Source organism: Streptomyces sp. RKAG293 (genome assembly GCF_023701745.1).
Taxonomy (GTDB): Bacteria; Actinomycetota; Actinomycetes; order Streptomycetales; family Streptomycetaceae; genus Actinacidiphila.
This window is the reverse complement of sequence record NZ_JAJOZB010000001.1, coordinates 3,514,427-3,629,769: the sequence shown is the minus strand read 5'-3', so window position 1 is coordinate 3,629,769 and position 115,343 is coordinate 3,514,427. Positions and strand designations below refer to the sequence as shown.

At 71.8% G+C, this 115,343-nt stretch carries 87 protein-coding genes and 4 tRNA genes (1 of these 91 cut by a window edge); 35 read left to right on the top strand and 56 right to left on the bottom strand.

Going from position 1 to position 115,343, the window contains the following annotated elements:
- From LNW72_RS15990 to LNW72_RS15970, 5 genes are all read right to left on the bottom strand, one after another.
- Positions 1 to 421: the 5' portion of a hypothetical protein gene (locus tag LNW72_RS15990; RefSeq protein WP_250976035.1), read on the bottom strand. The gene continues 140 nt to the left of window position 1, outside the view; the window shows 421 of its 561 coding nt (coding positions 1–421); its start codon is at positions 419 to 421; the stop codon falls past the left edge of the window.
- Between the two features lie 211 nt (positions 422 to 632).
- A complete protein-coding gene (locus LNW72_RS15985) occupies positions 633 to 1,757 on the bottom strand; it encodes a PP2C family protein-serine/threonine phosphatase (RefSeq protein ID WP_250976034.1) in 1,125 nt (374 codons plus the stop codon).
- Positions 1,758 to 1,779: 22 nt separating this feature from the next.
- Entirely contained in the window at positions 1,780 to 2,145 is a 366-nt protein-coding gene (mnhG, locus tag LNW72_RS15980) for a monovalent cation/H(+) antiporter subunit G (protein WP_250976033.1), read from the bottom strand.
- Positions 2,142 to 2,411, bottom strand: a complete 270-nt coding sequence (locus tag LNW72_RS15975) for a monovalent cation/H+ antiporter complex subunit F (protein ID WP_250976032.1) — start codon at positions 2,409 to 2,411, stop codon at positions 2,142 to 2,144. Before LNW72_RS15975 ends, mnhG begins: the two co-directional genes overlap by 4 nt.
- Positions 2,408 to 2,929 carry a Na+/H+ antiporter subunit E gene (locus tag LNW72_RS15970; protein ID WP_250976031.1) on the bottom strand — a complete coding sequence of 174 codons (522 nt, stop codon included), beginning with the start codon at positions 2,927 to 2,929 and terminating at the stop codon, positions 2,408 to 2,410. Before LNW72_RS15970 ends, LNW72_RS15975 begins: the two co-directional genes overlap by 4 nt.
- Before the next feature lie 110 nt (positions 2,930 to 3,039).
- Between LNW72_RS15970 and LNW72_RS15965 the strand changes: the two genes are divergently transcribed.
- Positions 3,040 to 4,497 carry a penicillin-binding protein 2 gene (locus LNW72_RS15965; protein WP_250976030.1) on the top strand — a complete coding sequence of 486 codons (1,458 nt, stop codon included), beginning with the start codon at positions 3,040 to 3,042 and terminating at the stop codon, positions 4,495 to 4,497.
- Between the two features lie 184 nt (positions 4,498 to 4,681).
- Positions 4,682 to 6,154: a M1 family metallopeptidase gene (locus LNW72_RS15960; protein WP_374117268.1), complete on the top strand. Its 1,473-nt coding sequence runs from the start codon at positions 4,682 to 4,684 to the stop codon at positions 6,152 to 6,154.
- A 19-nt stretch (positions 6,155 to 6,173) separates the two neighbouring features.
- Here LNW72_RS15960 and LNW72_RS15955 read toward each other — a convergent pair whose 3' ends face one another.
- From LNW72_RS15955 to LNW72_RS15945, 3 genes are read right to left on the bottom strand one after another with little or no spacing between them, the layout of a single operon-like run.
- Entirely contained in the window at positions 6,174 to 7,793 is a 1,620-nt protein-coding gene (locus LNW72_RS15955) for a Na+/H+ antiporter subunit D (protein ID WP_250976028.1), read from the bottom strand.
- The gene (locus tag LNW72_RS15950) at positions 7,790 to 8,275 is read right to left on the bottom strand and encodes a Na(+)/H(+) antiporter subunit C (protein ID WP_250976027.1); all 486 of its coding nucleotides are present in this window, start codon (positions 8,273 to 8,275) and stop codon (positions 7,790 to 7,792) included. The genes LNW72_RS15955 and LNW72_RS15950 overlap by 4 nt, the downstream gene beginning before the upstream one ends.
- Positions 8,272 to 11,145 carry a Na+/H+ antiporter subunit A gene (locus LNW72_RS15945; RefSeq protein ID WP_250976026.1) on the bottom strand — a complete coding sequence of 958 codons (2,874 nt, stop codon included), beginning with the start codon at positions 11,143 to 11,145 and terminating at the stop codon, positions 8,272 to 8,274. Before LNW72_RS15945 ends, LNW72_RS15950 begins: the two co-directional genes overlap by 4 nt.
- Before the next feature lie 114 nt (positions 11,146 to 11,259).
- Here LNW72_RS15945 and LNW72_RS15940 point away from each other — a divergent pair, with 114 nt between their 5' ends.
- On the top strand, positions 11,260 to 12,099 hold the full coding sequence (locus LNW72_RS15940) for a metallophosphoesterase (protein WP_250976025.1): 840 nt from the start codon (positions 11,260 to 11,262) through the stop codon (positions 12,097 to 12,099).
- A gap of 76 nt (positions 12,100 to 12,175) precedes the next feature.
- Here the strand turns inward: LNW72_RS15940 and LNW72_RS15935 are convergent, their stop codons facing one another.
- The 3 genes from LNW72_RS15935 to LNW72_RS15925 form a co-directional block, all read right to left on the bottom strand.
- A complete protein-coding gene (locus LNW72_RS15935; RefSeq protein WP_250976024.1) occupies positions 12,176 to 12,472 on the bottom strand; it encodes a hypothetical protein in 297 nt (98 codons plus the stop codon).
- A gap of 162 nt (positions 12,473 to 12,634) precedes the next feature.
- Positions 12,635 to 12,708 (bottom strand) — tRNA-Lys (locus LNW72_RS15930).
- A 131-nt stretch (positions 12,709 to 12,839) separates the two neighbouring features.
- Positions 12,840 to 16,589, bottom strand: a complete 3,750-nt coding sequence (locus tag LNW72_RS15925) for a S8 family serine peptidase (protein WP_250976023.1) — start codon at positions 16,587 to 16,589, stop codon at positions 12,840 to 12,842.
- A gap of 127 nt (positions 16,590 to 16,716) precedes the next feature.
- On the opposite strand from LNW72_RS15925, the gene LNW72_RS15920 reads away from it, so the two are divergent.
- Positions 16,717 to 16,790 (top strand) — tRNA-Lys (locus LNW72_RS15920).
- A 77-nt stretch (positions 16,791 to 16,867) separates the two neighbouring features.
- Here the strand turns inward: LNW72_RS15920 and LNW72_RS15915 are convergent.
- Positions 16,868 to 17,623: an IclR family transcriptional regulator C-terminal domain-containing protein gene (locus LNW72_RS15915; RefSeq protein ID WP_250976022.1), complete on the bottom strand. Its 756-nt coding sequence runs from the start codon at positions 17,621 to 17,623 to the stop codon at positions 16,868 to 16,870.
- Positions 17,624 to 17,979: 356 nt separating this feature from the next.
- On the opposite strand from LNW72_RS15915, the gene LNW72_RS15910 reads away from it, so the two are divergent.
- Together LNW72_RS15910 and LNW72_RS15905 are read left to right on the top strand one after the other, a co-directional pair.
- Entirely contained in the window at positions 17,980 to 19,086 is a 1,107-nt protein-coding gene (locus tag LNW72_RS15910; protein WP_250976021.1) for an LLM class flavin-dependent oxidoreductase, read from the top strand.
- A gap of 348 nt (positions 19,087 to 19,434) precedes the next feature.
- Positions 19,435 to 21,180, top strand: coding sequence for a glycosyl hydrolase family 18 protein (locus tag LNW72_RS15905; protein ID WP_250976020.1), 1,746 nt, complete (start codon positions 19,435 to 19,437; stop codon positions 21,178 to 21,180).
- A 103-nt stretch (positions 21,181 to 21,283) separates the two neighbouring features.
- Here the strand turns inward: LNW72_RS15905 and LNW72_RS15900 are convergent, their stop codons facing one another.
- Positions 21,284 to 23,059, bottom strand: coding sequence for a bifunctional diguanylate cyclase/phosphodiesterase (locus tag LNW72_RS15900; protein WP_285369581.1), 1,776 nt, complete (start codon positions 23,057 to 23,059; stop codon positions 21,284 to 21,286).
- Positions 23,060 to 23,390: 331 nt separating this feature from the next.
- Between LNW72_RS15900 and LNW72_RS15895 the strand changes: the two genes are divergently transcribed.
- Positions 23,391 to 24,566 carry a M6 family metalloprotease domain-containing protein gene (locus tag LNW72_RS15895; protein ID WP_250980175.1) on the top strand — a complete coding sequence of 392 codons (1,176 nt, stop codon included), beginning with the start codon at positions 23,391 to 23,393 and terminating at the stop codon, positions 24,564 to 24,566.
- A gap of 4 nt (positions 24,567 to 24,570) precedes the next feature.
- Positions 24,571 to 25,824 (top strand): M6 family metalloprotease domain-containing protein, encoded by a 1,254-nt coding sequence (locus LNW72_RS15890; RefSeq protein WP_250976019.1) that lies wholly within the window; start codon positions 24,571 to 24,573, stop codon positions 25,822 to 25,824.
- Positions 25,825 to 25,915: 91 nt separating this feature from the next.
- Here the strand turns inward: LNW72_RS15890 and LNW72_RS15885 are convergent, their stop codons facing one another.
- The 3 genes from LNW72_RS15885 to lysX form a co-directional block, all read right to left on the bottom strand.
- Complete coding sequence (locus LNW72_RS15885) at positions 25,916 to 26,347, bottom strand: OsmC family peroxiredoxin (RefSeq protein ID WP_250976018.1); 432 nt, start codon at positions 26,345 to 26,347, stop codon at positions 25,916 to 25,918.
- A 141-nt stretch (positions 26,348 to 26,488) separates the two neighbouring features.
- Positions 26,489 to 27,364 (bottom strand): polysaccharide deacetylase family protein, encoded by an 876-nt coding sequence (locus tag LNW72_RS15880; protein ID WP_250976017.1) that lies wholly within the window; start codon positions 27,362 to 27,364, stop codon positions 26,489 to 26,491.
- Between the two features lie 308 nt (positions 27,365 to 27,672).
- On the bottom strand, positions 27,673 to 30,909 hold the full coding sequence (gene lysX / locus LNW72_RS15875) for a bifunctional lysylphosphatidylglycerol synthetase/lysine--tRNA ligase LysX (RefSeq protein WP_250976016.1): 3,237 nt from the start codon (positions 30,907 to 30,909) through the stop codon (positions 27,673 to 27,675).
- Between the two features lie 369 nt (positions 30,910 to 31,278).
- On the opposite strand from lysX, the gene LNW72_RS15870 reads away from it, so the two are divergent.
- Positions 31,279 to 32,730, top strand: a complete 1,452-nt coding sequence (locus LNW72_RS15870) for an alpha/beta hydrolase (RefSeq protein ID WP_250976015.1) — start codon at positions 31,279 to 31,281, stop codon at positions 32,728 to 32,730.
- A gap of 62 nt (positions 32,731 to 32,792) precedes the next feature.
- Here LNW72_RS15870 and LNW72_RS15865 read toward each other — a convergent pair whose 3' ends face one another.
- The 12 genes from LNW72_RS15865 to LNW72_RS15810 form a co-directional block, all read right to left on the bottom strand.
- Positions 32,793 to 33,455, bottom strand: coding sequence for a hypothetical protein (locus LNW72_RS15865; protein WP_250976014.1), 663 nt, complete (start codon positions 33,453 to 33,455; stop codon positions 32,793 to 32,795).
- A gap of 259 nt (positions 33,456 to 33,714) precedes the next feature.
- Entirely contained in the window at positions 33,715 to 36,366 is a 2,652-nt protein-coding gene (locus LNW72_RS15860; RefSeq protein ID WP_250976013.1) for a phosphatidylglycerol lysyltransferase domain-containing protein, read from the bottom strand.
- A 32-nt stretch (positions 36,367 to 36,398) separates the two neighbouring features.
- Positions 36,399 to 38,972, bottom strand: a complete 2,574-nt coding sequence (locus LNW72_RS15855) for a DUF2156 domain-containing protein (protein WP_250976012.1) — start codon at positions 38,970 to 38,972, stop codon at positions 36,399 to 36,401.
- A gap of 13 nt (positions 38,973 to 38,985) precedes the next feature.
- Positions 38,986 to 40,368, bottom strand: a complete 1,383-nt coding sequence (locus LNW72_RS15850) for an esterase family protein (RefSeq protein ID WP_250976011.1) — start codon at positions 40,366 to 40,368, stop codon at positions 38,986 to 38,988.
- A gap of 210 nt (positions 40,369 to 40,578) precedes the next feature.
- Positions 40,579 to 41,220 carry a class F sortase gene (locus LNW72_RS15845; RefSeq protein WP_250980174.1) on the bottom strand — a complete coding sequence of 214 codons (642 nt, stop codon included), beginning with the start codon at positions 41,218 to 41,220 and terminating at the stop codon, positions 40,579 to 40,581.
- A 249-nt stretch (positions 41,221 to 41,469) separates the two neighbouring features.
- Positions 41,470 to 41,543, bottom strand: a tRNA-Lys gene (locus tag LNW72_RS15840).
- A gap of 57 nt (positions 41,544 to 41,600) precedes the next feature.
- Positions 41,601 to 42,218: a bifunctional DNA primase/polymerase gene (locus LNW72_RS15835; protein WP_250976010.1), complete on the bottom strand. Its 618-nt coding sequence runs from the start codon at positions 42,216 to 42,218 to the stop codon at positions 41,601 to 41,603.
- Between the two features lie 152 nt (positions 42,219 to 42,370).
- Entirely contained in the window at positions 42,371 to 42,733 is a 363-nt protein-coding gene (locus tag LNW72_RS15830) for a hypothetical protein (protein WP_250976009.1), read from the bottom strand.
- A 123-nt stretch (positions 42,734 to 42,856) separates the two neighbouring features.
- A complete protein-coding gene (locus LNW72_RS15825; RefSeq protein WP_250976008.1) occupies positions 42,857 to 44,239 on the bottom strand; it encodes an AAA family ATPase in 1,383 nt (460 codons plus the stop codon).
- Complete coding sequence (locus LNW72_RS15820; protein WP_250976007.1) at positions 44,236 to 45,798, bottom strand: hypothetical protein; 1,563 nt, start codon at positions 45,796 to 45,798, stop codon at positions 44,236 to 44,238. The genes LNW72_RS15825 and LNW72_RS15820 overlap by 4 nt, the downstream gene beginning before the upstream one ends.
- Entirely contained in the window at positions 45,789 to 46,928 is a 1,140-nt protein-coding gene (locus LNW72_RS15815; protein ID WP_250976006.1) for a hypothetical protein, read from the bottom strand. Before LNW72_RS15815 ends, LNW72_RS15820 begins: the two co-directional genes overlap by 10 nt.
- Positions 46,929 to 46,949: 21 nt before the next feature.
- Entirely contained in the window at positions 46,950 to 47,945 is a 996-nt protein-coding gene (locus tag LNW72_RS15810; RefSeq protein ID WP_250976005.1) for a phosphatase PAP2 family protein, read from the bottom strand.
- A gap of 214 nt (positions 47,946 to 48,159) precedes the next feature.
- Here LNW72_RS15810 and LNW72_RS15805 point away from each other — a divergent pair, with 214 nt between their 5' ends.
- Complete coding sequence (locus tag LNW72_RS15805) at positions 48,160 to 48,867, top strand: TetR/AcrR family transcriptional regulator (RefSeq protein ID WP_250976004.1); 708 nt, start codon at positions 48,160 to 48,162, stop codon at positions 48,865 to 48,867.
- 38 nt (positions 48,868 to 48,905) lie between these two features.
- On the top strand, positions 48,906 to 49,514 hold the full coding sequence (locus tag LNW72_RS15800; RefSeq protein WP_250976003.1) for a histidine phosphatase family protein: 609 nt from the start codon (positions 48,906 to 48,908) through the stop codon (positions 49,512 to 49,514).
- A 317-nt stretch (positions 49,515 to 49,831) separates the two neighbouring features.
- Here the strand turns inward: LNW72_RS15800 and LNW72_RS15795 are convergent, their stop codons facing one another.
- The gene (locus LNW72_RS15795; protein ID WP_250976002.1) at positions 49,832 to 51,151 is read right to left on the bottom strand and encodes a tetratricopeptide repeat protein; all 1,320 of its coding nucleotides are present in this window, start codon (positions 51,149 to 51,151) and stop codon (positions 49,832 to 49,834) included.
- Positions 51,152 to 51,403: 252 nt separating this feature from the next.
- Here LNW72_RS15795 and LNW72_RS15790 point away from each other — a divergent pair, with 252 nt between their 5' ends.
- Entirely contained in the window at positions 51,404 to 51,763 is a 360-nt protein-coding gene (locus LNW72_RS15790) for a hypothetical protein (RefSeq protein ID WP_250980173.1), read from the top strand.
- 25 nt (positions 51,764 to 51,788) lie between these two features.
- Entirely contained in the window at positions 51,789 to 52,655 is an 867-nt protein-coding gene (locus tag LNW72_RS15785; RefSeq protein WP_198357335.1) for a spermidine synthase, read from the top strand.
- A gap of 13 nt (positions 52,656 to 52,668) precedes the next feature.
- Here the strand turns inward: LNW72_RS15785 and LNW72_RS15780 are convergent, their stop codons facing one another.
- The gene (locus LNW72_RS15780) at positions 52,669 to 53,208 is read right to left on the bottom strand and encodes a hypothetical protein (RefSeq protein ID WP_250976001.1); all 540 of its coding nucleotides are present in this window, start codon (positions 53,206 to 53,208) and stop codon (positions 52,669 to 52,671) included.
- 96 nt (positions 53,209 to 53,304) lie between these two features.
- Between LNW72_RS15780 and LNW72_RS15775 the strand changes: the two genes are divergently transcribed.
- From LNW72_RS15775 to LNW72_RS15765, 3 genes are all read left to right on the top strand, one after another.
- Entirely contained in the window at positions 53,305 to 53,994 is a 690-nt protein-coding gene (locus LNW72_RS15775) for a response regulator transcription factor (protein ID WP_164295417.1), read from the top strand.
- The gene (locus tag LNW72_RS15770) at positions 53,991 to 55,385 is read left to right on the top strand and encodes a HAMP domain-containing sensor histidine kinase (RefSeq protein ID WP_250976000.1); all 1,395 of its coding nucleotides are present in this window, start codon (positions 53,991 to 53,993) and stop codon (positions 55,383 to 55,385) included. Before LNW72_RS15775 ends, LNW72_RS15770 begins: the two co-directional genes overlap by 4 nt.
- A gap of 125 nt (positions 55,386 to 55,510) precedes the next feature.
- Positions 55,511 to 56,992, top strand: coding sequence for a cellulose binding domain-containing protein (locus tag LNW72_RS15765; RefSeq protein ID WP_250975999.1), 1,482 nt, complete (start codon positions 55,511 to 55,513; stop codon positions 56,990 to 56,992).
- 117 nt (positions 56,993 to 57,109) lie between these two features.
- Here the strand turns inward: LNW72_RS15765 and LNW72_RS15760 are convergent, their stop codons facing one another.
- The 4 genes from LNW72_RS15760 to LNW72_RS15745 form a co-directional block, all read right to left on the bottom strand.
- Entirely contained in the window at positions 57,110 to 58,573 is a 1,464-nt protein-coding gene (locus tag LNW72_RS15760) for a GH1 family beta-glucosidase (protein ID WP_250975998.1), read from the bottom strand.
- 70 nt (positions 58,574 to 58,643) lie between these two features.
- Positions 58,644 to 59,555 carry a carbohydrate ABC transporter permease gene (locus LNW72_RS15755; RefSeq protein ID WP_250975997.1) on the bottom strand — a complete coding sequence of 304 codons (912 nt, stop codon included), beginning with the start codon at positions 59,553 to 59,555 and terminating at the stop codon, positions 58,644 to 58,646.
- Positions 59,556 to 59,559: 4 nt separating this feature from the next.
- Entirely contained in the window at positions 59,560 to 60,579 is a 1,020-nt protein-coding gene (locus LNW72_RS15750; RefSeq protein ID WP_250975996.1) for a carbohydrate ABC transporter permease, read from the bottom strand.
- Between the two features lie 129 nt (positions 60,580 to 60,708).
- A complete protein-coding gene (locus tag LNW72_RS15745; protein WP_250975995.1) occupies positions 60,709 to 62,055 on the bottom strand; it encodes an ABC transporter substrate-binding protein in 1,347 nt (448 codons plus the stop codon).
- 272 nt (positions 62,056 to 62,327) lie between these two features.
- Here LNW72_RS15745 and LNW72_RS15740 point away from each other — a divergent pair, with 272 nt between their 5' ends.
- Positions 62,328 to 63,386, top strand: coding sequence for a LacI family DNA-binding transcriptional regulator (locus LNW72_RS15740; protein ID WP_250975994.1), 1,059 nt, complete (start codon positions 62,328 to 62,330; stop codon positions 63,384 to 63,386).
- A gap of 137 nt (positions 63,387 to 63,523) precedes the next feature.
- Here LNW72_RS15740 and LNW72_RS15735 read toward each other — a convergent pair.
- The 3 genes from LNW72_RS15735 to LNW72_RS15725 form a co-directional block, all read right to left on the bottom strand.
- Positions 63,524 to 63,596: transfer RNA gene (locus LNW72_RS15735), tRNA-His, on the bottom strand.
- A gap of 67 nt (positions 63,597 to 63,663) precedes the next feature.
- Positions 63,664 to 64,266, bottom strand: coding sequence for an oligoribonuclease (gene orn, locus LNW72_RS15730; RefSeq protein ID WP_138355047.1), 603 nt, complete (start codon positions 64,264 to 64,266; stop codon positions 63,664 to 63,666).
- Between the two features lie 5 nt (positions 64,267 to 64,271).
- Positions 64,272 to 65,555 carry a helix-turn-helix domain-containing protein gene (locus tag LNW72_RS15725; RefSeq protein WP_250980172.1) on the bottom strand — a complete coding sequence of 428 codons (1,284 nt, stop codon included), beginning with the start codon at positions 65,553 to 65,555 and terminating at the stop codon, positions 64,272 to 64,274.
- Positions 65,556 to 66,584: 1,029 nt separating this feature from the next.
- Between LNW72_RS15725 and LNW72_RS15720 the strand changes: the two genes are divergently transcribed.
- Complete coding sequence (locus tag LNW72_RS15720) at positions 66,585 to 67,106, top strand: universal stress protein (RefSeq protein ID WP_138355048.1); 522 nt, start codon at positions 66,585 to 66,587, stop codon at positions 67,104 to 67,106.
- Positions 67,107 to 67,371: 265 nt separating this feature from the next.
- On the opposite strand, the gene glmS is transcribed toward LNW72_RS15720, so the two are convergent.
- A complete protein-coding gene (gene glmS, locus LNW72_RS15715) occupies positions 67,372 to 69,186 on the bottom strand; it encodes a glutamine--fructose-6-phosphate transaminase (isomerizing) (protein WP_250975993.1) in 1,815 nt (604 codons plus the stop codon).
- A 118-nt stretch (positions 69,187 to 69,304) separates the two neighbouring features.
- Positions 69,305 to 69,580: a hypothetical protein gene (locus LNW72_RS15710; protein ID WP_250975992.1), complete on the bottom strand. Its 276-nt coding sequence runs from the start codon at positions 69,578 to 69,580 to the stop codon at positions 69,305 to 69,307.
- A gap of 312 nt (positions 69,581 to 69,892) precedes the next feature.
- Between LNW72_RS15710 and LNW72_RS15705 the strand changes: the two genes are divergently transcribed.
- Complete coding sequence (locus tag LNW72_RS15705) at positions 69,893 to 71,455, top strand: beta-N-acetylhexosaminidase (protein WP_250980171.1); 1,563 nt, start codon at positions 69,893 to 69,895, stop codon at positions 71,453 to 71,455.
- A 73-nt stretch (positions 71,456 to 71,528) separates the two neighbouring features.
- On the opposite strand, the gene LNW72_RS15700 is transcribed toward LNW72_RS15705, so the two are convergent.
- The 4 genes from LNW72_RS15700 to LNW72_RS15685 are packed head-to-tail and all read right to left on the bottom strand — an operon-like array spanning position 71,529 to position 77,222.
- Entirely contained in the window at positions 71,529 to 72,695 is a 1,167-nt protein-coding gene (locus tag LNW72_RS15700; protein WP_250975991.1) for an acyl-CoA dehydrogenase family protein, read from the bottom strand.
- A 2-nt stretch (positions 72,696 to 72,697) separates the two neighbouring features.
- Positions 72,698 to 73,636, bottom strand: a complete 939-nt coding sequence (locus LNW72_RS15695; protein WP_250975990.1) for a hydroxymethylglutaryl-CoA lyase — start codon at positions 73,634 to 73,636, stop codon at positions 72,698 to 72,700.
- The gene (locus LNW72_RS15690; protein WP_250980170.1) at positions 73,633 to 75,594 is read right to left on the bottom strand and encodes an acetyl/propionyl/methylcrotonyl-CoA carboxylase subunit alpha; all 1,962 of its coding nucleotides are present in this window, start codon (positions 75,592 to 75,594) and stop codon (positions 73,633 to 73,635) included. Before LNW72_RS15690 ends, LNW72_RS15695 begins: the two co-directional genes overlap by 4 nt.
- A gap of 14 nt (positions 75,595 to 75,608) precedes the next feature.
- Positions 75,609 to 77,222, bottom strand: a complete 1,614-nt coding sequence (locus LNW72_RS15685) for a carboxyl transferase domain-containing protein (protein WP_138355053.1) — start codon at positions 77,220 to 77,222, stop codon at positions 75,609 to 75,611.
- Between the two features lie 84 nt (positions 77,223 to 77,306).
- Here LNW72_RS15685 and LNW72_RS15680 point away from each other — a divergent pair, with 84 nt between their 5' ends.
- The 3 genes from LNW72_RS15680 (at position 77,307) to tesB (ending at position 80,025) form a co-directional block, all read left to right on the top strand.
- Positions 77,307 to 77,918: a TetR/AcrR family transcriptional regulator gene (locus LNW72_RS15680; protein ID WP_250975989.1), complete on the top strand. Its 612-nt coding sequence runs from the start codon at positions 77,307 to 77,309 to the stop codon at positions 77,916 to 77,918.
- Between the two features lie 63 nt (positions 77,919 to 77,981).
- Positions 77,982 to 79,139: an acyl-CoA dehydrogenase family protein gene (locus LNW72_RS15675; protein ID WP_250975988.1), complete on the top strand. Its 1,158-nt coding sequence runs from the start codon at positions 77,982 to 77,984 to the stop codon at positions 79,137 to 79,139.
- A 10-nt stretch (positions 79,140 to 79,149) separates the two neighbouring features.
- Positions 79,150 to 80,025, top strand: coding sequence for an acyl-CoA thioesterase II (gene tesB / locus LNW72_RS15670; protein ID WP_250975987.1), 876 nt, complete (start codon positions 79,150 to 79,152; stop codon positions 80,023 to 80,025).
- 26 nt (positions 80,026 to 80,051) lie between these two features.
- Here the strand turns inward: tesB and LNW72_RS15665 are convergent, their stop codons facing one another.
- The 4 genes from LNW72_RS15665 to LNW72_RS15650 form a co-directional block, all read right to left on the bottom strand.
- Positions 80,052 to 81,239 (bottom strand): histidine kinase, encoded by a 1,188-nt coding sequence (locus LNW72_RS15665; RefSeq protein WP_250975986.1) that lies wholly within the window; start codon positions 81,237 to 81,239, stop codon positions 80,052 to 80,054.
- Positions 81,236 to 81,913: a response regulator transcription factor gene (locus LNW72_RS15660; protein WP_250975985.1), complete on the bottom strand. Its 678-nt coding sequence runs from the start codon at positions 81,911 to 81,913 to the stop codon at positions 81,236 to 81,238. The genes LNW72_RS15665 and LNW72_RS15660 overlap by 4 nt, the downstream gene beginning before the upstream one ends.
- 104 nt (positions 81,914 to 82,017) lie before the next feature.
- A complete protein-coding gene (locus LNW72_RS15655) occupies positions 82,018 to 82,809 on the bottom strand; it encodes a phosphatase (RefSeq protein ID WP_250975984.1) in 792 nt (263 codons plus the stop codon).
- Positions 82,810 to 82,989: 180 nt separating this feature from the next.
- Positions 82,990 to 84,648, bottom strand: a complete 1,659-nt coding sequence (locus LNW72_RS15650) for a PucR family transcriptional regulator (protein WP_250975983.1) — start codon at positions 84,646 to 84,648, stop codon at positions 82,990 to 82,992.
- 127 nt (positions 84,649 to 84,775) lie between these two features.
- Between LNW72_RS15650 and LNW72_RS15645 the strand changes: the two genes are divergently transcribed.
- From LNW72_RS15645 to LNW72_RS15625, 5 genes are all read left to right on the top strand, one after another.
- On the top strand, positions 84,776 to 86,248 hold the full coding sequence (locus LNW72_RS15645; protein WP_250975982.1) for a sodium:solute symporter: 1,473 nt from the start codon (positions 84,776 to 84,778) through the stop codon (positions 86,246 to 86,248).
- Positions 86,249 to 86,390: 142 nt separating this feature from the next.
- A complete protein-coding gene (gene speB, locus LNW72_RS15640) occupies positions 86,391 to 87,362 on the top strand; it encodes an agmatinase (RefSeq protein ID WP_138355061.1) in 972 nt (323 codons plus the stop codon).
- Entirely contained in the window at positions 87,359 to 88,984 is a 1,626-nt protein-coding gene (locus tag LNW72_RS15635; RefSeq protein ID WP_250975981.1) for a thiamine pyrophosphate-binding protein, read from the top strand. The genes speB and LNW72_RS15635 overlap by 4 nt, the downstream gene beginning before the upstream one ends.
- A gap of 174 nt (positions 88,985 to 89,158) precedes the next feature.
- Positions 89,159 to 93,094: an ABC transporter ATP-binding protein gene (locus LNW72_RS15630; protein ID WP_250975980.1), complete on the top strand. Its 3,936-nt coding sequence runs from the start codon at positions 89,159 to 89,161 to the stop codon at positions 93,092 to 93,094.
- Positions 93,095 to 93,179: 85 nt separating this feature from the next.
- The gene (locus LNW72_RS15625) at positions 93,180 to 94,634 is read left to right on the top strand and encodes a S28 family serine protease (protein ID WP_250975979.1); all 1,455 of its coding nucleotides are present in this window, start codon (positions 93,180 to 93,182) and stop codon (positions 94,632 to 94,634) included.
- Positions 94,635 to 94,676: 42 nt separating this feature from the next.
- Here the strand turns inward: LNW72_RS15625 and LNW72_RS15620 are convergent, their stop codons facing one another.
- From LNW72_RS15620 to LNW72_RS15595, 6 genes are all read right to left on the bottom strand, one after another.
- Positions 94,677 to 95,372, bottom strand: a complete 696-nt coding sequence (locus tag LNW72_RS15620) for a hypothetical protein (RefSeq protein WP_250975978.1) — start codon at positions 95,370 to 95,372, stop codon at positions 94,677 to 94,679.
- Positions 95,373 to 95,526: 154 nt separating this feature from the next.
- The gene (locus LNW72_RS15615) at positions 95,527 to 97,347 is read right to left on the bottom strand and encodes a glycoside hydrolase family 3 protein (RefSeq protein WP_250975977.1); all 1,821 of its coding nucleotides are present in this window, start codon (positions 97,345 to 97,347) and stop codon (positions 95,527 to 95,529) included.
- Between the two features lie 78 nt (positions 97,348 to 97,425).
- A complete protein-coding gene (locus LNW72_RS15610; RefSeq protein WP_250975976.1) occupies positions 97,426 to 98,421 on the bottom strand; it encodes a hypothetical protein in 996 nt (331 codons plus the stop codon).
- A 226-nt stretch (positions 98,422 to 98,647) separates the two neighbouring features.
- Positions 98,648 to 99,445 (bottom strand): sugar phosphate isomerase/epimerase family protein, encoded by a 798-nt coding sequence (locus LNW72_RS15605; RefSeq protein ID WP_250975975.1) that lies wholly within the window; start codon positions 99,443 to 99,445, stop codon positions 98,648 to 98,650.
- Between the two features lie 76 nt (positions 99,446 to 99,521).
- Entirely contained in the window at positions 99,522 to 100,439 is a 918-nt protein-coding gene (locus tag LNW72_RS15600; RefSeq protein WP_250975974.1) for a helix-turn-helix domain-containing GNAT family N-acetyltransferase, read from the bottom strand.
- A gap of 190 nt (positions 100,440 to 100,629) precedes the next feature.
- Positions 100,630 to 101,703, bottom strand: a complete 1,074-nt coding sequence (locus LNW72_RS15595; protein ID WP_250975973.1) for a LacI family DNA-binding transcriptional regulator — start codon at positions 101,701 to 101,703, stop codon at positions 100,630 to 100,632.
- Between the two features lie 159 nt (positions 101,704 to 101,862).
- Here LNW72_RS15595 and LNW72_RS15590 point away from each other — a divergent pair, with 159 nt between their 5' ends.
- The 3 genes from LNW72_RS15590 to LNW72_RS15580 are packed head-to-tail and all read left to right on the top strand — an operon-like array spanning position 101,863 to position 105,100.
- Entirely contained in the window at positions 101,863 to 103,014 is a 1,152-nt protein-coding gene (locus tag LNW72_RS15590) for a Gfo/Idh/MocA family protein (protein WP_250975972.1), read from the top strand.
- Complete coding sequence (locus LNW72_RS15585; RefSeq protein ID WP_250975971.1) at positions 103,011 to 104,177, top strand: dihydrodipicolinate synthase family protein; 1,167 nt, start codon at positions 103,011 to 103,013, stop codon at positions 104,175 to 104,177. Before LNW72_RS15590 ends, LNW72_RS15585 begins: the two co-directional genes overlap by 4 nt.
- Positions 104,174 to 105,100, top strand: a complete 927-nt coding sequence (locus LNW72_RS15580) for a sugar phosphate isomerase/epimerase family protein (protein WP_250975970.1) — start codon at positions 104,174 to 104,176, stop codon at positions 105,098 to 105,100. Before LNW72_RS15585 ends, LNW72_RS15580 begins: the two co-directional genes overlap by 4 nt.
- A gap of 220 nt (positions 105,101 to 105,320) precedes the next feature.
- Here the strand turns inward: LNW72_RS15580 and LNW72_RS15575 are convergent, their stop codons facing one another.
- Positions 105,321 to 105,758: a DUF937 domain-containing protein gene (locus LNW72_RS15575; RefSeq protein ID WP_250975969.1), complete on the bottom strand. Its 438-nt coding sequence runs from the start codon at positions 105,756 to 105,758 to the stop codon at positions 105,321 to 105,323.
- Between the two features lie 290 nt (positions 105,759 to 106,048).
- On the opposite strand from LNW72_RS15575, the gene LNW72_RS15570 reads away from it, so the two are divergent.
- From LNW72_RS15570 to LNW72_RS15555, 4 genes are all read left to right on the top strand, one after another.
- Positions 106,049 to 108,265: an ATP-dependent RecD-like DNA helicase gene (locus LNW72_RS15570; protein ID WP_250975968.1), complete on the top strand. Its 2,217-nt coding sequence runs from the start codon at positions 106,049 to 106,051 to the stop codon at positions 108,263 to 108,265.
- 124 nt (positions 108,266 to 108,389) lie between these two features.
- Complete coding sequence (locus tag LNW72_RS15565) at positions 108,390 to 109,679, top strand: citrate synthase (protein WP_250975967.1); 1,290 nt, start codon at positions 108,390 to 108,392, stop codon at positions 109,677 to 109,679.
- A gap of 452 nt (positions 109,680 to 110,131) precedes the next feature.
- Positions 110,132 to 110,881 carry an SDR family oxidoreductase gene (locus tag LNW72_RS15560; RefSeq protein ID WP_250975966.1) on the top strand — a complete coding sequence of 250 codons (750 nt, stop codon included), beginning with the start codon at positions 110,132 to 110,134 and terminating at the stop codon, positions 110,879 to 110,881.
- Between the two features lie 219 nt (positions 110,882 to 111,100).
- On the top strand, positions 111,101 to 111,859 hold the full coding sequence (locus tag LNW72_RS15555) for a VTT domain-containing protein (protein WP_250975965.1): 759 nt from the start codon (positions 111,101 to 111,103) through the stop codon (positions 111,857 to 111,859).
- A gap of 43 nt (positions 111,860 to 111,902) precedes the next feature.
- Here the strand turns inward: LNW72_RS15555 and LNW72_RS15550 are convergent, their stop codons facing one another.
- Complete coding sequence (locus tag LNW72_RS15550; RefSeq protein WP_250975964.1) at positions 111,903 to 112,547, bottom strand: TetR/AcrR family transcriptional regulator; 645 nt, start codon at positions 112,545 to 112,547, stop codon at positions 111,903 to 111,905.
- Positions 112,548 to 112,664: 117 nt separating this feature from the next.
- Here LNW72_RS15550 and LNW72_RS15545 point away from each other — a divergent pair, with 117 nt between their 5' ends.
- Positions 112,665 to 114,893, top strand: a complete 2,229-nt coding sequence (locus LNW72_RS15545) for an MMPL family transporter (RefSeq protein ID WP_250975963.1) — start codon at positions 112,665 to 112,667, stop codon at positions 114,891 to 114,893.
- A 67-nt stretch (positions 114,894 to 114,960) separates the two neighbouring features.
- Here LNW72_RS15545 and LNW72_RS15540 read toward each other — a convergent pair whose 3' ends face one another.
- Positions 114,961 to 115,164: an AlpA family transcriptional regulator gene (locus tag LNW72_RS15540; protein ID WP_138355080.1), complete on the bottom strand. Its 204-nt coding sequence runs from the start codon at positions 115,162 to 115,164 to the stop codon at positions 114,961 to 114,963.
- Between the last annotated feature and the right edge of the window lie 179 nt (positions 115,165 to 115,343).

The following is a 115,343-nucleotide window of genomic DNA, read 5'->3' as shown; positions in this document are numbered from 1 at the left end:
TGGCGTGGTGCACCTGCACACCGTCGATCCGCGCTCCGTTCTCCGTGGGGTGGGCGAGCTGCTGGCACAGGGCCGTCGCGGCGTACGAATGCGGTGGGTCGGGCGGGACCGTGAGCGGTTTGTCGTAGCCGTAATCGGTCACCGAGACCGTGCACCGCGCCCCGTCCACACCCAGGGTCACGCGGTACCGGTGCGCGAACCCGTGCTCGACGACATAGCCGCACGCCAGGGCGATCGCGGTGGCCAGTTGCGCGCTGACCTGCCCGTACGGCCCCAGGGTGTCGAGCGCGGCGCACGTCATCCTGGCGGCCAGCTCATCGCTCCCCGGGGTGCGGTGCAGCGAGAACGTCCAGGAGACGTCGAGAGTCGAACGCCGCGGGTCGGAGAGGGGGAGTCGCGAGATCGCCGCAAGCTTCGCCATGACGCCGGTCCACGTCCTGCAGAGTTGGAGGCACTTGAGCCCTGCCGGGCTCCGCCTGGAGCGGGGCCGGGGTCCAGGGCCACGGAGTAACCCTAGAACAGGCGAACGCCTTGCCGCTAGGGCATCTTGACGACACGTCATCGAGTGGGTACTCAGTGCGATGCTTCCAGCCACGCGGCGGGGTCGTACCGGCGGTGTCCCCGGTTCCGCCTCAGACCGGCCGCGCCGGGGGCCGGGCGGGCGCGAGCAGCAGGAGGACGACGTCGTCGCCGAGGGAGCCGCCGGCGTGGCGCAGCAGGTCGGCGTAGACGCGCTCGACGGCCTCCTCCAGGTTCTGGGCCAGCCCCGCCACCAGGGCCCCGACCCGTTCGGCGAGGGGGTAGAAGGAGCCGTCCACCGGGCTGCGGGCCTCGATCACCCCGTCCGTGCACAGCACGAGCACGTCCTCGCCGCCGAGCGGTGACCGCCAGGGCACGGCCGTCCCCTTGACCAGCCGGCCGAGGCCCAGCGGCACCCAGGGGTCCGGCGGGTTCAGCGTCGTCACCGTTCCGTCCGGGGTGATGCGCAGCGGTGCCACATGGCCGTAGTGCAGGAACTCGACGGAGCCGGGGCCGTCGAACTCGGCGAAGAGGGCGGTGGCGAACTCGCCGGAGACGACATGGCGCTGCACGCTCGCCTCGACGCGCTGCGCGACGCAGGTCAGTCCGCCCTCGTCGTACGCGGCCTCGCGGAACGCGCCGAGCACGACCGCCGACGTCTGGACGGCGTCCAGGCCCTTGCCGCGGACGTCGCCGATGAGCGCGCGCACGCCGTGCGGGGTGTCCAGGACGGAGTACAGGTCGCCGCCGATCTGGGCCGCGTCCGCCGCCGAGACGTACCGGACGGCGAGCCGGACGTCACCGACCCGGTCGCCGGGGGGCCGCAGCAGGGCGCGCTGGGCGGCCTCCGCGACCGAGGTGATCGCGGTGAAGGCCCGCTGCCCGGTCTCGCGCCGCCAGGCGATGTAGGCGCTGACCAGGCTGACCACGATGTAGGTGGCGAGCTGGCCGGTGAGCAGAACCCAGTCGCGGACCTGGGTGACCCCGTTGTACGGCGCGAGCGCGGTCTGCGCGACGAGGCCGAGGACGGCGACGAGCAGGGTGCGCCGCCAGGTCGTCGTGATGCCGGCCAGCGCCGGGGCGACCACCATTCCGGGCCCGATGTAGTGGTCCCGGCCGGCCGCGAGGTCGGCCGCGGAGACGACCGCGATGGCCAGCAGGGGCAGCGCCATGCCCTGGCGGGCCAGGACGGTGGATTCCAGGGACCGCAGTGCTCCGACGATCCGAGCATTTGTCACATATCGAACTTACCGGTTGGACTCAGCCGGGGTCGGGTCGGGTCAGATGATCGTCCAGCTCGTCGAGGACCAGCTGGTCGCCGCGCACCTGGCCGGTGCGGTACGCGGCCCGCCCCACCATGTGCGCCGCCACCGGCACCGTCATCAGCTGAAACGCCCCGATCAGCACCAGGGTGCCCACGTCCACCCAGGACCGCAGCCGCAGAGCCACCCCCGCCAGCACCAGCAGCAGGCCCAGGACCTGCGGTTTGGTCGCCGCGTGCATCCGGGTGAGGGTGTCGGGCAGCCGCAGCAGCCCGACCCCGGCCACGAAGCAGAGCGCGGCGCCGAGCAGCAGGAAGACCGCGGCGGCCCAGTCGCACACGGAACCCCAGTCCGGGGCGGTCATGACGAGTCCTCGTCCCGGAGGGCGATGAAGCGGGCGATCGCGACCGAGCCGGTGAAGCCGAGGAAGGCCAGCACCAGCAGGACCGGGAGCGAGTACGGGGTGCGGTCGGCCGCCGCCTGCGCGCCCAGGCCGGCGACCACGACGGCCAGCAGCGCGTCCACCGCCACCGCCCGGTCGAGCATCGACGGCCCGCGCACCAGCCGGACGAAGACCATCACACCGGCCGCGATCAGCAGCCCCAGGACGGCCGCGGTGACCCATTTCACGATGTGCCTCCCTCGTCGAGCGCCGCGATCTCCGCGCGGGTGCCGAAGGCGCGCACCACCAGCTCCTCCAGCCGGCGTACCCCGTCCCTGGCCTCCTCGATGTCCGAGCCCATGACGTGCACGAACAGCGTCGCCGTGGACCGCTGGACCTCCAGCACGGCACTGCCCGGCACCGCCGAGACGGCGATCGCGGTGGCCGTCAGCATCAGGTCGCCGGAGCAGCGCAGCGGGACCGCCAGCACCGCGCAGGGCAGCGGGGCGGGGGTCAGGGTCTGCCATGCCGTCCGCAGCCCCGAGAGGGTCAGATCGGCGAGGAAGAGCGCGGCGAACCGCACTAGGCCGACCGGGTGAATCCGCAGTCCCAAACTGAGCGGCGGCAGCGGGAAGACCAGGCACAGCACGACCGCCACGACCAGGCCCGTGACGACGTTCGCGGCGGTGATGCTGCCCCACAGCAGCACCCAGACGACGACGAGCCAGCCGACCAGCGGCCACTCGATCCCTCGCAGGGTGCGCACGGTGGCGATCCTCACAGAGCGGGGCGGTTCCGTGCGGGAGCCGCGACCTGTGAGGAACCTGTGCTCACCCGCCGGAACCAACGAATCCCCCTGGAACGTTCTTGCAGGGGATGAACAAGACAATCAGGCGTGCGTCGGTCTTCAGCCTCCTGCTCGTCCTCGCGGTCATGGTGCGGGTGACGTGGATGCAGGCGGTGGACGGCCGGGCGCTCGCGGACGACAAGCACAACCGGCGGAACATCATCGCGCAGTACGCGAACCCGCTCGGCGACATCGTCGTGGGCGGAAAGCCGGTGACCGGCTCCACCACCACCAGCGGCGGCGACCTGCGCTACCAGCGCACGTACACCGGCGGCGGGCTGTACTCGGCGGTCACCGGCTACAGCTCGCAGGTCTACGGCGCCACCCAGCTCGAAGGCATCTACCGCGGCATCCTGGGCGGCACCGACCCGCGGCTGAAGAGCCTGCCCGACTCGCTCACCGGCAAGGCCACCGAGCCGGGCGATGTGATCACCACCATCGACCCCGCCGTGCAGCAGGCCGCCTTCAAGGGGCTCGGCGACAAGAAGGGCGCGGCCGTCGCCATCGACCCGGCGACCGGCCGGATCCTCGGCATGGTCAGCACCCCCAGCTACGACCCGTCGAAGATCTCGGGCGGTTCGAAGGCCGACGGGGCGGCGTGGAGCGCCCTGCAGGCCGACAAGGACCAGCCGATGCTCAACCGGGCGCTGCGCGCCGCGTACCCGCCGGGGTCGACGTTCAAGCTGGTCGTCGCCGCGGCGGCCCTGGAGAACGGGCTGTACTCGTCGATCGACGAGAAGACCGCCAGCCCGAACCCGTACCCGCTGCCCGGCACCTCGCGGGTGCTGGCCAACGAGTCGGCGTCCGCTCCCTGCGAGAACGCGAGCATCAACACCGCGCTCCAGTACAGCTGCAACAACGTCTTCGGCAAGATGGCCGTCGACCTCGGCCAGGACAAGGTGCGCGCCGCCGCCGAGAAGTTCGGCTTCAACACCGACGGCCTGGACATCCCGGTGCGCGCGGCCAAGAGCGTCTACCCGAAGGGCATGGACAAGGCGCAGACCGCCCTGTCCGGCATCGGGCAGTTCGACGACACCGCGACCCCGCTGCAGATGGCGATGGTCGTCGCGGCCCTCGCCAACGGCGGCGAGCTGGCGAGCCCGCACATGGTCTCGCAGGTCACGGACGGCAACGGCACCGTGCTGCAGTCCTACCCGGACGGCGAGAGCACCCGCGCGGTCAGCGCGGACACCGCGGCGAAGCTGCGCAAGGCGATGGTCAACGTCGTCGACAACGGCACCGGAAGCAACGCGAAGATCAGCGGTGTCGAGGTCGGCGGGAAGACCGGCACCGCCCAGCACGGCGAGAACAACAGCGGGACGCCGTACGCCTGGTTCGTCTCCTACGCCGACGACGGCAAGGGCCACCAGGTCGCGGTCGCCGTGGTCGTCGAGCAGTCGGACGCGGCCCGCTCGGAGGTCAGCGGGAACGGGCTGGCGGCGCCGATCGCGCGGGCGATGATGAAGGCGGCGTTGAAGACAGGTTGAGCCGACGTCACGGCGGGCGTGCGCCGGACGGTGTTTTGAGACGTTGTGTTGCGCACGGTGAAGGTCTTGAGACAGCAGTGGGTGAAGGGGTAGCTGGGACACACGACTGGTTCCTAGGGTCGGGGTGTCCGAACTCACCCCGCGCTGGAGGACCCCTGTGCGTAAGAGAGCGATCGTTTCCGCCGTGAGCGCCGCCGGCCTGTTGCTGGCGATCCCGGCATCCGCCGCCGACGCCGGACCGGGCGCGCCCGGCATCGGCGACCCGTACTACCCGACGTACGGGAACGGGGGTTATGACGTCTCCCACTACGACCTGCGGCTGAAGTACCAGCCCGCCACCGACGAGCTGGAGGGCACCGCCACCCTGCTGGCCACCGCCACCCAGGGACTGACCCGCTTCAACCTCGACTTCGCGCTGGACGTCAGCGAGGTCCGGGTCAACGGCCGGGTCGCGAAGTTCGCCACCAGCGGAGAGCAGGAGCTGGAGATCACCCCGGCCACCCCGCTCGCCAAGGGCCAGCAGGCCACCGTCGTCGTCCGCTACTCCGGCGTCCCGGGCAAGGTGAAGCGCTACGGCTTCACGTCCTGGCAGCGCACCCCCGACGGCGGCGTCGCCGCCAACGAGCCGGAATCCGCCTGGTGGTGGTTCCCCAGCAACGACCACCCGCTGGACAAGGCCACCTACGACGTCTCGGTGCTCGTCCCCGACGGCTCGGCCGCGATCAGCAACGGTGTGCTGGTCTCGCAGAGTTCGAAGCTCGGCTGGACGCGCTACAACTGGCGGCAGAACAAGCCGCAGGCCACGTACCTGGCCACCCTCGCGGTCGGGAAGTTCGACATCACGCGGAACACCACCGCCAACGGCCTGCCCGTCATCAACGCCTACAGCAAGGACCTGGGCGACAACGACGGCGCCGCCCGCGCCAGCATCGAGCGCACCGGCGAGATCATCGACTGGGAGAGCGGCTACTTCGGCCCGTACCCGTTCAGCGCCGCCGGCGGTTACGCCCCCAACGTGCCCACCCACTACGCCGTGGAGACGCAGGGCCGGGTCTTCTACAGCCCCGCGCAGTTCGCGGGCGGCGCGAACCCCTCGGTCATCGTGCACGAGCTGGCGCACCAGTGGTGGGGCGACAGCGTCTCCCTCTCCCGCTGGTCGGACATCTGGCTCAACGAGGGCTTCGCCAGCTACGCCCAGTGGCTGTGGTCCGAGCACGAGGGCGAGGGCACCGCGCAGGAACTCGCCGACTGGGTCTACAGCCAGCACCCGGCCGACGACCCGTTCTGGACGGTCAAGCCCGGCGACCCCGGCGCGGCGAACCAGTTCGACGGCGCCGTCTACGACCGGGGTGCCGTCGCCATCCAGGTGCTGCGCAACAAGATCGGCGACAAGGCGTTCTTCGCCCTGCTGAAGGCCTGGCCCGCCCAGCACCAGTACGGCAACGGCTCCATCACCGAGTTCCAGAAGCTCGCCGAGAAGATCTCCGGGAAGAAGCTCGGCCCGCTCTTCGAGACCTGGCTGTTCACCGCGGCCAAGCCCGCGGCGCCGCCGGCCGCCCCGAAGGCCGGCGCGCTCCGTGCCGCCCCGGCCGCACCGCAGGCGGAGCCGAAGTCCTGGAAGCAGATCGCGGCGACGCACACGATTCACGACCGCTGACCCGCGAGCGATCCCCGCGTCAGTGCGCCAGAACCGCCTGTACGTAGGGCGTTCGTGACAGGAGCTCGCCGGCCGCCCGGTCGGCGAGCCCCGTCAGCGGGCCCGCGAGCACCGTGTAGGCCAGCCCGAGGGCGACCAGCGCCATGGTGGCGGCGAGCATCGTGCGGGGGAGCGCGGCGGTGGTGGTGATCGAACGGCCGCTGAGGGACGCCGACTCGGGGCGCCCGGCGGGCATCAGGGTCTCCTCGTCGGAGTCGTCCTGGTCGTCGCTGTCGTCCGTCTCCAGCACGGTGCCGTCGGCGCACAGATCGGGCGGCGCGGCCCGCCAGAAGGCCAGGTTCCAGACCTTGATCAGCGCGTAGAGCGTCAGCAGACTGGTCACGACACCACCACCGACCAGCACATACGCCCAGGCGCCGCCGTCGGCGACCCCCGCGCGCAGCAGTCCGAGCTTGCCGAGGAACCCCGACAGCGGCGGGATCCCGGCGAGGTTCATCGCGGGCACGAAGAAGACGGCGGCGAGCACCGGGGAGATCTTGGCGAGCCCGCCGAGCCGCTGCAGATCGGTGGTGCCGCCCCGGCGTTCCACCAGCCCGGTGACCAGGAAGAGTGTGGTCTGCACCGTGATGTGGTGGGCGACGTAGAAGACCGCGCCCGCGATGCCGCCCCGGGAGGCCAGCGCGATGCCGAAGACCATGTACCCGATATGGCTGACGAGGGTGAAGGACAGCAGCCGTTTGAGGTCGGTCTGCGCGACCGCGCCCAGGATCCCGACGACCATCGACAGCAGGGCGATCAGCATCAGCGGCTCGGCGAGCCGGGTGCCGGGGAAGAGCAGCGTCTGGGTGCGCAGTATCGAGTACACGCCGACCTTGGTGAGCAGCCCCGCGAAGACGGCGGTGACGGGCGCGGGCGCGGTCGGGTAGGAGTCGGGGAGCCAGGCGGCGAGCGGGAAGACGGCCGCCTTGATGCCGAAGACGGTGAGCAGGGCGAGTTGCAGCACCAGCCGGATCCCGGCGGGCAGATCGGCCAGCCGCACGGAGAGCTCCGCGAGGTTCATGGTGCCGGTGGCCGCGTAGACCATGCCGATCGCCACCAGGAAGAGCACCGAGGACAGCAGCGACACCACGATGTACGTGGCCCCGGCGCGGATCCTGGCCGCCGTGCCGCCGAGCGTCAGCAGGACGTAACTCGCCGTCAGCATGATCTCGAAGCCGACGTAGAGGTTGAACAGGTCGCTGGACAGGAACGTGTCGGAGACCCCGGCGACGAGGATCAGATACGCGGGGTGGAAGACCGACAGCGGCGTCGCCTCGTCGCGGTCGGCCATGCCCTGGCCGATGGAGTACACCAGCACGCAGAGCGTCACCGCGGACGAGACGACCAGCATCAGCGCCGACAGCCGGTCGGCGACCAGCGCGATGCCGATCGGGACCGGCCAGCCGCCCGCGTGCATCACCTGCGGGCCGTCCCGGTCGGCCGCCACCAGCAGCGTGACGGAGGCGGCCAGCACCACGCTGAGGACGGCCGCGCTGATGAACCGCTGGATGCGGGGGAGCCGCAGTCCGACGGCGAGTTTGAGGCCCGCGGCGAAGAGCGGGAGGACGACGGGCAGCGGCAGCAGCGCGGTCGCGTTCATCGGTCGGCCCCCAGCACGTTGTCCCACAGTTCGTCGTCGAGGTCCTCGGAGTCCTCGGCCCGCGCCTGCCGGGCCCGGTCCGCGCGGATCACCGTCCGCAACTCGGCGCGCGTCCCCTCGTGTTCGGCCCGCAGCGCGACCCGGATGTCCTCGACGTCGTCCTGTACGTCGTCGCTGCCGGTCAGCTGCCAGCTGCGGTACGCCATCGCGAGCAGGAACGCGGTCAGCGCCAGGGTGATCACGATCGCGGTCAGCGCCATCGCCTGCGGGAACGGGTCGGAGACGACCGCCGGATCGGTGCCGGGGGACAGCAGCGGCGCCTTCCCCGAACGGCCCGAGGTGGCCAGCACCAGCAGGTTCACCCCGTTGCCGAGCAGGACGGCGCCGAGCAGGATGCGGGTCAGCGGGCGGGCGAGCAGCAGCACCGTCCCGCAGGCGAACAGCACCCCGCCGGCGGCGATCAGGGCGACGGTGGCGTTCATGCCTTCCTCCGGGCTTCTTCGCGCTCGATCTGCTGGTCGATCTTCGCGCCGAGGCTCCGCAGCACGTCGAGGACGACCCCGAGGACCAGCAGGTACACGCCGAAGTCGAAGAGCACGGAGCTGGGGACGTGCACCTCGCCGAAGAGCGGCAGCCGGGTGTGGAACACCCCGCTGTCCAGGACGTCGGAGCCGAGCACCAGCCCGCCGAGACCCGTTCCGACGGAGATCATCAGGCCGGTGCCGAGCAGGAACCCGGCGTCGACGGGCGCCGCCTCGGCCAACTCGTAGCGCCCGCCCGCCAGATACCGCACGACGAGCGCCAGCCCCGCGACCAGCCCGGCCGTGAAGCCGCCGCCCGGCAGGTTCTCAGCGCAGAACAGCAGATACAGCGAGAGGACGAGGATGGGGTGGAAGACCAGCCGCGCCACCACCTCGAAGACCACCGAGCGCCGGTCGGGGTCGAGGGTGTCACCGGCCGCCAGCCAGGTGCGCTCGGGCGCCGCACGCGGCCCGGCCCGCACCTCCGACGCCCACACGCCCGCCGTGCCGCCGTCCTCCGGCACGCGCGGCAGCGCACCGGCCCGGCGGCGCAGATAGACCAGGCTCGTCACGCCGACGGCCGCGACCGCCAGCACCGCCGACTCGCCCATCGTGTCCCAGGCCCGCAGGTCGACGAGGATCGTCGCGACCACGTTCTTCAGCCCGTCGTGCGCGGTCTCGGCCACCATGGCGGCGCCCGCGGACGGATGCCGGCGGGCCGCCACCGCCAGATACGTCAGACCCGCCGCCAGCGTCCCGGTGGTGACGCCGAGCGCGGCGTGCAGGGCGCGGCGCCAGGCCGTCGCCGTCGGCGGGAAGCGGTGCGGGAGGCGGCGCAGCACCAGGACGAACACGACGATGCTGGTCGTCTCCACCGTGAACTGCGTCAGCGCGAGGTCCGGCGCCCCCTGCAGCACGAACAGCACGCCGGTGCCGTAGCCGGTCGTGCCGGCCAGCACCACCGCCTTCATCCGCTGCCGGGTCGGCAGGCACAGCACGCCCGCCGCCGCCACGGCGGCCGCCACCGCGATCTGGCCCGCGTCGTCCCACAGGTGTGGCGAGCCGCCCCACGCCCACGGCCGGTCGGTGAACAGCGCCGCCGCCTCGGCGCCGGAGAAGACCAGCAGCGCCGTGCCGAGATAGACCGGCAGCGAACCGCGCTGGATGCTCCCGGTCAGTTGCAGCGCGAAGCGCTCGGTCTGCCACAGGATCTGGGCGAACGCCGCCTCGGCGCTCGGCAGCGCCAGCCGCTTGCCCCAGCGGACCAGGTGGTTCCGAGCGACGAACAGCGCCACACCGGCCGCCCACGCGATCTCCGACAGGGTGAGCGGGAGGCCGGCGCCGTGCCACAGGGCCAGGTGGTACGGGGTGCCGCGGGACGGGAACGCGGCCGCGTAGCGCTCCATCAGCGGCGCCAGCAGGCCCACCCCCGGGCCCAGCACCAGGCCCGCCAGCGCCAGCAGCGCGGTGGGAGCCCACAGGGCCGCCGTCGTCCGCCCGCCGTGCGCGGTCGCCCGCGGCAGGTCGGGCGACGTGGCAGGACCGAACGCGCCGTACAGGAAGCGCAGGGTGTACGCCGTGGTCAGGGCCGATCCGGCGACGGTCGCGTACAGGGTGAGGCGGTCGGCGGTGCCGCCCGCCCAGAGCGCGGCGAACGAGGCCTCCTTGGCGGCGAAGCCGAGGAAGGGCGGCAGGCCCGCCATCGAGGCACCGGCGAGGCAGGCGGTGCCGCAGACCACCGGCATCGCGCGCGCCAGACCGGCGAGCCGGCGGATGTCGCGGCTCCCGGTGGCGTGGTCGACGATGCCGACCACGAGGAACAGCGGCGCCTTGAACAGCGCGTGCGTCAGCAGCATGGTGGCGCCGGCCAGCGCGGTGTACCGGGACCCGGCCCCCACCAGCGCGGTGAGGAAGCCGAGTTGGCTCACCGTCCCGTAGGCGAGGATCCGCTTGAGGTCGGTCTCGCGCAGCGCCCGCCAGCCGCCGAGCAGCATCGTGGCGGCGCCGAGCGTCAGCGTCACACCCCGCCAGGGCGCGACCACGGCGAAGGCGGGGGAGAACCGGGCGACGAGATAGATGCCGCCCTTCACCATGGCCGCCGCGTGCAGATAGGCGCTGACCGGCGTCGGCGCCGCCATGGCACCGGGCAGCCACAGACTGAACGGCCAGATCGCGGACTTCGACAGCGCTCCCGCGAGCACCAGCACCAGGGCGACCGGCACCGCCGTGCCGCCCAGCGGCGGCGGATGCGCGACGAGGACGGAGATCCGGTAGGTACCGGCCGCCTGACCGAGCATCAGCAGTCCGACGAGCATGGCCAGGCCGCCGACCGTGGTGACGAGCAGCGCCTGCAGCGCGGAGCGCCGGTTGGCCTTCTTCTCCGACAGATGGCCGATGAGCAGGAACGAGAAGACGGTGGTCAGTTCCCAGAAGACGTACAGCAGGATCAGGTCGTCGGCGAGGACGAGCCCCAGCATCGCCCCCGCGAAGGCGGTCAGGGCGCCCGCGAAGTTCGCCAGTCCCGGCTCGTCGTCGCCGAAGTAGCCGGTGCAGTAGACGAGTACGAGCGTGCCGACGCCGCCGGCCAGCACGGTCAGCAGCAGCCCGAGGGCGTCGAGCCGCAGTGCGATGCTCAGATCGAGGGCGGGCGCCCACCGCCACTGCTCGGTGCGCACCGCGCCGTCGGCGACGGCCGCCCACTGGGTGAACGCCCACACCGTCGTGGCGGCCGGTGCCAGCGCGAGGACGAGGAAGGCTCGCCGGCCGAGCCACCGCACCAGAGGGGTGGCGCAGGCGGCGAGCACGAAGTGGGCGGCGATCAGGGCGAGCACGCGGCGAACACTTCCGCCGCCCGGGCGGCACGGGGGACCGGCGCGCCCGGCGTAGGCCAGGATCACCCATTGGGCGGGGTACCGCCCGTGCCCGGATCCGCCTACCGTCTGCATATGCCGGATGGAAAGCTCTGGGGGATCAGCGACCTGCATGTGGCGTTCGCGGAGAACCGGAAGATCGTCGAGGGCCTGCGCCCCGAGTCGGACACCGACTGGCTGATCGTCGCGGGCGACGTGGGCGAGCTGACGGACGGCATCGAGTGGGCGCTGACCCTGCTCAGCGGCAGATACGCCCGGGTGGTGTGGGCGCCCGGCAACCACGACCTGTGGACCCCGGCCGAGGACCCGGTCCAGTTACGCGGCGAGGCGCGCTACCGCCATCTGGTCGAGATGTGCCGCTCGCTGGGCGTGCTCACCCCGGAGGACCCGTACCCGGTCTGGGAGGGCGCGGGCGGCCCGGCCGTCGTGGCGCCGCTGTTCGTCCTCTACGACTACACGTTCCGCACCGACACCGCCGCGAACAAGGAGGAGTCGCTCGCCCAGGCGTACAAGTCCGGGATCGTGTGCAGTGACGAGTTCCTGCTGCATCCCGATCCGTACCCGAGCCTCGACGCCTGGTGCCGGGCCCGGCTGAAGGAGTCCGAGCGGCGGCTGCGGGACTGCGATCCGGCCCTCCCGCTGGTCCTGGTCAACCACTTCCCGCTGGTCCGCCAGCCCACCCGGATCCTGCACTACCCGGAGTTCGCCCAGTGGTGCGGCACCGAGCGGACGGCCGACTGGCACCGGCGGTTCACGGTGAGCGCGGTGGTCTACGGCCATCTGCACATTCCCCGGACCGCCTGGTACGACGGGGTGCGCTTCGAGGAGGTCTCCGTCGGCTACCCCCGCGAATGGAGCCGCCCGGGCCACCCCAGAACCGTCCCCCGCCAGATCCTGCCGGAGCCGGCCCGCTGAGGCCCGCGGCCCGCGGTGCCGCGGAACCCGGAAGGCCCCCCGCTTCCGCGAGGGGTCTTCGATCCGGATGCCGGGACTACGGGGTCACCAGGTTGAACACCGGGTAGGTCTTCGGCTGCGCGTCCTTGATGCCGATCTCGGTCAGGATCGGCACGATGATCTCGCCGAACTTCTGGAACGCCTCCTCGGACTCCCAGACGTCGGCGACGATCCAGCCGTCGGCGGTGGGGGCGGCGGTGTGCGAGATGAGGCCGGGCACCGGCCAGTCCGCGGAGTTCTTGACCGTGTCACGGCCACCGGTCACCTTGACGACGCTCTGCTGGTAGTCGGCCTGGGTCATACCGGGGAATTCGAAGATCACGAGGATCGCCATGCGGGGCTCCTATGGGGGGAGTTTTGCGACACCGGACCAGTCGACCACCTCACCGGGCCCCCCGCGCGCCGGCCTGCGCCGTGCGGGTCGCGGCCGGAACAACCGGCCGGAAACGACCAAAGGTGCTCTTCCCGGAGGAAGAGCACCTTTGGTGTTCTGCTGTGCGCCGTCAGGGACTCGAACCCCGGACCCGCTGATTAAGAGTCAGCTGCTCTAACCAACTGAGCTAACGGCGCCTACGGGTCAATCATACGGGGCCGGAGGGGGTGCTGATGACCATCCTCCCCTCCAGCCCCGCGTCATGATCGGCGTGCGGCGAGCACGCCGGGATCAGCCGCCGGGATCGCTCCCGGGATCGGCTCCGGGATCAGCGCAGGCCGAAGGCGCGGATGATCTCCTGGCTGACGGTGCCGCCCTTGCCGTCCTGGGCGGTGGCCTTGAGCGAGACCGCGCCGCCGGGCTTGTTCGGCGTCCTGACGAGCGTGGTCCAGGAACCGTCGCCCGTCCTGACCAGGAGGGTCGGCGCCCAGGTCTTGCCGTCGTCGTACGAGACCGACAGCGTCGCCCTGGTGGCCTTCGTCACGCCGGCCAGCCACTGCTGCGTGGCGGACGACAGACCGATCCGCGTCCACTGCCCGGCCTTGACGTCACCCGCGGTGTCCGTGGGTACGTCGTAGTCGAGCTGCAGCAGCTTGACGTCCTCCTGCCAGGGTCCGTTCTGCGGAATCGCGCCGGAGACGAAGCCCCACTCGGTGTGCGTGCGGATCGAGCTCTTCCACTCCTTCGCGTCCCGTGCGGAGTCCAGCACCAGGCGGTACGGGAGGGTCTGCGGGGACACGTTCCACAGTCCGCCCGCCCGGCCGGTGCCCTTCGCGATCACGGTGTCGCCCTGGTAGCCGGTGTACGTGGTGGTGTCGTACTCGTCCGGCGGCATCGAGCCGGAGTGGCCCGCTCCCGCGTCCGTCCACGGCGTGATGTTGAACTGGATGTCGTTGTAGACGCTGCGGTTCGGACCCCAGAACGCCTGGCCCAGACGCGGTCGCACCACCCCGCCGAACCACTCGGTGGAGTAGTGCCGGCCCGCGGCGAAGTGGTCGTTGCCGCCGCGCATCTCGAACAGCTCGTCCGAGTAGTCCGGCCGGTAGACGGCGTGGTCCTCGTACCAGAAGCCGGCGCCGTGCTGCGGCGAGACGTACTCGGTGCGCACGCCGGGGTAGGACTCCTTCTCGGTGAAGCCGATGCCCGGCCCCCAGGCGGGGATGTCGTAGCGGAAGCCGCCGCCGGCCCGCTGCCGGTCGCCGTCGTACTTGGCGTCGATCCGGGCGAGGTCCCGCTTGGGGTCGGGGGTGTAGGCGAGGGACCGGTCGGGGATCGCGCCGTCCTGCTGGGAGAGCAGGTCGTAGAGGTAGCGCGGGTCGGTGCGCTGTGTGACGTCGAGGGTGAGCCTGCCGCCCCTGGCGTCGGCGACGAGCCGGGCGCCCGCGTCGCGCATGATCGAGACGACGCCGAGCGGGGTGCTGGTGCCCGCGTCGTCCGCGTAGTAGTCGGAGAGCCGGCCGGTGCCGTCGTTGACGACGATCAGCAGCTTGGCGCCCGCCTTGGCCGCGTTCGCGGCGCGGTCGGCGGGGGAGACGTCGTCGCTGCGGGTGATGACGACGGCCTTGCCCCTGGCGTCCAGACCCGCGTAGTCGGCCGCGGCGCCCTTGCCCGCGGTGACGACGCGCAGCTCGGCCGAGCCGTCGTGGACGGTGGCGCCGGCCTGCGGCAGCAGTTCGAGGTCCCGGCCGTGCGCCGAGGCGTCGACCTGCTTCTCGCCGAGCCGCCAGCGGGTCACGAAGGAGAAGGTGCCGTCGGTGACCTTCCGGGTGGGCGCGGCGTAGATGGTGTCGACCGCCGGCGGCACGATGTACGCGTCGCGGATGAGGTTGCCGTTGGAGAAGGTGCGGGCCAGGTCCAGGTGCAGCTGGCGCTGCTCGGTCTCCTGCGGGACGCGGGCGCTGACCTTGTGCGCCGTGCTCGCGTCGAGCGTCACCGTGGTGTTCCTGGTGAGCACCGTCCCGGGGTCGGTGAGCACCGCCAGGCCGCGGGAGTCCGGGGTGTCACCGGTGACCTCCAGCTCCGCGTACGCCATGTACGTGCCCGGCGGAAGCCGCAGGGTGCGCTCGCCGGCCACGTCGAGCGGCGACGGGTACGGGTTGTCCTTCTCGGCGAGGACGACGGTGCCGGCGGCCGGCTTCCCGTCGCGTCCGGTCAGCTTGATCGTGTAGTCGTAGAGCTCCTGCTCCTTGGTGAGCGCGAAGCCGGTGTGCGCGACGGCCTTGCCGCCGGCCGCGTCGGTCGCGGTGACCTGGCCGGAGAAGGTGGTCGCGGCCGGGACGGTCGTGGGGTCGAGGGTGAGGGTGACCGCGGCGGTGCCGCCCGCCGGGACGGCGACCGTCTTCGCGGACAGCGTGTAGGCGCCGGCCGCCTGGGCGGCCGGGTCCAGCGCGAGGTTCAGCGTGACGTCCGCCGTGCCGTTGTTGCGGTAGGTGATGGTGCGCGTGGTGCTCGTGGCACCGGCGTGCGGCCACTTGTAGACGGCGGCGTCGACCGAGCCGGTGGCCTGGACCGTGGAGTCCACGGCGGCGAGCACATCGACCCGCCCGGTGCCCATCTCGTACGGGGTGAAGGCGGTGAGCTGCTTCGACGAGCTCATCAGCGCGTCCTTGAGCTGCTGCCCGCTCCAGTCGGGGTGCCGCTGCTTGAGGATCGCGGCGGCGCCGGCGACGTGCGGCGTGGCCATCGAGGTGCCGGACATGGTCTGGTACATGCCGCTGCCGGAGGCGAGCGCCTGCGAGCGGGCGGCGGTGATGTCGACGCCGGGCGCCGAGATGTCCGGCTTCAGTGCGTACGAGCCGGTCAGCGGGCCCATGCTGGAGAAGTCGGCGCGGCCGTCCTGCTTGTCCACGGCGGCGACGGTGAGCGCCGCGGCCGCGGAGCCGGGCGAGCCGATGGAGCCGGCTTCGTATGCGTTTCCGGCGGCGATGACGAAGAGCGGTCCGCCGTTCGCCGAGAGGTTGTCGACCGCCTGTGACATCGGGTCGGTGCCGTCGTCGGGGAGCGGCGAGCCGAGGCTCATGCTGACCACGTCGGCGCCCTGGGCCTTGGCCCACTCCATGCCCGCGATGATCCAGGAGTCCTCGCCGGAGCCCTCGTTGGAGAGCACCTTGCCGATCAGCAGCTTGGCGCCGGGCGCGACGCCCTTGTAGTCGCCGTTGGAGGCGGCTCCGGTGCCCGCGATCGTCGAGGCGACGTGCGTGCCGTGACCGTTCCGGTCGGTGACCGGCTGGTCGGGGACGAAGCTCTGCTCGGCGGAGACCTGGTCCTTCAGGTCCGGGTGGGTGTCGTCGATCCCGGTGTCCAGGATGGCGACCTTCCGGCCCTTGCCGTCGTAGCCCTGCGCCCAGGCCTGCGGCGCGTTGATCTGCGGTACCGACTCCTTCAGGCTCGCCTCGACCCGGCCGTCCAGCCACAGCTTGTCGATGCCGTTGTCGAGCGACCGTGCCTTCGCCGCGGCGGCCGGCGCGGCCACCACGTCCTGCCAGAAGGCGCGGCTGTCCTTCTTCCGGGCCTTGAGCGCGGCGCCGCCGATGCTCGGCAGCTGCCGGGTGGTGGTGCTGCCGGCGGGGGCGGCGGGCAGCGACCGGGCGGCGCGGGCGGCGGCGGTGTAGGTGGCGATCATCGGGACGCCGCCGGAGCGGGCGTCGTCGTAGCCCATCTTCACCAGCGCGGTGAGGTCGAACAGCCGGCGGTCGAGCTTGCCGGCGGCGATCAGCGGCAGCGCCTCGTCCGGCAGCACGTAGGTCTCACCGCCCGCCTGCTGGACGTGCACGCCGCCGGGGGCGCCGTGCGGGCGGTCCACGGTGACGGTGTCCTGGTTGCCGGCCCCGTCGGCGAAGTGCACGACGTCCCCGGTGACCAGGGTGATGTCGTACGTGGTGGCCTGCTGCGGTGCCGCGGGGCGCGGGGTGGCGCCGGGGGCGGCGGTCGCGGGGGTCGTGGGAAGGAGGAGTCCGGTACTGAGCGCGAGCGCGGTGGCGCTGGCGAGCAGGGAGGCGCGGCGTCTTATCGGCGTCATGCACATGATCTATCGGCCCGGAGCCGCGCCGCGCACCGGCACGGCCTGGCAGGATCCCGCCTGGCGGAGATCCGCCGCCGGTTTTTGAGCACCCCGGAGGATCGGGTACGATCTTCCATGTCAGCACGCGCCGTTAGCTCAGTTGGTTAGAGCAGCTGACTCTTAATCAGCGGGTCCGGGGTTCGAGTCCCTGACGGCGCACAGACGGTCGAAGGCCCCTCGCGGAAGCGGGGGGCCTTCTTCGTGTCGTACACCGGGTAGTGGCCGGTCCTGGTGGGTCAGAAGCTGAGCGAGAGCAGCACCGGGGCCGCGCGTTCGTTCAGGGTGTCGACGGCCGGTTTGAGGCGGTGCGCCTGGGAGGTGGGCATCGACAGCGCGAGGCAGGCGACCGTCTTCCCGATGGTGACCGGTACCGCGGCGCAGACCGTGCCGACCGCGTATTCCTGCAGGTCGAGCATGGGGTGGCTGGCCGGCCGGCTCTCCAGGTCGGAGAGCAGGGCCTTCTCGTCGACGACGGTGCGCGAGGTGAGGCGCGCGGTCCGGTGCCGGGACAGGTGTTCGCGGCGGCCGCGGTGGTCGAGCTGCGCGAGCAGGCACTTGCCGACCGCGCTGGCGTGTGCGGAGGAGCGGAAGTCCACCCATTCGTTCACCCGCGGGGTGGCCGGCCCGTCCGCCACGTCGACCACCGTCACCTCACCGTCGTCGTAACGGCCGAAATAGACGGCGGCGCCGACCTCGTCGCGCAGCTCGTTGAGGACGCTGTTGAGCTTGTCGGCGAGCGCCTGCTCACGGTCGGCGGCGCCCAGCAGCACGAGGGATTCGCCGGTCACGTATCCGCCGCCGGGCAGGAACGCGAGATAGCGCTCGCGCTTGAGCATGGCCAGCAGTTGCGAGAGGTAGCCGATGGGCACGCCGATCTCGCGGGCCAGCTGCTCGGCCGTCACGCCGTGCCGGTGGTGGTCGACGGCCTCCAGTACGCGCAGCGCGTACTGGACCGCGTACACCGGCGCGATCTGTCGGTACTCAAGCGCCACGGAATCCCCCTGCAGGTGTGCCGTTCGCGTCCGGTGCGGCGTGCCGTACGTCACGGCTGTAGCTGCTGGTCACGGCCGATGGGCGTACCGATCGGACCCGACAGCCGAGCCGCTTCCCACGATAGCCGTAACGGCGTTGAAGGTAGAGGCCGTTGACCGGCCGATCGGTGGGCTTCGTGCGTATATGCAGGAAAGCGTCGCATCGGCATATGCCATTGGCCTGGTCGAGGGGTGATCGGGGTGGAGGGCGGGGTGCGGGTCGGCCGATGGTCGGGTGATGGTCGGCCGGGAATAACCGGAGTGCGTCTCCGGTTCCAGTTGCCGCAGGCGAATACATGACCGAGGAGGCGCCCCCCGTGGGAGACGAACCGCAGACCACCGATGACATCCGCGGAGCAGCCCGTGGCAGCGCGCCCGTGCCGCTGTCCGTGCTCGACCTGGCGACCGTGGGAAGCGGGCTGACCGCCACCCACGCCCTGCGCGCCAGTGTCGAACTGGCCGAACTCGCCGAGGCCCGCGGATTCCACCGGATGTGGGTCGCCGAGCACCACTCGATGCCGGGTGTGGCCAGCTCCTCCCCTGCGGTGATCCTCGCCCACCTCGCCGCGTTCACCCGCACGCTGCGGCTCGGTTCCGGCGGAGTGATGCTCCCCAACCACGCCCCGCTGGTGATCGCCGAGCAGTTCGGCACGCTGGAGGCGCTCGCCCCCGGCCGGATCGACCTCGGTCTGGGCCGCGCGCCCGGCACCGACGGCGCCACCGCCGCGGCGCTGCGCCGCACCGACCGCCCGGACGGCGCCGACGACTTCCCGCAGCAGCTCGCCGAGCTGACCCGGTTCCTGGACGACGACTTCCCGGACGGGCACCGCTACGCGCGCATCCACGCGATCCCCGGACCGGTGCAGGGCTCCGTCGCCGGCGGGGTGCAGTCCGCGTCGCGTCCGTCGGTCTGGCTGCTCGGCTCCTCCGGCTTCAGCGCCCGGCTGGCCGGCGCGCTCGGCCTGCCGTTCTCCTTCGCGCACCACTTCTCGGCGGCCAACACCGTTCCCGCGCTGGAGCTCTACCGCGAATCGTTCCGCCCGTCCGCGGTCCTGGACCGCCCGTACGCCGCGATCGGCGTCTCCGCCCTCGCGGCCGACGACCCCGCCGAGGCGCGCCGCCAGGTGCTCACCGGTGCGCTCGGCATGCTGCGGCTGCGCACCGGGCGGCCGGGGCTCATCCCGTCGCCCGAGGAGGCCGAGGCGTACGAATTCAGCGCCCTGGAGCGGGAGTTCATCGACTCCTGGCTCGTCAATGTGGTGCACGGCGGTGCGGAGGAGGTCCGCGACGGGCTCGACGCCCTGGTGAAGCGGACCGGTGCGGACGAGCTGATCATCACGGCCAACGCCCATACGCCGGCCGCCCGTCTGCGGTCCTACGCGTTGATCGCGGACGCCTACGGGCTGCCCGGCGGCGAGTCGTAGGGCACTCGGAACGACCCCGCGGGGCGACCCCGAGCCCGCACCGCCGATCGCCCCGCCGAACGCCCCGGCGGTTAAAAACGGGTTTCCCGAAGGGGCGTGGTTCGTCTCCCGGAGGGACATGTTCCGGATCCTTAACTCAGGCTAAAGCCGCTTGTCAGCACCTGCGACAGGCGGCTTTTCGCTGGCCGGAGGGGGTTTCTGGCGGGTAGCCGGCGCGCCAATTGGTCTAGTCCTAAGTCTGGTTCAGACCATTGACCGGAGCATCTCAAGGGCGCTATTCATGGCGCAGCCCCCTGCTCCTCCCTCTCCCCCCGGAGGTCTTTCGTGCAGCTCCAGAAAAGATCACTCGTGGCTGCCGCCACCAGTGCGGCCCTCGCCCTCGGCGCGATCACCGCGCTCGTCGGCGGACTCGCCCCGGCGAGCGCCGCGGGCAGTGCGGGTACCGACGCCCAGCCGGCCGCCGCGGCCGCGAGCAGCGGCGGGGTGAAGATCGCCTACTACGACCAGTGGAGCGTGTACGGCAACGCCTTCTACCCCAAGGACCTCGACACCCGGGGGATCGCGAGCAAGCTCGACGTCATCAACTACTCGTTCGGGAACATCCACCCGACCGACCTCACCTGTTTCGAGGCCAACAAGGCCGCCTCGCAGGACGAGAACAACCCCAGCGCCGGTGACGGCGCGGGCGACTCCTTCGCGGACTACCAGAAGTCCTTCGGCGCGGCCGACAGCGTCGACGGGGTGGCCGACACCTGGAACCAGCCGATCACCGGCGCGTTCAACCAGCTGCGGAAGCTCAAGGCGAAGTACCCGAAGCTGAAGGTCGACATCTCCATCGGCGGCTGGACGTACTCCAAGTACTTCTCGGACGCGGCGAAGACCGACGCGAGCCGCAAGAAGCTCGTGACGTCCTGCATCGACCAGTACATCAAGGGCAACCTGCCCGTCGACGGCGGCTTCGGCGGCCCCGGCTCCGCGGCCGGCGTGTTCGACGGGATCGACCTCGACTGGGAGTACCCGGGCTCGACGGGCGGCCACCTCGGCAACCACGTGGACGCGGCCGACAAGCAGAACTTCACGCTGCTGCTCGCCGAGTTCCGCAAGCAGCTCGACGCGTACGGCACCGCCAACGGCGGCAAGAAGATGCTGCTGACCGCCGCGCTGCCGGCCGGCCAGGACAAGATCTCGCACATCGAGACCAACAAGGTCGGGCAGTACCTCGACTACGCGAACATCATGACCTACGACATGCACGGCGCCTGGGACACCGACGGACCGGTCTACCACCAGTCGCCGCTCGTCCCGTCGGCCACCGACCCGACCGACCCGATCGCGCCGGGCACCGAGAAGTACAACATCACCAACGCGGTGAACGCCTGGCTCGACGGCAATGCCGCATACGGCATCGCCGGCGGCTTCCCCGCCAACAAGCTGACGCTGGGCTACGAGCTCTACTACCGCGGCTGGACGGGCGTTCCCGCCGGTGCCAACCACGGTCTGGGCCAGCCCGCCAGCGGCCCCGCCCCGGCCCGCAGCCTCAGCGCCACGGCCGGTATCGCGTACTACAAGGAACTCGGCGGCATCGTCGACAACCCCGCGACCACCTTCTGGGACGACGCGTCGAAGTCCTCGTACTTCTACAACGGCACGGAGTTCTGGACCGGTCTCAACGCCCAGTCGATCCAGGCCCGCGCGGACTACGCGCACTGCCGCGGACTGGCCGGCGCGATGATGTACTCGCTGCTGGACCTGGACACCGGCACCACGCTGCTCAACAAGATCAACACCGCGGTGGGCGGCTCCGCGAGCGGCTGCGGCACCACACCGCCGACGACCCCGCCCACGACTCCTCCGACCACCCCGCCGACCACTCCGCCCACGACGCCTCCGACCACGCCTCCCACCACCCCGCCGACGACGCCGCCCACCGGCACCTGCGCCGCGGCCGCCTGGAGCTCCTCCGCCGTCTACACCAGTGCCAGCGGAACGGTCTCCTGGAAGGGCCACAACTGGAAGGCCAAGTGGTGGACGACGGGCGAGGAGCCCGGCACCACCGGCGAATGGGGCGTGTGGCAGGACCTCGGCGCCTGCTGACCTGACCGCCCCATCCGGAGCCCGCGTCCCTTCCCCCCACGGACGCGGGCTCCGGCATGTGCGGGTACAGGGGCCACACGGGCCTGGCAGCGGCCGCCCGGCGTCAGCCCGCGAGCAGTTCGGAGATCCGCTCGGCGGCGACGGGACGGGAGTAGTGCCAGCCCTGACCGGTGTCGCAGCCGATCCGCCGCAGCCGCTCGGCCTGTTCGGCGTTCTCGACGCATTCCGCGGTGACGGTGAGACCGAGCCGGTGGGCGAGCTCCACCAGGGCCTCGACGATGGTCTCGTCGGCGGGGTTGGGGTGTTCGGCCGAGCGGAAGCCCTGGACGAAGGAACCGTCGAGCTTGAGGGCGGAGACCGGCAGCCGGCTCATGTAGGCGAGGTTGGAGTAGCCGGTGCCGAAGTCGTCGATGGCGATCCGCACGCCCATCTCGCTCAGCGCGTGCAGGGCCTGCAGCGGCCGGCCGGCCGAGCCCATGACGGCGGACTCGGTGAGTTCCAGCTGCAGCAGTTCCGGCGGCAGCCCGGTCTCCTCCAGGATGGCGGCGACATCGGCGACGAGGTCGGAGTCCCAGACCTGCCGGACCGCGACGTTGACGCTGATGAAGATCGGGTCGTCCGGGTGGTCCTTCTGCCAGACCCGCGCCTGACGGCACGATTCGGCAAGCACCCAGCGGCCGAGCTGGACGATGGAGCCGTTCTCCTCGGCGAGGCCGATGAAACGGTCCGGCGCCAGCCGCCCGAAGTGCGGGTGCTGCCAGCGGACCAGCGCCTCGACGCCGCGCAGCACACCGCTGTCGAGCCCGACGAGCGGCTGGTACTCCAGGATGAACTCCCCGCGCTCCACGGCCTGTCGCAGCGTGCTGGACAGCGCCTGCCGGGTCATGCGGTGGGCGTTGCGCTCGGGGTCGAAGAGCGTCCAGCGGGCCTTGCCGTCGGCCTTGGCCCAGTAGAGCGTGGTGTCGGCGGCCTGCATCAGTCCGGTGGCGGAGCTGCCGGCCACCTCGCGCTCGACCACCCCGATGCTCGCCGACACGGCGAGCCGCTGGCCGTCCACGTCGAACGGCCGCTGCAGTGAGGTGAGTACGGACTCGGCGAGCACGGTGGCCTGTCCCGTGCCGGTGGAGTCCCGGACGAGCAGGGCGAATTCATCGCCGCCGAGCCGGGCGACCAGGTTGCCGCCGGGCTCCGCGCAGGTCAGCAGCCGCTGGGCGACGGCGGCGAGCAGCTGGTCGCCGATCCGGTGCCCGAGGGTGTCGTTGATGGCCTTGAAGCCGTCGAGGTCGAGGTAACAGAGCCCGATCCGGCCGGTCCTGCTGCCGGCGCCGTCGAGGGCGGCGGAGAGCCGCTCGAAGAACAGCGCCCGGTTGGGCAGCCGGGTGACGGAGTCGTGCATCTGCAGATGGCGCAACTGCTCGCGCAGGCTGTGGCGTTCGCCGATGTCCTCGACGGACAGCAGCGCCGTCCCGCAGGCGCTTCCGGTGCCGGAGAGCGTCACCTCGGCCCACAGGGAGCCGCCGTCGCGGCGCTTGATGCGGCGGGTGCAGCGCAGTTGGTCGCGGCGGCCGCCGAGGACCTCACGGTAGGCGGTGCGGACCGGATCGTCGTCGGCCAGGCCCAGCAGTCCGGCGGCGACGCGGGCGGCGAGCCCGGCGGTGCTGGTGCCGAGGAGCGCGCCGAGCGCCTGGTTGGCCTCCAGCACCCAGCCGTCGCGGTCCACCAGCGCCATGGGCAGCCGGGCCGCGGTGAAGGCGGCGCGGTAGTCGCGCGGTTCACCGGCCGTGGGGCCGGGCGGCCCCGGAGGGGAACCGTTACTCAGCGTGAGGATTACCGGTGTGATGTCGGGTTCGGCACTGGGGCCGCCCGAGGGTCCGCCCATTGCCCGCTCCCCGTGTCGCGCTGGTCTCGGTGGCGATCATAGGCGCTGGCGGAGCGGCTGATCCAGCGCCGTCGTGGTGATTCTTGGCACGCAAGCTGACGGATTGATCGTTTCTGCACGAATGCGGCGAGCAACTGACCGATTCGGATAGGCCATTACGCACAGTAATGACGACGGAATCACCCCGGGCGGAGCAACTCAACAGGACATAACGTCGCAATTCATAGCAACGTGGTGAAGGTGTCCCGAACGGGCTCACGATTCCTCCCCGGAGGTCCATGTGCGGCGGTCAGGCATCCTCATACGGGCGCGGCGGCGACCCCTGCGCGCGATGGCGGCGGCGGCGAGTGTCTTCGCCGCCGTCGTCGCCTGGACGCTCGTCGCGGGGCCCACCGCGGCCGCCGCTCCCGGCGGGGACTGCGCCCTGCCGCGCACCACGGCCCACCACTCCGAAGGAGTGGATACGTGGAACGCCTCGTACCCCCGGCCGAGCACGGCGCTGGACGCCGTGATGATCTTCCTCTCGTTTCCGGACGCCGTGCCGGCCCTGACGACCCAAGAGGTCGCCGCCGACCACTTCCCGGAGACCTCGCGTTTCTACGACCGTGCCTCGTACGGGCAGTTCCAGCTGCGCGACCACCCCGTCGACCACTGGATCAAGATGCCGCGGAACTCCACCGACTACGGGATCCGGCGCGACTGGGACCCCGATCTGCGCACCGGGTACCTGCGGGACGCGATCGCGGTGGCCGACCCCACGGTGGACTTCTCCGCCTACGACTTCGTCTACCTGGTCGCGGACCCGGACGCCCCCGGCGTCGACGCGGACGCCACCAAGGTCGTGAACCTCGCCACCCCGATGCGGGCGGACGGCACCGATCTGCGGCGGCTGGTCACGGTGTTCGAGCAACACCCCCCGGACCACAACGTGCTGGCCCACGAGACCGGCCATGTCTTCGACCTCCCCGACCTGTACTCCAGGCCGGCCATCGGCAGTGACGCCGACTGGGACACCCATGTCGGCGACTGGGACCTCATGGGCAGCCAGTTCGGCCTCGCCCCCGAGCCGTTCGCCTGGCACAAGTGGAAGTTCGGCTGGCTGCAGGACAGCCAGGTGCAGTGCGTGTCCCGGCGGGGCACCACCTGGCACGAACTGACACCGCTGGAGACCGCGGGCGGCAGCAAGCTCGTCGTGGTCCGCACCGGGCAGCGCACCGCGCTCGCCATCGAGGCGCGCACCTCGGCCGGCAACGACGTGGGGCTGTGCCGGGAGGGCGTGCTGCTCTACGAGGTGCGCTCCGGCACCGAGTCCGGCGAAGGCCCCGTCGACGTCCTCGACGGCCACCCCGCCACCTCCGCCTGCCACGACGGCTCCGCCTACCCGCAGCTGGCCGACGCGCCGCTCGGCGTGGGCGAGTCCTACTCCTACGACGCGGGCCGGGTCCGCGTGACGGTCGCCTCCCGCTCCCTGGACGGCTCCTGGGCCGTCAAGGTCAGCGAGGGATAGCGCCGTGGCGACGGACGGGCGAATACCGTGGATGCCCGGAGCGGGGCTGAAGGCCGCCGCCATCGGGACGGTCGCGCTGCTCGCGGTGGCCAGTACGGCCACCACCGGGCCGCAGGCCGCCTACTCCCCGCCGACGGCCGCCCGGCCGTGCGCGCTGCGCGCGACACCGGGCACCGCGATGTCCGAGGGCTTTCCCGACCGGGCCGCGCGCGGGGTGGGCAGTGAGTTCGCCCCGTCGACCGGCCGGGTGCGGGCCCTGACCCTGTTCATCGACTTCTCCGACGCGCCCGCGCCCTACAGCGCCAAGGAGCGGTACGCGGAGTTCTTCCCCGCCGTCCAGCAGTGGTTCGACCGCGGCTCGTACGGAAAGCTGCACTACGAGTCGACGCCCGTGATGCGCTACATCCGCATGCCACGGCCGTTCTCCTCGTACGGGATCGGCCGCGGCTACGGCTGGGACGCGCACACCGCGATGATGCGCGACCTGCTCCAGGTCGCCGACCGGGACATCGACTTCCGCGGCTACGACCTGGTCAACATCCTCGTCACCCCGAACGCGGGTCCGCCCGCCGACGAGGCCGTCCTGTCGGTCACCTGGACCGGCGCCTCGGCCGCCACCACCGACGACGGCGCCCGGCTCGACCGGGTCTCGCTGATCTACGGCCACGACCAGTCGGGCTCCCGCGTCCTCGGCCACGAGAACGGCCACGCCTTCGGCCTGCCCGACCTCTACGCCTCCGACGACTTCCAGCGCACCGACACCCTGGCGGGCCAGTGGGACAGCATGTCCCTGGACTGGGGTCTGGGCGGCGACCTGCTCGCCTGGCACAAATGGCGGCTCGGCTGGCTGGACGACACCCAGATCGCCTGCGCCTCGGTGCGCGGCGAATGGACGTACGCGCTGCGCGCCGTGTCACTGACAGGTGGCCGCAAGGCCGTTGTCGTTCCGTACGGGCGGACCCGCGCCTATGTGATCGAGGCCCGGCAGGCGTCGGGCAACGACGCTGAGGCCTGCCGCGAGGGCGTACTCGTCTACCAGGTCCGTACCGACATCGACTCCGGCGCCGGCCCGGTGACCGTACGGGACGCCCATCCCACCAGCAGCGCCTGCGACTTCAGCAGCGGATCGTTCAACTCCCTCAACGACGCGCCCTTCCGCGTGGGCGAGGTCTTCAACGACCCTGCCGCGGGCCTCACGGTCCGGGTGCTGGGCCGTGACTCCGCCGGCGAATGGGAGGTCCGGGTGACCCGCCACTGACCCCTGGACCGGCACCGGCGGGGCGCACCGGCTCTCGGGAGGGGGAGAGCCGGCGCACCGCGCCGGGGCGGGTCCGGGCGGAGAGCCGGTGTCAGGCGAGGAGTTCGGCCTTGAGGGTGATGTTCTTCACCGCGGCGAGGGCCTGGCTGACCGGGCAGTTGGCCTTCGCGTCCTGGGCGAGGGCTTCGAACGCCTCGGCGGTGATGCCCGGCACGGTGCCCTTCACGGACAGGACGATGCCGGTGATGCCCTCGCCCGGCTGGAAGGTGACGTCGGCCTGCGTCTGGAGCAGCTCCGCCGGAGTGCCCGCGCCGGCGAGGGCGTGCGAGAAGGCCATCGAGAAGCAGGACGAGTGCGCGGCCGCGATGAGCTCCTCGGGGCTCGTCTTGCCGTTGGCCACCTCGGCGCGCGAGGCCCAGGAGACCTCGTAGGTGCCGACACCGGAGGTGTCGAGGGAGACGGTGCCGGAGCCGTCGAGGAGGGCGCCCTTCCACTGGGTGGTCGCGGTGCGGGTGGTTGCCATGGTCACAAGCCTCCAAGAGAGAGCGGGAAACGCCTCTCGAACGCTACCGCGCCCCCGGGTCCCCGGCGGGGAACGTCGGCGGGAACGCAGCGGGAAGGTCAGCGGGACGGTCGGCGGGAAGGTCAGCGGCCGGGGAAGCTGTCAGCGCCCGGGGAAGCTGTACGTGTAGTGCTGCGCGTCGAGCTGGTCCAGCAGCCGGGACAGCGCCTGCACCGTCTGGGTGCGGTCGCCGCCGCCGTCGTGCATCAGCACGATCGCGCCGGGCCTGAGGTTGGCGTTGATGTGGCGCATGATCGCGGCCGTACCGGGGCGCTTCCAGTCGTCGGAGTCGGAGGTCCAGCCCAGCGGGCGCATTCCGTGGCCGGCGGCTATCTCCCGTATCCATGGCTTGAAGTCGCCGCCGGGCGCCCGGTAGTACGGCACTTCGGCGCCGGGGCCGGCCGCGGTGGCGATCTCCTGGCGCGCGTCCAGGATCTCGTGCGTGTTGTAGTCGGCGGACTTGGCGCTCTGGTGCTCGTCGTGGTGCACCGAGTGGTCGCACAGCCGGTGCCCGGCCGCGGTGATCTGCCGGACGACGGCGGGGTGGGCCTGGGCGTTCGGGCCGATCTCGCAGAAGGTGGCCTTCGCGTGGTGCCGGGCGAGCAGCGCCAGTATCTGCGGCGTCCAGCGCGGGTCGGGGCCGTCGTCGAAGGTCAGGGCCACCGCCTTGCCGCCGTTCTCCAGGCCGTGTTGTATCTCCCGGCTCACGCGGGTGCCGCCGGGCGCGTCGTCGGTCGGGGTGGTCGGCGAGGACGAGGCGGGCGGTGACGCGGGCCGCGAGGACGGGGCGGGTGGGGTGCCCGTCCGGGTCTGATGGGGGATCGTGGCGGAGGACGGAGCAGGCGACGGGGCGGAGACGGGCGCCGTGCGGGCGCCCTGCTGGGCGCCCTGCTGGGCGCCGCAGGCCGCCAGGGCGGCGCCGGCGAGCGTCATCCCCAGAGCGGTGGCGGTCGTCTTCTTCGCGCTGCTCAGCGCCACGGTTGTACCTCCATCGATGCCAGGCCCCGTACCGCGTTGTCCGAATTGCGGAAAATGGGGTGGTTGTTATGATTTTTGAAGAGTGGGGAGAAGTTGGTTCGAATCCAGCCGGCTCCACGCACGGGGCCGTAGCTCATCGGTAGAGCGACCCACTCGCTAGTTCGTGTCGTCGGAGGGCCGGTCCGCTCCGGACCGGCCCTCCGTACGTCCCGTGCTCCCACCGTAAGGGCAGCCCCCGGCCGGCGCCCTCGTCCGTTCGGCCAATGTCCGGCCGTCCCGTATCCCCCTAGGGCCGGTATATCCGCAGATCAGCGGCGGCGGACCAGGGGGAACGGCAGGGTTTCGCGGATCGACCGGCCGGTAAGGAACATCACCAGGCGGTCGACGCCGATGCCCAGCCCCCCGGTCGGCGGCATCGCGTACTCCAGGGCGGTCAGGAAGTCCTCGTCGAGTTCCATCGCCTCGGGGTCGCCGCCCGCCGCGAGCAGCGACTGCTCGGTGAGCCGGCGGCGCTGCTCGACCGGGTCGGTGAGCTCCGTGTAGGCGGTGCCCAGCTCGGTGCCGTACGCGACCAGGTCCCAGCGTTCCGCGAGCCGGGGGTCGACGCGGTGCTGCCGGGTGAGCGGGGAGACGTCCAGCGGGAAGTCCTTGTAGAACGTCGGGACGGTGGTGCGCTCCTCGACCAGCCGCTCGTACATCTCCAGCACGATGTCGCCGCGCCCGTCGGCAGGGGTGTGCGGGACGCCCGCGCGGTCGCAGAGCCGCCGCAGCACGTCGGGCGGGGTGTCGGCGGTGACCTCCTCGCCGAGCGCCTGCGAGATCGCGTCGTTGACGGTCCGCACCGGCCACAGCCCGGACAGGTCGACGTCGCCGCCGTCCCGGCGGGCGGTCTGCGAGCCGTTGGCGGCGGTCGCGGCCTGCTGGATCAGTTCGCGGGTCAGGTCGAGCATCGAGTCGTAGTCGGCGTAGGCCTGGTACGCCTCCAGCATCGTGAACTCGGGGTTGTGCTTGTACGACACGCCCTCGTTGCGGAAGGTGCGGCCGAGCTCGAAGACCTTCTCGACACCGCCGACGCAGAGCCGTTTGAGATACAGCTCCGGGGCGATGCGCAGATACAGGTCCAGGTCGTAGGCGTTGATGTGGGTGGTGAACGGGCGGGCGTTGGCGCCGCCGTGCACCGGCTGCAGCATCGGCGTCTCGACCTCCAGATAGCCGCGGGCCACCAGTGACTCGCGCACCGAGTGCACCGCGGCGCTGCGGGCCCGCAGCACGTCGCGGGCCTCGGGCCGGACCACCAGGTCGAGATAGCGCTGCCGGACCCGGGCCTCCGGGTCGGTCAGGCCGCGCCGCTTGTCGGGCAGCGGGTGCAGGCACTTGGCGCTCAGCCGCCAGGTGGACGCGTCGGCGGTCACCTCGCCGGTCCGGCTCGCGCCCATCACGGCATCGAAGTCCAGCAGGTCGCCCAGGTCGACGTCGGAGCCGAACGCCCGCATCCCCTCGGCGGTGAAGTGGTCACGGCCCAGCAGGATCTGCAGATCGCCCGACCAGTCCCGCAGCGTCACGAAGACCACGCCGCCGTGGTCGCGCAACCGCAACACCCGTCCGGACAGCCGTACTTCGGTGCCGGCGGGCGCCGCCGCCGCGGCCGCCAGGGTGTGCGTGGGCACGATGCCGGGCGGGTACGGGTCGGTCTCGGCGTCCCGCAGCCGCTCCAGCTTCCGCAGCCTGACGCGTACCTGCTCCGGGCGCCCGGAGCCGGCAGTCCGGCCCGGTCCCGCCGCTGCCGCCGACAGGTCGGCGGCGGCCGCCGAGGCCTCCTCCAGTTCGACGAACGCGGGCAGCGCGGCCGGTCCCTGCCCCACGTTCCGGTCCCGCCAGAAGCGCAGCCGCGGCATCTCCACGAAGCCTTCGGCGATTCCGGACGCCAGACCGATACGGGCCAGGTCCTTCGCCTCGGAGTAGCAGAGGAAGCGCGGATACCACTCCGGCTGGTACTTCACGTTCGACCGGTACAGGGCCTCCAGCTGCCACCACCGGGAGAAGAAGAGCAACAGCCGCCGCCACAGCCGCAGCACCGGGCCCGCGCCGATCCTCGCGCCCTCCTCGAAGACCGAGCGGAAGACCGCGAAGTTCAGCGAGATCTGCCGGATGCCGAGCCGGGGCGACTGCGCCGCCAGCTCCGTCACCATGAACTCCATGATCCCGTTGGGGGCGGCGGGATCGCGCCGCATCACGTCCAGCGAGACCCCGGCCCGGCCCCAGGGCGCGAACGACAGCAGCGCGATGACCTGTCCCGCGTCGTCCAGCGCCTCGACGAGCAGGCAGTCGCCGTCCGCCGGGTCGCCGAGCCGGCCCAGCGCCATCGAGAACCCGCGCTCGGTATCGGTGCCGCGCCAGGCGTCCGCCCGTGCCACGACCTCGTGCAACTCGTCAGGCGACAGCTCGCGGTGCCGGCGGATCCGGCTCGTCGCACCGGTGCGCCGCACCCGGTTGACGGCCTGCCGGGTGCCACGCATCTCGCGGCCCCCCAGATCGAAGCCACCGACCTCCAGCACCGCCTCGTCGCCCAGTTCCAGCGCACCGAGCCCGGCCCGGGAGTACGCCTTCGCGCCCTCCTCGCCCGCGCCCATCACCGCCGGCACCCAGCCGTACTGCGCCGCGTGCTCCAGCCACGCCTCGATGGCGGGCCCCCACGCCTCGGTGTCACCCAGCGGATCGCCACTGGCCAGACAGACGCCCACCTCGACGCGGAAGGTGACGGCGGCCTTCCCGCTGGGCGAGAAGACCACCGACTTGTCCCGCCGGGTGGCGAAGTAGCCGAGCGAGTCCTGCTCCCCGTACTTCGCCAGCAGGGCGCGGATCCGCGGCTCGTCGTCGCCGTGCAGCGCCGCTTCGACCTTCTGCGAGCGGAACAGCGTGGCGGCGGCGGCGAGCAGCGCGAGCGCGCCGAACAGACCGAGCCAGAAGTTGGTCCAGAAGGGCGGATGACCGATGCCGGCCGGCAGGTCGTTGACGCCACCGACCACCCGGTTGACCGCCCACCGCAGCCGGTCCTTCCCGACCAGCGTGCCGGGGAACACCGACAGCAGCGCCCAGCCGGCCAGGACGCCGATCACCAGGCCCACCAGCAGCACCAGCAGCGCCCGCCAGAACGCGCCCTTGCGCACCCGCGCGGAGAACTCGCCGCGCGCCAGCACCAGCGCGGCGAGCGCGGCGCCGGTGATGGCCAGCGCCGGGATGGCGCTCCACTCCGAGAAGACGATCAGCACCACGTTCGCCAGGACCGTCAGCCCGAGGAACACCACGACGATCCAGTACGCCACCCGCTTGCGCGCGGCCAGCGCGCCGGCGAGCAGCATCAGGAACGCCGCGTAGGCGAGGTTCGCGGACGCCGGCACCGTCAGGATCTCCACCCAGCGGCGCACGGGTTCGAGGAGACGGTGCAGGGGGCCGACTACGGCGAGGACGGCGCAGAAGATGGCGAGTGAGGCGAAGAACTCCCCGAACCACCCCGGTACCGAGCGCTTCCAGCGGGGTTCCTCCATACGACCATGCTGGTCGTCCCCCGGCTTTCCGCAACCGGGACGCCGCCGCCGGAGCCCCCACCGGAGCCCGGTCCGGCACCGGGCTTCCCCCACCCGCCCGCCCTGTGCCCTCAAACGCCGGGCGGGCTGGGGGTGGCCTCAAGCGCCGGCCGGGCTGGGGGTGGGGAACGGTCTTCAAGCGCGGGGCGGGCTGGGGAGGGTGTCAGGCGCGGGCAGGTTGGGGGTGGCCTCAAGCGCCGGGCGGACCGGGGGAGGGGAACGGCCTTCAAGCGCCGGGCGGGCTGGGGGTGGGCCTCAGGCGCCGGGCTGGCGTTCGGGTCTGCCTTCGCCCGGCGTGCGGGGGCCCGTGGGGGCGTTTAGGTTGGCGGGATGGGGCTCGGGTTGTGGTTGGCGGTGGGGTCGACGACGGCGTTGGTGCTGGTCGGAGGCCCGGCGCAGCCGGATCTGACGCGGTTCTACGCGCAGCGGATCACCTGGTCCGCATGCGCGGCCGACGGCATGCAGTGCGGCAGCATCGTGGTGCCGCTGGACTACGCGACGCCCTCCCGCGGCACCGCCGACATCGCGCTGTCGCGCTACCCCGCCACCGGCCCCGGTGACCGCATCGGCTCCCTGCCGGTGAACTTCGGCGGCCCCGGGGTCTCCGGGATCGACACGCTCGCGGGCCGGGCCGGTACGGACCTGGCGGTCCTCAACACCCGGTACGACCTGATCGGGTTCGATCCGCGCGGGGTGGGCCGCAGTGTGCCGGTGGACTGCGGTGAGCCGCCGCCCGCGGAGGGGGAGCTGATCGAGCAGGTCCGGCGGCTCGCCGGGCAGTGCGGGCAGCGCTCCGGCAGGATCCTGCCGTGGATCGGGACGACGAACGTGTCGCGCGATCTGGACGTCATGCGGGCGGCGCTGGGTGACGAGAAGCTCGACTACCTGGGCTTCTCGTACGGGACCAAGCTGGGCGCGGTGTACGCGCACCAGTTCCCCGACCGCGCGGGACGGCTGGTGCTGGACGGGGTGGAGGATCCGGCGTCCGACAGCGAGCGGGTGGCGCTCGGTCAGGCGGCCGCGTTCCAGCGCGCGCTGGAGGCGTTCGTCAAGGACTGCGCGGCGCAGGGGAAGGCGTGCCCGATCGAGGGGGCCGACCAGCGCGCACGGATGGCAGGACTGGCGGACCGGAGCGAGCGGCTCGCGCACGACCCGCTGCGGACCGCCGTCGGGGACCTCGGCCAGGACGAGTACCTGGCGGCGCTGCAGACGGCCCTGTACAGCGCGGACTCCTGGCCGGTGCTGAGCGAGGCACTCGCCGCCCTGCGGGCCGGCGACGGCGAGCCGTTGCTGCTGCTCGCGCAGGACGGGGGCTCGGACGTCCGGCGGCGGAACCCGTCCGACGGGAGCGATCCGGGGCGGACCAACTACGCGGTGGCGAAGCTGGCCGTGGACTGCCGGGACACCTCCGACCGCTACACGGCCGGTCAGGTGGCGGCGGCCGGGGCGGCGTTCGCCGCCGCGTCGCCGGTGTTCGGCCGGGCCATCGCCGATTCGATGCTGGCCTGCGCCGGCTGGCCGTCCGCCGGGGACAACACCTCACGCGACGTCAGGGCGGTGGATGCCCCCAAGGCGCTGCTGGTGTCCACGAAGGGCGACCCGGCGACGCCGTACGCGAACGCCCGGCGGATGAGCGACGCGCTGGGCAACGGGAGCCCGGTCCTGACGTTCAACGGACAGGGCCACGGTGCCTACTTCGCGCACAGCACCTGCGTGACGGAAGCCGTCGACGGTTTCCTGCTGGAGGGCAGGCTGCCCGCGGCGGCCACCGTCTGCGACTGACCGACTGACCGACTGACGACCGACGGACCGATCGACCGACCGCGAGCAGCCCGCGCCACCGCTCAGCTGTCGCTGCCGCGGGCCCGTCGGCGTCCCAGGACGATCGTGCCCGTGAGAGCCGCGGCCACCAGTGCCGCGCCCAGCGCGGTCTCGGCCGGATCCATGCCGATGCCGCCGCCGAGGCCGGTCTGCACACCGCCCTTGGGCGTGCGGGACGAGACGGTGAGGGTGCCGGTGAACGGGCCCTGCTTGCCGGTGGTGGCCTTCTGGCAGGACACCGAGACCTCGTACTGGCCCGGCTCGGTGCCCTCCGGGACCGTACCGACCCCGCCGACCTGGTTGCTGAGCGTGGAGAGGTTGACCGAAGGGATGGCCGAGCCGCCGGAGGCGGACCTGAACGTGGCGACGCCGCTCGTGCCGCTGCAGTTGCCGCCGTCGAAGACGGAGAACTGGCCGCCGGGGGCCACCGGGTCCGGCTGGACGATGACGGGATTGGCCGGCCCCACCGGCGTGAGGGGCACGGCGGGCGAGGAGAGCTCGCTGGGCACGTCGGGCGAGGCCAGGTCGGTGGGCACGTCGGGGGAGGAGAGGTCGGCGGGTGCCGAGGGCTCCGCGGACTCGACGGGGGCGATGGGCTCGGTCGAGACGGCTGACGCGGCTCCCACCGCGCTCAGCGCGATGACCGCGGCAAGGGCGGAGCCGGCGAGTAGGTGCTGTGAGCGCATCGGGTTTCTCCCAGGGCGGGGTCACGGACGGTGTTCCGCGGGGCGGACAGGAGTCCGCCCACCCTCCGAGGACACCCGGACGGCGCTCCCGGTGCCTGTTGACGATCGCTCAGGACTACTCCGAACGGACCAACGGACGACCGGGGCCGACGCGGCAGGCGCAGGTCAGGGAGCGGGTCGGGACACGTTGGGAACGGATGCTGGTGCCACGGCCGGTCGGGTGAAACGGGTCCGGCCGGCGCCCCGCACCCGGCCCGCCTCAGCGCGGGCCGGGAGCCGAATCGTCCGGCGTGGAATCCGGCGTGGAATCCGGCCCGGTACCGTCCGGTTCGGAACCCAGCGCCGTCGCGGGCGCCGCCGGGTACGGCGCCCCGCCCAGCCGCGGCAGCCGCGGCGCCGTCAGGAAGCCCTCGGCCATGGCGGTGGCGGTGGCGATACGGGGCAGCTCGGCGGACCGCTCGTACAGCAGGTGGCGCGGGCGCCACTCCGGCAGGTAGGCGGCGTAGGAGCGGTAGCGGGCCTCCAGGTGCCAGCGGCGGGAGAGCAGCCGGAGGACCTTGCGCCACAGCCGCAGCAGCGGACCCGCACCGGCCTTGCCGTCCTCCTCGAAGACCGAGCGGAAGACCGCGAAGTTGAGGGACACCCGCTCGACGCCGCGCACGGGCTCGGCGTCCGCCCGGGCCAGCAGCAGCAGTTCGGTGATCAGGTAGTCGATCAGCGCGCTGCCGGACTCGCGGTCGCGGCGCATCAGGTCGAGGCAGAGGCCGCGCCGGCCCCACGGCACGAAGCTCAGCAGCGCCGATGTGCGTCCCTGCGGGTCGCGGCACTCCACCATCACGCACTCGCCGTCCGCGGGGTCGCCCAGCCGGCCCAGGGCCACCGAGAAGCCGCGCTCGCTGGCGTGCCGCCGCCAGGCGTCGGCGAGATGGGCCAGATCGGCCATCTCGTCGCGGGGGATGTCGCGGTGGCGGCGTACGACGGCGGTGTAGCCGGCGTCGCGGATCAGCCCGTGGGCCTCGCGCAGCGGGCGCAGCGCCGCACCGCCTTCCGCTGACGTGCCCAGGTAGGTTCCGGCGAACGCGGCGACGTCGACCACCGCCTCGTCGCCGAAGTCCAGCGACTTCAGCCCGGCCCGTTCGTAGACCGCCGCGGCCCCCCCGCCGGCCCCGGTGACCCCCGGGATCCAGGCGTGCCGGCGGGCGTCGGCCAGCCAGCCGTCGATCGCCGCCGGCCACTCCTCGCGGTCCCCGATCGGATCGCCGGAGGCCAGCGCGACCCCGTTCACCACCCGGTACAGCACGGCGGCCCGGCCGCCGGGCGACCAGCTCACCGACTTGTCGCGGCGCAGGGCGAAGTACCCGACCGGATCGTGTTCGCCGTGCGTGGCGAGCAGATCGCGCAGCCGCTGTTCGTCCGCCGGCTGGAGCCGGGCGCGGCCGCGCGGGGAGCGGAAGAACGCGAGCAGCACCATCAGCATCAGCGTGACGCTCAGCAGGTTGATGGCGAGGTCGGTCCAGGCGGGCACGGTGATCTCGGGCAGGTCGAACAGGCTGGAGACGGTCAGCACGCGCAGCACGGCGTAGTGCAGGCAGGCACGCCAGCTCGCCGGCGGCGGGGCGTCGGTCGCGTGCACCAGGACGGTGCCCAGGCCCACCGTGACGACGCTGCCGATCAGCAGCGACACCAGTCCGAGGGCGACGTTGCCGCGCTCGCCCCGCACGTTGAACGCCCGGCGGGACACCGCCAGCGCGAGTGCCAGCAGCAGGGTGAGGCCGAGGGAGATCCAGTTGAAGGGGTGCGCGCGGGCCTCCGGGAGCAGATCCAGCGCCAGCAGGCACAGCGCCAGATATCCCCAGACCAGCGTGACGGCGACGATCCAGGACGCGCGCTTGCGGCGGCGCAGCGTCACCGCGAGCAGGAAGGCCAGGACGGCGCCGGTGAAGCCCGGGCTCAGCAGGAAGGCGGTGAAGAACTCCCCGTCGGTGGCCCGGTGCACCCGTTCGCGGAACGGCGCGATCAGCCCGGTCAGGACGTTCACCACGGCGGCGGCCCGCAGGTACCAGACGGCGACCGCCGCGCCCGGCTGCTGCAGCGGCCGCAGCCACACCTCGATCCGGGACGGCGGGATGTCGACGAGCGTCGGGCGCGGCACGGGGGCGCTCTCGGACTTCGACTTCAGGTGCGGGGCGCCCGCGACCGCGTCCATCAGCCTGGTCTTGAACGCGACCAGCCGCCGGTGGACGCGGTCCTCGCGGCGCTCGGAGCGGGCCAGCCGCCGGGGCCGGGAGTGGTAGCGCCAGCGGGACCAGGGGCTGGCCGGGCGGGCCAGCCGCAGCGCCCCGATGATCGCGACCGGCGGCATCATCACGCCGATCAGCCCCGTCCACACCTTGCCCTTGATCAGGCAGATGACCACGAAGCCCAGCAGGACCGCCGCGACACCGATCTGTTCACCGTTGATCCCGCCGACGAAGCCGCCCAGCGGGGCCTCCCCGATGAGCAGCAGACCGATCACCGCGACGGCGAGGATCACCGCGTCCACGGACTTGCGGCCCTGCTCGCTCCAGTAGACGTCCTCCAGGTGCAGGACGAGGGCGAACTCGTCGAGCACCAGCCCGCAGCCGATGCCGAACAGCACGGCCAGCAGGTTGTGCGCGAGGACCCCGCCGCGTACGGCGAAGGAGCCGATGCCGCCGATGAGCATCATGGCCTGGCCGAAGACGACATGGTGGATGTGCAGGCCGCCCGGGTTGACGTTCCCCGGCCACCAGCTCACCCCGCGCCGGATCATCCGCACGCTGAAGCGGATGAAGAGGAACGAGCCGATCAACCCGACGAGCAGCAGGAACAGCGGTTCGCGACCGTTGTCGACGATCCGCGACCGGTAGGCGTCGGCCAGCCAGTCCCACATGGCGTCACCTCAATCCGGATTCGGACCCCGGCTCAGGAGCCGGACAGCTGGCGGACCAGCCGTACGCCCTGAGCCGCCGTCATGTGCGGAAGGTAGGCCTTGCCGATGGCCCGGGTGATGGTCGGCAGAGCGGCCGGATCGGGGTAGCACATGTACATAGGGTGGTAGTCGGGCTGGAATTTTGCCTTGAACGCGAGCAATGAACGGAAACCGTACACCGGTTCCAGTAGTCGCCCCGACACATCGACCAGCCGCTGCAGTGGCGCCGGGGCCTCGCCGCGGTCCACCCGCGCCATCGGCGCCCCCGACAGGCTGATGAACTCCGCGCCCTCCTCCTTCAGTCCGAGCGCGGAGGAGGCGATCAGGAACTCCATGACGCCGCGGAAGCCGGTGGAGCGGCGCCGCATGAAGTCCAGCGTCCAGCCGATCGGCTCGCCGTCCCGGTAGACCGGCATCCAGCTGGTGATGCCGTGGACGGTCCGGTCGGCGTCCAGCGCGATCAGACAGCGCACCTCGGGGTCGTCGAGTTCGTCGAGGCCGCCGAGGGTGAAGCCCATCTCGGGCAGCCCCTTGTCGGCGACCCACTCCTCGGAGATGGCCCGGATCTGCTCGGTGAGCGCCAGCGGCGCGTCCGGGAAGCGCCACCACTCGGCGGTGATGCCGGCCTTGCCCGCCTTGTTGAGCGCGGTGCGGACGTCCTGCCACTTCTTGCCCTTGAACTCCAGGCCGGCCAGCGGTACGACGGTGTCCTCGGCGACCTGCAGGGACTTCCAGCCGAGCGCCTCGGCGGCCTGCCGGGACTCCTCGTTGACGCTGTAGAAGCACGGTGACCAGCCGCGCGCGTCGCAGAACGCGGCGAACTCGCCCACCGCGCGCTCCCGGGCCGACCGCTCCCCGAAGGGGTCGCCGGTGGTCAGCGCGATGGTGGAGAGCACCCGGTACGCGACGCCCGCGTCGCCGCCGGGGGACGTCCAGTAGTGGTTGCCCTGCCAGGTGGACAGGTACGAGAGCGTGGAGCCGCCGTGCTCGGTGAGGATCGAACGGGCCCGCCGGGCCTGCTCGTCGGAGGACCGCAGCCGGTTGCTGCGGAAGACCACCAGCAGCGAGACGAGCGCGACCAGCCAGGGCACCAGACCGCAGTACTCGTACAGCCAGTGGGCGCCCGAGCCGACCGGGATGGGGCCCTGGTCGGCGAGGTCGCTGTAGATGGGCGGCAGGAAGACGGAGACGAGCCCCTGGCACAGGAAGGAGACGGTGGCGACCGGGTAGAACTGATCGCGGATCGCGTAGGCGGTGCCCACGTACACGGCGGCGACGGCCAGCACGCTGCCGCCGACGACCAGGGCGAGCCTGCGGACCGAGCTGCGCGGCAGCCGCAGTTGGAAGCGGCTCCGGGTGACGACCAGCAGGACGATCGAGGCGGCGGGCAGCAGGATCTGCTCGATGCAGGCGCGGATCAGCCAGCTCCGGTCGTCCCGGCCCTCCGGGGTGCTGAGGTCCAGCGAACCGAGGAAGTCCACCATCTCGTAGAGAACGATCGCCATCAGCGCCAGATTGACCACGATGGCGAGGATCCAGGCCAGCCGCCGGCCGCGCCGCAGTCCTTCGGCGAGGACGAGCAGCAGCAGCGCGGGCATGACCGTCATCAGGATCGCGGGGGAGTCGTAGAAGTGTTCCTCGGCGTGGATCTGGTGGCAGGCCCGCACCGATTCGGCGCAGGCGTCCTGGACGGCCTGGGCGTCGGGGTGCGAGGTGACGAGCAGATCGCGGAAGGTGGCCAGCGGGCCGAGCGCGTCGGGCGAGAGCATCGTCAGCGCCGGGCCGATCGCGGCGGCGGCGATGAACAGCCCGACCAGCACGCGGGTCTCGGAGTGCGACGCACCGGCCGGCCGGTGCGGCCGGCGGTGCGGCAGCCGGTGCCAGAACACCGCCCCGACGGCCAGGCCGATCACCCCGCCGGTGACCTGCAGCAGGTCCAGCAGGGTGCCCAGGTACAGCGCGAGGACCAGCACGACCGCGGCCAGCAGCAGGCGCACCCGGCGCCGCCACAGCGCCGTCATCGTCCCGCTCACCGTGAAGGCCACCCCCGCCACGGCGACCGTGGGGCCGACCGCCGCCTGCAGGGAGAGCAGTTCCAGCCAGTCGTCGCCGGCCAGGTCGCCGAGCTTGGCCAGGCCCACCCCCAGCAGGGTGCCGGCCACCTGGGCGGCCACCAGCGCCAGCACGGTGCGCGCGGAGCCCATCCGGCGCTCCGCCAGGGTGCCGAGCACGGCGAGCGCCACGGTGCTGATCAGATACATGTCGAGGCTGGAGCACCACAGGCCGGAGCTGAGCGGGGTCCACCAGTGGCCCTCGGCGAGGGTCTCCCAGCCGACGCCGACGGCGTCGAACAGCTGGTCGTCCGGGCCCCTGCGCAGCGATCCGGTGGCCGCGCCGGTGATCCACAGGGCGGCGATCAGGGTCACGGTGACGGGCGCGTGCCGCAGCTGCCCGGCGCCGCGCCGGGTGTTGGCCGCCCAGGACCGCCACCGGCCGGGCGGCTTCGGCGTACTGGGCCCGGTCGGCTCCGGGCCGTCGGGGAGTTCCCGCGCCTGCGTTTCGGTCATCGGTGCAGTCCCGTCAGCCGCTGGATGGGGAGGTCAGATGGGTGACGCCGCCGAGCCAGGCCAGCCCCACGCCGAGGGCGGGCCGCCAGACCGCCCAGCTGTGGCCGCCCGGCAGTTCCTTGTACGTGACGTTCATCCCGGCCTTGCGGGCCGCCGCGTACGCGTCCCGCTGCTGCGGCGCGAAGGTGCCGTCGGCGGAGCCGACGATGAACAGGCCGTTGGTGCCGGGGAAGGACTTCTTCCGCATGATCTTCAGCGGGCTGATGGCGTCGTAGGCGGCCGAACTGCCGCCGAACAGCTCGTCGACGGTGCGCTGGTGGCCGCCCAGGGTCGGTTCGCGCTGCCCGGAGATGTCGACGAACGACCCGAAGAGTTCCGGCGCGGTGACGGCCAGCTGCAGCGAGCAGGTGCCGCCGAGCGAGTAGCCGCCCGCGGCCCAGGACGCGGGTGCGCTCGCGACCTGGAGGTTGGCCCTGATCCAGGCCGGTACGTCCTGGGTGAGGTAGGTGTGCACCTTGCCGCGTTTCGAGTCCACGCAGATGGTGTTGTTCAGCGGCGAGTGGAGGGTGTCGACGGAGACCGCGACCGGCGCGAGACCGTGGTGCTCGGCGGCGTACGCGTCCATGGTCTCGGCCAGCTGCCCGGAGTCGAGCCAGTCCTGCGGCGATCCGGGCTGACCGGGCATCAGGACGATGACGGGGAGCAGCGCGCGCGGGCTGGTCCGGTAGGCGGGCGGCAGATAGACCCAGGCGTCGCGCGCGTCGAAGCCGGAGACGGTGCCGGGGATCTTCACCTTCGACAGCGATCCCTTGCCGGGCATGTCAGCCGGCGGTTTCCACACCGATTCGAGCGTGCCGCCTTCCGGGGTGCGGACGGTGGCGTTCTGCCTGCCGCCGCCGGCTGTCCTGAGGTCGGTGCTCTGCCGGGTCAGCGCGGTCACCAGGGTGCGGAGCCGGGGGTACTGGTCGTAGAACACGTTCACTTGGGAGCACGCGGCGAGCAGCACGAGCAGGCCCGCCAGCAGCGCGGCCAGCCTGATCCGCCAGTGCGGGGTGCAGAAGCAGCGGGCCACGGCCAGGGCGACGCCGAAGACTCCGACCCCGATCCACACCAGGACGCTGATCGGCAGTTCATCGGCGATCAGCCGCCAGGAGTTGTCCTCCAGGTACTGCACGACGAACACCGCGACGGCGGTACCGAGGGCGATCAGCGGGACGGTGACGGTCCACCAGGAGCGGCGGCGGACCACGAGCAGCCAGCCGAGCGACAGCAGGCCGATCACGAGCACGATCCAGGGCACGGCGCCGTTGGTCAGCGGCCACTCCATCGGCCCGCTCATGGCCAGCGGCTGTCGCACAGCGACCTCCCCGGTGACGCGCAGATTCATAAATGACATCAGAAATACCTAAACTAGGACATACTGCATTCACCTGCCAGTGGTGGCCCCCGGTTCGGCCAACCGGCCGTTCCGGGGGTGGGCACGCCGGTTGAAGGGGTGTGGGCGACGGGGTGCCGGTGCGTCAGGAGGATGCGCCGGGCGGGTCCGTCGGCGGGTTCGTCCGCGGGTTCTGGGGCTGGTTCTGCTGGCCGGTTCTCGGGCTGGTCCTCAGGCCGGTCCGGTGGAGCCGGTGAGCCGGGCGTAGACCACGACGTTGCCCAGGTATCCCGCCGCCTTGCTGAACACTCCGCCGCAGGTGATCACGCGCAGCTCGGCGTCCGGCGTCGCGCCGTAGACCCGGTCGGTGGGGAAGTCCTGCTTCTCGTAGACCTCGATGCCGTAGACCGTGAACACGGCGGTACGGCGGTCCGCGCGGTCGATCTCGATCCGGTCGCCCTTGTGCAGCCCGCCCAGCTCGTAGAAGACCGCGGGGCCCTCGCGGGTGTCCACGTGTCCTGCCAGCACGGCGGCGCCCGGAGCGCCGGGCGCGGCCCCGCCCGCGTACCAGCCGGCCAGCCCGCGCTCGGACTCCGGCGGGGTCTGCAGATGGCCGGTGGTGTCGAGTCCGAGCCGCATGAGGGGCGCGTCGACCCCGATGACCGGGACCCGGATCCGTTCGGGGGCGGCGGCGGTCAGCGGGACCGCGCGCGGCGGCAGCGCGAACTCCGTCGGCCCGCCGGGGTCCGGGTGCCGCCCGGCCGCGGACACCGCCTCGGCCGCCGTGGGCAGCGGCGGCTCCCGCTCCTGCGTGCCGTCGCGCAGCAGCCAGGCGCCGGTCACCACCGTGACCGCGAGGATGCCCGCCGCCATCCGGCCGACGCGGCGCGGCGGCGGACGCCACGCGTCCTCGCGCGCGCCGTCGGGCGCGTCCGGGGGACGGTAGTGCGGCAGCGGCATGCGGGGCCTCCTGGAGACGGTCTCTCCCTGGCCTTGTTACCGCGCCGGGCCGCTCCCGTACCGCTCTCGCACTGCTCCCGTGCCGCTCTCGCACTGGCCCCGTACATGACGAAAGGCGCCCCTCCCGAAGGAGGAACGCCCAGGTCAACGGTTTCCCGTAGGTGCGCCGCCAGGGACTCGAACCCCGGACCCGCTGATTAAGAGTCAGCTGCTCTAACCAACTGAGCTAGCGGCGCGTGCTGCGAGACAGACATTAGCATCCGCTTCCGGCGGAGTGAAAATCGATATCCCGTTCAGGCCGGGGAGCCCGAGGGGACCGTCGCGGAAGCGGTCGTACGGGCGGCGGCGCGGGCCGCGCGGATACAGGCCCACAGCAGCACGTCGGGGCCGGGGAGCCAGGGATGACGGGTGTCGGGGGCCACCACCCAGCGCGACGATCCGCCCTCGGTGTCCAGGCCGGACTCGTCGCCGTACAGCGGCGGCACGGTCACCGCGTCGCCCAGGCCGTGGCACATCAGCGGCGGCACCGAGCGGCTCCACTCCTCCCAGCCGAGCAGCGACGGCAGCCGCTGGGCGGACCCGGGGGCGACCAGCAGCAGCACCCGGCCGCGGTGCAGGGCGACCGGCCCGCTGCCGGGCCCCGCGGCCCATAACTGCTCCAGCACCCGGCGGCCGAAGAGCGCGGGGAGGTTCACCACGTCGAACACGGTGCCGCACGGCAGCACGCTGGGCGCGGTCGGGCGGGCGCTCCACAGCGCCTGGACGCTGCGCGGGAAAGCGCTGGCGGAGGCGAGCCAGGCGGCTCCCGCAGGGGTGACGTACGCGGTGTGCGACTGCCGTTCAGGGTCCGTCGGGTCGCCGGCCACGGTGATGTCCGGGTGCCTCCAGGTCTCCCACTGCCATTCGCTCATACACCTAGAGGTACCGGCCGCTCGCACTGCGTCGATGTTAATCGGACGAATACGGGACAGGAACGCCGGTCGTCCGGTACCTTGCGCAACCCGCATATGCCAAAGGGCCGTGGTCGCTTGACACAATCACCGGCTCAGGGCATTGGTTCTGGTCACCGCTCCTGCAGACGTGTCCCGAACTCGACCATCTTCTTCGCGTAGTCCTCGGTCCAGCCCGACTGCTCCGCGATCGCGGCATACGTCAGCCGGTCGAAGCGCCGGGGATCCGCCAGCTGGGCAGCGGCTATCGCCTGGTACTCCGTCGCCCGGTCGGCGGCGGCGCGGAAGGCCAGCGCCAGCTCCGTGGAGCGCGCCAGCAGCTCCCGGGGATCGTCGAGCGACTCCAGGTCGAAGAAGTGCTCCTCGTCGGCGAGGGCCTGGGCGGGCTCGAAGAGCAGCTCCGCCGGGCGCAGGCGCCGTGCGGGGGCCGGCGGGACGGCGTCGCGCCGGTCGTGAGCCGACTGCGGCTCGGACATGTACCTACCTCCAAGGGATTCGCGCGTTCCATTGTCCCGCGCCCGCGCAAGTGGGCCTCCGGGCCGTCCGAAGTGCCGTCTGACGTGCGGTTCCGCAGCGTCCCGCACCGTTCCGCACCGGGGCTACGCCCGATACGGGACCCGGTGCTCGTCCAGGTGCGCCAGCACGGCGTGGTTGGCCTCCCAGCCGTCCGGGAACTTCACCGTCACGCCCAGCTGCACCGGTTCCGTCGACGGGTGCTCGTCCAGCAGCCGGGCCACCCCCGCCCGGCACACCACGATGCACGCGTGCCGGTGCCGGGAGGCGAGCACGCAGAGCCGGCCCGTCTCCAGATGGAAGGCCGTCGCGTCCGGGCGGCCGGACAGCGGGTGCAGGAAGACCGTCACGTCGAACTCCCGGCCCTGCAGCCGGTTCGCGGTGTCCACGGCGACACCGGACACGCCCAGCGCGGTGAGCGCCGACCGCACCGCCGCCGCCTGGTCGCGGTGCGCCGTGCCGACGGCGATCCGGTCCGCGGTCAGCGGCGCCGGCTCCGGCGAGCGCTCGCTGAACGTCACCCCGCCCCGGTCCAGCAGCCGCCGCACCACCTGGGCCACCGCGTGCACCGCCTCCGGATCCGTCCGGGGAGTGTGCCGGGCCGGCAGCTCCAGCAGCCCCCAGCCCGACGCGGCCGCCTCGTCCAGCACCTCGTCAGGGCCGGTGCCCTGCGAGGGCACCCCGAACGACAGCCGCCGGACGCCGGGCCCGGTGCCGCTGCGGAACGGCGTGTACGGGTAGAACGCCCGCGACACCAGCGGCGCCGCGGATGCCGGCAGCCGCCACGAGACGGGCAGCCGGTGCTGCGGGAGGCCCGGATTGTGCGCCAGCAGCGTCACCACCGCGCTTGCCGACGGGTCGTAGCTCAGCCCCGCCCACTGGTCGGCGCCCACCACGCTGAACGGGTCCAGCTGCCCCGGGTCGCCGACGAACAGCGCCCGCTCGAAGAGCCCGGCCACCTGCAGCAGCGCGTCCGAGCGCATCTGGTAGGCCTCGTCGACGATCGCGTGCCGCCAGGGCGACGTCAGATCGGTGGTCTTGACGTACGCCCACTTCGCGGAGGTCGCGATGACGACCTTCTGCTGGGCGAGATCGGCGACCTTCGCGGACTTCACGATCGACGGATGCCGGTCGAGCAGCGGATCGGGCGGTGACTCGCTGCCGTGCAGCCGGCCGATCGGGAGCCCGGGATCGGCGGTCGCCAGCCGGTCCGCGAGATCGTCCACCTGCGCGTTCGTCTGCGCCACCACCATCAACGACTCGCCCGCCGCGGCCAGTTCCCTGGCCGCGCGCACCACGAGCGTCGACTTGCCCGCGCCCGGCGGGGAGTCGACGACGACACCGCGCGACGAGCCGTGCAGCGTGTCGCGCAGGATCGCCTCGGTGACCGCCGCCGCCTCGGCGGCGGGGTCGCGCGGCGCGGGCCGGGCCGGGCCGTGGGGCGGAGAGTCCTCCGTCGTGCGGCTCACAGGAAGTCCTCCACGGTGACGGGATCGGGTGCGGGCGCTGCCGGTGCGGCGGCGGTCCCCGGCGGGCCGCCGTGCGTCCACGGGGTGTCCTCGGGGTCGGGCAACTCCGGTCCGCCGCGCGGCGCGTGCTCGAACAGCGTCCAGCACACGCGGTCGCCGGCCGCGGGCACCGACCCCTCGTCCGGGACCTTGCCCCGGCCCATGCCGTTCAGCAGTCGTACGGTGACCTCCCCGGGCGACGGCCACTCGACGAACCGCGCCTCCTGAGTCTTCCCGCCGGGCAGCGCGCGGTAGAGCTTCGCGTCGGCGTCGAAATGCGGTACGTCGGCGGTCGCGACGGTTACCAGCGGGCGCGGGCGCGGCACCTTCGCCTCGCTGTACGCCATCACCACGCCGGTGACCTCGCCCGCGAACGCCTCGCCTGACAGCCGCCGCCCGGCCATCACCAGCGGATCGTCCAGCGCCTCCTGCGCCTCCAACCGCACCTGGGCCGTCTCGCGGCCCATCAGCTTCTGCGCGGCCGCGATGGCGTCGTCGCGCTTCGGCTGCGGCGGCTCACCGGCCCGCACCCGGTCCCGGTGGCCGGTGTACGACCAGCGGTCCCGCTTCCAGCGCTCCTCGACATGCCCGCCCTCGGGCAGCGCCCGCAGCAGATCGAGACCACGCCACACATCGTCCCAGGCAGGCCGCAACTGGCTCTCGACGAGCGCCCGCACCTCGGCCTCGGCGAGGGACATCGCGGCGGACCGCTCCGCGCCGGCCGTCCGCGCCGCCGCCCGGGCCGCGTCGAAGCGGGACATCGCGGGCGCCAGCACCGTGTTGTCGAAGGCGGGGTCGGTCGCCGGGCCGGCGGGCGGGCTCAGCAGCAGGCCGTCGGGTCCGCGTCCGGTCTCCGCGCGGCGGGCCGCCTCCGCGCCGGTCATTCCCTCGGGAGGGTCGATCCAGCCGAGCAGCGCGCCGAGGTGCTGGTCCTCCAGATTGCTCTGGCCGGTCGCCCAGTGCCGCGACAGCAGCTCCGTCATCGACAGCAGCAGCGAGGCGCCGGGGGTGCGGGCGCGCTCCGCGTAGTGGGTCAGCCAGCGACCGGACAGCGGCACCTGGGACGGCACCGGATAGGGCTCGTCCGGATTCTCCTCCGCCGTACGGCGGAACCGGGTGGAGCGGCCGAGCAGCCGGACGTAGTCCACCGCCGCCGCGTTCGGCACGATGATCTGCGGGGCGTCCGCACAGACCTCGGACTCCTCGCGGTTCCGGGTCGCCGGTTCGGTCTCCACCTCGTCCGCGTACCGGTCCATGTGCGCGATGACCGCGGTCGCCAGCGCCGCGAGGAAGTCGAACCGCAGGTCCCGGTCGCGCGGCTGTGTGACCACCAGCAGGCTCGGCGCCTCCCGGTCGCGGCCCACCAGCGCGCCCAGTGGAGCGCCGACCTCGCCGGCCGTCGTCAGCGGCACGAAAACCAGCGGATGCGGCGACAGGTGCCGGTGCCGGACCGTCGCCACCGGCTGCGCCCGGCCCGCGACCACGGCCTCGGCCCGCGCCAGCGTCCCGATCAGTGACATGCGGCACCTCCGGCGGTGAGCGCCTCGGCGCGCAGCACGGCGGCGCGGCGCAGCGCGGCGACGGCGGGGTCCGCCTCGGCGCCTGCGGCGTCCGTGCCGAGGGCGGCGGACAGCACGGCCTCGACCGTGGTGAGGGTGCCCAGCTCACCGCGCAGGCCGCGGCCCAGGGACTCGACGGAGCCGCAGGCACGGGAGCGGTCACGGCAGTGGAGGGACAGCTCGCAGGCGGCCAGGCACTCGGGGGAGTACGCGGCCGGGACCGCCTCGACGGCGGCGGCCAGTTCGGGGGCCGGCCGGGTCGGGGTGCGGCCGTCCTCGGACCAGCGCAGGTCGAACGTGGTGCCGTCCGGCAGCTCGGCGGCGATCTCCTCGATACGCGTCAGCCGGGTCAGCTGCCGCCTGGTCACCGACAGCTGTTTGCGCACATCGACGAACTGGGCCGTCGGCAGGTTCGAGAAGTCCTTGGGGCACACCAGCAGCACATCGTGCGACACCCGCACGGGACCCGCGGTCTCCTCCAGCGGCCCCGCCAGCCGCTCCAGCGCCAGCACGTACACCGCGGCCTGGCGGGCGGCGGCGCCCACCTTCACCGAGTCCGCGCTGCCGTCCAGGATCGGGAAGGACTTGACCTCGACGACCGTCCAGGAGCCGTCCGGCGCGACCGCCACCGCGTCCGGCTCCAGGTAGGCGGTGGACCCCGCCACGTCGAGCGCCAGCAGCGGGTGGTCCAGCAGCGTCCAGCAGCCGGCGGAGGTCGCCTCCGCCAGGGCCAGCCGGGTCCTGGCGGTGCGGCCCTCGGGACCGGCGGCCGACAGGTCCGGCAGCAGCGCCCCGCTGTCCTCGGGGGCGCCCAGCAGCCGCAGCAGCTCGGCGCACTCCTCCGCCTTGACCCGGGCCTCGAAGGCATGACCGCGGGCGAAGGCGAACTGGGACTGCCCGAACGGGGCGGGCGCGCCCAGCACCTGCGCGACCGCGCCCTTGTCGATCCCGGCGGCGTCGAGCAGGGCCCGGCGGCGGCAGCCGGGATTCGCGGCCAGGGCCGCGAGGGCCCGCGCGTCGAGCGGACGTGGAGACGTGGCCGGTCCGCGCAACTCGGCCAGCCGCTCCCGCAGATAGTGCGTAGTGCTCACCCGCGGAAGTCTCGCACCCGGCTACGACATTCGGCCCTGACCCACGGAAGACCTGTCCGAGGGATCCGATCTGTGCTCGTCCTGGGATCGCGTCCGCGACGTCGGGACCCCGCTGGGTACCGGGCCGTGCGGAGCGCTTCTGGGAGCCGCCGGGGCCGGGGCCTGCGTCCCGGAGGCGGCAGCGGTCGCGGAGGCCGCCACGACCGGGCTGTGGCCCTCCGCGGAGGTGGTGGCGCCGGACCGGACGGCCCACCGGGCGCGCAGCGCGTCGACGGCGAGCAGGGCCCGCGGGGCCAGCAGGTAGCCGATGCCCATGACGGCCGCACCGGCGACCGCGTCCAGCAGGTAGTGGTTGGCGGTGCCCATCACCACGAACGTGGTGATCAGCGGGTACAGGATGCCCAGCGAGCGCACCAGCGGGGTCCGCCCGTAGCGCCACAGCATGATCCCGCACCACAGCGACCAGCCGACGTGCAGGCTCGGCATCGCCGCGTACTGGTTGGTCAGCCCGCCGAGGCCGCGCGGGGCGCTGGCGTCCTGGCCCCACCAGCCGTAGGAGCCGTACTGCGCCATGGTGTCGATGAAGCCGTGGCTGCTGTCGAGCAGCCGCGGCGGCGCCGTGGGCATGAGGGTGAAGCCGATCAGGCCGATCAGGGTGGACAGCATCAGCCACGTGCGGGCCGCGCGGTAGTGCGTCGGCCGCCGCCGCCACAGCCACACCAGGATCATGGGCGTCACGAGATAGTGCAGCGAGGCGTACGCGAAGTCCGCGGGGACGCCGATCGCGGCGTACTTCGTACAGATGCCGTTGAGCCAGCGCTCCGGATCGATCCGCATCAGCTCTTCGAGATGCAGGATGTCGATCCCGCTCTCGACGGCGTTGTCCACGTCGCCGCGGACCAGCAGGCGGCCGCACGAGTAGAGGGCGTACACGACGGCGATGAGCGGCAGCTCGGTCCACCAGCGCAGCCGGCCCCGGTAGGCCGAGGCGCGAGGCGCTGTGGCGGTGATCGTCATGCGGCCGTTCTCCCCGTTCTGCGGATGTGGCTCCTTGCGGACCATGTCGTAGGCTCTACCGTACGTCGTACGCTAGACAGCCCGCACATCGCCCCGGAAATTCCCGGCCACACTGCGTTCGTTCTGTGTTCAACATCTCTTGGTCGGGTATGCGTGCGGGAAGACGCCCGGGGCGCCCTCCCAGGTTGCTCTCCGCGAGAAGTTAGAGAATGGCATGACCGTCACCCAGTCGGCCCGCACCCCCCGGCGCCGCGCTCCACGCAACACGCTCAACCCCGACAGAATCCTTGACGCAGCGGTCGTACTGCTCGACCGCGACGGCGCCGAGGCGTTCACCATGCGCGCCCTCGCCGCGCAGCTCGGCGTCGGCACGATGGCCGTCTACTCGCACTTCCGCAGCAAGGAAGAGATCAGCGACGCCGTCGCCCAGCGGCTGCTCAGCGAGGTCGAGCTGCCCGCCATGGGCGAGGCCGAGGGCACCGCGGACGCCCGCGAGCAGCTGCGTGAAGTATGCCGCAGCGTCTTCCGGCTCTTCGCCGACCACCCCTCGGCCCTGCAGCTGCTGACCACCCGCCCCATGCGCGGCGACGAGGCCATCGCCGTCATCGACCGGATGCTCGGCCTGCTGCGCGCCGCCGGCCTCGACCGGGTCGACGCCGCGCGCGCCCACGTCGCCCTCATGCAGTACACGGTCGGCTCCGCGCTGTGGAACGTCCGGCGGGACCGCGCCCTGTGCGAGGACGGTCTGCGCGACCGGGTACGCGCCCGGCTCGCCGACCTCCCCGCCGACCGCTACCCCGCGCTCACCGAGCTCGTCCCCGAGCTCGCCATCGCGCAGGACGCGGGGATGGCCCAGTACGAGCTCGGCCTCGACGGACTCCTGACGGGCCTCATCGGCCCGGCCGCCCGGAGTGCGCGATGATGGAGTGATCTCCATTACGTGATGAAAGGTCCCTCCGCATGGCTCCGCGCATCCTTCTGGTCCGGCACGGCCAGACGGAGTGGTCCCTCTCCGGCCGCCACACCGGCCGCACCGACATCCCCCTCACCGACGAGGGCCGCCGCACCGCCCGGCTGCTCGCCGAGCGCCTGCACGGCGCCCCCTGGGACGGACTGCCCGGCCTCGAGGTCCGCACCAGCCCCCTCGTCCGCGCGAGCGAGACCTGCGACCTCACCGGCTTCGGCGACCGCGCCGAGCCGTGGGACGCCCTCATGGAGTGGGACTACGGCGCCTACGAAGGACTCGTCCCCGACGAGATCGCTGAGCGCGAGCGCGCGGCGGGCCGGCCCGAGTGGAACATCTGGCGGGACGGGGTGGTGGGGGGCGAGTCCCTGGCGGGGGTGGCGGCGCGGGCGGACGAGGTGGTGGGGTGGGCGCGGTCGGCGGAGCGGGACGTGCTCGTTTTCGCCCACGGGCACTTCTTGCGAACGCTGGGGGCGCGGTGGTTGGGGTTGGATCCGTCGTTCGGAGCGTCGATCCGGCTGGATCCGGCGTCGCTGTCGATTCTGGGGTGGGCGTACGGGGACCCGGCCGTTGAACGCTGGAACGACACGGGTCACCTCGGGTGACGTTGGGGGTCGGGGGCCGGGTCCTCCGGGAGGGGGGTCCGAAATCGACTATTCAGGGCCTGGCGGCCCACAAATAGCTCGGCAGCATTTCGGACCCCCCTCCCTGCGGCCCCGTCCCCCTCACGTCACAGCTGGCCCGCTGGTGCGGGCAGGAACGCCGTCCCCGGGTCTGCGGGCGGGTGCCGACGCACCTGCATCGGTGCCGGTGTCGGGCGGGCGGGTGGGGAAAAGCCCGCCGCAGGCGTAACGGTGGGGGTGGGCGCCGACGTACCCGCACCCCCACCGCAGGTGGGTCCTGAAACCTCCGCCGGAGGCGACTAGCGCTGGCGGCTCAGGAAGGCGGCTACCGCCGTCGTCCGGTGGTGCGGGCGGAGGCGGGTGGCGGTGGTGTCCAGGAGGGCCCGTACGCGGGAGGACTGGACGCGGCCGAGGAGGTCGAGGACGCGGGAGCCCGCGGCGGCGGCCTCGTCGGGGCGGTTGCCGGCGGCCAGGTTTGCGGACAACTCGGCGCCGTAGAGGGCGATGTTGCGGGTGAAGTGCGGGTCCTGGAGGCTGACGGCGCGGCGGGCGGAGTCCGCGGCGCGGCGGTGGTCGCCGAGCGCCGACCAGGACTGGGCCTCCAGGCCCGCGAGTTCGGCCTCGCCGAAGAACGTCATCCACTGCGGGTCGGCGTCGGACGGGCCGCGCCCGAAGAGCGACTGGGCGCGCGACAGCGCGCGTTCGCAACCGGAGCGGTCGCCGAGTCCCGCGCGGCCGCCCGCTTCGCGCAGTGCGAGCAGGGAGAGTAGCCGAGGCGAGGCGAGGCGGCGGGCGGCGGCCTGGGCGGCCTGGGCGGCGCGGACGGCCTCGTGCGGCCGGCCCGCGTCGCGGGCGAGGAAGGCGGTGTTGCAGAAGGCGTGGGCCTCCAGGGCGGCGTCGCCCGAGACGCGGGCCGTGGCGAGTGCCTCGGCGTAGTAGGAGCGGGCGTCGGTGAACCGGCCGGAGTCGTGGGCCAGCCAGCCGACGGAGACGGCGAGTTCACCCGCTCCGGCGTACAGCCCGTCGGCCACGGACTGGCTGTAGGCGCCCTCGTCGAGCAGCCGGTAGGCGGTGCGCAGGGCTTGGCCCGCCTGTTCGTACAGGCCGTCCGCGCCGTGCCGGTCGTCGTGCAGCCGGATGTGCCGCACGGCCTCCTCGACGGCGTGGACCTCGCCGACGCCGACCCGGCCGGCGGGTGGGTGCACGGCGGAGCCGGACACCAGGGCGGTCGCGACGACGGCGGGGCCGCCGGTCATGAACACGCGACGCAGCACGTCGCTCTCCTCGAATTCGAATTCGTACGTCTCCAGCGGTGGCGCGCCGCCGCGTCTGCCCCGTACCGCTTCGCGCGGGGCGAAGCCCAGGTCGCCCAGCGAACGGCCGGGGAACATATGGCGGAACACCCGTTCGTAGGCGTAGTTGGGGCACCGGATCTCCCCGGCCTCCACCCGCCCGATGTACCGGGCGTCGCAGCTGACCTGCTCGCCGATCTCGCGGGCGGAACGGCGTACCGCCGCAGCGAACTCGTTGGGGGAACGGTCTCCGCGCAACTGCCGGAAGGCCGCGTTGGCCATGGTGGCGGTTCGGGCTGGATCGGGGCTTGAGGACGGTGAAGCCATGGCGGACTCCTGGTGCGGACGGCGCGACGACGGTACCCGCTGTGACAGGGCCGATACCGAGAGTTTGCCTACAAAACGGATATCTCACCCGCGATCCGCCATGAAATGCCACCCCTTGCGGCGTTAGCGGGGCGTAGCTGTTGACACGGAGGCGCGTTGTACTCCTCGTAAGGGCGGTGCTGCGTCCGCCCGCGAGGAGGGTTCCCCTTGTTGGACACCGATCGGCACGAACCGAGCCCGGAGCGGAGCGAGATGCCGCAGGCGACGCCGCCGTGCGATCTCGTCACCGTTCCGACCCAGCAGGGCCTGGAGGCCGTGGACATCCTGCGGCTGCGGACCGGCGTCGGGCCGGTGCTGCACGACGACGCGGGGGACGGCATCGGGTTCCTGGTGCCACAGGGCACCGCCGACGGCTGGGACCTGCCCGGCAGTTCCTGTACGCGGAGCAACGGCCGCGGCTTCTCGATCGGCGCGGAGCCGTCGGTGGCCGGTTCCGGGTGGCTGGTGCCGCCGGACAGCGGGCCGGGCAGGATCACCGCCACCGACCCGGCCGTCCTGCGGGCGGCGCTCGGTGAGGCGGCCCGCACGATCAAACTGGCCGGCGGCGTCTGACCGCCCGCTGGCCGATACTGGTCGGGTGGCAGGCAAGAAGCAGGGCGGAAGGGCGCAGGCCCGCGAAGCGGTCGGCGCCGTGGTCGACGGCGGGCAGGCCGAGCTGGTCCCGGACCGGGAGCGGCCGCACGGCTGGACACTGCTCATCGACGGCGCCCCGCAGTCGCACGTCGACCTCGACGACCCGTCGTACCTGGACTTCTCGTACCAGCGCAGGCTCGGCCACATCATCGACCTGGTCGCGCCCCCGGGGCGCCCGCTGCAGGTGCTGCACCTGGGCGGCGGCGCGCTCACCCTGGCCCGGTACACCGCCGCGACCCGGCCGCGCTCCACCCAGCAGGCCGTCGAGATCGACGGTCCGCTCGTCGAACTGGTCCGCCGTGAACTGCCGTGGGACCGGACCTGGCGGATCAAGGTGCGGGGCGGGGACGCCCGGGCGGGACTCGGGAAGGTCCCGGACGGCTGGGCCGACCTGGTCATCGCGGACGTCTTCGGCGGCGCCCGCACTCCCGCGCATCTGACCAGCGCCGAATTCCTGCACGAGGTCAGGCGCGCGCTGCGGCCCGGCGGTTTCTACGCGGCCAACCTCGCCGACGGCGGCGCCCTCGGCTTCCTGCGCGCCCAGATCGCCACCGCACGGTCGGCGTTCGCCGAGGTCTGTGTGTCCGCCGACCCGGCGGTGCTGCGCGGCCGCCGGTTCGGCAACGCCATCCTGCTCGCCGCCGACGTCGAGCTGCCGCTCGCCGAGCTGACCCGGCGGGTCGCCTCCGACCCGCACCCCGGCCGCGTCGAACACGGCCGCCCGCTGGCCGACTTCGCGGGCGGCGCGGCCCCGGTCACCGACGCGACGGCCGCCCCGTCCCCGGCCCCGCCGGAGTCGGTCTTCCGCTGAACCGGAGGCCGGCCTAGCTCTTGTACATCTCCACCACGGGCGGGTGGCCGTTCCAGGTGCAGAAGACCGACGAGGTGGTGGTTCCGCTGGTGAAGTCCACCCGGATCCATTCGTCCAGCTTCCAGACCTTCATCTCCCAGCCCGTGTCGGGGGTGGCCGAGACGAGGGTGGCCGAGGCCGGCCCGAGGTCGAGCACGACGCGGCCGCCGGTGACCTTGTAGGCGTGCACATTGCCCGTGGTGTTGCTGGTGGAGGCGTCGTGCGAGGTGCCCGGCGGCTTCTCGGGCGGCGGGGACGGCGCCTTCGTCGCGGGCCTGGTGGTGGGCGGCACGGTCGGTGCGGGGGACGTCGTGGACGGCACCGGCTTCGGCCGGTGCGTGGAGGAGGCCACCGGCCGCGCCGAGGAGCCGGCGACGGCATCGGAGACCGGGAGCGCGCGCGGTGGATCGTAGGCGGTACCGGCGAGCACGGAGTGCACCCCGAACCACGACATCGTCACCGCGGCTGTGGTCGCGAGCGTCCAGGCCCCGGCGTGAAGCAATCCTCGTTGCATCGGCACATCCTGCCGTACGCGCGGCAGGTCCGGGCGCGGAGGGCGGTAAACGGACGGAGCGGTACCGGGTCCCCCGGATGGGCTACCGTGCGGGCCATGGCAAGTGTGCTCGTGGTCGAGGACGACCAGTTCGTGCGCTCCGCCCTCATCCGGCACCTCACCGAGGCGGCCCACACCGTACGCAGTGTGGGCACGGCTCTTGAGGCGCTGCGCGAGGTGGCGCAGGTCGGTTTCGATGTCGTGATCCTGGATCTCGGCCTCCCGGATCTGGACGGGTCGGAGGCGCTGAAGATGCTGCGCGGGATCACCGATGTCCCGGTGATCATCGCTACCGCCCGTGACGACGAGGCGGAGGTGGTCAGGCTGCTCAACGCGGGCGCCGACGACTATCTCGTCAAGCCGTTCTCGGTCGAGCACCTGTCCGCCCGGATGGCCGCCGTGCTGCGCCGGGCGCGCGGCCGGGAGGCCGCCCCCGACGAGACCGCGCGGCTCGCGGTCGGCGGGCTGCGGATCGATGTGCGCAGGCGGCAGGCGGAGCTCGACGGGGTGACGCTGGACCTGACCCGCCGCGAGTTCGACCTGCTGGCCTTCCTCGCGTCGCGTCCCGGTGTCGTCGTGGCCCGCAAGGAACTGCTGGCCGAGGTGTGGCAGCAGTCCTACGGCGACGACCAGACCATCGACGTCCATCTGTCCTGGCTCCGCCGCAAACTGGGCGAAACAGCCGCCCGGCCGCGGTATCTGCACACGCTGCGCGGCGTCGGGGTGAAGCTGGAGCCACCGGCATGAGATGGCTGCTCGTCAAGGTGTGCCTGGCGGTGACCGCGATGGTCGTCGTCGCGTTCGCCGTACCGCTGGGACTGGTGGTCAAGGAGCTGGCCCGCGACCGGGCCTTCTCCAACGCCGAACGGCAGGCCGCCGCGATCGGCCCCGCGCTGGCCATCACCACCGACCGCGTCCAGCTGGAACGGGCGCTCGCCTCCACCCAGGCCGGCGCGGACGGCCGGATGGCGCTGCATGTGCCGGCCACCCCCGGCACCACCGCGGTCGAGATCGGCAGGCACCGTTCCTCCGACGCCGCGATGGACGCCGCGTCCAGCCGCGGCCGGGCCTCCACCGTCGCGGTCGGCGGCGGGTACGCGCTGCTGCAGCCGAACGCGGTCAGCTCGGGCACGGTCGCGGTCGTCGAGGTCTTCGTCCCGGACAGCGACATCACCCGGGGCGTCGCCACCGCCTGGATCGTGCTGGCGGCGGTCGGCATCGGCCTGATCGTCGGCTCGGTGGCCATCGCCGACCGGCTCGGCACCCGGATGGTGCGGCCGGCGGGCCGGCTGGCGAACGCGGCGAACGCGCTCGGCCGCGGCGACCTCGGCGTCCGGGTCTCGGAGGCCGGGCCTTCGGAACTGCGCTCGGTCGCCGTCGCGTTCAACGCCATGGCCGACCAGGTCGTCCAACTGCTCGCCAACGAGCGCGAACTGGCCGCCGACCTCTCGCACCGGCTGCGCACCCCGCTCACCGTGCTCCGGCTCAACGCCGCCTCGCTCGGGAACGGGCCCGTCGCCGAGCAGACCCGCGAGGCCGTCGCGCAACTGGAGCGCGAGGTCGACACGATCATCCGTACCGCGCGCGAACAGCAGATCACCGCGCCGGTCATGGCCGGCTGCGACGCCGCCGAGGTGATCCGGGAACGGATGGCGTTCTGGTCCGCCCTCGCGGAGGACCAGGGGCGCACGGCCCGCACAGCGGGCGTGGACCGGCCGGTCCGGGTGCCGGTGGCGCGCGGTGAGCTGGCCGCCGCGCTCGACGCCATGCTCGGCAACGTCTTCCGGCACACCCCGGAGGGCACCGCCTTCGCCGTGGACGTGCACAACGGCGAGGACGCCGTGATCGTGCTGGTCTCCGACGCCGGTACCGGCATCCGGGACCCCGCGGCCGCGCTGCGCCGCGGCCAGGGCGACGGCGGGCCGGGCTCGACGGGCCTGGGCCTGGACATCGTGCGCCGGGTCGCCGAGTCCACCGGCGGCGACATCGCCATCGGCCACTCCGTGCTCGGCGGCACCGAGGTCCGGGTCTGGCTGGCGCTGCGCCCCGGCTCCGGCGAATCCGGCCGGGGTCACCGTGTGCCACGCCGCCGTCGCAGGCCGGGACAGAAGTCCCCCGCCAGTGGTCTGAACCTTTAACTCGCTCCGATGCCGTCCTTAAGGGCGCCATAAGAACCCCAACCCCCGCTGTGGTCAGGGCTTTTGTCCGTTCCGCCCGCGCTAGCGTCGTGCCGCACCCCGCCCCCCACGAAAGGCAGGCCGGTATGGCCAGCACGCATCGCCGTCGACCCGGGATCAAGACCAAGGCGATCGGCGGCCTCGTCGCCGCGGCTGTCGTGGTGGGAGGCGCCTTCGCGCTGGCCGGGTCAGCGAGTGCCGCCCCGGTCGGCGCCGCCTACACCAAGACGAGCGGCTGGACCGGTGGCTACACCGGGCAGTACGAGATCACGAACTCCTCGGACAAGGCGCTCGCCGGCTGGACCCTGTCGTTCGACCTGCCGGCCGGCACCACGCTCAGCTCGCTGTGGAACGGCAAGTTCACCGCGAACGGCCAGCACATCACCGTGAAGCCGGAGGGCTGGAACGCCACCGTGGCGCCCGGCGCGAAGGTCGACGTCGGCTTCGTGGCGGCGTCCGGCGGCACCGCCGCGGACCCGGTCAACTGCCTGATAAACGACGCCAAGTGTTCGGTGGACTCCGGCCCGACCGCCACCCCCAGCGGCCGTCCGACCGTGACCGCGAGCCCGACCGCCTCGCCCACCCCGACGAAGACCGCGTCGCCGACCCCCACCAAGACCAGCACGCCGACGCCGACCCCCACCCCCACCAAGACCGGCGGCACCACTCCGGTCGCCGGCGCGGGCTTCTCGCCGTACATCGACACCTCGCTGTACCCGGCCTTCGACATGGTCGGCTCCGCCAAGAGCACCGGCGTCAAGCAGTACAACCTCGCCTTCATCACCTCCGGCGGCGGCTGCACCCCCAAGTGGGGCGGGGTGACGGACCTCGGCTCCGACGCGGTGGCCGGCCAGATAGGCGCGCTGCGGGCGGCGGGCGGCGATGTCCGCGTCTCGTTCGGCGGGGCCTCCGGTTCCGAACTGGGCACGGCCTGCACCTCGGTCGGCGATCTGACGGCCGCGTACGGCAAGGCCGTCGACCAGTTCAAGCTGACGAAGGTCGACTTCGACATCGAGGGCGGCGCGCTCCCGGACACCGCGTCCAACAGCCGCCGCGCGCAGGCCATCGCAGCGCTCCAGAAGAGCCACAGCGGGCTGGACGTCTCGTACACCCTCCCCGCGATGCCGACCGGTCTGACGCAGGACGGCATCAACCTGCTGGCCGACGCCAAGAAGAACGGCGTGCGGATCTCGGCCGTCAACATCATGGCGATGGACTACGGGCCCGCGTTCAACGGCGACATGGGCCAGTACGCCATCGACGGCGCCACGGCGACGCAGGCGCAGGTCAAGAGCGTGCTCGGGCTGTCGGACGCGGCCGCCTGGAAGGCGGTGGCGGTCACCCCGATGATCGGTGTGAACGACGTCAACACCGAGATCTTCAAGGTCGACGACGCGACCCAGCTGGTGAACTTCGCCAAGTCCAAGGGCCTGGGCTGGCTGTCGATGTGGTCCTCGACCCGTGACAAGCAGTGCCCCGGAGGTGCGAAGAACTTCGCCGACGCGAGCTGCAGCTCGATCGTCCAGGGCGACCTCGCCTTCACCAAGGCGTTCGCCTCCTTCGGCTGATTCCACGGCCGGCCCCATGACGCAGCGGCCCATCGGCGGGGTTTCCCGCCGGTGGGCCGCTGCCCGCGTGAAGTGGTGTCGACGGCACCCTCGAACCCCCGCACCACCCCGCGTTCCTTACGGAGCGTCAGGCTCCGTGATCTCACCCGTGCGCGCCACCTGGGCGTACCAGTGGGCGCTGGACTTCGGGATCCGGGTCTGGGTGGCGTAGTCGACGTACACCGCGCCGAACCGCTTGCTGTAGCCGTAGGACCACTCGAAGTTGTCCATCAGCGACCACAGGAAGTAGCCGCGGACATCGGCGCCGTCGGCCATCGCCCGGTGCACGGCCGCGAGGTGACCGCGCAGGTAGTCGATCCGCCGCGGGTCGTTCACCGCGCCCTCGGGCGAGACGTAGTCGTCGAAGGCGGCGCCGTTCTCGGTGACCATCAGCGGCAGGCCGGGGTTCTCCTCGGCGGTGCGCCGCAGCAGGTCGTACAGCCCGCTGGCGTCGACCGCCCAGCTCATCGCCGTGGTCTCGCCGGGCGGGAGGTGGAAGGCGACCTGCTCCGAGCCGGGCCAGGGGGAGTGCGCGCTGGCGCCGTGGCCGTCGAAGCGGGCGGCCTCGGTCCCGTCGGGCGCGGTCCGCGGGCCCGAGACGACGGTGGGCGTGTAGTAGTTGATGCCCAGCAGGTCGATGGGGCGGGAGATCTCGGCGAGGTCGCCGTCCCGCACCAGGGACTGCCAGTCCACGACGTGCGCGGTGTCCTCCAGCAGGTCCGCCGGGTAGTCGCCGTGCAGGACCGGCCCGGTGAAGATCCGGTTGCCGACGGCGTCGATCCGGCGCGCGGCGTCCAGTGCCGCCGCCGACCCGTCGAGCGGGCGCACCTGGTGGAGGTTGAGGGTGATCGAGGTCCGCGCGGTGGCGGGGAGCGTGGAGCGCAGGACCCCGATCGCCCGGCCATGGGCGAGATTGAGATGGTGGGCCGCCTTCAGCGCGGCGTCCGGCTCGGTGCGGCCGGGGGCGTGCACACCGGATCCGTAGCCCAGGAACGCCGAGCACCACGGCTCGTTGAGGGTGGTCCAGTACGGAACGCGGTCGCCGAGCGCGCCCGCCATGATCGCGGCGAAGTCGGCGAACCGCTCGGCGGTGTCGCGTACGGTCCAGCCGCCGACCTCCTCCAGATCCTGCGGCAGGTCCCAGTGGTAGAGCGTCGCGACCGGGGTGATCCCCTTGCCCAGCAGCTCGTCGGCGAGCGCGCGGTAGAAGTCCAGGCCGCGCTGGACGGCGGGCCCCCGGCCGGTGGGCTGGACCCGTGACCAGGAGACGGAGAACCGGTACGCGCCCAGGCCGAGGTCGGACATCAGGGCGACGTCGTCGCGGAACCGGTGGTAGTGGTCGGCCGCGATGTCGCCGGTGTCGCCGTTGTGGACCCGGCCCGGAGTGTGGCTGAAGGTGTCCCAGATGGAGGGGGTGCGGCCGTCTTCGGCCACGGCGCCCTCGATCTGGTACGCGGCGGTGGCCGCGCCCCAGACGAAGCCGGGCGGGAAGCGGAGCAGACCGGTGGATGCGGTCTCGGTCTCGGGTCGGACAGCGGTCATACGGGGGCACTCCCAAAAGTGAGCATGACGGGGGTGGGGGCGTCGGCCTGCGCGAAGCGCTGCGAGCGGGTCAGCTCTTGACCGCGCCGGCGGTGATGCCGCCCACGATGTGTTTGCCGAGCAGCGCGAAGACCAGCAGCAGCGGCACGGTCGCGATCAGCGCGCCGGTCAGCACGACCGCGTGGTCGATGGTGTGGTCACCGGAACCGAGCCCGGCCAGCGCCACCTGCACGGTGGGGTTCTGTTGGTTCAGCGCGATGAACGGCCAGAAGAAGTCGTTCCAGGACTGGACGAAGACCAGCATCCCCAGCACCGCCATGGCCGGCCGCGCGATCGGGAAGACCACGTGCCAGACGATCCGCAGGCTGTGCGCCCCGTCCACCCGGGCCGCCTCGATCAGCTCGATCGGCAGCGCCTCGGCCAGGAACTGCCGCATGAAGAACACCCCGAACGCCGCCACCAGCGACGGCAGGATGACCGACTGCAGCCGGCCCACCCAGCCCAGATCGGTGATGATCTGGTAGAGCGGGATCACGCTGAGCTGCGGCGGGATCGTCATCGTCGCGACCACGAGGGTCAGCAGCCCGTTGCGGCCCCGGAAGCGCAGCTTCGCGAAGGCGAAGCCCGCCAGCGTGGCGAACAGCACCGTGCTGAGCGAGACGAACCCGGCCACGATGGTGGAGTTGACCAGCGCCTGGCCCATGTTGACCTGGTCCCAGGCGATCTTCAGGTTGTCGATCAGATGGCTGCCGGGCAGCAGCTCGGTCGGCGGCTGCACGATCTGGGTGTCGGTACTGGAGGCCGCGACCACGGTCCAGTACAGCGGGAAGAGCGAGACCAGCGCGGCGACCACCAGGACCACGTACGTGACGGGTCCCGCGTGGTCCTGCCGTCCGGCGCGGGCCGCGAAGCGCCGCGGTTTGGGCGGGGTGGGGGTGGGTTCCGACCGGTGCGCGGTCCGGTCCGCGACTGCGTGTGCCATGAGGTCAGCCCCCCAGCTTCCTGCGGTTGACCCGCGTGATGATCAGTTGGACGGCGCCCACGAGCAGCAGGATCAGGAGCATCACCCACGCGACGGCCGACGCCTGTCCGAGCGCCCCGTTCTGCCAGCCCTTCTCGTACATGTAGAGGCTGAGCGTCTGGTACTGGTGCGCCGATCCGCCGCTGACGCCCAACCCGCCGCCGAACAGCATCGGTTCGCCGAACAGCTGGGTCGCCCCGATCGTCGAGACGATGATCGTGAACAGGATCGTGGGACGGATCGAGGGGATGGTGACGCTGAGGAACTGCCGCCAGCGCGACGCCCCGTCGAGCGCGGCCGCCTCGTACAGATCGCCCGGCACGGCCTGCATCGCGGCCAGGTAGATCAGTGCGTTGTACCCCGTCCAGCGCCAGGTGACGATCGTCGAAATGGCGATCTGGGACGGCCACTTGTCGGCCTCCCACTGGATGTGGTGCACCCCGAAGTGGCCGAGCAGCTGGTTGACCATCCCGTAGTCGGGATTGAAGAGCTGGACGAAGACCAGCGAGGCCGCCGCGATCGACGTCGCGTACGGGGCCAGCACCGCGACCCGGAAGAACCCGCGCGCCCGGAGCTTGTAGTTGAGGAGATGGGCCAGGCCCAGCGCCATCAGCAGCTGCGGGACAGTGGAGATCACCCCCAGCGAGAACGTGTTGCGCAGCGCGTTCCAGAAGAACTCGCTGTCCCACAGCCGGGTGTAGTTGTCGAAGCCGCGCCACTGCGCGGTGCCGCCCAGTTCGACCTGGTGGAACGAGAGCCAGCCCGTGTAGATCAGCGGGAAGAGCCCGAAGGCGGCGAAGCAGACGAAGAAGGGGGCGATGTACGCGTACGGCGTCGCCTTGAGGTCCAGGCGGTACAGCCGCGAGCGCCAGGAGGGGCCGGCGGGGGTGCCGGGGGTGCCGGGGGTGCCCGGCGGTGCGGCGGCGGGGACGGGCCGGGCCGGCGGCGGACTGCCGTCGGCCGACGCCCTGACGGAGGTGGCCACGAGTGGCGTCCTTCCCGGTCGGGTCGGTCGGTCTCAGTCGGTCCCGGCCGGGACGAGGGGTCGCGGCCGGATCAGCGTCGTGGGGCGGGCCGCCCGGCAGGTGTGCGCACTGCCGGGCGGCCCCGCCGGCTACTGGTCGATCTTGTCCTTGACCAGCGCCTGCACGGTGGACCACGCCTTGTCCTTGGACGTGCCGTGCTGCTCGATGTCGAGCAGCCCGTTGTCGGTGATGTACGTCTTCACCTGGCCGTCGTAGCGGCCGATCGGCGCCGGTGTGACGCTCTTCGCGGTGGCCGTGTAGACCTTGCCGACCGGCGCGGTGCCGAAGTACGGGTTCGTCGCGCCCTGCACGGCCGGCGAGTCGAGGCCGGCCTTGGTGGACGGGATGTTGCCGTTCTTGGCGAACACCTTCGCCTGCTGCTCGGGTGCGGTCAGCCAGGCGGCCAGCGCGGTCGCCTCAGCGGTGTGCTTGCCCGCCTTGGGCACGGACAGGAACGCGCCGCCCCAGTTGCCGGACTCCGGCGCCGCGGCGATGTCCCACTTGGCCGCGTTGGCCGGGCCCGCCTGTTCCTTGATGATGCCGGTCATCCAGCTGGGGCAGGCGATGGTGGCGAACGTCGAGTTCTTGAACGCCGCGTTCCAGGTGCCCTTGTCGTCGAACTGCCGCAGCTTGGCGCTCAGGCCCTGCTGCGCCGACTCCACCGCCAGGTCCCACGCCTTCTTCACCCCCGGGCTGGTGTCGTAGATCAGCTTGCCCTGGTCGTCGGAGTACTGCTGCGCCTGGCTGGAGACCACCGCGTTGAAGACACCGCTGGCGGAGTCGGTGAAGGAGACCCCGGCCGGTGCCTTGGCCTTGAACTGCTTGCCGGTCTCGATGTACTTGGCCCAGTCGCCCGCCCACAGCGCGGCGACCGCCTCGCGGTCGGTCGGCAGACCGGCCTTCTGGAACAGGTCCTTGCGGTAGCAGACCGCCATCGGGCCGACGTCGGTGCCGAGCCCGATCACCTGGCCGCTCTTCGTGGTGGCCTGCTTCTCCTTCCAGTCCAGCCACTTGGTGGTGTCCACCCCGGCGGCCTTGCCCAGGTCGATGAACCGGTCCCCGAGCGTGGCGGTCGCCTCGGCGATGAAGCCGACCTCGATCGCCTGGACGTCGGCCAGGCCGCTGCCCTGCGACAGGTGCAGCTTCAGCGCGTCCCAGTACTTCTGGCCGTCGGCGACGTTGTCCTCGACGATCGTGATGTTCGGGTGCAGCTGGTGGTACTCCGAGAACAGGGCTGCGCCCGTCTTGTCGTCGTAGCCGAACGAGCCGAAGTCGCCGACGTGCAGCGTGATGTTCCCGGCCCCGGTGTTCCCTTTCTTCCCCGAGTCCGAGCCGCTGTCGCTGCTGCAGCCGGTGATCAGGGTCGCGCAGGTCGCGAGCCCCGCGACCGCTATCAGTGCGGTCCTGCGGGCGCGAGTGCCGCTGGAAGTGCGCATTCCACTCTCCTTGTCCAGGGTGGTTCTGGCGTGCGTGCTGGCTTCTGTTCCGACGTGCGGGTGTGCGACGAGGTGTGGGAGCGCTCCCACGAAGGCTTGCCGGAACAGTCCTGCCTCGGAGGGGGAAGTGTCAAGGCATGAAGTCGTTTTCGTTGCCGGAACGTGTCCGGACCGGACCTTCGATCACTTCTTGAACGAAACCGGCACCGCACGGCCGCTATCGTGAGAGATCGTGGGAGCGCTCTCACGCACGGTGCGTCCGAGCGCCTAGGATGGCGCGTCAGTCATGTCGGGAGGCGGAAGTGACCGTGAACGGTCGGCACAGCGGACGGCCCACGCTCGAAGAGGTCGCCGCACGCGCCGGGGTGGGCCGCGGCACGGTCTCCCGGGTCATCAACGGCTCCCCCCGGGTGAGCGACCGGGCCAAGGCCGCCGTCGAGGTCGCCATCGCCGAGCTGGGGTACGTCCCCAACCGCGCCGCCCGCGCCCTCGCGGGCAACCGGACGGACGCCATCGCGCTCGTCATCCCGGAACCCGAGACCCGGCTCTTCGCCGAGCCCTACTTCTCCGACATCATCCGCGGCGTCGGCGCCGAGCTCGCCGACACCGACATGCAGCTGCTGCTGACGCTGATCCGTACCCCCAAGGAACGCTCCCGCTTCGCCCAGTACCTCAGCGCCCACCGGGTCGACGGCGTCCTGCTCGTCTCCGTGCATGAGGACGACCCGCTGCCGGACCTGCTGGAACAGCTGGACATGCCCGCCGTCCTGAACGGCCGGCGCTCCGACCTGGAGTCCGTGTCCTACGTGGACTCCGACAACGTGGGCGGCGCCCGGTCCGCCGTCGGCTATCTGCTCGGCCGCGGCCGCCGCGTCGTCGCCACCATCACCGGCCCCGTCGACATGTACGTCGCCCGCTGCCGCCTCGACGGCTACCGCCAGGCCGTCGGCGCGGCGGGCCTGGGCGACGACGCCTCGCTCGTCGCCCGCGGCGACTTCACCGAGGAGGGCGGCCGGCGCGCGATGCGCGAACTGCTCGCCCGGCGGCCCGACGTGGACGCCGTCTTCGCGGCCTCCGACGTCATGGCCTCCGGCGCCCTCCAGGTCCTGCGGGAGGCCGGCCGGCGGGTCCCCGACGACGTGGCGCTCGTCGGCTTCGACGACTCCGTCATCGCCCGCCATATGGACCCCGCCCTCACGAGCGTCCGGCAGCCCATCGAGGAGATGGGCCGCACCATGGCCCGCGTCCTCCTGGAGGAGATCGCGGAACGCACCTCGGTGCGGCGGCATGTGGTGCTCGCCACGGAACTGGTGCGGCGGGACTCGGCGTAGCGAGGGTCGGCGTTCACCGGAAGGTGTGACGTCGGACACAGGGCGAACGGCGCCGCCCCGGCCCCCACCGGGCCCTCGGGACCCAGGACATGACGAAGACCCGGTCTGTTCTCACAGACCGGGCCTTCGTCGTTCAGGGTGAGTGACGGGACTTGAACCCGCGGCCACCTGGACCACAACCAGGTGCTCTACCAACTGAGCTACACCCACCATGTCCGGCGCTTCTCGGCGCCGACCTGAAGAAGCATACAGGGTCCGGGAGGGTGCTCGCCTCAGGCTATTCGGCGGCCAGGACGTGCTTGGCCGCGATGGCCCGGGCGGTGTCGGTGTCCGGGCCGGGCTGCGGCACGAAGACGGCCTCGCGGTAGTAGCGCAGCTCCGCGATGGACTCGCGGATGTCGGCCAGGGCGCGGTGGTTGCCGTTCTTCTCCGGGCTGTTGAAGTACGCCCGGGGGTACCACCGGCGGGACAGCTCCTTGATGGAGGAGACGTCCACGATCCGGTAGTGGAGGTGCTGTTCGAGAGCCGGCATGTCCCGGGCGAGGAAGCCGCGGTCCGTGCTGACCGAGTTTCCGCACAGCGGGGCCTTGCGCGGTTCCGAGACGTGCTCGCGCACGTAGTCGAGCACCAGCTTCTCGGCCTCCTCGAGCGTCACACCGCCCTCGAGCTCCTCCAGGAGCCCGGAGGCGGTGTGCATCTCGCGTACGACGTCGGGCATGGTCGTCAGGGACTCGGCGGGCGGGCGGATGACGATCTCCACCCCCTCGCCGAGAATGTTCAGCTCGGAGTCGGTGACCAGTGCGGCCACCTCTACGAGCGCGTCGTGGGCCAGGGACAGCCCGGTCATCTCGCAGTCGATCCACACCATGCGGTCGTTCATGGGTCTCACCCTAAGGGGCGATCGCGTGGACCAGGCATAGCCGGGTTGCGGCCGCGTGCGATGCGCTCCGCGCGCAGCCGCCCCCTGATGATGCCGTCGGAGCCGTCCATGCGGCTCTGCTCGGGCACCCGAGGGGCGTACACGTCGGAGTCGGGCTTGCCCGGCACCGTCAGGAGCTGTGGCGGCGTGCCCCGGCGGGGCGGCAGGTGCTCGGCCGGCGCGGGTGGCCGCTCCGGGTCGTCCTGCGGGCGCCGGGCCCGGTACGCGGCCCGGTAGGAGGCGGGCGACGACCCGAGCTGGCGGCGGAAGTGCCCGCGCAGCGCGACGGGGGAGCGGAAGCCGCAGCGGCCCGCCACCTCGTCCACCGAGAAGTCGGACGTCTCCAGCAGCCGCTGCGCCTGCAGCACCCGCTGAGTGATCAGCCACTGCAGCGGGGCACTGCCGGTGAGCGAGCGGAAGCGCCGGTCGAAGGTCCTGCGGCTCATATAGGCGCGAGCCGCCAGGGCCTCCACGTCGAACTGCTCGTGCAGATGCTCCAGCGCCCAGGCGACGACCTCGGCCAGCGGGTCACCGCCGATCTCTTCTGGTAATGACCTGTCGAGGTGGCGCTGGCTGGAGGGCCAGTCACTGCGGCGCGGCGGCACGACGAGCCGCCGGGCGAGCGCGTTCGCGGCCTCGGCGCCGTGGTCGGTGCGTACGACATGCAGGCAGAGGTCGATTCCGGCCGCGGTGCCGGCCGAGGTCAGTACATCTCCGTCGTCCACGAAAAGCTCCCGGGGGTCCACATGCACGGAGGGATAGCGCTTGGCCAAGGTGGGCGCGTACATCCAGTGGGTGGTCGCGGGGCGGCCGTCCAGAAGCCCCGCGGCGGCCAGTACGAACGCCCCTGTGCACAGGCCGATGATCCGGGCGCCCTCCTCGTGGGCCCGGCGCAGCGCGTCGAGGGCCTCGGGAGGTGGTGGTTGGGAGATCGAGCGCCAGGCGGGCACCACTACGGTGCCGGCCCGTGAGAGCGCTTCGAGTCCGTAGGGGGCGCTGAGTTCCAGGCCCCCGGTGGTGCGAAGTGGCCCGTCCTCGCCGGCGCAGACCAGCAGCCGGTAGCGGGGCACGCCCGCGTCCTGCCGGTCGATGCCGAACACGGAGAGCGGGATGGAACTTTCGAAGATCGGCCCGCCGCTGAACAGCAGCACGGCGACGACTTCGGCACGCCGCCGCGCGGACAGTTTGCGAGTGGCGCGGGACGACGCTGACGGTGCTGAGGATCCGGCTGATGGCGACAGGTTCTCCATCGCCGTACCGGTCCTGGACTCCTGGCTCATCATGGAGCTCAAGCCCCCCTCGATCGACGCGGCCCCTCGGTCCTGCACGTTTCCCCCGCCGTATTTCCCAAGATCGAATCTACTGTGTTTGGTGTGTCAGATGAGGCAGTTGTGAATACTTCACCACCTGGCGCTAAGTCGACTTGACCACGTGGCGTGAAGCATTCGATCACGAAGCGTTCCACTCACCGGGCCTGCTGGGAAGTACGCCTCTGGCTCCCGCGGTGGCCTACGACGCTCCTCGCGCCCCCTGGAGCCGTTTCATTGCAGGTGGCAGACGTGTCAGCAAGGCCTATTACCAACAGGGGTACTGCGGCCAGAAGTTGGCTGAAAAACATAGGCACCGATGTGCACGCCCCTGGACGGCGCCCCGGTGTGCGCCCCCTGGCCAGCCAACCGCCCCGGTGCGCCCCTCGCGGCCGTCGGCGTCGTCGGGGCGTTATCGGGCCATTTGCCGGTCCCGCTCCGAGCCCGTGTCTTGTTCACGCCGGTGCCGCGGGGAATTTGGTTTGCGCGGGGGGCGGTGTTCGTGCGGTGGCCTCCTGCCGGGCGTCCCGTGCAGGTCCGGGGTGCTCTCCGCATCGCACCCGGGTGCCTCCGGGGGAAGCCCTCGGATCGCTCCGGAAGACCCCTCGAGCCGTTCTGGAGCCGCCCTGGACCCGTTCTGGAGCCGGCCCGCCCGCGACGGCCGCTCCCGCCGCGCGGATTCGTCCGGCCGGATGACGGCGCGACGTTGCGCTCACGGCCGGGCTGCGGCATTCTCCTGGAAACTCCGGGTACGTAATGCCTGCGGAGGCTCGATGAGTCTGTGCAGGGATACGTCTCCGCCGTACTCTGGAGTCACAAGGATCGGAAGCCTCGAACTGGCCGAAACCGGTCAGCCTCGCGGCCCCCGTCAGGGTATTACCGAAGACGCAGCGAAGCTCGCTGTGACGACCGCAGCACCGCCGTTGTCCGCCGGTCGGCGTCTCCACGCCGCCCTTGTCGAGAAACCGCATCATGGCCGGTTATGAGCTCCCTGAGCCCGCTGAAGGCAAGCCGCTCGCCGAATCGGCGGCGCTCCCCGAAGCGGCCCCCGAGCTGCGCTCGTCCTGCGACCCGGCCTTCCGGCACGGTGTCGTGGTGGGATTCGACGGTTCGGTCTCCAGCGAGCGGGCACTCGCCTACTCGATCGGCATGGCCCGCCGCCTCGGCTCGGCGCTGATCATCGTCCACGTGGCCAACCGCCTCCCCGCCACGGTCTGGGCGGGCTGCGAACCACCGGTCTTCGTCGATGTCCCCGACCACAGAACCGAGGTCCTGGGGCTGGAACTCGCCTGTGCCGACCACCTCGCCGAAGTCCCCTGGATCCTCGTCGAACGCGGCGGCGACATCTGCCACGAACTGGAGGAGGTCGGCCGCGAGTACGAGGCCGACGCCATCGTCGTGGGCGGCACCCAGGGCATCATCGGCCGCATCTTCGGCTCGGTAGCGGGCCGCCTGGCCCGCCGGGCGCAACGCCCGGTCATCGTCATCCCGTAGAACCACCACGGACCCACGCGCCCCGCAAACGTCGCCGCAGCAGGCCCAAGCCCCGGACCCCGGCGGCGCTAGCGCGCCCGCATTCCCGCAGGTCAGAGGGGACGCAAGGGGGCCGGGGCCGCAGGGGTGGGGTTCCGAAATGCTGCCGGGCTATTTGTGGGCCGCTGGGGGCACCCCCGGCCGAAGGTTGGGGGACCGTAAATAGTCGATTTCGAAACCCACCCCGGAGGACCCGGCCCCCGGAACCACAAACCAACCCGCAGGCTTACTCCACCGTCACGGACTTCGCCAAGTTCCGCGGCTTGTCGATGTCCCGCCCCATCGCCTTCGCCGTGTGGTAAGCGAACAACTGCAGCGGAATCCCCATCAGGATCGGATCCAGCTCGACCTCGTTCTTCGGCACCACGATCGTGTGGTCCGCCTTCTCCTGCACCTGGTGCGCCACCGCCAGAATCCGCCCGCTCCGCGCCTTGATCTCCTCCAGCGCCGCCCGGTTCTTGTCCAGCAGATCGTCGTCCGGCACGATCGCCACCGTCGGCAGCGCCGGCTCGATCAGCGCCAGCGGACCGTGCTTCAACTCGGAGGCCGGGTACGCCTCCGCGTGGATGTAGCTGATCTCCTTGAGCTTCAACGAGGCCTCACGCGCCACCGGATAGCCCCGCACGCGCCCGATGAACATCATCGACTTGGCGCCCGCGTACTCGGCGGCCAGCTTCTCGATCTCCGCCTCGCCCTCCAGCATCTCGGCGATCTGCGCCGGCAGCTTCCGCAGCCCCGCGATGATCCGCTTGCCGTCCGCGACCGACAGGTCGCGGATCCGGCCCAGGTGCAGCGCGAGCAGCGCGAACGCGACCACGGTGTTGGTGAAGCACTTCGTGGAGACGACGCAGACCTCGGGGCCGGCGTGCACGTACACGCCGCCGTCCGTCTCGCGGGCGATCGCCGAGCCGACGACGTTCACCACGCCCAGGACGCGCGCGCCCTTGCGCTTGAGCTCCTGGACGGCGGCGAGCACGTCGTAGGTCTCGCCGGACTGGGAGACCGCGATGTAGAGGGTGTCGGGGTCGACGACCGGGTTCCGGTAGCGGAACTCGGAGGCGGGCTCGGCGTCCGAGGGGATGCGGGCCAGCTCCTCGATCATCTGCGCGCCGATCTGGCCCGCGTGGTACGACGTGCCGCAGCCGAGGATCTTGATCCGGCGGACGCTCCGCGCCTCGCGCGGGTCGAGGTTCAGACCGCCCAGGTGCACGGTGGAGAACCGGTCGTCGATACGGCCGCGCAGCACGCGGTCGACCGCGTCGGGCTGCTCGGAGATCTCCTTGTGCATGTACGTGTCGTGGCCGCCCATGTCGTACGACTCGGCCTCCCACTCCACGGTGGTCGGCGTGGCCGAGGTGCTGGAACCCTCGGTGGTGTACGTGCGGAAGTCGTCGGCCTTGAGGGTGGCCATCTCGCCGTCGTCGAGGGTGACGACCTGGCGGGTGTGGCTGACCAGCGCGGCGACGTCCGAGGCGACGAACATCTCCTTGTCGCCGATGCCGAGCACGACCGGCGAGCCGTTGCGGGCGACGACGATGCGGTCGGGGAAGTCCTGGTGCATGACGGCGATGCCGTAGGTGCCCTCGACGCGGCGCAGCGCTTCCTGGACCTTGGCCTCGAGGGTGTCGGCCTGCGAGCGGCCGATGAGGTGCACGACGACCTCGGAGTCGGTCTCGGAGGTGAACTCCACGCCGTCGGCGATCAGTTTGGCGCGCAGGTCGTCGGCGTTGTCGATGATGCCGTTGTGGACGAGGGCGACTTTGCCCTCCGCGTCAAGGTGGGGGTGCGCGTTCTCGTCGTTCGGAGCGCCGTGCGTGGCCCAGCGGGTGTGCGCGATACCGGTGGTGCCGGCGAAGCGCTTGGGGATGCGCGCCTCCAGCTCGCGGACCCGGCCCTTGGCCTTGACCGTCTTGAGGACCCCGGACTTGCCGGTGATGACGACGCCCGCCGAGTCGTAGCCCCGGTACTCCAGCCGCTGCAGGCCTTCCAGCAGCAGTGGAGCCACGTCGCGCTTACCGATGTATCCGACGATCCCGCACATATGGTCGTCCCTCTCCGTCGTAAGTCAGTAGTAGGTGGTGCCCGTTCCGCACGAGGGGCACCGGGTGCTTCCGGTGTGTCAGCCGGCGTCCGCCGAGGTGAGCCGGCGTCCGCCGGCGTCAGCCGTAGACGATGCGGCGCAGTTGCCGCAGGGAGAGCTCGGGAGGCGTCACCGCGCGGTACGGCAGCTCCTCGGTGATCCGCTCGAAGATCACCGCGTTGACCAGGCCCCTGGCCTGGAGCTCGCGGTGCCGGCGGCGGACGAACAGCTCGGTCGTCTCGTCGAAGTACGCCAGCACGTCCTGGATCACCCGGACCGCCTCACCGCGGTGCAGCGGTGTGGTGCGGACCAGGTGGTCGACAAGGTCCTCATGGGACGTCTGGCGTTCGGGCATCCGTCGATACTGGTGTGATCATCGCCCGTTTGCAAGAATCCTGCCCGATTTCGGGCAGGAGGTGGATCGGGGTGAGCCAAAAGTGTGGGGAATTGGTCTACACCTTGACCGCTCGGGGGGTGCAGGGTACCCAGAGGGCATCGGTACTCTCCGCCGCCCGCCGAAGGGAATCCCCCTGTGAGACGACCCAGCGTCCGGAACCACCTGCCCCAGGTCCTCTGCTCGCTGCTGCTGATCACCGGCGCCGCCTGCGCTTCGGCCCCGACCGCGCCGGCCGCTTCGGCCGCCGGAGCCGACGCCGAGGCGACCGTCATGGAGCGGGTCGTCCCCGCCCCGGCCTCCGTACAGTCCGGCGGCGCCTCCTACGCCATCGGTGCCGGCACCCGCATCCACGTGCCCGGGAACTCCGACGAGGTGCGGAAGGTCGGCGACTACCTCGCGGCCGTGCTGCGGCCGTCCACCGGATACCCGCTGCCCGTCGTCGCGGACGACGGAGGCGGCGACGGCATCGTGCTCAAGCTGGGAGCGACGATCAGTGGTGCGGGCAGCGACAAGGCCGCCGGCGCCGGGACGGCCGATCCCAAGGCGGACGGCGCCGGGGCGCCCCGCGACACGGCCGTGGCACTCGGAGCGGAGGGGTACCGGCTCGTCGTCTCCGGGCAGTCGGTGACCATCGGCGCCGAGCAGGCCGCCGGGCTGTTCCACGGCGTGCAGACGCTGCGCCAGCTGCTCCCCGCCACGATCGAGAAGCGCACCGCGCAGAGCGGCCCCTGGAAGGTGCCGGGCGGCACCATCACCGACGCACCGCGCTACGCCTACCGCGGCGGCATGCTCGACGTGTCGCGGCACTTCTTCTCCGTCGCCCAGGTCGAGCGGTACATCGACCAGCTCGCCCTCTACAAGATCAACCAGTTGCATCTGCATCTGTCGGACGACCAGGGGTGGCGGATCGCCATCGACTCCTGGCCGCGGCTGGCCGCCTACGGCGGCAGCACCCAGGTCGGCGGGGGACCCGGCGGCTCGTACTCGAAGGCCGACTACCGCGAGATCGTGCGCTACGCCGCCAGCCGCTATCTGACGGTGGTGCCCGAGATCGACATGCCCGGCCACACCAACGCGGCCCTCGCCTCCTACGCGGAGCTGAACTGCAACGGCATCGCCCCGCCGCTCTACACGGGCACCAGTGTCGGCTTCAGTTCGCTGTGCGTCGCCAAGGACGTCACCTACCGGTTCGCGGACCAGGTGCTGGGGGAGCTGGCAGCCCTCACCCCGGGCCCGTATCTGCACATCGGCGGTGACGAGGCGCACTCCACCAGCCACGCCGACTACGTGACGTTCATGGACAAGGTCCAGCCGCTCGTCACCAAGTACGGGAAGACCGTGATCGGCTGGCACCAGCTGGCGGGCGCGCACCCGGTCGCCGGGGCCGTCGGCCAGTACTGGGGCACGAACGGCGGCGAGAAGGAGGTCGCGGACGCGGCCAAGGCCGGAATGCGGCTGATCCTCTCGCCCGCCAACCGCGCCTATCTGGACATGAAGTACAACGCCTCCACCCCGCTCGGCCAGAACTGGGCCGGCTTCGTCGAGGTGAAGGACTCCTACAACTGGGACCCCGCCACCTTCATCAAGGGCGCACCCGCCGCCGCCGTCCTCGGCGTGGAGGCGCCGCTGTGGACGGAGACCATTGTGACCAGCGCGGACGCCGACTACATGACCTTCCCGAGACTGCCGGGAATCGCCGAGATCGGGTGGTCCCCGGCGGCCACCCACCAGTGGGATGCCTACAAGGTGCGGCTCGCCGCCCAGGGCCCGCGCTGGACGGCCCTGGGCATCGGCTACTACCGCTCGCCCCAGGTCCCCTGGCCGAGCGGCTGACAGCCGGCCGGCGGCGGACGGTCCTCGGGACCGACCGCCGCCGGGCCCGCCGGCCGCCGATCGACCCGCCGCGTCAGCCCGAGAGCCCCAGCTCGCGGGCGATCAGCATCCGCTGGACCTCGCTGGTGCCCTCGCCGATCTCCAGGATCTTGGAGTCCCGCCACATACGGGCCACCGGGTACTCGTTCATGAAGCCGTATCCGCCGTGGATCTGGGTGGCCTCACGGGCGTTGTCGACGGCGACCGTCGAGGAGTAGAGCTTGGCGATCGCCGCCTCCTTCTTGAACGGCTCGCCGTTCACCAGCCGGGAGGCCGCGTCGCGCCAGCCGATACGGGCCATGTGGGCGCGCATCTCCATGTCGGCCAGCTTGAACTGGATCGCCTGGTTGGCGCCGATCGGCCGGCCGAACGCCTCCCGGGTCTTCGCGTACGCCAGGGACTCGTCGACGCAGCCCTGGGCCAGCCCGGTGGCCAGCGCCGAGATCGCGATCCGGCCCTCGTCGAGGATCCGCAGGAACTGCGCGTAGCCGCGGCCCTCCTCGCCGAGCAGGTTCGCGGCCGGGACCCGGCAGTCGGAGAACGACAGCTCACGGGTGTCCGAGGCGTTCCAGCCGACCTTGGAGTACGGGGCCGCGACACCGAAGCCCGGCGTGCCCGAGGGCACGATGATCGACGAGATCAGCGGCCGTCCGTCGTCCTTGCGGCCGGTGACGGCGGTGACCGTGACCAGACCCGTGATGTCCGTACCGGAGTTGGTGATGAAGCACTTGGTGCCGTTGATCACCCATTCGTTCGTCGCCTCGTCCAGCCGGGCGGTGGTGCGGGTGCCGCCGGCGTCGGAACCGCACTCGGGCTCGGTCAGCCCGAACGCGCCCAGGATCTCCCCGGAACACATCCGCGGCAGCCACTCGCGCTTCTGCTCCTCGGTGCCGAAGCGGAAGACCGGCATCGCGCCCAGGGAGACGCCCGCTTCGAGGGTGATGGCGACGGACGAGTCCACCCGCGCGAGTTCCTCGAGCACGATGCCGAGGGCGAGGTAGTCGCCGCCCATGCCGCCGTACTCCTCGGGGAAGGGCAGACCGAACAGGCCCATCCGGCCCATCTCACGGATGATCTCGTACGGGAACTCGTGGTTCTCGTAGAACTCCCCGATCTTCGGCGCGATCACGTCGTGCGCGAACGCCTCGACGGTGCGGCGCAGTTCCTCGTGCTCGGGGGCGAGGCGGTGGTCGATCGACATGACTACGGCTCCTGGTGGGAGAGGGCGCGGACGGTGCGGGAGGGGCTTGGCCTCCCGAGCTGCTCCGCCATCCACACGCTCGTGGCGGTGAGGCGGTCGAGGTCGACCCCGGTGTCGATACCGAGGCCGTTCAGCATCCAGACGAGGTCTTCTGTGGCGAGGTTGCCGGTGGCGCTCTTCGCGTACGGGCAGCCGCCGAGGCCGCCCGCGGAGGCGTCGACGACGGTCACCCCCCGCTGGAGGGCGGCCAGGGTGTTGGACAGCGCCTGGCCGTACGTGTCGTGGAAGTGCACGGCGAGCCGGTCCGTCGGGACCCCCTGCTCCACCAGGGCGGCGAGCAGCGCGGTGACATGGCCGGGGGTGGCGACCCCGATCGTGTCGCCGAGGCTCAGCTCGGTGCATCCCAGGTCGTACAGCCGGCGGGCGACGGCCGCCACCCGCTCCACCGGGACCGGGCCCTCCCACGGGTCGCCGAAGCACATGGAGAGATAGCCGCGCACGGTGGCTCCGGCCTCCCGGGCCCTGGCGACGACCGGCTCGAACATGGCGAGGGACTCGTCGACGGTCCGGTTCAGATTGGCCTTGGCGAACGACTCGGTCGCGCTGCCGAAGACCGCGATCTCCGTGACGCCGAGCGCCAGGGCGCGTTCCAGACCCCGTTCGTTGGGGACCAGCACCGGCAGATGCGCGTCCACATCGGCCAGCAGCGGCATCAGCTCGGCGGCGTCGGCCAGTTGGGGCACCCACTTGGGGTGCACGAAGCTGGTCGCCTCGATCGTGCCGAGGCCCGCGGCGGCCAGCCGGTGGATGAACTCGGCCTTCACCGCGGTCGGGACGGTCGTCTTCTCGTTCTGCAGCCCGTCGCGCGCGCCGACCTCGTGGATCCTGACCCGCGCGGGCAGCCCGGCGGCCGGTACGGACATGGGCAGGCCGTTGGTCATGACTCCTCCCGGGGAGTGACGACGGCGAGCACCTGGTCCATGGCGACGGTGCTGCCGGGGGTGACGTCGATCTCGGTGACCGTGCCGTCGTGGGGAGCGGTGATGACGTGCTCCATCTTCATCGCCTCGACGACCAGCAGGCTCTGGCCCGCGGTCACCTCGTCCCCGGTCGCGACCTTGACGACGGTCACCGTGCCGGGCATCGGCGCGGTGAGCGCGCCGGTGCCACCGGCGCCCGCGCTGCCGCTCAGGGCGGCCGCGACGGGGTCGTGGTCCGCGACGTGCCAGCTGTCCCCGTCACGGCCCAGCCAGGCGCCCGCGTGGTGGAAGGAATGGGTGGCGCCGTCCCAGTGCAGGACGCCGCGTCCGCCGTCGGGGACCAGCCGCGCGGGCACCGCCGCGGCGTCGCCCACCCGGACCTCGCCTCCGCGGACCCGGACGGCCAGCGGCTCGTGGCCCGGCACTCGCAGATGGTGGGTGGTCCAGGCCGGCTCGCCGCCCAGCCGCCAGCCGTCGGCCGCCGAGAACGGATCGGTCCAGGTGGTGGCGTCCGACGGGGGGAGCAGAGCGGCCTGGCGCAGCAGTGCCGCGGCGGCGTAGACCTCGGGCGGCACGTCCGGTGAGATCAGCGAGCCGACCTCGCGCTCGACCAGTCCGGTGTCGAGGACTCCGGAGACCACCTCCGGGTGGGCCAGCAGCCGCCGCAGGAAGCCGGCGTTGGTGGCGACACCCAGGGTGACGGTGCCGGCCAGCGCCGCGCGCAGCTTGCGCAGCGCGGTGGCGCGGTCGGGGCCGTACGCGATGACCTTGGACAGCATCGGGTCGTACAGGCTGCCGATCTCGGTGCCCTCGGCGAGCCCGGAGTCGGTGCGGACCCCGTCGCCCTGCGGTTCGTGGAGCGACAGCACGGTTCCGCCGGAGGGCAGGAAGCCGCGGGCCGGGTCCTCGGCGCAGATCCGGGCCTCGACGGCGTGGCCGGTGAGGGTGACGCCCTCCTGCCCGAACGGCAGGCGCTCGCCGGAGGCGACGCGCAGCTGCCACTCGACGAGGTCCAGGCCGGTGATGAGTTCGGTGACGGGATGCTCGACCTGGAGGCGGGTGTTCATCTCCATGAAGCAGTACGCGGACGGGTCCGCGCCCGGGACGATGAACTCGACGGTGCCCGCGCCGACGTAGCCGCAGGAACGGGCGGCCTGCACGGCGGCCTCGCCCATCGCCGCGCGGGTGGCCTCGTCCAGGAGCACGCTGGGGGCCTCCTCGATCACCTTCTGGTGCCGGCGCTGCAGCGAGCACTCCCGCTCGCCCAGGTGGACGACGTTGCCGTGGGCGTCGGCCAGCACCTGGATCTCGATGTGCCGCGGCCGGTCGATCCAGCGCTCGACGAGGAGGGTGTCGTCGCCGAAGGAACCGCGGGCCTCGCGCCGGGCGGCGGCGATCTCGTCGCCGAGCTGCGTCTCGTCCCGCACCAGCCGCATGCCCTTGCCGCCGCCGCCCGCGGACGGCTTGAGCAGGACCGGCATGCCGATCTTCTGTGCCTCGCCGATGAGTTGGGTGTCGGTCAGACCGCTGCCGGACGATCCCGGTACGACCGGGACACCGGCCTTCAGAACGGTCGCCTTGGCGCGGATCTTGTCGCCCATCAGCTGGATCGCCGAGGCCGGCGGTCCGATGAAGACGAGCCCGGCGTCGGTGCAGGCCTGCGCGAAGGCGGCGTTCTCCGCGAGGAAGCCGTAGCCGGGGTGCACGGCCTGGGCCCCGGTACGGGCGGCGGCGCGCAACTGCTCGTCGATGGAGAGGTAGTTCTCGATGCGGACCGCGGTGTCGGCTTCGCGGACGTGCCGGGCGTCGGCGTCGGCGTCGCTGAACACGGCGGCCGATCGCACACCGAGGCGCCGCAGTGTGCGGATCACCCGGACGGCGATCTCACCGCGGTTGGCGATGAGGACGGTGTCGAACATGGTCATCTCTGTCCTCACATCCGGAAGACGCCGTAGCCGGGCTCACCCAGCGGCGCGTTGGCGCAGGCGGTGAGCGCGAGGCCCAGGACCGTGCGGGTCTCCAGCGGGTCGATCACGCCGTCGTCCCAGAGCCGGGCGGTCGCGTAGTAGGCGTTGCCCTGGGTGTCGTACTGGGCCCTGATGGGGTCCTTGAACGCGGTCTCCTCATCGGGAGCCCACTCGCCGCCCGCCGCCTCGATCTGGTCGCGCTTGACGGTGGCGAGCACGGAGGCGGCCTGTTCGCCGCCCATCACGGAGATCTTGGCGTTGGGCCACATCCACAGGAAGCGCGGTGAATAGGCGCGCCCGCACATCGAGTAGTTGCCGGCGCCGTACGAGCCGCCGATCACGACCGTCAGCTTGGGCACCCGGGCGCAGGCCACCGCGGTGACCATCTTCGCGCCGTGCTTGGCGATGCCGCCCGCCTCGTACTGGCGGCCCACCATGAACCCGGAGATGTTCTGCAGGAACAGCAGCGGGATGCCGCGCTGGTCGCACAGCTCGATGAAGTGCGCGCCCTTCATGGCGGACTCGGCGAAGAGGATGCCGTTGTTGGCGATGATGCCCACCGGGTGGCCGTGCACATGGGCGAAGCCGGTGACGAGCGTCGTGCCGTACTCCGCCTTGAACTCCGCGAAGCGGCTGCCGTCGACGATCCTGGCGATGACCTCGCGCACGTCGTACGGGGTGCGGGAGTCGACGGGCACGGCGCCGGTGAGCCCCGCCGGGTCGACGGCGGGCTCCTCGACCGGGTCGAGGTCCCAGGGGCGGGGGACCCGGGGGCCGAGGGTGGACACGATGTTCCGCACGATGCGCAGCGCGTGGGCGTCGTCCTCGGCGAGGTGGTCGGTGACGCCGGAGATCCTGGAGTGCACCTCGCCGCCGCCGAGCTCCTCGGCGGTGACGACCTCGCCGGTCGCGGCCTTCACCAGCGGCGGCCCGCCCAGGAAGATCGTGCCCTGGTTGCGGACGATCACCGCTTCGTCGCTCATGGCCGGGACGTACGCGCCGCCGGCCGTGCACGAGCCCATCACCGCGGCGATCTGCGGGATGCCGCGGGCCGACATCGTCGCCTGGTTGTAGAAGATCCGGCCGAAGTGGTCGCGGTCCGGGAACACCTCGTCCTGCCGGGGCAGGAAGGCGCCGCCGGAATCGACCAGATAGACGCACGGCAGCCGGTTGTCGAGCGCGATCTCCTGCGCCCGCAGGTGCTTCTTCACCGTCATGGGGTAGTACGTGCCGCCCTTGACCGTGGCGTCGTTCGCGACGACCACGACCTCACGGCCGGAGACCCTGCCGATGCCGGCGACGACGCCGGCGGCCGGGGCCTGGCCCTCGTACATCCCGTCGGCGGCCAGCGGCGCGAGCTCCAGGAAGGGCGAGCCGGGGTCGAGCAGCCCGTCCACCCGGTCACGGGGCAGGAGCTTGCCGCGCGCGGTGTGCCGGGCGCGGGCCTTCTCGCCGCCGCCGAGCCGGGCGGCGGCGAGTTTGTCGCGCAGCCGCGCACTCAGTTCGGCGTGCGCCGCCGCATTGGCACGGTAGGTCTCCGACGCCGGATCGGCGGCGCTGGAGAGGACGGGTGCTGCCATGTGTCGGGCCCCCGGAAGTTAGCGAGCGTTAACGTGGTGACCTTCACGTTAACGCTCGCTAACGGGATTGTCTAGACTCGTTCCATGCACCCCACGAAGGCGAGCGAGAACCGCCGCGACCAGATCCTGCGGGAGGCCGCCCGGCTCTTCGCCGAACGCGGATTCCATGGCGTCGGTGTGGACGAGATAGGGGCCGCGGTCGGCATCAGCGGACCCGGCCTCTACCGGCACTTCGCGGGCAAGGACGCGATGCTCGCCGAGCTGCTCGTCGGCATCAGCGGCCGGCTGCTCACGGCCGGGAAGGCCCGGGTCGCCGAGGCCTCCGACCCGGCCGGAGCACTGGACGCGCTGGTCCGCGGCCATATCGACTTCGCGCTCGACGACCGCCCGCTGATCACCCTGCACGACCGCGAACTGGACCGGCTGCGCGACTCCGACCGCAAGCTGGTGCGCCAGCTCCAGCGGCAGTACGTCGAGCAGTGGGTCGACGTCGTCCGGCAGGTGCGTCCGGCCGCGCCCGAGCCGCAGGTGCGGGCCGCCGTGCACGCGGTCTTCGGGCTGCTCAACTCCACCCCGCACCTGGGCGCGCACAGCGGGCTCCCGGACCGGAACGACACCGCGGCGCTGCTGCGCCGGCTGGCACTCGGTGCACTGACGGCCCTGGACAGCATGGACGACCGGCGAGTAACTTACTGAGCGCTTGCTTATTTTCCGGACCCCGGTCCCGGATCCATGTCTCAGGCCCAGAGGAGGCGCGAAGTGCGTCGTACGGTGTTCAACGAGGACCACGAAGCGTTCCGCGAGACGATCCGGGACTTCATCGCCGCCGAGGTCGTTCCCGTCTACGACGAGTGGCTGGCGGCCGGCCAGGCCCCCCGCGACTTCTACCGCAAGCTCGGTGAGCTGGGCGTCTTCGGTATCGAAGTGCCCGAGGAATTCGGCGGGGCCGGCGAGACCAGCTTCAAGTTCCAGGCCGTCATCACCGAGGAGTGCGCCCGCGCGGGCGTCAGCTTCGGCGGCAGCGGCGTGCACACCGGCCTCTGCCTCCCGTACCTGCTGGCCTACTGCGACGACGAGCAGAAGAAGCGCTGGCTCCCCGGCTTCGTCTCCGGCGACATGATGACCGCCATCGCCATGACCGAGCCGGGCACCGGCTCCGACCTGGCCGGCATGAAGACCACCGCCAAGCTCTCCGAGGACGGCACGCACTACGTCCTCAACGGCGCCAAGACCTTCATCACCGGCGGTGTGCACGCCGACCGCGTCATCGTCTGCGCCAGGACCGCCCCGGCCACCCCCGAGGACCGCCGCGCGGGCATCTCCCTGCTGGTCGTCGACACGAAGTCCGAGGGCTACGCCGTCGGCCGCAAGCTGGAGAAGCTCGGCCTCAAGACCTCCGACACCGCCGAGCTGTCCTTCACCGACGTGAAGGTGCCCGTCGAGGACCTGCTCGGCGAGGAGGGCAAGGGCTTCTCCTACCTCGGCCAGAACCTGCCCCAGGAGCGGATCGCCATCGCCGTGGGCGCCTACGCGCAGGCCTCCGCCGCCATAGGTTTCGCCAAGGCGTACGTCCAGGACCGCACCGTCTTCGGCCAGTCCGTCGCCTCGTTCCAGAACACCAAGTTCGTGCTCGCCGACTGCAAGGCCGAGGTGGACGCGGCCCAGGCCGTCGTCGACCGCGCCCTGGACGCGCACGACGCCGGGGAGCTGACCGCCGCCGACGCCGCCTCCGCCAAGCTCTTCTGCACCGATGTCGCGGCCCGCGTCATCGACAAGTGCCTGCAGCTGCACGGCGGCTACGGCTACATGCTGGAGTACCCCATCGCCCGCCTGTACGCGGACAACCGCGTGAACCGCATCTACGGCGGCACCAGCGAGGTCATGCGCTCCATCATCGCCAAGTCGATGGGCCTGTGAGCGCGACCCTGTGAACACAGCGCTGACGTCCCTGCTCGGTCTGCTCGATCTGGAGCGGATCGAGCAGGACATCTTCCGCGGCATCAGCAGGTCGGCGGTCGTGCCACGGGTGTTCGGCGGCCAGGTCGCCGCCCAGGCGCTGGTCGCGGCGGGCCGCACCGTCCCCGGGGACCGCGCCGCGCACTCCCTGCACGCGTACTTCCTGCGGCCGGGCGACCCCGGCGCGCCGATCGTCTACCAGGTGGACCGGATCCGGGACGGCCGCTCCTTCACCACCCGAAGGGTGGTGGCCGTTCAGCACGGACAGCCGATCTTCCATCTGTCGGCGTCCTTCCAGGAGCACGAGGAAGGGCTCGAGCACCAGGAGCCCATGCCGTCGGCGCCGGACCCCGAGTCGCTGCCCACCGCCGAGGAACTGCTGCCCGCGCACGCGGACAAGTTCCCCGACCCCAAGGTCATCGACCGCCTCCTGGAGGCGCGGGCCGCCGTCGACCTGCGGTACGCCGAGGACCCGCCGTTCCTCGTCGCCGGGCAGGGCCCGCGCGAACCGCGCTCCCAGGTGTGGTTCCGCACCCGCGGCAAGCTCGCGGACGACCCGCTGCTGCACGTCTGCCTGGCCACGTACGTCTCGGACATGACGCTGCTGGACTCGGTGCTCCTCGCCCACGGGCGGGGTGGCTGGGCCGTCGGCGACGTGGTCGGCGCCAGCCTGGACCACGCCATGTGGTTCCACCGGCCCTTCCGCGCCGACGAATGGCTGCTGTACGACCAGCAGAGCCCGTCGGCGTCCGGCGGCCGGGGGCTGGGCACCGCCCGGATCTACACCCAGGACGGTCGCCTCGTGGTGTCCGTGATCCAGGAGGGCGTGGTCCGCGTCCCGCGTTAGCGGGTGGGGCACACGGCCCGCCCGCCCTACGCGGCGGGGAGGACGGCCCGCACCAGGAAGCCGCCGTCGGGCTGCGCGCACGCGTCGAGGGTGCCGCCCAGCTGGGCGGCACGTTCGCGCAGGCCGGCGAGGCCGTGGCCGCCGGAGGGCAGCAGGGGGCCCGGCAGCTCACCCGGCGGGCCGTTGCGGACGCTGACCAGGAGCCGTCCCCCGGTCAGCCGCACGTCGACCTCCGTCTCGGCGCCCGTCGCGTGCTTGCGCACGTTGGTCAGCGACTCCTGCACGATCCGGTAGGCGGCCTGCCCGACGGGCTCCGGGCAGCTCCCCGCGTCTACCTGCCCCCGCACCGTGGGGCCCGCCGTCGCCAGCAGCGCCGGCAGCTCGGCCAGTCCGGGTCCGGCCGGCGGCGTCATGCCCGCCTGACGTGCCCGGCCCGCCGGGTCCGACGAGCCGGACGCGTTCGTCACGGGAAGCCGCAGCAGGCCCACCATGCGGCGCAGTTCGTCCAGCGCGTCCCGGCTCAGCTCGCGCACCGCTCCGGCCGCGTCGCGGGCCTCCTGGCTCCGTGCGGTGACCTCCAGCGCGCCGGACTGCACCGCGATGAGGCTGATGTGATGCGCGACGGTGTCGTGCATCTCGCGGGCGAGCCGGGCGCGTTCCTGCACGACGGCCTGCTCGGCGGCGAGCCGCCCTTCGCGTTCCCGGCTCTCGGCCAGCTCGGCGAGCCGGGCCGCCAGCTCCCGCCGGGAGGAGCTGAGCAGCCCCAGGGCCGTGGGGGCGGTGGCCAGCAGGGCGGACAGCAGCAGCGCCAGGATCGTGGGCGCCGGCTCCCAGTCGATCGTGCCCAGCCACGGCCAGGGGACGAAGGAGACCACGGCCACGGCCGCGGCGCAGCCGCCGATGACCCACATCCGGGGTGTGACACGGGGGCCCGACCCGGTGCCGCCGTTCGTGTCCGGCACCGTGCGGCCCGTCCCGCCGGAGGCGACCTGGTAGAGCGCGGCCATCGGCGCCAGCCACACGTACCCGAGCGAGAGCGCGGGCAGCGTCGCCGCGAAGGCGAGCAGCGGAAACCGCCGGCGCACCAGGAGAGCGGCCGTCGCGGTGCACGCGACGGCGAGCGAGAGGGAGCCGCCCATCGACCGCGTCGCCCACACCTCGGTCGCCGAGAGGGCGATCAGGGCGGCATCCAGGACGGCGGGCCGCAGTCTCACGTCCGCTCCGCGGCCGGGGCGAGTCCCGCGCGGTGGGCGAGCACGGCCGCGGCGACCCGGTTGGGCGCGTCCAGCTTCCGCAGCACCGCGCGCACATGGTCCTTGACGGTGGCGACCGTGATCCCCAGCCGTGCGGCGATGTCGGAGTTCGGCAGACCCGCCGCCAGGAGGGCGAGGACTTCGCGCTCGCGCAGGGTGAGCAGGCCCAGGGCGACGGCGTCCGCACCGCCGGGGTTGTCGAGGCCGGTTCCGGCCCCCGCCCCGAGGTACCCGCGGACGACCGTACGGCCGACGGTCGGCGTGAAGACCGTCCCGCCGGAGGCGAGGACCCGCACGGCGTCGATCAGTGTGCCCACGGCCGTGTCCTTGAGGAGGAAGCCGGTAGCGCCCTCCCGCATCGCGGCACTGATGTACGCGCTGGTGTCGAACGCCGTGAGCATGGCGACGGCGGGTGGCCGCGGCAGCGCGCGCAGCTCCCGCAGGACCGTGAGGCCGTCCGGTGCCGGCATGACGGCGTCCAGCAGCACCAGGTCGGGTCCGGCCGCCTCGATGGCGGCCACCGCGTCCCGGCCGTCGCAGTCGACGACCACCGCGATGTCTCCCGCGGTCTCCAGAATCCGCCGCAGGGCGACCCTGACCAGCGCCTCGTCGTCGACGATCGCTACATGGATCAACTTGCGCCTGCCTTCTGAAGCCCCTCTGCGATCGTAACCAGAGACTTCGGATCCGCAGAGTCCGGATCCGCTGCGCGGAGGTAGGCCGCGTGCCCGCGCCGGGCTCAGATCCGTGCTTCGAGGCCTGCGGCGGCCAGCAGGTAGGCGGTCAGCGGGTCGTACAGGTGGGGTGGCACGTTGTCGTCCAGGGGGACCGTCACCGTCAGGTCGCCCTCGGCCTCGCCGACGAACAGCGCGGGATCGTTGCAGTCCGCGAAACCGACCGTGTCGATGCCCTGGCTGCCCGCGAAGCCCGCCCACCCGTGGTCGGCGACGACGAGATCGGGCTCCTGGCCCTCGTTCTCCATGGCGTCCAGCACCTCCCGCATGGGGTCGGGGGAGTGGGTGTGCATGAGGTTTCCGCCGCGGTGCAGAACGGACACACCACCGATGTGCCGGATCTCGCCGTTGTCGGCGTACAGCCGGTCCGCGGGCAGCAGGATCTCGCAGCCCGCGTCGCGCAGCGCGGCGGCGAGCGCCTGGTGCACGGCGAACATCCCGGCCGGGTGACCGGTGGCGAACAGCACGCGGGCCCGGGATTCCGCGGCCTTGCGCAGCTCGACGGCCATCCGGTCCAGCGCGTCGATCGTCAGTTCCGCGTCGATGGTGTCCTGTCCCCTGCGGTGCTTCGGGTTGGCGACGACCCCGCAGCGTTCCACCATCAGCTCCAGCACGGCCCGCGGATCCGTCCAGCGGTCGCCGAGCTCCAGGCCCAACCAGTAGTAGCGGTTCCCCTCGGCGAGCTCACGGTAGTGATCGAGGTTGTTCTCGCGGCTCGTGGCCACGTCACCCGCGATGCGGGTGCGTATGAGGTGCTCGGCGAGGGACTGGCGGGACGGCGTCGTGTCATGGGGCATGTGTCTCATTGTCGCGCCTGGCCGCACGGGCGTAGGGGGCGAGGGTGATCGACACCGATGTGTGACCCTCGGAGGGGCCGGGGACCGGCTTTCCGCCGACTGTCGACGGGGTCCCTTCGGGCTTCGGTTCCGATCCCGGCACGGGTCCCGGTCGCATGTCGACCCCGGCGTTGTCGCTGCTCAGAGCCAGCGCAGGGCGAACCAGAGGTCCATGCGGGTGTCGGGGTCGTCGAGGTCCGCGTCGAGCAGCGCGGCGGTCCGTGCGATGCGCTGCCGCACCGTGTTGCGGTGCACTTCCAGTGCGACCGCGCTGCGGTCCCAGCTGCCGTGCAGCGCCAGCCAGGCCCGCAGCGTCTCCACGAGGGCGGGGGAGTCCAGCAGCGGTGCCAGCAGGGCACGGGCCTGGGCACGCGCCTCCTCGGGCGCCACGAGTGCCGTCATGCCCGCGCCGCCGCCGCGGTGCCGGGCCAGCCCGGAGCGGTTCGCGACGGCCCGGCGCAGCGCACCCGCCGCCTGGGCGTCGGCGGCGGAGAGTTCCGCCGTGGACGCGGGGGCGCTGACCCCGAGCGTCCAGCCGGGCTGCGCGGAGATCCGGCGGTCGGCGGGCAGCAGGGCCCGGACGGCGGCGACCCCGTCCGCGTCGACCAGCGCGGTGCCGAGCGCGGCTGCCAGGGCGGCGGCGGCCAGGGGTGCCGCCTCGCCGCGGGTGGGGCCGGAGCCGCGGTGATGCCCGTGCACCACGATCCAGCGCGGCCCGGCCGCTTCGGGGTGTTCAGCGCCGCTGTCGGTTTCTGCGGCCGGACGGGTGGGACCGGTCAGCAGGGGCGCGACGTCCTCGGGACGTGCGCCGAGCAGCAGCCGCACCAGGGCGGCGGAACGGTCGGTGTCGGCCGTGCCCTGATAGGGGCCGGTGAGCAGCGAGAGCAGCACGGTGGCGACCCCGGTGAGCGCGTTGTCGGCCGGATCGCGCCGCCCCGCCGCGACGGCCAGCACGAGGCCCTCGCCGGGGGCGCTTCCGGCCAGCGCGTAGGCCGCCAGATGCGCGCCGGCGACGGTGTCGGTGGCGGAGGACGGGGCCTGGACGGTCTGCGACCGGTTGCCCGGCAGCGGCCTGACGACCTGCGCCAGCTGGCCGAGCGCCGCGCGGACCGGCGGCCCGGGGCGGGTGCCCGCCCCGTACAGCTCCCCGCCGCCGGGGCCGAGGAGGGCCGCCCAGCCGCCCAGATGGTGGGCGAGCTGACGCAGCACGGCGGGTACCGGCTCGGGGCGGGCGGCGGCGGAGGCGAGGGACTGCTGGGCCTCGGTGACCCGGCGCAGCTCGCGATGACGGGCCTCGGCCATCGCCTGCCAGACGGCCCGGGCGACCGCGGTGAACGGGGTTTGCGGCGGAACCTCCACCAAAGGCAGGGCGTACCGGTCGCACGCCTCCACGAGGGCGCGGGGCGTCCTGTCGTAGACGGGGGCGAGTCCGAAGCCGAGCGCCGCGGCGCCCGCCTCCACGGCGCGTGCCACGTAGTGGTCGAGATAGGCGTCGTCGACACTGCCGTCGTCGTCTTCGGCTTGGCCGGCGCCGACGTCATCGGTGGCGCCGCGGCCGGCGTCGTCCGGGCGCGTTTTCCGTCGCCCCGTGGTGTCGCTCGCCGACGGGAAGTGCACCCCGGCGGTCAGCAGCAGCTCGCCGCCCAGGAGATACGGAACCGGGTCTTCCATCTCGCTGGTGTGCACCCAGTGGACGGGAATGTCCTCGCGCGGACCCGCGACCTGCCGAAGTCCCAGGTCCGTGCGGGCCAGCAGGTCGGCGAGCGGTACCGGGGGAGTGGGCGGCGCCAGACTCGGCATGTGCGGTCCATCCACTGGAGTGACGTCGAATGGAGGAAACGTACACTTCAGCGACATCTTTCGGCCACCTAGGGTCATCCCCGGAATCGCCCGCATGCAGTGAAGCGCTTCGGATGGAGGAGAGCCCATGGCTGTCGACTACGCAGTGATCGTCGTCTACCTGGTCGGCATGCTCGCTGTGGGGTGGTGGGGGATGCGCCGCGCCAAGTCCAAGAGCGACTTCCTCGTGGCGGGCCGCCGCCTCGGTCCCACGATGTACTCCGGCACCATGGCGGCGATCGTCCTCGGCGGCGCGTCGACCATCGGCGGCGTGGGCCTCGGCTACAAGCACGGCCTGTCCGGCGCCTGGATGGTCTTCGCGATCGGCCTCGGCCTGCTCCTGCTGAGCGTCTTCTTCTCGGCGCGCATCTCCCGGCTGCGCGTCTACACCGTCTCTGAGATGCTCGACCTGCGCTACGGCGGCAAGGCCGGGGTCATCTCCGGCGTCGTGATGTGGGCGTACACACTGATGCTCGCCGTCACCTCGACCATCGCCTACGCGACCATCTTCGACGTGCTCTTCGGCCTTGACCGCACCCTCGCCATCATCCTGGGCGGCACCATCGTGGTCGCGTACTCGACGCTCGGCGGCATGTGGTCGATCACGCTCACCGACATGGTGCAGTTCGTCGTCAAGACGATCGGCGTCCTGCTGCTCCTCCTGCCGATCGCGATCGTCAAGGCGGGCGGGTTCTCGGCGATGAAGGCGAAGCTGCCGACCGAGTACTTCGACCCGCTGGGCATCGGCGGCGAGACGATCTTCACCTATGTGCTGATCTACACCTTCGGCATGCTCATCGGACAGGACATCTGGCAGCGGGTGTTCACCGCCCGCACCGACAGGGTCGCGCGGTTCGGCGGCACGGTCGCCGGGACGTACTGCCTGGTCTACGCGCTGGCCGGCGCCGTCATCGGCACCGCCGCGAAGGTGATCTACCCGAACCTCGGGGCGGCGGACGACGCGTTCGCCACCATCGTCAAGGACTCGCTGCCGGTCGGCGTCCGGGGCCTGGTGCTCGCCGCCGCGCTCTCCGCCGTCATGTCGACCTCGTCCGGAGCGCTGATCGCCTGCGCGACCGTCGCCAACAACGACATCTGGTCGCGGCTGCGCGGCGCGGTCACCGGCGGCCAGGAGGGCGAGGACCGCGACGAGGTGCGCGGCAACCGCATCTTCATCCTGATCATGGGCATCGCGGTGATCGCCATCGCGATCGTCCTCAACGACGTCGTCCAGGCGCTCACCGTCGCCTACAACCTGCTGGTCGGCGGGTTGCTGGTGCCGATCCTCGGCGGTCTGCTGTGGAAGCGCGGCACCGGAGCGGGAGCGCTCGCCTCGATCGTGACCGGCGGTGTTTCCGTCGTCGGCCTGATGTGGTGGTACGGCATCCTCGCGAACGAACCCGTCTACTACGGCCTGCTGGCCTCGCTCGTCACGTACGCCGTGGTGAGCCTGGGCACGAAGCCGACCGACGCGGCCGTCCTGGCGGCCTGGCGCGAGCGGCTCGCGGGCCGCGGCGGCACCGCCCCGGCCGTCGCGGAACCGGTGCCCGCACAGGGCTGAACCGGGTCCCGGCACCGGGTCGAACCGGTCCCCGGACCGAACCGAACCGAAGTTATCCACAGCCCCGGCCCGCTTGTCCGCGGGCCGGGGGACACTCGAACCACACCGAAACACCACGAGTAACGCGAAAGAAGGCACCCCGATGAGCAGCAACGAACCGCGTGGACCGATCGACTCGTCCCGCATCCCGCGGTACGCCGGCCCCGCCACGTTCGCCCGGCTGCCCCGGCTGGACGAGGTCGGCACCGCGGACGTCGCCGTGGTCGGTGTGCCGTTCGACAGCGGGGTCTCGTACCGTCCCGGCGCCCGCTTCGGCGGCAACGCCATCCGTGAGGCCTCCCGGCTGCTGCGCCCGTACAACCCGGCGCAGGACGCCTCGCCGTTCGCGCTCGCCCAGGTCGCGGACGCGGGCGACATCGCCGCCAACCCGTTCAACATCAACGAGGCCGTCGAAACCATCCAGGCCGCCGCCGACGATCTGCTCGACACCGGCGCCCGCCTGATGACCCTCGGTGGCGACCACACCATCGCGCTGCCGCTGCTGCGCTCGGTCGCCCGCAAGCACGGGCCTGTCGCCCTGCTCCACTTCGACGCGCACCTGGACACGTGGGACACGTACTTCGGCGCCGAGTACACCCACGGCACCCCGTTCCGCCGCGCCGTCGAGGAGGGCATCCTCGACACCGAGGCGCTCTCGCACGTCGGCACCCGCGGCCCGCTGTACGGCAAGAAGGACCTGGACGACGACGAGAAGATGGGCTTCGGCATCGTCACCTCGGCGGACGTCATGCGCCGCGGTGTCGACGAGGTCGCGCAGCAGCTGCGCGAGCGCATCGGCGACCGGCCGCTGTACATCTCCATCGACATCGACGTCCTGGACCCGGCGCACGCCCCGGGCACCGGCACCCCGGAGGCCGGCGGCCTCACCTCCCGGGAGCTGCTGGAGATCATCCGTGGGCTCTCCTCCTGCCACCTGGTCTCCGCCGATGTCGTCGAGGTCGCCCCCGCGTACGACCACGCGGAGATCACCTCCGTCGCGGCCTCCCACACGGCGTACGAGCTGACCACGATCATGTCCCGGCAGATCTCCGCGGCCCGCCAGAGCGCCAAGTGACGGCCCGCAACGGCGGCGACCTCGTCGTCGAGTCCCTGGCCGTGCTCGGCGCGACCACGGTCTTCGGGCTGCCGGGACAGCACGCCCTCGGCACCTTCGACGCGCTGCGCCGCTCGACGCTCACCTACGTGGGGCTGCGCGTCGAGAACAACGCGGGCTTCGCCGCCGACGCGTACGCCCGGGTCACCGGCGGAGTCGCCCCGCTGCTGGTCTCCACCGGCCCCGGCGCGCTGATGACGCTCGCCGCGCTCCAGGAGTCCGCCGCCGCCTCCGCGCCGGTGCTCGCCATCAGCAGCCAGGTCCCGACCGCCGGACTCGGCGGCGGACGCCACGGCTATCTGCATGAACTGCGCGACCAGAAGGCGTCGTTCCGGGACGTGGTCAAGTCCGTGCACACGGTCCGCACCGCCTCGCAGATCCCCTCGGCCCTCGCCGAGGCCTGGGAGTCAGCGCTCACCGCGCCGTACGGACCGGTGTGGGTGGAGATCCCGCAGGACGTGCTGCTCGCCGACACCGGCGTCCCGCCCGTCACCGCACTGCGTGCGGTGCCCCGCCCGCTGGAGCCGCGCGCCGAGCTGATCACCGAGGCGGCCCGGCTGCTGTCCGGGGCACAGCGGCCGGTCATCCTGGCCGGCGGCGGCGTCGTACGGTCCGGCGCGGCCGCTGAGCTCCTCGCGCTGGCCGAGCAGCTCGACGCCCCGGTCGCCTCGACGTTCGGCGGCAAGGGCGCGTTCCCCTGGGAGCACCCGCTGTCGCTGCAGTCCTGGATCGAGGACCGGCACACCACCGACTTCCTCGAAGCCGCCGACGTGCTGCTCGTCGTCGGCTCCGGCCTCGGCGAACTCTCCTCGAACTACCACACGTTCCGCCCCCGCGGCCGGGTGATCCAGATCGAGGCGGACCTCGGGAAACTGGAGTCCAACCACCCCGCCCTGGGCATCCACGGCGACGCCCGGCTCTCGCTGGCCGCCCTGTGCGACCTGACGGTGCCGCGCCCGGACGAGGAGGCCGCCAAGGCCGTCGCCGAAGTGCTGGCCCTCGTCGGTGACCGGATCGCCGGCCAGGACCTGGGCCTGGAGCAGCAGTTGCTGGCCGCGGTCCGCGACGCCCTGCCCGACACCTCGCCCAGCTGCTGGGACATGACGATCCTCGGCTACTGGGCCTGGTCAGCCTTCGACGCCCGGCACCCCAACACCATGCACTCGGCGCAGGGCGCCGGCGGCCTCGGCTACGGCTTCCCCGCCGCCCTCGGCGCGGCCGCCGCCGATCCCGCACGGCCGGTCCTGGCCGTCTCGGGGGACGGCGGAGCCATGTACTCCATCGCCGAGCTGGCCACCGCGCGGCAGTACGGCCTGCCCGTCACCTGGCTCATCGTGGACGACGGCGGCTACGGCATCCTCCGCGAGTACATGACCGACGCCTTCGGCCAGGCGACCGCCACCGAGCTGGCGCGCCCGGACTTCGTCGCCCTCGCCGAGTCGTTCGGGGTCCCGGCCACCGCCACCACGCCCGGCACCCTCCGCGACGACCTCGCCGCGGCGCTGGCCGCCCCGGGCCCCTCCGTCGTCGTCCTCCCGGCGCACCTGCGGATGTTCGCCCCCACCCATCTCATAGGGAGCTGACCGGGCCCCCGCTCCGCCAGGGGCGGGCCGCCCGGCTCCAGCAAGGCTTAGGTCCATCGCCCGAGAAGAGTGAGACCTTGGCCCCTCTTTGGCTGCGGTTTGTTGCTGCAGGATGAAATTCGCACGCCAGCGCGTTGCAGCGTCGGGTAGTCGTGGATCAGTGGGAGGACCCGGGTGACATCGGCGAAGGTTGAGCCGGAGCAGGGCTGGTTGCGGCGGTTGGTCGGCTATTGCTGGCGGTACCGCCGCAACGTACTGCTGGCGTTGGGCGCGTCACTGGGCGGGATGGCCGTCACCGCGCTCGTTCCGCTGGTGCCGAAGCTGATCATCGACGACGTGGTGCTCGCGCACGACCGTCCGCTGCTGCCCTGGGCGATCGTGCTGGTGGTCGCGGCCGTCGCCGTCTACGTCCTGACGTATGTGCGGCGCTTCTACGGCGGCCGGCTCGCCCTCGATGTGCAGCACGACCTGCGCAGCGACATGTTCCGCTCGCTGACCCGGCTGGACGGCCGGCGGCAGGACGAGCTCGACACCGGCCAGGTGGTCGGCAGGGCCACCAGCGACCTGCAGCTCATCCAGGGCCTGCTCTTCATGCTGCCGATGATGATCGGCAACGTGCTGCTGTTCGTGCTGTCCCTGATCGTGATGCTCACCCTCTCCCCGCTCCTCACCCTCGTCGCGCTGGCCGTCGCCCCCGCCCTCTGGTTCATCGCCGACCGCAGCCGCAAGCGGCTCTTCCCCGCCACCTGGTACGCCCAGGGGCAGGCCGCGGCCGTCGCGGGCATCGTCGACGGGTCCGTCACCGGCGTCCGCGTGGTGAAGGGCTTCGGCCAGGAGCAGCAGGAGATGGACAAGCTGGAGGGCGTCAGCAAGAAGCTGTTCGCCGGCCGGCTCCGCACGATCCGGCTGAACGCGCGCTACAGCCCGGCCCTCCAGGCCGTGCCCTCGATCGGCCAGGTGGGCATGCTGGCGCTCGGCGGATGGATGGCGACCCGCGGGCAGATCACGCTCGGCACGTTCGTCGCGTTCTCCACCTACCTCGCGCAGCTCACCGGCCCGGTCCGGATGCTGACCATGATGCTGACCGTCGGACAGCAGGCACGGGCCGGCGTCGAACGCGTCCTGGAACTGATCGACACCGAACCGACGCTGGAGGAGGGCACCCGGACGCTGCCCGACGGCGCGGCCACCGTCGAGTTCGACCACGTCACCTTCGGCTACGACCCCGAGCGGCCGGTGCTGGCCGACTTCTCGCTGCGCGTCGAGCCCGGTGAGACCGTCGCCGTCGTCGGCGCCTCGGGCTCCGGGAAGTCCACCGTCTCGCTGCTGCTGCCGCGCTTCTACGACGCCACCGGCGGCGCGGTGCGGATCGGCGGAGAGGACGTCCGCGACCTCACCTTCGACTCGCTGCGCGGCGCCATCGGCATGGTGCCCGAGGACAGCTTCCTGTTCTCCGACACCGTCCGCTCCAACATCGCCTACGGACACCCGGACGCCACCGATGAGCAGGTGCTCGCCGCGACCCGCGCGGCGCAGGCCCACGAGTTCATCGAGGCGCTCCCCGAGGGCTACGACACCGTGGTCGGCGAGCAGGGCCTGACCCTGTCCGGCGGCCAGCGGCAGCGCGTCGCCCTCGCCCGCGCGATCCTGACCGACCCGCGGCTGCTGCTCCTGGACGACGCGACCTCGGCGGTCGACGCCCAGGTCGAGGCGGAGATCTTCGACGCGCTGCGCGAGGTCGTGACCGGCCGGACGACACTGCTCATCGCCCACCGCCGCTCGACGCTGGCGCTCGCCGACCGGATCGCCGTCCTGGAGGACGGCCGGCTGGCGGACATCGGCACCCATGACGAACTGGAGGAGCGCTCCGCGCTCTTCCGCAAGCTGCTCACCGACCCGGACGCGCTCGGCGCGGACGTCGTCACCGCCGACCCGGCCGGTGTGCTCGCCGCCGCCTGGTCGGGCGAGGGCGCCGCGACCGGGCTGGCGGAGCGCACCGCCACCGTCACCGCATCCGGATCCGGATCCGAAGGGTCCGACGGGCCCGATCGGTTCGAGACGTTCGACGGGTCCGACAGGTTCAACGGGTCCGACAGGTTCAACGGAACTGGCGGGATCAACGGGTCCAAGGTGTCCGACGGAGTGACCGCGGCGCTGTGGCTCAGGGAGTCGCACCCCGCGGACGGGACCGCCGAGGGCAAGGCACGTGAGAACGGCGCCGCCCCGGCGCCCGTCGTCCCGGCGGCGGGTGGACCCGCCGGCATGGCCGCCGCGATGGCCGGGATGCCGGCCTCGCCCGACCTGCTCGCGAAGGTGGCGGCGCTGCCACCCGCCAACGACACCCCCGACGTGGACGAGGCGCAGGCCCGCATCGTCGACGAGGAGTTCGGGCTGCGCAGCCTGCTGCGCGGCTTCCGCGTCCCGCTGCTGCTCAGCCTGCTACTGGTGGCGGCGGACGCCATCGCCGGGCTGATGCTGCCGGTGCTGATCAGGCACGGCATCGACTCCGGTGTCCGGGAGGCCGCGCTCGGCGCGGTCTGGGTTGCCTCGGCCGCCGGCCTGGTGATCGTCGTCGTGCAGTGGGCGGCGCAGTGGGGTTCGGCGCGGCTGACCGGCAGGACCGGCGAGCGCGTCCTCTACACACTGCGGGTGAAGATCTTCTCGCATCTGCACCGGCTCGGGCTCGACTACTACGAGCGTGAGCTGACCGGCCGGATCATGACGCGGATGACCACGGACGTCGACGCTTTGTCGACATTCCTGCAGACCGGACTGGTCACCGCCCTGGTCAGCGTGCTCACCTTCTTCGGCATCCTGGTCGCGCTGCTCGCCCTGGACGTCCAGCTGGCGCTGCTGGTCTTCGCGACCCTCCCGCCGCTCGTGCTGGCCACCTGGGTGTTCCGGCGCAAGTCGGTCCGGGCCTACGAACTGGCCCGTGAACGCGTCGGCGTCGTCAACGCGGACCTCCAGGAGAACGTCGCCGGGCTGCGCATCGTGCAGGCGTTCCGCCGGGAGCGCGTCGGCGCCGTCCGGTTCGCGGAGCGCAGCAGCGCGTACCGCGAGGCCCGGGTGCGCGGACAGTTCCTGATCTCGGTGTACTTCCCGTTCGTGCAGTTGCTGTCCAGCGGTGCGGCCGCGCTGGTGCTGATCGTCGGCGCCCAGCGGGTCGGCGCGGGGACGCTGACCGCGGGCGCGCTCGTCGCGTACCTGCTCTACATCGATCTGTTCTTCGCGCCGGTGCAGCAGCTGTCGCAGGTCTTCGACGGCTACCAGCAGGCGTCGGTGTCGCTCGGCCGGATCCGTGAACTGCTGCGGGTGCCGAGCACCACCCCGGCCGCGGCCCGGCCGCTGGCCGTCCCGTCGCTGCGCGGCGAGATCACCTTCAAGGACGTGCACTTCCGGTACGGGGACGGCGCCGAGGCGCTGAGCGGCGTGGACCTGCGCATCCCGGCCGGGCAGACGGTCGCCTTCGTCGGCGAGACGGGCGCGGGCAAGTCCACGCTGGTCAAGCTGGTCGCCCGGTTCTACGACCCGACCGGCGGCGGCGTCCTCGTCGACGGCACCGACATCCGCGAACTCGACATGACGGCCTACCGGCAGCGGCTGGGCGTCGTACCGCAGGAGCCGTACCTGTTCGCCGGAACGGTGCGCGACTCCATCGCCTACGGACGGATGGACGCGACGGACGCGGAGGTCGAGGCCGCGGCCCGGGCGGTCGGTGCGCACGAGATGATCGCGACGCTCGACGGCGGCTATCTGCACCGGGTCAGCGAGCGCGGCCGCAACCTGTCCGCGGGACAGCGGCAGCTGATAGCCCTGGCCCGGGCCGAGCTCGTCGATCCCGACATCCTGCTGCTGGACGAGGCGACGGCCGCGCTCGACCTCGCCACGGAAGGACTGGTCAACCAGGCCGCCGACCGGCTGGCGGTGCGGCGCACCACGCTCGTCGTCGCGCACCGGCTGACCACGGCCTCGCGCGCCGACCGTGTCGTCGTGCTCGACCACGGCCGCGTCATCGAGGACGGCACGCATGACGAACTGCTCGCCGCGGACGGGCGATACGCCCGGTTGTGGCGCACATTCGTCGGTGAAGTACGGGCCGCCGCCTGATATTTCACCGTCCCAACGCCCTCTGGTGGTAAGACTCCCGCTCCCCTAGGTTCGCGGCAACGTCCGTGAACCCAGGGGAGGGTGCATGCGTAAGGCGCTCAGATGGCTGCTGTCACTGATGCTGCTCGTCGGCGCGACCGGTGCGGTCGGGGCCGGTGCGACGGGGACGGCCACCGCCGCGGATTCGACCGGTGCGAATTCGGCTCGTTCGGATTCGGCCCGTGTCGATTCGGCGAGCGCGGATATCAAGGACCGCATCCTGGCGATACCCGGGATGACCCTCATCGAGGAGAAGCCGGTCACCGGCTACCGGTACTTCGTTCTCAACTACACCCAGCCCATCGACCACCTCCGCCCCTGGAAGGGCACCTTCCAGCAGCGGCTGACGGTGCTCCACAAGGCGACCGACCGCCCGACGGTCTTCTTCACCTCCGGCTACGGGCTCTCCACCAACGCGAGCCGTTCGGAGCCGACCCGGCTCATCGACGGCAACCAGGTCTCCATGGAATACCGGTTCTTCACACCGTCCCGTCCCACCGAGCCGGCCGACTGGTCCAAGCTCGACATCTGGCAGGCGGCCAGCGACCAGCACCGGATCTTCCAGGCGCTGGACCGCATTTACCACCGGAACTGGATCGACACCGGCGGCAGCAAGGGCGGCATGACCGCCACCTACTTCCGCCGCTTCTACCCGAACGACATGGACGGCACGGTCGCCTACGTCGCGCCCAATGACGTGGTCAACAAGGAGGACTCGGCCTACACGGAGTTCTTCAAGACCGTCGGCAACGCGGACTGCCGTGCGGCGCTCAACGCCGTGCAGCGCGAGGCGCTGGTACGCCGCGACGAGATCGTCGCCCGCTACCAGAAGTACGCCGACGACAACGCGCTGACCTTCACCACCGTGGGCAGCGCCGACAAGGCGTACGAGAACGTCGTGCTGGACCTGGTGTGGGCGTTCTGGCAGTACCACCTGGAGTCGGAGTGCCCGACCGTCCCCAAGCCGACCGCGACCACCGATGAGCTGTACAGCTTCATCGACACCATCTCCGGCTTCGACTTCTACACCGACCAAGGGCTGGAGTACTACACGCCGTACTACTACCAGGCCGGCACCCAGCTCGGCGCGCCCACCTTCGCGACCCCGCACCTCAAGGGGCTGTTGCGCTACCCCGGCATCTACCAGCCGCGCTCGTACGTGCCGCGGTCCATCCCGATGACCTTCAAGCCGTGGGCGATGCCCGACGTGGACAACTGGGTGCAGCACCACGCCCAGCGGATGCTGTTCGTGTACGGAACGAACGACCCCTGGGGTGCAGAACCGTTCCGGCTCGGGAAGGGCGCGAAGGACTCCTTCGTGATGTGGGCGCCCGGTGCCAATCACGGCGCGAACATCGCCGCGCTCAAGCCCGCGGACAACGCCAAGGCGACCGCCGAGGTGCTGAAGTGGGCGGGCGTCACCCCGGCCACGACGCTCGCCCCCTCGTTCGACGCGAAGCTCGACGTACCGAACGACGTCATGGAGCGCCACCCGCTGTAGCGCGGGTCCCGGTCCCGGACGTGATCTGAGCAAGGACGCGGTTCACAGCCGGCGGGCGCATCCGACGCCCGCCGGCCCGACGCTCACGAACAGAGCCGTTCCCGGCGGGCATTGCGCGCGATCAGGTGCGATCACATCCACCCGGTACCCGGGCTTGTTCCGGCTGGAACGGTCACAGGCCGTCTCCTTCACCTGGCCGGCACCCGCGGTGTAGACGCAGTCGCCGACGATGGTGCGCGGACCACCGCCCGCCCCCGGGTCGCCGGGGTGCGGGCCGTCGCGTTTGCGCATGCAGGCGTACCCCGGCGACCGGCCGGACGGCACGGACAGGACGAAGTCCGTCGTCTCCGGACAGCGGTCTCCCGCCCGCACCGTCGGGACCGTCGAGGTCCCCTGGGCGGCGGTCGGCGCCGCCGCCGGCGATGACGCATCCGGCAGCGGACCGTAGAACCGGACCGTGACCTCGGCGATGGCGTTCGGGTCCGAGCACGCCACCTCCCGGTACGAGCCCAGCGGATCGCTCTGCGCACACGCGCCCTCCGCGAGGAACGCCGTATCCGTGCCCGCGGGCGTCAGCGCCGGTGAAGGGGCGGCCGATCCCGCCCCCGAACCGCCGCCCGCCGTCCCCCGGAACGGTGTGCAGGCCGCGAGCGCGGTGAGGAGGGCGAGCGCGAAAACCACGGCGGCCGAGACCACCGCGGTGTGCAGAAACGATCCGAAATGGCCGTACCCGCGCATGATGGCCCCCCTAGGCTTCCCCCGCGCAACATGCACCCATACGTCAGGGTAGGGGGTGGAACCGGCGGAGGGGAGGGCCCGCCGGCTCCGGGTTGGCCCGGCACCTTCCCGGACCGCCCGACACCTGACCCGATGTGTTCTCCGGGGGCCTCGGCTACCGGTATTTCAGCCCGTGTCCGATCGGATAGAGCGTCTGTTCCGGATCGTCGGCGCGCGGCACCGCGACCGGCAGCCGGCCCGTCGGAGCCGCCCTGCCGGCGATGACCCGGGCCACCGCGCGCATCGACACATCGGTCCAGCCGTACATGGCGATCCCGGCCGCGACGCCGCCGAGCCACGCGATGTCGTACGGATTGCGGAGGGCGATCTGGACGATGGGGACGCCGGTGGCCACCAGCGCCTCCACCAGGGCGATCTGGCCGGCCGCGGCCGCCGTGACGTTGTACGTGCCGATGACGACGCCGTCCTTGCCGCGGGCGGCCGCGACGGCCTCGTCGATGACGGCCTGGCCGGGCGCGGTGCCGGTGGGCAGCGCCTGCGCGGGGTGGCCGAGGTCGGTGAGCGCCTTGGCGAGGACCGAGGTCGGCGGGCCACCGGTGCCGGACGGCGCGGCCGGATCCGCGCCGACCACGAGCAGGTTCCGATGGGCGCGGCGCGGCAGCGGCAGGATCCGGGAGGGGTTGGAGAGCAGGGTGACGGTACGGCCGGTGATCCGGTCGGCGGTCGTGAGGTGCGACCGGATGCCGACCGCCCGGTCGACGCCCTGATGCGTGACATACGGATTGCGGAACAGGCCCCTGCGGGCCTTGAGTTCCAGGATCCGGACGAGGGACTCGTCGATCCGCTGATCGGTGATCTCCCCGGACGTCAGGGCGTCGAGTACCGCGTTCCAGGCGACGTCGAGGAGCGGCGGGTTCAGCAACTGGTCGGCGCCGGCCTTCAGGGCGAGCACGGGCACCCGGTCGTCGCCGTACTTCTGCCGCACACCGGCCATGCCGAGCGAATCGGTGATCACGACACCGTCGTAGCCGAGTTCCTCCCGGAGGATCCCGGTGAGGATGGGGCGGGAGAGGGTGGCGGGGTTCCCCGAGTCGTCGAGCGCGGGAACCAGGATGTGGGCCGTCATGATCGAGTCGATCCCGGCGGCGATCGCGGCACGGAACGGCGGGGCGTCGATCCGCCGCCACTCGTCCAGCGAGTGGGTGATGACGGGCAGGTCGAAATGGCTGTCGGTGCCGGTGTCGCCGTGGCCGGGGAAATGCTTGGCGGTGGAGGCGATGCCGGCCCCCTGGTACCCCTTGACCTGGGCCGCCGCCAGGGCGGCGACAGCCTGCGGATCGGCGCCGAAGGACCGTACGCCGATCACGGGGTTGGCAGGATCGATGTTCACGTCGGAGACCGGAGAGAAGTTCTGGTTGACGCCCATGGCGCCGAGCTCGGTGCCGACGACATGGGCCGCTGCGCGGGCGTCGTGCGGATCGCCGTCGGCGCCGAGCGCCATCCCGCCGGGGAAGAGCGTTGCGGGGGAGCCGATCCGGGCGACCGCACCCTGCTCCTGATCGGTGGAGATCAGCAGCGGGATCGGAGTCCCATGGGCCAGCCCGGCGCGCTGGATGCCGTTGGAGAGGTCGGCGATCTGGTGCGGGTCCCGGGTGTTGTGGGCCCAGCTGAAGTAGATGATGCCGCCGAGGTGGTACTTGGCGATCAGTTCGGCGGCGTCGGAGACGCCCATCTCGCTCTGGTTGGACGCGACGTCCACGGGGTCGGGGTCGGTGGCGGAATGGCCGTAGACCCGCATCACGAAGAGCTGGCCGACCTTCTCCGCCCGGCTCATCCGCGCGATGATCGCGCGGATGAGCCTGCGGTCCGGGACGGCGGCCTGGGCCGACGGGACGCCGGCGGCGAAGGCGCCCGCCGTGACGGCGCTGGCGGCCGCGGTGGCGAGAACGGTGCGGCGGGATGGCTGGTGGTGCATGTCGAACTCCTTCCGGCTGGAGGAGAAGAGCACGCTGAAAGTTTTCTTCAGTTGAAACGGATAGCCGGAAAGTTTTCGTCAGTCAATGGCTGTGACGCGAGTCGGCAGCACATTCACCGGGACGGCCAGCACCGCCGCGTAGATCTCGGGCCGGATGCAGCGGAGGTTCTCGCCTCCGGTCGGCGACGCCGATACCCGCCCCTCGGGAGTGATGAGGAGCGCGGCGCCGGTGGGCCGGCAACCGGACAGCTTGAATCCGAAGCGCCGTTCACCACTCTTCAGCGGATGCGCGGCCAGCTGTGCCCGTACGGCGGAGGCGCCGGCGGCGGGCAGACCCGCCAGATAGGCGTTCAGCTGGGCGGGCTGGGTCACTTCCGAGCCCTTGGGCCCCTGACCCTGGGCGGTCCCGCCCTCGAGGTGCGTGAACGCCACCGTCGTACCGGGGCCGGGCGCGGTGGCCGCCGCACCTCCCGTCCCGAACACCGGATGCTTCGGCATACGGTCGCGCGGCACCTCGAAGACCACCGTGACCTGATAGGCGACGAGGCATTCCGGCTGGGGCTTCGGCTGGATGACCCCGAGCGTCAGCCGGTCGCCACTGGCGAGCAGCACGGCCCCGGTGGCCTGGCTGCAGCCGGTGGTCTCCACCCAGCCCACCAGCACATTGCGCGAGAAGTCGGTCTTCTGGGCGCGCTGGGCGATCTCGCGGGCCGCCGTCGGATCGGACCCCGCGAACCAGCTCGGGAAGCGGGACAGCTCGAGTTCGCTGTTGACCACCGAGTGCACCGCGGGTGGCCGGTGCACCCCGGCGGAGAGGTACACGGCCCGGGACTCGATCCCGTGGGCCCCGGACTGGACGGGTGTGGTCGCGGTACCGGCGGACGACGGACTGCCCGACGGAGAACCACCGGTCGACGGCGGAACCCCCGTCGCCGAGGTGGTGGGGCTGTGGTCGCCCCCGGCACTGTCGGAGGGTGGCGCACCGGTGGTGGGCCGGTCCTGGCCACAGCCGGTGGACAGGGCGGTCAGCGACGCGGCCAGCACCGCGACCGACACGGCTCTACGGAGCTTCATCAGCAGCATGTGGCTTGGACGGGCGGATTCCACGACCGGTTCCGTGCGGTGGCTGAACATGGCTCCATCGTCGGGTCGGCCGAGGTCACCGGGCAGTGTGTGATGCGCCGTTTGGCCGAAAGCGCACGGATCGCCCCTGGCATGGACCGACTCCGCGCACTCTCTTCCTGGCATGGCGCGGCCCCGTACGGGCCGCCCCGCGACCGGCGCACGGCCGGCCCCGGTGTCATGCCGAGTTGGCGAGCAGCCGGGACAGATGCTGCCGGGCCGGTGACAGCAGCTCCGGAAGATCCGCGGCCTGCGGGTACCAGCGCTTCTCGTACTCCCAGCACAGCCAGCCGTCCCAGTCCCCCCGGCTCAGCACCTCCACCGTCTCCGCCAGCGGCAGCACACCCGCCCCGAGCGGCAGCGGAGTGGTGTCCTCGGCCGAGGCGATGTCCTTGACCTGCACATACCCCAGGTGCGGGGCGAGTACGGGGTAGGTCTCGGACGGCTGCTCACCACCGCGCCAGGTGTGCATCACATCCCAGATCGCGCCCACACTGCCGTGCCCGACCAGCCCCAGGATCCGGGCCGCGTCCGCCCCGGTCGGGTGCGAGTCGTGCGTCTCGAGCAGCACCTTCACTCCGAGGCGGGCGGCGTCCGGTGCGACCGCCGCGAGGCGCCGTGCGGCGTACAGGTCGGCCTCCGCCGCCGGCAGTTCCCCACCGCCGGGGAAGACCCGCACGAACGGGGCCCCCAGATCGGCCGCGAGGGCCAGGTTGGCCCGAAGGTCCGTCAGTACCGGCTCGTCGTCACCCGGCGCGGCGACCTTGGCGTAGGCCGCCACTGTCAGGATCTCCACCCCCGACTTCTCGAACTCGGCCACGACCGCGCTCCGTTCCGCCGCCGACAGGCCGGTGTGGACGGGTTCCTCGGCGTTGGCCCGGATCTCCACACCGTGGAAACCATGCTCAGCGGCGAGACGGACGACCTGCTCGATGGGGAGTGCGGGGACGCCGAGTGTGGAGAACGCGAGCTTCATCCGGCGGACACTAGGCACCACGCCGGGCATGGTCAACCTCCCACGGCGCTCTCGGCGCGTGCCGCCGCGATCCGGCCTAAAGCGCCAGGCGCCAGTCCTGTCCCACGAGGTCCTTGCCGAAGCTGTGATGCGGCTTCTCCGCGACGAGTTCGAAGCCGGCCCGCTGGTAGATCTTCCGGGCCGCCCCCAGTACATCGTTCGTCCACAGCACCAGCTCGCGGTACCCGGCGTCGCGGGCGAAGGATATGCAGCGCTCCACCAGCCGGTCGCCTATCCGATGACCGCGCGCACCCGGTTCCACCAGAAGCAACCGCAGCCGCGCTACGCCGGGCGCATCGTCACGGACGCAGAACACACAGCCGGCCGGCACGCCGTCGAGCTCCGCCATCCACAGCGCCTCGCACCCGGGATCCGGATCGGCGGCGAAGTCCGCCACGATGCGGGCCACCAGCGCTTCGTACTCGCTGTTCCAGCCGAACTCGGCCGCGTACACCGCCGCGTTCCGCTGGATCACCCATCCCAGGTCGCCGGGGTTCGGTCCGCGCAGTTCGATCCGGGCCGGGGCCGGCCGGCGGTCGTCGCGCAGTATCTCCCGGACGGTGCGCATGGCCTCGGCCAGCCGCGGGCGGTCCTCCTCGGGCACATCGCTGAGCAGCGACCCGACGGCGTCCTCCGCCCGCTTCTCCAGCAGGGTGGCAGCCTCCCGGCCCTGCGGGGTCAGCTCTATGCGCTGCCGCCGGGCGTCCTGCTCGGACGGCGCGCGCGTGACCAGCTGGTCCTGTTCGAACTTCGACAGCATGCGGCTCAAATGCCCGGCGTCGAGCGAGAGTTCCACCCGGAGGTCGGCGGCGTCGGTCCGCCGGGAGTGCGCCAGCTCGTACAGCACCCGCGCTTCGGTCAGCGTGTAGGGAGTATGCAGATGGCGGCTGTAGTCCAGCGCGCCGATGAGGTTGGTGTAGAAGCGGTTGAAGGCACGGATCTCTTGCACGGCCATGGGAGCACCTCGGCATTCACCCTCGAAATTCCTTTGCCTGAGTCAAAGGTAAGTCGACGAGGACGCCACGAAAAGGCCTGTGGATAACTTCCCGACTCCTCTGCGAACGCCCCTGTGAACGGCCCTGCGGAATCCCGCGACCCTCGCACGGCGGCCTTCCGGGCGTCCCGCGAACCCCTCGGCCCACGGTTCAGGCGGAGCCGGCCCGCGGCCGTGCCGTGGACGCCCGCACCATCAGCTCGGTACGGATCGTCGCGAGGCCGCCGGGCGGCGGGGCCTGGCGCCCCATGACGAGGCGGCCGGCCCGGGCGCCCGCCTCCTGCAGCGGAATCCGGACCGTCGTCAGGGCCGGCGCGGTGTCCACGCTGAACGGGAGATCGTCGAACCCCGCCACCGAGACGTCGTCCGGAATGCTCAGCCCCTGGTCGCGCACAGCCGCGCACACGCCGAGCGCGACGGTGTCGTTGGCGGCGATGACGGCGGTCAGCGCGGGTTCCCTGCGCAGGAGTTCCAGCGCCGCGTCATAGCCGGAGGAGCGGTCGTACGAGCCGTGCACCGTGAGCCGGTCGACGGCGGGACCGGTGGACGGCAGATCGTGGTCCGCCAGTGCCGCCCGGTGGCCCTCCAGCCGGTGCCGGGTGGTGGTGCGGTCGGCGGGACCCGCGACGTACCCGATCCGGCGGTGGCCGAGGGAGAGCAGGTGCTCGGTCAGCCTCCGCGCGCCGCCCCGGTTGTCGAACGCGACGGTCGCCACGGGGATCCCCGTGGCCGGCTCCAGCGGAGGCCGTCCGCACAGCACGATCCGCGTGCCGGACTCCGCGAGCCGGGCGAGCCGGGCGGCGACCGCCGCGCTGTGCTCCGCGCCCTCGACCGCGCCCCCGGTGATCACCACGCCGGCCGCACGCTGGCGTTCCAGCAAGGTGAGGTACGTGAGTTCGGCCTCGGGGGAGCCGCCGGTGTTGCAGACCACCGCGAGCTTGCCGCCGCCGGGCGCGGACGGGTCGCTGATCTCGGCCTGGACGGCGCTCGCGATCAGCCCGAAGAACGGGTCCGCGACGTCGTTGACGAGTACCCCGACCAGGTCGGAGGTGGCGGCTGCCAGACCTCTGGCCTGCCCGTTGACCACATAGTCCAGGTCTTCGACGGCCCGCTGAACGCGTTCGCGCGTGCTGCCCGCGACCGGGTAGTTGCCATTGAGGACGCGCGAGACGGTCGCGGACGACACCCCGGCGCGCGCCGCGACATCGGCGAGGGTCACTGCCATCTGCGTCCGTACCTCCTACTGGCCCGTCCCGGGACCGCACCGCCCGTTGCCGGACATGTTCTCACCTTGTCGGATCGGCCCGCTTCCGGCTAGCGTGCCAGAGAAGAAAGCGCTTGCTATCGCTTGACGGGCGGTAGCGGCCGAAGGGGAGGACCCAACGTGACACGCAGGACAGTGCGGATCGCCATGAACGGCGTCACGGGCCGCATGGGCTACCGCCAGCACCTCGTCCGCTCGATCCTGAGCCTGCGCGAGCAGGGCGGACTCGACCTCGGGGACGGCACGACGCTGTGGCCCGAGCCGGTCCTCGTCGGCCGTCGGGAGCACGCGCTGCGCGCGATGGCGGACCGGCACGGGCTGGAGCACATCTCCACCGACCTCGACGCCGTCCTGGCCGACCCGACCGTCGAGATCTACTTCGACGCGCAGGTCACCTCGGCCCGCGAGGAGTCGGTGCGCAAGGCCATCGCCGCCGGAAAGCACATCTACTGCGAGAAGCCCACCGCGACGTCCCTGGACAGCGCCCTGGAGCTGGCCCGGCTCGCCACCGCCGCCGGCGTCAAGCACGGCGTGGTCCAGGACAAGCTCTTCCTCCCCGGCCTGCTCAAGCTCAAGCGGCTCATCGACGGCGGCTTCTTCGGACAGATCCTCTCCATCCGCGGCGAGTTCGGCTACTGGGTCTTCGAGGGCGACTGGCAGAGCGCTCAGCGGCCCTCCTGGAACTACCGTTCGCAGGACGGCGGCGGCATCGTCGTCGACATGTTCCCGCACTGGGAGTACGTGCTCCACGAGCTGTTCGGACGGGTCCGCACCGTTCAGGCGCTGACCGCCACCCACATCCCGCGGCGCTGGGACGAGGACGGCAAGCCGTACGACGCGACCGCCGACGACGCCGCGTACGGCATCTTCCAGCTCGACGGCGGTGCCATCGCCCAGATCAACTCCTCCTGGACGGTGCGCGTCAACCGCGACGAACTGGTGGAGTTCCAGGTCGACGGCACGCACGGCTCGGCCGTCGCGGGCCTGCGGGACTGCCGGGTGCAGCACCGCTCCGCCACCCCCAAGCCGGTCTGGAACCCCGACCTTCCGGTCACCGAGCCCTTCCGCGACCAGTGGCAGGCAGTTCCGGACAACGCCGAGTTCACCAACGGATTCAAGAGCCAGTGGGAGCTGTTCCTGCGCCACGTCGTGCTCGGCGAGCCCTGGCAGTGGGACCTGCTGGCCGGCGCGCGCGGCGTCCAGCTCGCCGAACTGGGCCTGAAGTCGTCCGCCGAGGGCCGGCGCCTCGACGTCCCGGAGCTGTCCCTGTGAGCGGCCGGGCAGCGATCGAGCTCCCCAGCTCCACCGGGGAACTACGTTCCTATGTGCCGCGTTCCGAGCCGGTGGTCCACGCCTTGGGCGGCGAACTGCGCAGCCGGGTCGTCTACTCGGCCGCGCACGTCGTCGCCGACCCCTGGCGCAGCGCCGCCGGCGAACCGGCGGCCATCGACTGGGACGCCACCCTCGCCTTCCGCCGCCACCTGTGGTCACAGGGTCTGGGTGTCGCCGAGGCGATGGACACCGCCCAGCGCGGCATGGGTCTGGACTGGGCGGCCGCGGCCGAACTGATCCGCCGCTCCTCCGCCGAGGCCCGGGCCACCGGAGGCCGCATCGCCTGCGGCGTCGGCACGGACCAACTCGTCGCGCCCGCCCGGACGCTCACCGAGGTGGCCGCCGCCTACGAGGAGCAGCTGGCCGTCGTGGAGGAGTCCGGATCGCAGGCCGTCCTCATGGCGTCCCGCGCGCTGGCGGCCCTGGCCAGGACCCCTGACGACTACGTCGAGGTCTACGGCCACCTGCTGCGCCAGTCCGCGGAACCGGTCGTTCTGCACTGGCTCGGTCCGATGTTCGACCCCGCGCTGGCCGGCTACTGGGGCAGCGAGGACCTCGACGCGGCCACGGAGACGTTCCTGGACGTCATCGCCGCCCACCCCGACAAGGTCGACGGCATCAAGGTGTCGCTGCTCGACGCCCGGCGTGAGGTGGAACTGCGCCGCAGGCTGCCCCAGGGCGTGCGCTGCTACACCGGCGACGACTTCAACTATCCCGAGCTGATCGAGGGCGACGAGCAGGGCTTCAGCCATGCGCTGCTCGGCATCTTCGATCCGCTGGCGCCGCTCGCCGCTGCCGCCGTCCGCACCCTGGACACCGGGGACGCGGCCGGCTTCCGGGCGCTTCTCGACCCGACCGTCGCGTTGTCCCGGCACCTGTTCGGCGCTCCGACGCGCTACTACAAGACCGGTGTGGTGTTCCTGGCCTGGCTGGCGGGCCACCAGTCGCACTTCACCATGGTGGGCGGTCTGCAGTCGGCCCGCTCCCTCCCGCATCTCGCGCGCGCCTACGAACTGGCCGACGGTCTCGGCCTGTTCCCCGACCCGGCGCTGGCCGAGGCCCGGATGCGGCAACTGCTCGTCATCCACGGGGTCGCCGCATGAGCGCGGACCGTAGGACCGCCGGCAGCGGGAGCCCCGACAGCGGACGCCAGGGCCGTACGACCGCCGGCCCTGTGACCGCTGTCGGCGCGACGGCCGGTGATCTGGCGCGGCTGAGCATCAACCAGGAGACCGTCAAGCAGTGGTCGCTGCCCGAGCTGGCGGCGGGTTGCGCCGGGCTCGGAGTCCCCGGCGTGGGCCTCTGGCGCGCGCCGGTGCAGGAGTACGGCGTCGAGCGGGCCGCCCGTCTGATGCGGGAAACCGGCCTCGAGGTGACGTCCTTGTGCCGCGGCGGCTTCTTCACCGCGAGCGATCCGGTCGCCCGGCGCACGGCGATGGACGACAACCGGGCCGCGATCGACGAGGCGGCCGTCCTGGAAACCGGCACCCTGGTGCTGGTTTCGGGCGGGCTGCCATCAGGAGAGCGCGATATCGCGGCCGCACGGGAGCGGGTCGCCGACGCACTGGCCGAGCTGGCTCCGTACGCCGCCGAGCGGTCGGTGTGCCTGGCGATCGAGCCGCTGCACCCGATGTACGCGTCGGACCGCTGCGTCGTCTCCACGCTCGGCCAGGCACTGGACATCGCGGAGCGCTTCCCCGCCGAGCGGGTCGGGGTCGTCGTGGACACCTACCACCTGTGGTGGGACGACCGGGTCCCGGCGCAGATCGCCCGCGCCGGCGCGGCCGGCAGGATCGCGGCCTTCCAGCTCGCGGACTGGGTCACCCCGCTGCCCGAGGGCGTGCTGCTGGGGCGCGGTCAGCTCGGTGACGGCTGCGTTGACCTGCGCGGATTCCGTGAGCAGGTCGACGCGGCCGGGTATTCGGGCGCTGTGGAGGTGGAGATCTTCAACCCCGCCCTGTGGGCGCGGGACGGCGCCGAAGTGGTCGCGGAGATCGCCCGCCGGTACCGCGAACACGTGCTCTGAAGAATCTTCAAATTAATTCTGTCGGGCGTACAACCCTTCTGGGGGGTGGTCGGTCTTATAGGCATCAAGGTTCCCGGGAGGGGTTCGGGGAACTGAGGTAGTGATATGCGCCCGAGGGGGGCTTCGGGGGTACTGGGGGGAAACGCAAAGGGGTCCGGCTCACGCCGGACCCCTTTCGTCTGTCCGGGGACGGGTCACCGTCCCCGCGTGCTCGCAGGGCTCATCTCTTGGACCGCGCCCGCTTGGCGAGCACGGTCGCCACCACGGGGATGACGAGTTCGAGCGCCCCGGCGACGGCCGCGACCGGCAGACCGGTCTTCTTCGACACGGCTCGGGCGGTCGGCGCCGTCACCTTGCGCAGTACGGCGACCAGCATGCCGCCGCCCGCCACGGAGGCCGGTCCGCCGAGCCCGGCGAAGCCGGCGGCTCCGGCCGGCGGCTCGGGTTCTGTGGCGGCTTGTTCCAGCGCCTGGCTGAGTTCCGCGGTGCCGCCCGGGGTGACCGCGTCGTCGGTGAGGACACCGGTCAGCGAGGTGACCGAGGTCCCCACGAGCTTCCGGGCCGATTCCGGATCCGTGCCCAGCACTCCGGCGATCTCCTGGATCTGGTCGTCGCCGAGTTCGGACAGCACTTCGTTCTGCAGCGGTTGGTCGCTCATACTCCGGACGCTACGCGCGAAGGCGGTCCGGGGCCCGTGATGGTCGGCCGAACGCGTTAGGGCGGTCCGTGAGCTGTGCGGGCCTAGCGCAGGGACGCGTAGACGATGAGGTTGTCCACGGGGTGCCCGGCGGCGTCCAGGGCGCCGTCGCAGCGGGGCGCCGCGGTTGTCCACAGGCGTACCCGGAGTGTCGGGGGCAGGCGGTACCTTCGGACCAGATCGCCGACGAGCAGCAGCCGGGCAGCCGCTGGGCAGTCGCGGAGCGCCGCTGGGGGAGGGGAGGCCGGGCCATGGGGGACGCGCGACTCGCCGTGCTCGAAGCCGTCCTGGAGCGGATCACCTATGCCAATGAGGACAACGGCTACACGGTCGCGCGGGTCGACACGGGCCGCGGCGCCGGCGATCTGCTGACCGTGGTCGGCGCCCTGTTGGGCGCGCAGCCGGGCGAATCGCTGCGCATGGAGGGCCGTTGGGGCTCCCATCCGCAGTACGGCAAGCAGTTCACCGTGGAGAACTACACGACCGTCCTGCCCGCGACGATCCAGGGCATCCGCCGATACCTCGGTTCGGGGCTGATCAAGGGGATCGGGCCCAAGATCGCCGACCGGATCGTGGAGCACTTCGGCACCGAGACCCTGGACGTCATCGAGGGGGCACCGAAACGGCTGATCGAAGTGCCGGGGCTCGGGCCGAAGCGGACCAGGATGATCGCAGTCGCCTGGGAGGAGCAGAAGGCGATCAAGGAGGTGATGGTCTTCCTCCAGGGAGTGGGGGTGTCCACGTCCATCGCGGTGCGCATCTACAAGAACTACGGGGACGCGTCGATCTCCGTGGTGAAGAACCAGCCCTACCGGCTGGCCGCCGATGTGTGGGGCATCGGATTCCTGACCGCCGACCGGATCGCCCAGGCGGTGGGGATACCCCATGACAGCCCGGAGCGGGTGAAGGCAGGGCTCCAGTACGCGCTGTCGCAGGCCACCGACAGCGGGAACTGCTTCCTGCCCGAGGAACAGCTGCTCTCCGACTCCGTGAAGCTGCTGCAGGTGGACGCCGGACTGGTGATCGACTGCCTCGCGGAACTGGTGGGCGAGGAGGGCGTGGTCCGGGAGTCCGTGCCGGATCCGGAGGGCGGCGATCCGGTGCGGGCCGTGTACCTGGTGCCGTTCCACCGGGCGGAGATCTCGCTGGCCGGCCAGCTGCTCAGGCTGCTGCGCGGGCCGGAGGACCGGATGCCGCTGTTCCAGGACGTCCAGTGGGACAAGGCCCTGTCCTGGCTGGCCGGCCGCACGGGCGCGGATCTGGCGCCCGAGCAGCAGCAGGCGGTGCGGCTGGCGCTGACCGAAAGGGTCGCGGTGCTCACCGGCGGCCCCGGCTGCGGCAAGTCGTTCACCGTGCGTTCCGTGGTGACTCTGGCGCAGGCGAAGAAGGCCAAAGTAGTGCTGGCCGCGCCGACCGGCCGCGCCGCCAAACGGCTGGCTGAGCTGACGGGCATGGAGGCGTCGACCGTGCACCGGCTGCTGGAGCTCAAGCCCGGCGGTGACGCGGCCTACGACAAGGACCGGCCGCTGGACGCGGACCTGGTGGTCGTGGACGAGGCCTCGATGCTGGACCTGCTGCTGGCGAACAAGCTGGCCAAGGCGGTGCCGCCGGGCGCGCACCTGTTGTTCGTCGGGGATGTGGACCAGCTGCCGAGCGTCGGCGCGGGCGAGGTGCTGCGGGATCTGCTGGCCCCGGGCAGCCCGGTCCCGGCGGTGCGGCTCACCCGGATCTTCCGCCAGGCCCAGCAGTCCGGTGTGGTGACCAACGCCCACCGGATCAATTCGGGAGTCCCGCCGATCACCCAGGGGCTGCCCGACTTCTTCCTCTTCCCGGAAGAGGACACCGAGGAGACGGGGCGGTTGACGGTGGAGGTGGCGGCCCGGCGGATCCCTGCCAAGTTCGGCCTCGACCCGCGCCGCGACATCCAGGTGCTCGCGCCCATGCACCGGGGCCCGGCCGGCGCCGGCGCGCTGAACGGCCTCCTCCAGCAGGCCATCACCCCGGCCCGGCCGGATGTCCCGGAGCGCAGGTTCGGCGGCCGGACGTTCCGCGTCGGCGACAAGGTCACCCAGATCCGCAACAACTACGAGAAGGGGGAGAACGGCGTCTTCAACGGCACGGTCGGGGTGGTCACCGCGCTCGACACCGTGGAACAGAAGCTCACCGTGCTCACGGATGAGGACGAAGAGATTCCGTACGACTTCGACGAGCTGGACGAGCTGTCCCACGCGTACGCCGTGACGATCCACCGCTCCCAGGGCAGCGAGTACCCGGCCGTGGTGATCCCGGTCACCACGGGGGCATGGATGATGTTGCAGCGGAACCTGTTGTATACGGCTGTTACCAGGGCGAAACGCCTGGTGGTTCTGGTCGGGTCGCGCAAGGCGATAGCCCAGGCGGTACGCACCGTCTCGGCCGGTCGGCGCTTCACCGCCCTCGATCACCGGCTCGCTCAGGGCGCGAAATAGGCACTCCGTGCCATGTTTCGGCCCTATGGCCGACCCCGAGTGCACGCGCCAGTGCCAAATGGGGGACAGTGGACCTAGTCAGGGCACCTCGAAGAAGAGGCAAAACCGTCGGTGAGGGAATGACGTGAGCGACAACTCTGTAGTACTGCGGTACGGGGACAGCGAGCACAGCTACCCGGTGGTCGACAGCACTGTCGGCGACAAGGGCTTCGACATCGGCAAGCTGCGCGCCGACACCGGTCTGGTCACCCTGGACAGCGGATACGGCAACACCGCGGCCTACAAGTCCGCGATCACTTTCCTTGACGGTGAAGAGGGCATCCTTCGCTACCGCGGTTACCCCATCGAACAGCTGGCCGAACGTGGCAGCTTTATCGAGACCGCGTATCTGTTGATCAACGGTGAGCTCCCGACCGTCGATGAACTTTCCACCTTCAAGGGTGAAATTACTCAGCACACGCTGCTGCACGAGGACGTCAAACGGTTCTACGACGGCTTCCCGCGCGACGCCCACCCGATGGCGATGCTGTCGTCCGTGGTCAGCGCGCTGTCGACGTTCTACCAGGACAGCCACAACCCGTTCGACCCGGAGCAGCGCCACCTGTCCACGATCCGGCTGCTCGCCAAGCTGCCGACGATCGCGGCCTACGCGTTCAAGAAGTCCGTCGGCCAGCCGGTGGTCTACCCGCGCAACGATCTCGGCTACGTCGAGAACTTCCTGCGCATGACCTTCTCGGTTCCGGCCGAGGAGTACAAGCTCAACCCGGTCGTGGTGGGTGCGCTCGACAAGCTCCTGATCCTGCACGCGGACCACGAGCAGAACTGTTCGACCTCGACGGTCCGGCTGGTCGGCTCCTCGCAGGCGAACCAGTTCGCCTCGATCTCGGCCGGCATCAGCGCCCTGTGGGGCCCGCTGCACGGCGGCGCCAACCAGTCGGTGCTGGAGATGCTCGAGGGCATCAAGAACGACGGCGGCGACGTCGACGCCTTCATCCGCAAGGTGAAGAACAAGGAAGACGGCGTGAAGCTCATGGGCTTCGGGCACCGCGTCTACAAGAACTTCGACCCCCGGGCGAAGATCATCAAGGCCGCGGCGCACGACGTCCTCTCGGCTCTCGGCAAGTCCGACGAGCTGCTGGACATCGCGCTCAAGCTCGAGGAGCACGCGCTCAGCGACGACTACTTCGTCTCGCGCAAGCTCTACCCGAACGTGGACTTCTACACGGGTCTGATCTACCGGGCCATGGGCTTCCCGACCACCATGTTCACGGTGCTCTTCGCGCTCGGCCGGCTTCCCGGCTGGATCGCGCAGTGGCACGAGATGATCAAGGAGCCCGGATCCCGTATCGGCCGCCCGCGGCAGATCTACACGGGCGTCGAGCTGCGGGACTACCTTCCGGTCGAGTCCCGCTGACCGCAGGCCACAGGCGGCGCGGCAAGCGGCGGTGCATACCGCCGCCGACGCCGCGGCGCACAGTTCGCGGAGCATGAAGAAGCGCCCCGCGCTAGATCCCCCCACGGGTCCGGCGCGGGGCGCTCCCGTCCCCCGGATCGGATCCCCCCACGGGTCCGTACCGGGTGCTGGGTGACGCGCTATGCCGGGACGAGAAAGTCCGAGAGGGCCGCTCAAGCTCTCCGGGCACTTTCGCCCCGGCGACGCGATTGGGCCGTCCCCCAAGACGACCCGCTCTTTCATCCCACCAACGCTCCCCGGGAGCGTGGTGTTCCCCTCCATAGACCCACGAGTGGCGGTAATGGTTACGTTCCATTCGGTGTGATCTACGTCTCTTTCCGGACGCCCGCCCCACTCGCAGACCGAAACGGTCCATCCCGTAGCGTGCTGTCACTTCTCGAGGGGCGGAGCGCATGGCACAGAACGAGGCAGTGGGCCGGAACATCGTGGTGACCGGCGGCGGTACGGGCATCGGCCGTGCCATCGCGACCCGGCTCGCCGGGTCGGGGGACCGGGTCACGATCGTCGGGCGCCGCCGGGACGTGCTCCGGGCCACCGCCGAGGAGCTGCGCGGCGAGCACGGTCTCGACGTCACCCCTGTCGACTGCGACCTCGCCGATCCCGACGAGGTGGAGACGGCGCTCACCCGGCTTCCGGACCGGGTCGACGTGCTCGTGAACAACGCCGGCAGCCGGGAGCCGGCGACCGGGCCGGGGCCGCACGGAGTGCGGGCCCGCTGGCGCGGGGACTTCGAACGCAATGTGCTCACCGCGGTGCTGCTGACCGAGTCACTGCGCGACCGGCTCACCACGGACGGCGGCCGGGTGATCACCGTGACCTCGGTCGCGGCGTTGCGCGGCGGCGGCTCGTACGGCGCCTCCAAGGCCGCCCTGCACGCCTGGAACCACTCGCTGGCGGCCCAGCTGGGCCCGCAGGGCGTCACCTGCAACATCGTCGCCCCGGGGACCGTCGCCGGCACCGAGTTCTTCGGCGCCCGGCTCGATGACGCGGAGCTGACGCGCCGGGCCGGCCGTACCCTCGTCGGCCGGGTCGGCAGGCCCGCCGATGTGGCGGCCGCCGTGGTGTTCCTCGCCTCGCCCGAGGCGGCCTTCATCACGGGCGAGATCCTGCAGTGCAACGGTGGCGAGCTGCTCGGCCGGTAGAACGCGCATGGCCGGTGGGCAGGGCCCGAACGGTGCCCCGCGGTACTCCGGGCCCGCCCGATCCCCGGGTCTGCGACCACAGGTGGACCCGGACCGGTCCCTGAGGATGACCTGTTCCTGGCAATCCCCTGGGAATCCCCCCATCGGGACGAAACTCTCTTGCAGCGCTCCAGTCGCCCCTGCCAGCTTGGGGATACGGGAGGGAAGAGGGGCAGCCTCATGGACGTTGGACACTTCGTGTCGTCACTCGACTTCACCGCCGGTCTCGTCGAGCACCTGCGGGGTGGAAACGTTGTGTGGGCGTACGCGCTGCTGGCCGCCACCACGCTGCCGCCGCTCGTGCCCAACGCGGTGCTGCTCGTCACCGGCGGAGTACTGGCCGCCCAGGGCCGGCTGGACCTCACTCTCGTCCTCGTGGTCGTCGCGCTGAGCGCGCTGGCCGGGGACATGCTGATCCACCGCACCGGCCGGGCGGTGAGCGGCCGCGTCGTATCCCGTATCCACCGCAGGCCGCGCCAGGCCGCCCTCTTGCGATGGGCCGTGCTGCGCATACAGCGGCATGGGGTGCCCTTCGTCATCGCGGTGCGCTTCCTCCCGAGCGGACGCCTGATCGGCGGACTCGCCGCGGGCGTGGTCCGCTATCCGGCACGCCGGTACCTGGCCGGAGCGGGGGTGGCCGAGGCGGTGTGGGCCACGTACTCCGTCGGCGTCGGCTACTTCAGCGGCCGCGCGGCCTCCAACTCCCTGTACGCCGTCGGTCTCGGCCTCGGCGTCTCCCTGCTGGTGGCGGCCGTGGGAGTGCTGGCCCAGTGGGCCTCCAGGACCCGGGAGCGCCGCCAGGTGCCGATGGCCGTTCCCGCGGCCCTTCCGGCCGGTTTCCCGGCCACCCCGGCCCCGGCGCTCGTTCCGGCTTCGGCCGCCAGACCGGAGAGCGTCCTGGACAAGGATTTCTGCGAGTCCGCCGGGCGGGGCCTCTAGCCGCGCTGGAGCCGGCCGCCCCTGCTTCCGTGCCCGTTACGGCTCAGTGGTGGCCGAGCGGTGGGCGGGACTCGGTGCCGACGTACGGGGCCAGATAGCGGTAGAGCAGGCCCTTCAACTCGTTGATGTACGCGTCCTGTTCCGCGCCCTCCTGCGCGACGACGAGCTCCAGCCCCGTCTTGAACATGGCGAACGCGATCTCGGCGATGCGGGCGCGGTCCGCGGCCGAGAGCAGCGGCGCGCGCAGCTCGATCAGCCGGTCGACGCGTTCCAGCAGCGAGGCGTGCAGCTGATCGTGCTCGTCGGTGACCTTGCCCGGCGTGTCGGGTCCCTTGATCAGGGCGAGGAAGGCCGGGTTGGCGCAGTTGAAGTCGATGAACGGGTCGACGATCCGGTCGATCATCTCGGAGAGCGGCAGCGCGGCGTTCTCCGGAGTGAAGACCAGGCCGTGGGCCTGCTGCATCTGCTGGATGAGCCGGCCGCCGAGTTCGACCGCGATGGCTTCCTTGTTGGGGAAGAACTGGTAGAGCGTGCCCGGGGAGACGCCTGCCTCGCGCGCGATGGCGTTCGTGCTCGCCGCCCGGTAGCCGGACGTGCAGAACACGCTCGCGGCCGCTTCCAGCAGCTGCGTCACCCTGCGCTCGCCGCGCGCCTGGCGACGGCGCGGCTTCTCCTCCACCTCGGACACGTGTAGGCCCCAATCATGATTGACAAACACGAGTGGTCGCTCGCATTCTTGAAAACGCGAGTGGCTGCTCGTGTTTTTCATTCTATGCTCGTTCTACGGGGAGGGGACACCTCAGTGATGCCCGATGTCAACCGCGAGCACGCCGTCGGGGGCTGGACCCGGGCGGTCACCGCCCGGCCCAGGCTGACGCTGCTGCTCGCGCTGCTCTTCACCGCCCTCGCCGTGGTCGCCGGCAGCGGTGTGGCGGACCGGCTGAGCGGCGGCGGGTGGGAGGCTCCTGACTCGGAGTCGTCCTACGCGACCAAGGCGCTGGAGGAGCACTTCCCCGCCTCGCAACCCAATCTCGTCCTGCTGGTGGACAGCCGTGGAGCGGGCGTCGACAGCCCGCAGGTGGCCGCCGCCGGACGCGACCTGGCCCGCAGACTGGCAGCCGACCCCTCCATCGCCGGTGTCACCTCGTACTGGGCCACCGGAGCCCCCGAGCTGCGGGCCAAGGACCGTGGTGAAGCCATGATCGCGGCCCGGATCGTGGGCGGCGACGATGCGGTGGGCGCCGCCGTCGAGCGCATAGCGCCCGCCTACCGGGGCGTTCAGGGGGCGGTGGACGTGCGGATCGGCGGAGTGGCCGCGGTCCGGCACGAGCTGCAGAGCACCATCGAGGAGGACCTGCTGCGCGCCGAGATGATCGCGCTGCCGGTCACGCTCGTGCTGCTGGTGATGGTCTTCGGCAGCGCGGTGGCCGCCCTGCTGCCCCTCGGCGTGGGCATCATCGCGATCCTGGGGACCAACGCGGTGCTGCGCCTCATCACGTCCTTCACCGATGTCTCCCTCTTCGCCCAGAGCCTGACCACGGTGCTCGGGCTGGGACTGGGGATCGACTACGCGCTGTTCATCGTGCGCCGCTTCCGCGAGGAACTGGCGGACCGGGACGACCCTTTGGGGGCGGTGGGTGCGACGCTGCGTACCGCCGGCCGTACGGTGCTGTTCTCGGCGCTCACGGTCGCCGCCGCGCTCGCGGCGATGCTGGTCTTCCCGCAGTACTTCCTGCGCTCCTTCGCCTACGCCGGTATCGCGGTGGTGCTGCTGGCGGCCGGTGCCGCACTGATCGTGCTGCCCGCCGCACTGGTGCTGCTCGGGCACCGGGTCAACGCACTGGATCTGCGCAGGCTGTGGCGGCGTCGGGTCTCCGCCGCGGAGCCGCGCGAGCCCGGAGCCGGATACGCGGCGCTCGCCCGGCTGGTGATGCGGCGTGCTCCGCTCTTCGCCATAGGTGCCACCGCGGGCCTGCTACTGCTCGGACTGCCCTTCCTGCAGATCCAGTTCGGCACGGCCGACGATCGGCAGCTCCCGGCCGGCGCCGAGTCGCACGCCGTCCAGCAGCACCTACGCGACGCGTTCCCCGGCACTCCGGGCGGCGGCATCACGGTGCTCGCCGAGGGAAGCCCCGGTCAGGACGCGCTCGCCGGGTACAAGGCGAAGCTGGCCGCGCTGCCCGGAGTCGTCACGGTCGACGGTCCCTACGCCGCCCCTTCCGGCGGCCCGGCGTACCTCACCGTGCTGCCCCGGACCGAGGCCGTGGACGTGGCCACCCAGGACCTGGTGGGCGAGATCCGAGCGGTGGACGCCCCGTTCAGGACCTCGGCCACCGGCCAGGCCGCCGTTCTGGTCGATGCGCAGAAGGCCATCGCCGACCGCTTGCCCTGGGCGGTCGGAATGATCGCCGTCGTGACCCTCCTTCTGGTGTTCCTGCTGACCGGGAGCGTGGTGATACCGCTCCAGGCGGTGCTGCTCAACGCGCTGAGCCTGACCGCGATGTTCGGGGCGGTGGTCTGGGTGTTCCAGGACGGACATCTGTCCGGGCTGCTGGGGTTCACCGCGACCGGCAGCATCGAGACCACCCTCCCGGTGTTGATGTTCTGCCTGGCCTTCGGCCTGTCCATGGACTACGGGGTCTTCCTGCTGTCGCGTATCAAGGAGGAGTACGACCGCAGCGGTGACCATGAGGGAGCGATCGTCTTCGGCGTGCGGCGTACTGGCGGACTCATCACCGCGGCCGCGGTGATCCTCGCGGTCGTCATGGTGGCCATCGGTACCTCACGGGTGGCCAACACCAAGATGCTCGGCCTCGGTATCGCCCTGGCCGTCCTGATGGACGCCATGGTGGTCCGCACCCTGCTCGTCCCGGCCGTCATGCGGCTGACCGGTAAGGCCACGTGGTGGGCGCCGCCCGCGCTGCGCCGGTTCCACGACCGGTTCGGCATAAGCGAGGGCGGCGGGGGAGTGGCGCCGGAGGCGGCTCGTGCCCCGCAGCGTGATCATGAGCGGGACCCCGAGCCGGTCCGGTAGTCGTTCGCCGGTCAGGATCCGGTCGTTGTGGGTGGCGGTCGGAGTCCCGGCGGCCCGGGTACGGGTGTCAGTCGGGATCCCGGCGGCCCCGGTTGCCGGGCCGCCGGGCACTCCAAGCTCGAATGGTGTCGGCATACCAGAAGGGTTTGCCGCTCTCCACGACGTCCGGAGCGGGCAGGTGCCCGTGCTTGCGATACGAGCGCACGGTATCGACCTGGACCCGGATATGTGCGGCGATCTCTGCGTACGACCACAGGGTTCGGTCGGTCATGTCACGCACCTCCCTACGGTGGGGTGGCTGTTGATCAGTAACCCTTGTCCTGTGAACGACATGCACTGACAGCCGCATGGGCCTGTTGATCGTTTGTGACACGGAACCCGCGTAACAGTGACAAACGTGGCAGATAGGTGACGATCAGCACCAGGGTGGGGCTAACCCCCGTACTGATT

Excerpts from the sequence above, each read along its gene's own strand:
- LNW72_RS15650 (WP_250975983.1), bottom strand. The coding sequence starts at position 84,648 with ATGCCGAGTCTGGCGCCGCCCACTCCCCCGGTACCGCTCGCCGACCTG.
- LNW72_RS15830 (WP_250976009.1), bottom strand. The coding sequence starts at position 42,733 with ATGTCCGAGCCGCAGTCGGCTCACGACCGGCGCGACGCCGTCCCGCCG.
- LNW72_RS15740 (WP_250975994.1), top strand. The coding sequence starts at position 62,328 with ATGGCGCGTCAGTCATGTCGGGAGGCGGAAGTGACCGTGAACGGTCGG.
- LNW72_RS15720 (WP_138355048.1), top strand. The coding sequence starts at position 66,585 with ATGGCCGGTTATGAGCTCCCTGAGCCCGCTGAAGGCAAGCCGCTCGCC.
- LNW72_RS15850 (WP_250976011.1), bottom strand. The coding sequence starts at position 40,368 with ATGTCATTTATGAATCTGCGCGTCACCGGGGAGGTCGCTGTGCGACAG.
- mnhG (WP_250976033.1), bottom strand. The coding sequence starts at position 2,145 with ATGACCGCCCCGGACTGGGGTTCCGTGTGCGACTGGGCCGCCGCGGTC.
- LNW72_RS15955 (WP_250976028.1), bottom strand. The coding sequence starts at position 7,793 with ATGAACGCGACCGCGCTGCTGCCGCTGCCCGTCGTCCTCCCGCTCTTC.
- glmS (WP_250975993.1), bottom strand. The coding sequence starts at position 69,186 with ATGTGCGGGATCGTCGGATACATCGGTAAGCGCGACGTGGCTCCACTG.
- LNW72_RS15600 (WP_250975974.1), bottom strand. The coding sequence starts at position 100,439 with ATGGCCGTGCAAGAGATCCGTGCCTTCAACCGCTTCTACACCAACCTC.
- LNW72_RS15810 (WP_250976005.1), bottom strand. The coding sequence starts at position 47,945 with ATGACGATCACCGCCACAGCGCCTCGCGCCTCGGCCTACCGGGGCCGG.
- LNW72_RS15865 (WP_250976014.1), bottom strand. The coding sequence starts at position 33,455 with ATGCGCTCACAGCACCTACTCGCCGGCTCCGCCCTTGCCGCGGTCATC.
- LNW72_RS15800 (WP_250976003.1), top strand. The coding sequence starts at position 48,906 with ATGGCTCCGCGCATCCTTCTGGTCCGGCACGGCCAGACGGAGTGGTCC.
- LNW72_RS15545 (WP_250975963.1), top strand. The coding sequence starts at position 112,665 with ATGCCCGATGTCAACCGCGAGCACGCCGTCGGGGGCTGGACCCGGGCG.
- LNW72_RS15755 (WP_250975997.1), bottom strand. The coding sequence starts at position 59,555 with ATGGCACACGCAGTCGCGGACCGGACCGCGCACCGGTCGGAACCCACC.
- LNW72_RS15685 (WP_138355053.1), bottom strand. The coding sequence starts at position 77,222 with ATGGCAGCACCCGTCCTCTCCAGCGCCGCCGATCCGGCGTCGGAGACC.
- LNW72_RS15845 (WP_250980174.1), bottom strand. The coding sequence starts at position 41,220 with ATGGCGGCGGGCATCCTCGCGGTCACGGTGGTGACCGGCGCCTGGCTG.
- LNW72_RS15805 (WP_250976004.1), top strand. The coding sequence starts at position 48,160 with ATGACCGTCACCCAGTCGGCCCGCACCCCCCGGCGCCGCGCTCCACGC.
- LNW72_RS15885 (WP_250976018.1), bottom strand. The coding sequence starts at position 26,347 with ATGGCAACCACCCGCACCGCGACCACCCAGTGGAAGGGCGCCCTCCTC.
- LNW72_RS15770 (WP_250976000.1), top strand. The coding sequence starts at position 53,991 with ATGAGATGGCTGCTCGTCAAGGTGTGCCTGGCGGTGACCGCGATGGTC.
- LNW72_RS15820 (WP_250976007.1), bottom strand. The coding sequence starts at position 45,798 with ATGTCACTGATCGGGACGCTGGCGCGGGCCGAGGCCGTGGTCGCGGGC.
- LNW72_RS15680 (WP_250975989.1), top strand. The coding sequence starts at position 77,307 with ATGCACCCCACGAAGGCGAGCGAGAACCGCCGCGACCAGATCCTGCGG.
- LNW72_RS15705 (WP_250980171.1), top strand. The coding sequence starts at position 69,893 with ATGGAGCGGGTCGTCCCCGCCCCGGCCTCCGTACAGTCCGGCGGCGCC.
- LNW72_RS15710 (WP_250975992.1), bottom strand. The coding sequence starts at position 69,580 with ATGCCCGAACGCCAGACGTCCCATGAGGACCTTGTCGACCACCTGGTC.
- LNW72_RS15700 (WP_250975991.1), bottom strand. The coding sequence starts at position 72,695 with ATGTCGATCGACCACCGCCTCGCCCCCGAGCACGAGGAACTGCGCCGC.
- LNW72_RS15925 (WP_250976023.1), bottom strand. The coding sequence starts at position 16,589 with ATGACGCCGATAAGACGCCGCGCCTCCCTGCTCGCCAGCGCCACCGCG.
- LNW72_RS15725 (WP_250980172.1), bottom strand. The coding sequence starts at position 65,555 with ATGGAGAACCTGTCGCCATCAGCCGGATCCTCAGCACCGTCAGCGTCG.
- LNW72_RS15950 (WP_250976027.1), bottom strand. The coding sequence starts at position 8,275 with ATGAACGCCACCGTCGCCCTGATCGCCGCCGGCGGGGTGCTGTTCGCC.
- LNW72_RS15645 (WP_250975982.1), top strand. The coding sequence starts at position 84,776 with ATGGCTGTCGACTACGCAGTGATCGTCGTCTACCTGGTCGGCATGCTC.
- LNW72_RS15555 (WP_250975965.1), top strand. The coding sequence starts at position 111,101 with ATGGACGTTGGACACTTCGTGTCGTCACTCGACTTCACCGCCGGTCTC.
- LNW72_RS15610 (WP_250975976.1), bottom strand. The coding sequence starts at position 98,421 with ATGAAGCTCCGTAGAGCCGTGTCGGTCGCGGTGCTGGCCGCGTCGCTG.
- LNW72_RS15940 (WP_250976025.1), top strand. The coding sequence starts at position 11,260 with ATGCCGGATGGAAAGCTCTGGGGGATCAGCGACCTGCATGTGGCGTTC.
- LNW72_RS15935 (WP_250976024.1), bottom strand. The coding sequence starts at position 12,472 with ATGGCGATCCTCGTGATCTTCGAATTCCCCGGTATGACCCAGGCCGAC.
- LNW72_RS15900 (WP_285369581.1), bottom strand. The coding sequence starts at position 23,059 with ATGGGCGGACCCTCGGGCGGCCCCAGTGCCGAACCCGACATCACACCG.
- LNW72_RS15620 (WP_250975978.1), bottom strand. The coding sequence starts at position 95,372 with ATGCGCGGGTACGGCCATTTCGGATCGTTTCTGCACACCGCGGTGGTC.
- LNW72_RS15745 (WP_250975995.1), bottom strand. The coding sequence starts at position 62,055 with ATGCGCACTTCCAGCGGCACTCGCGCCCGCAGGACCGCACTGATAGCG.
- LNW72_RS15570 (WP_250975968.1), top strand. The coding sequence starts at position 106,049 with ATGGGGGACGCGCGACTCGCCGTGCTCGAAGCCGTCCTGGAGCGGATC.
- lysX (WP_250976016.1), bottom strand. The coding sequence starts at position 30,909 with ATGGAGGAACCCCGCTGGAAGCGCTCGGTACCGGGGTGGTTCGGGGAG.
- LNW72_RS15895 (WP_250980175.1), top strand. The coding sequence starts at position 23,391 with ATGGCGGCGGCGGCGAGTGTCTTCGCCGCCGTCGTCGCCTGGACGCTC.
- LNW72_RS15795 (WP_250976002.1), bottom strand. The coding sequence starts at position 51,151 with ATGGCTTCACCGTCCTCAAGCCCCGATCCAGCCCGAACCGCCACCATG.
- LNW72_RS15790 (WP_250980173.1), top strand. The coding sequence starts at position 51,404 with ATGCCGCAGGCGACGCCGCCGTGCGATCTCGTCACCGTTCCGACCCAG.
- LNW72_RS15860 (WP_250976013.1), bottom strand. The coding sequence starts at position 36,366 with ATGTGGGACTGGCTGGCCGACGCCTACCGGTCGCGGATCGTCGACAAC.
- speB (WP_138355061.1), top strand. The coding sequence starts at position 86,391 with ATGAGCAGCAACGAACCGCGTGGACCGATCGACTCGTCCCGCATCCCG.
- LNW72_RS15965 (WP_250976030.1), top strand. The coding sequence starts at position 3,040 with ATGAACAAGACAATCAGGCGTGCGTCGGTCTTCAGCCTCCTGCTCGTC.
- LNW72_RS15575 (WP_250975969.1), bottom strand. The coding sequence starts at position 105,758 with ATGAGCGACCAACCGCTGCAGAACGAAGTGCTGTCCGAACTCGGCGAC.
- LNW72_RS15765 (WP_250975999.1), top strand. The coding sequence starts at position 55,511 with ATGGCCAGCACGCATCGCCGTCGACCCGGGATCAAGACCAAGGCGATC.
- LNW72_RS15870 (WP_250976015.1), top strand. The coding sequence starts at position 31,279 with ATGGGGCTCGGGTTGTGGTTGGCGGTGGGGTCGACGACGGCGTTGGTG.
- LNW72_RS15655 (WP_250975984.1), bottom strand. The coding sequence starts at position 82,809 with ATGCCCCATGACACGACGCCGTCCCGCCAGTCCCTCGCCGAGCACCTC.
- LNW72_RS15835 (WP_250976010.1), bottom strand. The coding sequence starts at position 42,218 with ATGAGCGAATGGCAGTGGGAGACCTGGAGGCACCCGGACATCACCGTG.
- LNW72_RS15855 (WP_250976012.1), bottom strand. The coding sequence starts at position 38,972 with ATGACCGAAACGCAGGCGCGGGAACTCCCCGACGGCCCGGAGCCGACC.
- LNW72_RS15595 (WP_250975973.1), bottom strand. The coding sequence starts at position 101,703 with ATGGCAGTGACCCTCGCCGATGTCGCGGCGCGCGCCGGGGTGTCGTCC.
- orn (WP_138355047.1), bottom strand. The coding sequence starts at position 64,266 with ATGAACGACCGCATGGTGTGGATCGACTGCGAGATGACCGGGCTGTCC.
- LNW72_RS15605 (WP_250975975.1), bottom strand. The coding sequence starts at position 99,445 with ATGAAGCTCGCGTTCTCCACACTCGGCGTCCCCGCACTCCCCATCGAG.
- LNW72_RS15695 (WP_250975990.1), bottom strand. The coding sequence starts at position 73,636 with ATGACCAACGGCCTGCCCATGTCCGTACCGGCCGCCGGGCTGCCCGCG.
- LNW72_RS15580 (WP_250975970.1), top strand. The coding sequence starts at position 104,174 with ATGAGCGCGGACCGTAGGACCGCCGGCAGCGGGAGCCCCGACAGCGGA.
- LNW72_RS15780 (WP_250976001.1), bottom strand. The coding sequence starts at position 53,208 with ATGCAACGAGGATTGCTTCACGCCGGGGCCTGGACGCTCGCGACCACA.
- LNW72_RS15775 (WP_164295417.1), top strand. The coding sequence starts at position 53,305 with ATGGCAAGTGTGCTCGTGGTCGAGGACGACCAGTTCGTGCGCTCCGCC.
- LNW72_RS15760 (WP_250975998.1), bottom strand. The coding sequence starts at position 58,573 with ATGACCGCTGTCCGACCCGAGACCGAGACCGCATCCACCGGTCTGCTC.
- LNW72_RS15625 (WP_250975979.1), top strand. The coding sequence starts at position 93,180 with ATGCGTAAGGCGCTCAGATGGCTGCTGTCACTGATGCTGCTCGTCGGC.
- LNW72_RS15690 (WP_250980170.1), bottom strand. The coding sequence starts at position 75,594 with ATGTTCGACACCGTCCTCATCGCCAACCGCGGTGAGATCGCCGTCCGG.
- LNW72_RS15560 (WP_250975966.1), top strand. The coding sequence starts at position 110,132 with ATGGCACAGAACGAGGCAGTGGGCCGGAACATCGTGGTGACCGGCGGC.
- LNW72_RS15615 (WP_250975977.1), bottom strand. The coding sequence starts at position 97,347 with ATGCACCACCAGCCATCCCGCCGCACCGTTCTCGCCACCGCGGCCGCC.
- LNW72_RS15540 (WP_138355080.1), bottom strand. The coding sequence starts at position 115,164 with ATGACCGACCGAACCCTGTGGTCGTACGCAGAGATCGCCGCACATATC.